Source organism: Roseburia sp. OM04-10BH (assembly GCF_003462605.1).
Lineage (GTDB): Bacteria > Bacillota > Clostridia > Lachnospirales > Lachnospiraceae > Roseburia_C > Roseburia_C amylophila.
Genome location: NZ_QTZI01000002.1, coordinates 1 through 115,343 on the forward strand (window position 1 = coordinate 1; position 115,343 = coordinate 115,343).

The 115,343-nt window shown below is 41.9% G+C and carries 109 protein-coding genes, 2 tRNA genes and 1 pseudogene (1 of these 112 running past the window's edge); 7 read left to right on the top strand and 105 right to left on the bottom strand.

Annotated features, from left to right (window positions below; translation table 11 throughout):
* Positions 1–334: 334 nt before the first annotated feature.
* From DXB43_RS02460 to DXB43_RS02575, 24 genes are all read right to left on the bottom strand, one after another.
* The gene (locus DXB43_RS02460) at positions 335–580 is read right to left on the bottom strand and encodes a LacI family DNA-binding transcriptional regulator (protein WP_243006625.1); all 246 of its coding nucleotides are present in this window, start codon (positions 578–580) and stop codon (positions 335–337) included.
* 94 nt (positions 581–674) lie between these two features.
* Positions 675–2,372 carry a sulfate adenylyltransferase subunit 1 gene (locus tag DXB43_RS02465; protein WP_117840880.1) on the bottom strand — a complete coding sequence of 566 codons (1,698 nt, stop codon included), beginning with the start codon at positions 2,370–2,372 and terminating at the stop codon, positions 675–677.
* 1 nt (position 2,373) lies between these two features.
* Positions 2,374–3,273 carry a sulfate adenylyltransferase subunit CysD gene (gene cysD / locus DXB43_RS02470; protein ID WP_117946578.1) on the bottom strand — a complete coding sequence of 300 codons (900 nt, stop codon included), beginning with the start codon at positions 3,271–3,273 and terminating at the stop codon, positions 2,374–2,376.
* A gap of 33 nt (positions 3,274–3,306) precedes the next feature.
* Positions 3,307–3,621: a 4Fe-4S dicluster domain-containing protein gene (locus DXB43_RS02475; protein WP_117946580.1), complete on the bottom strand. Its 315-nt coding sequence runs from the start codon at positions 3,619–3,621 to the stop codon at positions 3,307–3,309.
* Entirely contained in the window at positions 3,605–5,317 is a 1,713-nt protein-coding gene (locus DXB43_RS02480; protein WP_117946582.1) for an adenylyl-sulfate reductase subunit alpha, read from the bottom strand. The genes DXB43_RS02475 and DXB43_RS02480 overlap by 17 nt, the downstream gene beginning before the upstream one ends.
* Positions 5,318–5,323: 6 nt before the next feature.
* Entirely contained in the window at positions 5,324–6,385 is a 1,062-nt protein-coding gene (locus DXB43_RS02485; protein WP_117946584.1) for an ABC transporter ATP-binding protein, read from the bottom strand.
* 1 nt (position 6,386) lies between these two features.
* Complete coding sequence (locus DXB43_RS02490) at positions 6,387–7,250, bottom strand: sulfate ABC transporter permease (RefSeq protein WP_117946586.1); 864 nt, start codon at positions 7,248–7,250, stop codon at positions 6,387–6,389.
* A 12-nt stretch (positions 7,251–7,262) separates the two neighbouring features.
* The gene (gene cysT / locus DXB43_RS02495) at positions 7,263–8,111 is read right to left on the bottom strand and encodes a sulfate ABC transporter permease subunit CysT (protein ID WP_117946588.1); all 849 of its coding nucleotides are present in this window, start codon (positions 8,109–8,111) and stop codon (positions 7,263–7,265) included.
* 14 nt (positions 8,112–8,125) lie between these two features.
* A complete protein-coding gene (locus DXB43_RS02500) occupies positions 8,126–9,091 on the bottom strand; it encodes a sulfate ABC transporter substrate-binding protein (protein WP_243006637.1) in 966 nt (321 codons plus the stop codon).
* A 113-nt stretch (positions 9,092–9,204) separates the two neighbouring features.
* Entirely contained in the window at positions 9,205–10,137 is a 933-nt protein-coding gene (cysK, locus tag DXB43_RS02505) for a cysteine synthase A (protein ID WP_117946590.1), read from the bottom strand.
* Positions 10,138–10,265: 128 nt separating this feature from the next.
* The gene (cobA, locus tag DXB43_RS02510; protein ID WP_117946592.1) at positions 10,266–11,735 is read right to left on the bottom strand and encodes a uroporphyrinogen-III C-methyltransferase; all 1,470 of its coding nucleotides are present in this window, start codon (positions 11,733–11,735) and stop codon (positions 10,266–10,268) included.
* 48 nt (positions 11,736–11,783) lie between these two features.
* Entirely contained in the window at positions 11,784–12,803 is a 1,020-nt protein-coding gene (locus tag DXB43_RS02515) for an ABC transporter substrate-binding protein (protein WP_117946594.1), read from the bottom strand.
* A gap of 118 nt (positions 12,804–12,921) precedes the next feature.
* The gene (locus DXB43_RS02520) at positions 12,922–13,569 is read right to left on the bottom strand and encodes a thiamine diphosphokinase (protein ID WP_117946849.1); all 648 of its coding nucleotides are present in this window, start codon (positions 13,567–13,569) and stop codon (positions 12,922–12,924) included.
* 1 nt (position 13,570) lies between these two features.
* Positions 13,571–14,230, bottom strand: coding sequence for a ribulose-phosphate 3-epimerase (gene rpe, locus DXB43_RS02525; protein WP_022243170.1), 660 nt, complete (start codon positions 14,228–14,230; stop codon positions 13,571–13,573).
* Positions 14,231–14,330: 100 nt separating this feature from the next.
* Complete coding sequence (rsgA, locus tag DXB43_RS02530; RefSeq protein WP_117946596.1) at positions 14,331–15,209, bottom strand: ribosome small subunit-dependent GTPase A; 879 nt, start codon at positions 15,207–15,209, stop codon at positions 14,331–14,333.
* A gap of 8 nt (positions 15,210–15,217) precedes the next feature.
* Positions 15,218–17,281, bottom strand: coding sequence for a Stk1 family PASTA domain-containing Ser/Thr kinase (pknB, locus tag DXB43_RS02535; protein WP_117946598.1), 2,064 nt, complete (start codon positions 17,279–17,281; stop codon positions 15,218–15,220).
* Positions 17,275–18,018, bottom strand: a complete 744-nt coding sequence (locus tag DXB43_RS02540; RefSeq protein WP_117946600.1) for a Stp1/IreP family PP2C-type Ser/Thr phosphatase — start codon at positions 18,016–18,018, stop codon at positions 17,275–17,277. The genes pknB and DXB43_RS02540 overlap by 7 nt, the downstream gene beginning before the upstream one ends.
* A 10-nt stretch (positions 18,019–18,028) precedes the next feature.
* Positions 18,029–19,066, bottom strand: coding sequence for a 23S rRNA (adenine(2503)-C(2))-methyltransferase RlmN (gene rlmN / locus DXB43_RS02545; RefSeq protein ID WP_022243174.1), 1,038 nt, complete (start codon positions 19,064–19,066; stop codon positions 18,029–18,031).
* Positions 19,063–20,373 carry a 16S rRNA (cytosine(967)-C(5))-methyltransferase RsmB gene (gene rsmB / locus DXB43_RS02550; protein ID WP_117946602.1) on the bottom strand — a complete coding sequence of 437 codons (1,311 nt, stop codon included), beginning with the start codon at positions 20,371–20,373 and terminating at the stop codon, positions 19,063–19,065. The genes rlmN and rsmB overlap by 4 nt, the downstream gene beginning before the upstream one ends.
* Entirely contained in the window at positions 20,366–21,070 is a 705-nt protein-coding gene (locus DXB43_RS02555; protein WP_117946604.1) for a zinc metallopeptidase, read from the bottom strand. Before DXB43_RS02555 ends, rsmB begins: the two co-directional genes overlap by 8 nt.
* 15 nt (positions 21,071–21,085) lie before the next feature.
* Positions 21,086–22,027, bottom strand: coding sequence for a methionyl-tRNA formyltransferase (fmt, locus tag DXB43_RS02560; RefSeq protein ID WP_117946606.1), 942 nt, complete (start codon positions 22,025–22,027; stop codon positions 21,086–21,088).
* Between the two features lie 2 nt (positions 22,028–22,029).
* On the bottom strand, positions 22,030–22,500 hold the full coding sequence (gene def, locus DXB43_RS02565) for a peptide deformylase (protein ID WP_117698487.1): 471 nt from the start codon (positions 22,498–22,500) through the stop codon (positions 22,030–22,032).
* Between the two features lie 27 nt (positions 22,501–22,527).
* Positions 22,528–24,753, bottom strand: coding sequence for a replication restart helicase PriA (gene priA / locus DXB43_RS02570; protein WP_117946608.1), 2,226 nt, complete (start codon positions 24,751–24,753; stop codon positions 22,528–22,530).
* 9 nt (positions 24,754–24,762) lie between these two features.
* Positions 24,763–26,217, bottom strand: a complete 1,455-nt coding sequence (locus tag DXB43_RS02575; protein ID WP_117946610.1) for a UDP-N-acetylmuramoyl-L-alanyl-D-glutamate--2,6-diaminopimelate ligase — start codon at positions 26,215–26,217, stop codon at positions 24,763–24,765.
* 473 nt (positions 26,218–26,690) lie between these two features.
* On the opposite strand from DXB43_RS02575, the gene DXB43_RS02580 reads away from it, so the two are divergent.
* Positions 26,691–27,089: a putative ABC transporter permease gene (locus DXB43_RS02580; RefSeq protein WP_117840866.1), complete on the top strand. Its 399-nt coding sequence runs from the start codon at positions 26,691–26,693 to the stop codon at positions 27,087–27,089.
* A gap of 86 nt (positions 27,090–27,175) precedes the next feature.
* Here the strand turns inward: DXB43_RS02580 and DXB43_RS02585 are convergent, their stop codons facing one another.
* The gene (locus DXB43_RS02585; protein WP_022243182.1) at positions 27,176–27,592 is read right to left on the bottom strand and encodes a PH domain-containing protein; all 417 of its coding nucleotides are present in this window, start codon (positions 27,590–27,592) and stop codon (positions 27,176–27,178) included.
* 179 nt (positions 27,593–27,771) lie between these two features.
* Here DXB43_RS02585 and pyrB point away from each other — a divergent pair, with 179 nt between their 5' ends.
* Together pyrB and DXB43_RS02595 are read left to right on the top strand one after the other, a co-directional pair.
* On the top strand, positions 27,772–28,686 hold the full coding sequence (gene pyrB, locus DXB43_RS02590; RefSeq protein WP_022243183.1) for an aspartate carbamoyltransferase: 915 nt from the start codon (positions 27,772–27,774) through the stop codon (positions 28,684–28,686).
* Positions 28,687–28,691: 5 nt separating this feature from the next.
* Entirely contained in the window at positions 28,692–29,132 is a 441-nt protein-coding gene (locus tag DXB43_RS02595; protein ID WP_117946612.1) for an aspartate carbamoyltransferase regulatory subunit, read from the top strand.
* A 105-nt stretch (positions 29,133–29,237) separates the two neighbouring features.
* On the opposite strand, the gene DXB43_RS02600 is transcribed toward DXB43_RS02595, so the two are convergent.
* From DXB43_RS02600 to DXB43_RS02625, 6 genes are all read right to left on the bottom strand, one after another.
* The gene (locus tag DXB43_RS02600; RefSeq protein WP_117698483.1) at positions 29,238–30,170 is read right to left on the bottom strand and encodes a hypothetical protein; all 933 of its coding nucleotides are present in this window, start codon (positions 30,168–30,170) and stop codon (positions 29,238–29,240) included.
* Between the two features lie 319 nt (positions 30,171–30,489).
* On the bottom strand, positions 30,490–30,717 hold the full coding sequence (locus DXB43_RS02605) for a KH domain-containing protein (RefSeq protein WP_022243186.1): 228 nt from the start codon (positions 30,715–30,717) through the stop codon (positions 30,490–30,492).
* A gap of 12 nt (positions 30,718–30,729) precedes the next feature.
* Entirely contained in the window at positions 30,730–30,975 is a 246-nt protein-coding gene (gene rpsP, locus DXB43_RS02610; protein WP_022243187.1) for a 30S ribosomal protein S16, read from the bottom strand.
* A 49-nt stretch (positions 30,976–31,024) separates the two neighbouring features.
* The gene (gene ffh / locus DXB43_RS02615; RefSeq protein ID WP_117946614.1) at positions 31,025–32,386 is read right to left on the bottom strand and encodes a signal recognition particle protein; all 1,362 of its coding nucleotides are present in this window, start codon (positions 32,384–32,386) and stop codon (positions 31,025–31,027) included.
* Position 32,387: 1 nt separating this feature from the next.
* On the bottom strand, positions 32,388–32,732 hold the full coding sequence (ylxM, locus tag DXB43_RS02620) for a YlxM family DNA-binding protein (protein ID WP_117946616.1): 345 nt from the start codon (positions 32,730–32,732) through the stop codon (positions 32,388–32,390).
* Positions 32,733–32,971: 239 nt separating this feature from the next.
* Positions 32,972–33,055, bottom strand: a tRNA-Leu gene (locus DXB43_RS02625).
* Positions 33,056–33,238: 183 nt separating this feature from the next.
* Here DXB43_RS02625 and DXB43_RS02630 point away from each other — a divergent pair.
* Positions 33,239–33,323 (top strand) — tRNA-Leu (locus DXB43_RS02630).
* Positions 33,324–33,485: 162 nt separating this feature from the next.
* Here DXB43_RS02630 and DXB43_RS02635 read toward each other — a convergent pair.
* The 7 genes and pseudogenes from DXB43_RS02635 to DXB43_RS02660 form a co-directional block, all read right to left on the bottom strand.
* A complete protein-coding gene (locus DXB43_RS02635; protein WP_022243191.1) occupies positions 33,486–34,262 on the bottom strand; it encodes an NYN domain-containing protein in 777 nt (258 codons plus the stop codon).
* A 22-nt stretch (positions 34,263–34,284) separates the two neighbouring features.
* Positions 34,285–35,706: pseudogene (pyk, locus tag DXB43_RS02640) on the bottom strand (pyruvate kinase); the annotation flags it as partial.
* Between the two features lie 45 nt (positions 35,707–35,751).
* Complete coding sequence (locus DXB43_RS15085) at positions 35,752–35,889, bottom strand: hypothetical protein (protein ID WP_158552089.1); 138 nt, start codon at positions 35,887–35,889, stop codon at positions 35,752–35,754.
* A 97-nt stretch (positions 35,890–35,986) separates the two neighbouring features.
* The gene (locus tag DXB43_RS02645; RefSeq protein ID WP_117698479.1) at positions 35,987–36,391 is read right to left on the bottom strand and encodes a hypothetical protein; all 405 of its coding nucleotides are present in this window, start codon (positions 36,389–36,391) and stop codon (positions 35,987–35,989) included.
* 197 nt (positions 36,392–36,588) lie between these two features.
* On the bottom strand, positions 36,589–37,200 hold the full coding sequence (locus tag DXB43_RS02650) for an HAD family hydrolase (RefSeq protein ID WP_117946618.1): 612 nt from the start codon (positions 37,198–37,200) through the stop codon (positions 36,589–36,591).
* 18 nt (positions 37,201–37,218) lie between these two features.
* The gene (locus DXB43_RS02655; RefSeq protein WP_022243196.1) at positions 37,219–38,493 is read right to left on the bottom strand and encodes an adenylosuccinate synthase; all 1,275 of its coding nucleotides are present in this window, start codon (positions 38,491–38,493) and stop codon (positions 37,219–37,221) included.
* Positions 38,494–38,721: 228 nt separating this feature from the next.
* Complete coding sequence (locus DXB43_RS02660) at positions 38,722–39,609, bottom strand: LysR family transcriptional regulator (RefSeq protein WP_022243197.1); 888 nt, start codon at positions 39,607–39,609, stop codon at positions 38,722–38,724.
* Between the two features lie 148 nt (positions 39,610–39,757).
* Here DXB43_RS02660 and DXB43_RS02665 point away from each other — a divergent pair, with 148 nt between their 5' ends.
* The gene (locus DXB43_RS02665) at positions 39,758–41,107 is read left to right on the top strand and encodes an MATE family efflux transporter (RefSeq protein WP_117946620.1); all 1,350 of its coding nucleotides are present in this window, start codon (positions 39,758–39,760) and stop codon (positions 41,105–41,107) included.
* A gap of 105 nt (positions 41,108–41,212) precedes the next feature.
* On the opposite strand, the gene DXB43_RS02670 is transcribed toward DXB43_RS02665, so the two are convergent.
* The 20 genes from DXB43_RS02670 to truA all read right to left on the bottom strand — a co-directional run bounded on the left by DXB43_RS02670 (position 41,213) and on the right by truA (position 69,325).
* Positions 41,213–42,004: a zinc ribbon domain-containing protein gene (locus DXB43_RS02670; protein ID WP_117946622.1), complete on the bottom strand. Its 792-nt coding sequence runs from the start codon at positions 42,002–42,004 to the stop codon at positions 41,213–41,215.
* Between the two features lie 11 nt (positions 42,005–42,015).
* Positions 42,016–43,662 (bottom strand): zinc ribbon domain-containing protein, encoded by a 1,647-nt coding sequence (locus DXB43_RS02675; RefSeq protein ID WP_158567184.1) that lies wholly within the window; start codon positions 43,660–43,662, stop codon positions 42,016–42,018.
* Between the two features lie 131 nt (positions 43,663–43,793).
* On the bottom strand, positions 43,794–44,657 hold the full coding sequence (locus DXB43_RS02680) for a DegV family protein (protein WP_117946626.1): 864 nt from the start codon (positions 44,655–44,657) through the stop codon (positions 43,794–43,796).
* 190 nt (positions 44,658–44,847) lie between these two features.
* The gene (gene groL, locus DXB43_RS02685) at positions 44,848–46,470 is read right to left on the bottom strand and encodes a chaperonin GroEL (protein ID WP_117946628.1); all 1,623 of its coding nucleotides are present in this window, start codon (positions 46,468–46,470) and stop codon (positions 44,848–44,850) included.
* 69 nt (positions 46,471–46,539) lie between these two features.
* Positions 46,540–46,824, bottom strand: coding sequence for a co-chaperone GroES (gene groES, locus DXB43_RS02690; protein WP_022242508.1), 285 nt, complete (start codon positions 46,822–46,824; stop codon positions 46,540–46,542).
* A gap of 232 nt (positions 46,825–47,056) precedes the next feature.
* Positions 47,057–47,845, bottom strand: a complete 789-nt coding sequence (locus tag DXB43_RS02695; protein WP_117946632.1) for a Cof-type HAD-IIB family hydrolase — start codon at positions 47,843–47,845, stop codon at positions 47,057–47,059.
* 167 nt (positions 47,846–48,012) lie between these two features.
* On the bottom strand, positions 48,013–49,506 hold the full coding sequence (locus tag DXB43_RS02700; protein WP_117946634.1) for a glutamate synthase subunit beta: 1,494 nt from the start codon (positions 49,504–49,506) through the stop codon (positions 48,013–48,015).
* A gap of 14 nt (positions 49,507–49,520) precedes the next feature.
* Positions 49,521–54,074, bottom strand: coding sequence for a glutamate synthase large subunit (gltB, locus tag DXB43_RS02705; RefSeq protein ID WP_117946636.1), 4,554 nt, complete (start codon positions 54,072–54,074; stop codon positions 49,521–49,523).
* A 354-nt stretch (positions 54,075–54,428) separates the two neighbouring features.
* Entirely contained in the window at positions 54,429–55,172 is a 744-nt protein-coding gene (locus DXB43_RS02710) for a CPBP family intramembrane glutamic endopeptidase (protein ID WP_158567185.1), read from the bottom strand.
* The gene (gene folK, locus DXB43_RS15685; RefSeq protein ID WP_330417852.1) at positions 55,159–56,622 is read right to left on the bottom strand and encodes a 2-amino-4-hydroxy-6-hydroxymethyldihydropteridine diphosphokinase; all 1,464 of its coding nucleotides are present in this window, start codon (positions 56,620–56,622) and stop codon (positions 55,159–55,161) included. The genes DXB43_RS02710 and folK overlap by 14 nt, the downstream gene beginning before the upstream one ends.
* Positions 56,615–57,433, bottom strand: coding sequence for a dihydropteroate synthase (gene folP, locus DXB43_RS02720; RefSeq protein WP_117946642.1), 819 nt, complete (start codon positions 57,431–57,433; stop codon positions 56,615–56,617). The genes folK and folP overlap by 8 nt, the downstream gene beginning before the upstream one ends.
* A 66-nt stretch (positions 57,434–57,499) precedes the next feature.
* Positions 57,500–58,006 carry an HD domain-containing protein gene (locus tag DXB43_RS02725; RefSeq protein ID WP_117698166.1) on the bottom strand — a complete coding sequence of 169 codons (507 nt, stop codon included), beginning with the start codon at positions 58,004–58,006 and terminating at the stop codon, positions 57,500–57,502.
* Positions 58,007–58,019: 13 nt separating this feature from the next.
* The gene (folE, locus tag DXB43_RS02730; RefSeq protein ID WP_022242494.1) at positions 58,020–58,574 is read right to left on the bottom strand and encodes a GTP cyclohydrolase I FolE; all 555 of its coding nucleotides are present in this window, start codon (positions 58,572–58,574) and stop codon (positions 58,020–58,022) included.
* The gene (locus tag DXB43_RS02735) at positions 58,564–59,886 is read right to left on the bottom strand and encodes a bifunctional folylpolyglutamate synthase/dihydrofolate synthase (RefSeq protein ID WP_117946644.1); all 1,323 of its coding nucleotides are present in this window, start codon (positions 59,884–59,886) and stop codon (positions 58,564–58,566) included. Before DXB43_RS02735 ends, folE begins: the two co-directional genes overlap by 11 nt.
* A 1-nt stretch (position 59,887) precedes the next feature.
* Positions 59,888–62,125: a DNA gyrase/topoisomerase IV subunit A gene (locus tag DXB43_RS02740; protein ID WP_117946646.1), complete on the bottom strand. Its 2,238-nt coding sequence runs from the start codon at positions 62,123–62,125 to the stop codon at positions 59,888–59,890.
* 95 nt (positions 62,126–62,220) lie between these two features.
* Positions 62,221–64,143 carry a DNA gyrase/topoisomerase IV subunit B gene (locus DXB43_RS02745; protein WP_117840847.1) on the bottom strand — a complete coding sequence of 641 codons (1,923 nt, stop codon included), beginning with the start codon at positions 64,141–64,143 and terminating at the stop codon, positions 62,221–62,223.
* 479 nt (positions 64,144–64,622) lie between these two features.
* Positions 64,623–65,732: a DUF1002 domain-containing protein gene (locus DXB43_RS02750; protein ID WP_243006626.1), complete on the bottom strand. Its 1,110-nt coding sequence runs from the start codon at positions 65,730–65,732 to the stop codon at positions 64,623–64,625.
* Positions 65,733–65,746: 14 nt separating this feature from the next.
* The gene (locus tag DXB43_RS02755) at positions 65,747–66,685 is read right to left on the bottom strand and encodes an alpha/beta fold hydrolase (RefSeq protein ID WP_117946650.1); all 939 of its coding nucleotides are present in this window, start codon (positions 66,683–66,685) and stop codon (positions 65,747–65,749) included.
* Positions 66,686–66,807: 122 nt separating this feature from the next.
* Positions 66,808–68,568, bottom strand: a complete 1,761-nt coding sequence (gene recJ / locus DXB43_RS02760) for a single-stranded-DNA-specific exonuclease RecJ (RefSeq protein ID WP_117946652.1) — start codon at positions 68,566–68,568, stop codon at positions 66,808–66,810.
* 19 nt (positions 68,569–68,587) lie between these two features.
* Positions 68,588–69,325, bottom strand: a complete 738-nt coding sequence (truA, locus tag DXB43_RS02765) for a tRNA pseudouridine(38-40) synthase TruA (protein ID WP_199535078.1) — start codon at positions 69,323–69,325, stop codon at positions 68,588–68,590.
* Between the two features lie 92 nt (positions 69,326–69,417).
* On the opposite strand from truA, the gene DXB43_RS02770 reads away from it, so the two are divergent.
* Both DXB43_RS02770 and DXB43_RS02775 read left to right on the top strand, forming a co-directional pair.
* Positions 69,418–70,680 carry a peptidoglycan-binding protein gene (locus tag DXB43_RS02770; RefSeq protein ID WP_117946656.1) on the top strand — a complete coding sequence of 421 codons (1,263 nt, stop codon included), beginning with the start codon at positions 69,418–69,420 and terminating at the stop codon, positions 70,678–70,680.
* 111 nt (positions 70,681–70,791) lie between these two features.
* Positions 70,792–71,298: a flavin reductase gene (locus tag DXB43_RS02775; RefSeq protein WP_117946658.1), complete on the top strand. Its 507-nt coding sequence runs from the start codon at positions 70,792–70,794 to the stop codon at positions 71,296–71,298.
* 84 nt (positions 71,299–71,382) lie between these two features.
* Here DXB43_RS02775 and DXB43_RS02780 read toward each other — a convergent pair whose 3' ends face one another.
* The 47 genes from DXB43_RS02780 to DXB43_RS03010 form a co-directional block, all read right to left on the bottom strand.
* Positions 71,383–72,039, bottom strand: a complete 657-nt coding sequence (locus DXB43_RS02780) for a FadR/GntR family transcriptional regulator (protein ID WP_117946660.1) — start codon at positions 72,037–72,039, stop codon at positions 71,383–71,385.
* Between the two features lie 46 nt (positions 72,040–72,085).
* The gene (locus tag DXB43_RS02785; protein WP_022242483.1) at positions 72,086–72,778 is read right to left on the bottom strand and encodes an LrgB family protein; all 693 of its coding nucleotides are present in this window, start codon (positions 72,776–72,778) and stop codon (positions 72,086–72,088) included.
* Positions 72,771–73,136 carry a CidA/LrgA family protein gene (locus DXB43_RS02790; RefSeq protein ID WP_022242482.1) on the bottom strand — a complete coding sequence of 122 codons (366 nt, stop codon included), beginning with the start codon at positions 73,134–73,136 and terminating at the stop codon, positions 72,771–72,773. Before DXB43_RS02790 ends, DXB43_RS02785 begins: the two co-directional genes overlap by 8 nt.
* Positions 73,137–73,219: 83 nt before the next feature.
* A complete protein-coding gene (locus tag DXB43_RS02795) occupies positions 73,220–74,050 on the bottom strand; it encodes a delta-lactam-biosynthetic de-N-acetylase (RefSeq protein WP_117946662.1) in 831 nt (276 codons plus the stop codon).
* Between the two features lie 79 nt (positions 74,051–74,129).
* The gene (locus DXB43_RS02800; RefSeq protein WP_022242480.1) at positions 74,130–75,437 is read right to left on the bottom strand and encodes an O-acetylhomoserine aminocarboxypropyltransferase/cysteine synthase family protein; all 1,308 of its coding nucleotides are present in this window, start codon (positions 75,435–75,437) and stop codon (positions 74,130–74,132) included.
* A gap of 74 nt (positions 75,438–75,511) precedes the next feature.
* Positions 75,512–76,444, bottom strand: a complete 933-nt coding sequence (gene cysK, locus DXB43_RS02805) for a cysteine synthase A (RefSeq protein WP_117946664.1) — start codon at positions 76,442–76,444, stop codon at positions 75,512–75,514.
* Between the two features lie 154 nt (positions 76,445–76,598).
* Positions 76,599–77,033 carry an RrF2 family transcriptional regulator gene (locus tag DXB43_RS02810; RefSeq protein ID WP_117840835.1) on the bottom strand — a complete coding sequence of 145 codons (435 nt, stop codon included), beginning with the start codon at positions 77,031–77,033 and terminating at the stop codon, positions 76,599–76,601.
* A 78-nt stretch (positions 77,034–77,111) separates the two neighbouring features.
* Positions 77,112–77,549, bottom strand: coding sequence for a Fe-S cluster assembly scaffold protein NifU (gene nifU / locus DXB43_RS02815; protein WP_022242477.1), 438 nt, complete (start codon positions 77,547–77,549; stop codon positions 77,112–77,114).
* Between the two features lie 24 nt (positions 77,550–77,573).
* Entirely contained in the window at positions 77,574–78,752 is a 1,179-nt protein-coding gene (nifS, locus tag DXB43_RS02820) for a cysteine desulfurase NifS (protein WP_117946666.1), read from the bottom strand.
* Between the two features lie 254 nt (positions 78,753–79,006).
* A complete protein-coding gene (locus DXB43_RS02825) occupies positions 79,007–83,581 on the bottom strand; it encodes an alpha-amylase family glycosyl hydrolase (protein ID WP_243006627.1) in 4,575 nt (1,524 codons plus the stop codon).
* A 307-nt stretch (positions 83,582–83,888) separates the two neighbouring features.
* Positions 83,889–84,959, bottom strand: coding sequence for a PucR family transcriptional regulator (locus tag DXB43_RS02830; protein WP_117946668.1), 1,071 nt, complete (start codon positions 84,957–84,959; stop codon positions 83,889–83,891).
* A 238-nt stretch (positions 84,960–85,197) separates the two neighbouring features.
* Positions 85,198–86,310 carry an ABC transporter ATP-binding protein gene (locus DXB43_RS02835; protein WP_117946670.1) on the bottom strand — a complete coding sequence of 371 codons (1,113 nt, stop codon included), beginning with the start codon at positions 86,308–86,310 and terminating at the stop codon, positions 85,198–85,200.
* A 229-nt stretch (positions 86,311–86,539) separates the two neighbouring features.
* A complete protein-coding gene (locus DXB43_RS02840) occupies positions 86,540–87,181 on the bottom strand; it encodes a phosphoribosyltransferase (protein ID WP_022242471.1) in 642 nt (213 codons plus the stop codon).
* Between the two features lie 24 nt (positions 87,182–87,205).
* Positions 87,206–87,640, bottom strand: coding sequence for a dUTP diphosphatase (locus DXB43_RS02845; protein WP_117698185.1), 435 nt, complete (start codon positions 87,638–87,640; stop codon positions 87,206–87,208).
* A gap of 22 nt (positions 87,641–87,662) precedes the next feature.
* Positions 87,663–88,673: an NAD(P)H-dependent glycerol-3-phosphate dehydrogenase gene (locus DXB43_RS02850; RefSeq protein ID WP_117946672.1), complete on the bottom strand. Its 1,011-nt coding sequence runs from the start codon at positions 88,671–88,673 to the stop codon at positions 87,663–87,665.
* A 15-nt stretch (positions 88,674–88,688) separates the two neighbouring features.
* Positions 88,689–89,345: a glycerol-3-phosphate 1-O-acyltransferase PlsY gene (gene plsY / locus DXB43_RS02855; protein ID WP_022242468.1), complete on the bottom strand. Its 657-nt coding sequence runs from the start codon at positions 89,343–89,345 to the stop codon at positions 88,689–88,691.
* 4 nt (positions 89,346–89,349) lie between these two features.
* A complete protein-coding gene (gene der, locus DXB43_RS02860) occupies positions 89,350–90,672 on the bottom strand; it encodes a ribosome biogenesis GTPase Der (protein WP_117698186.1) in 1,323 nt (440 codons plus the stop codon).
* On the bottom strand, positions 90,665–91,993 hold the full coding sequence (locus tag DXB43_RS02865; RefSeq protein ID WP_022242466.1) for a DUF512 domain-containing protein: 1,329 nt from the start codon (positions 91,991–91,993) through the stop codon (positions 90,665–90,667). The genes der and DXB43_RS02865 overlap by 8 nt, the downstream gene beginning before the upstream one ends.
* An 89-nt stretch (positions 91,994–92,082) precedes the next feature.
* Positions 92,083–93,996, bottom strand: coding sequence for an ABC transporter permease (locus DXB43_RS02870; protein WP_117946674.1), 1,914 nt, complete (start codon positions 93,994–93,996; stop codon positions 92,083–92,085).
* The gene (locus DXB43_RS02875; RefSeq protein WP_117946676.1) at positions 93,971–94,870 is read right to left on the bottom strand and encodes an ABC transporter ATP-binding protein; all 900 of its coding nucleotides are present in this window, start codon (positions 94,868–94,870) and stop codon (positions 93,971–93,973) included. Before DXB43_RS02875 ends, DXB43_RS02870 begins: the two co-directional genes overlap by 26 nt.
* Positions 94,854–95,240 (bottom strand): GntR family transcriptional regulator, encoded by a 387-nt coding sequence (locus tag DXB43_RS02880; protein ID WP_117840827.1) that lies wholly within the window; start codon positions 95,238–95,240, stop codon positions 94,854–94,856. Before DXB43_RS02880 ends, DXB43_RS02875 begins: the two co-directional genes overlap by 17 nt.
* 251 nt (positions 95,241–95,491) lie before the next feature.
* A complete protein-coding gene (locus DXB43_RS15625; protein ID WP_117840826.1) occupies positions 95,492–96,073 on the bottom strand; it encodes a methyl-accepting chemotaxis protein in 582 nt (193 codons plus the stop codon).
* Positions 96,074–96,158: 85 nt separating this feature from the next.
* On the bottom strand, positions 96,159–97,019 hold the full coding sequence (pgeF, locus tag DXB43_RS02890; protein ID WP_117698191.1) for a peptidoglycan editing factor PgeF: 861 nt from the start codon (positions 97,017–97,019) through the stop codon (positions 96,159–96,161).
* A 114-nt stretch (positions 97,020–97,133) separates the two neighbouring features.
* Positions 97,134–97,493 carry a YraN family protein gene (locus DXB43_RS02895; protein ID WP_022242460.1) on the bottom strand — a complete coding sequence of 120 codons (360 nt, stop codon included), beginning with the start codon at positions 97,491–97,493 and terminating at the stop codon, positions 97,134–97,136.
* 68 nt (positions 97,494–97,561) lie between these two features.
* The gene (locus tag DXB43_RS02900; RefSeq protein WP_117946678.1) at positions 97,562–97,888 is read right to left on the bottom strand and encodes an EscU/YscU/HrcU family type III secretion system export apparatus switch protein; all 327 of its coding nucleotides are present in this window, start codon (positions 97,886–97,888) and stop codon (positions 97,562–97,564) included.
* 3 nt (positions 97,889–97,891) lie between these two features.
* Positions 97,892–99,604 (bottom strand): flagellar hook-length control protein FliK, encoded by a 1,713-nt coding sequence (gene fliK / locus DXB43_RS02905; RefSeq protein WP_158567186.1) that lies wholly within the window; start codon positions 99,602–99,604, stop codon positions 97,892–97,894.
* A gap of 38 nt (positions 99,605–99,642) precedes the next feature.
* Positions 99,643–100,413: a ribonuclease HII gene (locus DXB43_RS02910; protein ID WP_117946682.1), complete on the bottom strand. Its 771-nt coding sequence runs from the start codon at positions 100,411–100,413 to the stop codon at positions 99,643–99,645.
* A 35-nt stretch (positions 100,414–100,448) separates the two neighbouring features.
* Positions 100,449–101,012, bottom strand: coding sequence for a signal peptidase I (lepB, locus tag DXB43_RS02915; protein WP_022242456.1), 564 nt, complete (start codon positions 101,010–101,012; stop codon positions 100,449–100,451).
* Positions 101,013–101,060: 48 nt separating this feature from the next.
* Positions 101,061–101,912 carry a ribosome biogenesis GTPase YlqF gene (gene ylqF / locus DXB43_RS02920; RefSeq protein WP_117840819.1) on the bottom strand — a complete coding sequence of 284 codons (852 nt, stop codon included), beginning with the start codon at positions 101,910–101,912 and terminating at the stop codon, positions 101,061–101,063.
* Positions 101,913–101,942: 30 nt separating this feature from the next.
* On the bottom strand, positions 101,943–102,530 hold the full coding sequence (lepB, locus tag DXB43_RS02925) for a signal peptidase I (protein WP_197420859.1): 588 nt from the start codon (positions 102,528–102,530) through the stop codon (positions 101,943–101,945).
* Positions 102,531–102,755: 225 nt separating this feature from the next.
* On the bottom strand, positions 102,756–103,109 hold the full coding sequence (rplS, locus tag DXB43_RS02930; RefSeq protein ID WP_022242453.1) for a 50S ribosomal protein L19: 354 nt from the start codon (positions 103,107–103,109) through the stop codon (positions 102,756–102,758).
* A gap of 115 nt (positions 103,110–103,224) precedes the next feature.
* The gene (locus DXB43_RS02935; protein WP_022242452.1) at positions 103,225–104,280 is read right to left on the bottom strand and encodes a type IV pilus twitching motility protein PilT; all 1,056 of its coding nucleotides are present in this window, start codon (positions 104,278–104,280) and stop codon (positions 103,225–103,227) included.
* A gap of 19 nt (positions 104,281–104,299) precedes the next feature.
* Positions 104,300–104,791, bottom strand: a complete 492-nt coding sequence (locus DXB43_RS02940) for a hypothetical protein (RefSeq protein ID WP_117946684.1) — start codon at positions 104,789–104,791, stop codon at positions 104,300–104,302.
* Positions 104,784–105,239: a hypothetical protein gene (locus DXB43_RS02945; protein ID WP_117698197.1), complete on the bottom strand. Its 456-nt coding sequence runs from the start codon at positions 105,237–105,239 to the stop codon at positions 104,784–104,786. Before DXB43_RS02945 ends, DXB43_RS02940 begins: the two co-directional genes overlap by 8 nt.
* Positions 105,240–105,249: 10 nt before the next feature.
* On the bottom strand, positions 105,250–105,738 hold the full coding sequence (locus DXB43_RS02950; RefSeq protein WP_158552059.1) for a DUF4860 domain-containing protein: 489 nt from the start codon (positions 105,736–105,738) through the stop codon (positions 105,250–105,252).
* 17 nt (positions 105,739–105,755) lie between these two features.
* Positions 105,756–106,103, bottom strand: a complete 348-nt coding sequence (locus DXB43_RS02955) for a hypothetical protein (protein WP_117840813.1) — start codon at positions 106,101–106,103, stop codon at positions 105,756–105,758.
* A 13-nt stretch (positions 106,104–106,116) separates the two neighbouring features.
* Positions 106,117–107,169: a type II secretion system F family protein gene (locus DXB43_RS02960; RefSeq protein WP_117946686.1), complete on the bottom strand. Its 1,053-nt coding sequence runs from the start codon at positions 107,167–107,169 to the stop codon at positions 106,117–106,119.
* A 15-nt stretch (positions 107,170–107,184) separates the two neighbouring features.
* Positions 107,185–108,156, bottom strand: a complete 972-nt coding sequence (locus DXB43_RS02965) for a transglutaminase-like domain-containing protein (protein WP_117946688.1) — start codon at positions 108,154–108,156, stop codon at positions 107,185–107,187.
* Between the two features lie 10 nt (positions 108,157–108,166).
* Entirely contained in the window at positions 108,167–108,643 is a 477-nt protein-coding gene (locus DXB43_RS02970) for a signal peptidase I (protein WP_242986144.1), read from the bottom strand.
* A 1-nt stretch (position 108,644) separates the two neighbouring features.
* On the bottom strand, positions 108,645–109,724 hold the full coding sequence (locus DXB43_RS02975) for a MucBP domain-containing protein (protein ID WP_117946690.1): 1,080 nt from the start codon (positions 109,722–109,724) through the stop codon (positions 108,645–108,647).
* A 3-nt stretch (positions 109,725–109,727) separates the two neighbouring features.
* The gene (locus DXB43_RS02980; RefSeq protein ID WP_117946692.1) at positions 109,728–110,486 is read right to left on the bottom strand and encodes a hypothetical protein; all 759 of its coding nucleotides are present in this window, start codon (positions 110,484–110,486) and stop codon (positions 109,728–109,730) included.
* Positions 110,487–110,502: 16 nt separating this feature from the next.
* On the bottom strand, positions 110,503–111,279 hold the full coding sequence (locus tag DXB43_RS02985; RefSeq protein WP_117946694.1) for a hypothetical protein: 777 nt from the start codon (positions 111,277–111,279) through the stop codon (positions 110,503–110,505).
* Entirely contained in the window at positions 111,276–111,800 is a 525-nt protein-coding gene (locus tag DXB43_RS02990) for a hypothetical protein (protein WP_117946696.1), read from the bottom strand. Before DXB43_RS02990 ends, DXB43_RS02985 begins: the two co-directional genes overlap by 4 nt.
* 18 nt (positions 111,801–111,818) lie before the next feature.
* On the bottom strand, positions 111,819–112,793 hold the full coding sequence (locus DXB43_RS02995; protein WP_117698205.1) for a DUF5979 domain-containing protein: 975 nt from the start codon (positions 112,791–112,793) through the stop codon (positions 111,819–111,821).
* Positions 112,790–113,686 carry a class C sortase gene (locus DXB43_RS03000; RefSeq protein ID WP_117946697.1) on the bottom strand — a complete coding sequence of 299 codons (897 nt, stop codon included), beginning with the start codon at positions 113,684–113,686 and terminating at the stop codon, positions 112,790–112,792. Before DXB43_RS03000 ends, DXB43_RS02995 begins: the two co-directional genes overlap by 4 nt.
* 3 nt (positions 113,687–113,689) lie before the next feature.
* On the bottom strand, positions 113,690–114,538 hold the full coding sequence (locus DXB43_RS03005; protein ID WP_117946700.1) for a class C sortase: 849 nt from the start codon (positions 114,536–114,538) through the stop codon (positions 113,690–113,692).
* A gap of 121 nt (positions 114,539–114,659) precedes the next feature.
* On the bottom strand, positions 114,660–115,343 hold the final stretch of the coding sequence (locus DXB43_RS03010) for an isopeptide-forming domain-containing fimbrial protein (protein ID WP_117946850.1). 783 nt of this gene lie beyond the right edge of the window; only the last 684 of its 1,467 coding nucleotides appear in the window; the start codon falls outside the window, past its right edge; the stop codon is at positions 114,660–114,662.

Sequence of the window (115,343 nt, forward strand, 5' to 3'; positions counted from 1 at the left end):
ACCCTGCTCAATTGGGGGTAGTTTATAGAATCATTAAAACACAATAATTAGTCAAATTCCAGTTTGTCAATTACAGATGACATTGAAAGAGTCAGCCCATTCAAGATGCTGGCTCTTTCAAAAATTCCATTCTAATAAATTGCACGACAACTTATCAAAAAATAAGCTCCACATTATGGAAAATGAATATAAAATGTATAAAAGTAGAAAAAGCGAATAATTATAAGGAATTATGCATCAGACACACTTTTGTAAAAAGGGAGTTACTTTATAGTAGGAAGACAGCTTCTTTAACACCTGGGGCTCACATTTTCCAGGTATAATTAAGCCGTCACTATTCCTGATTATTTCCCGTCTGTGTCATTAAAATATCAAGGTAATACATCGTGTCTTTTGTAGTACTCTTACCCATTTTCAGATTCCTGGCTGCCTCGTTTGGCATATAGTTCATCTCTCTTGCTATCTGCCAGATTTTCTCCCGCAGCCCTTCCGATGAACATTTGTAATCCGGATTATTCAAAACACGGGATACAGTGGCTGTTGAAACGCCTGCTATCGCCGCAATTTTCTTAATCGACATATTAATCCCTCCTGTATCCCGCATTTTTTATGAGGAACCGCAAAAAGCGTATTCCCAGCTATTTTTATGACTTATTTTTTTTACAACTAATTTCCTATAACCAGATTTCATCCTTGAAAATAATCTTACGATATGTTTCAAAATGCAGCCACTTATTGAAGAAGTCACTGGATGGTTTTTCACCTGCTGCAGCCAGATCGTCTAAGAATGCCTGTGCATCCTGTGCAGATGTAATGGCAACGGCAAAGCCTCTTCCGTTGATAACCGGAACATTGCTGTACTGGTATTCTGCCAGCGGTGCAATCTTTTCTACCTTGCGTCCACGAACCTGTACAAAGATTCTTTCTCTTAAGATGACAATATCGAAGTCATCCGGATACTGATAGCTCTCTCCGCTTACCGGAATTTCATCTCCAATGGTATAGGTCTTCTGAACCGGACGTACCTTGGCAATCGTCATACTCTCAAGGTTATAATAGAACTCTTCGAAAATGTCTCCATTTCCCTTAAGGCTTCCATATACGAAAGCTGCTTTTAAATCCTTGCTCTCATCTACGGCAGCATCTTCTACTACACCGCAGGCAGAAGTCATATTGGAAATACGGTCAATCAGAATCAGCTCTCCTAAAGTCTTATGCTTTTTGAATTCATCGATGACAACCGGCTCCTGCAAATCAAGGTCACAGACTGCAATCTCATTTTTCTTAAGCTGTCCTGCCGGAATAAATTCACCGGTATTTACATCAATCTTATACTGAATGTTCTTTAAGATACCAGGAATCTGCTTGGTTCCAAGTTTTACCAGATAATCGGTTCCCGGTGTCAGCTCCTCATCATCCATCCAGAGAATGGTTGCTGTAAAGGATTTGCTGATTGGCAGGTTATTGCCGGATGCAATGACACAGCCTCTGGATACGTCTACTTCTTTATCAAGCTGCAGTGTAACCGGCTGTCCCATAAAGGCACTCTGGCTGTCTTTATCTCCTACTAAAATGCTCTTGATATGCGCACGCTCATTGCTTGGCAGGGTAACGATTTCGTCTCCGACTTTTACTTCACCGGATTCAATCTGTCCCTGGAATCCACGGAAAGTATGGTCCGGACGGCACACTCTCTGTACCGGCATATAGAAGCCCTCTTCCTGCTTCTTCTCTGTTACATCTACTTTTTCAAGGTATGGAAGCAATGCCTCTCCCTTGTACCAGCTAATTTTATCGGATTTGGTTGTTACATTATCACCTTCTGTTGCAGAAACCGGAATAATGTAAATGCTCTCTAACTTCAGTTCGTCTGCTAATTCTTTAATCTGTGCTTCGATTTCTTTGAAACGCTCTTCGCTGTAGTCTACCAGATCCATTTTGTTTACTGCAAATACAAAGAACTTGATTCCCATTAATGCACAGATTCTGGCATGTCTTCTGGTCTGTACCAGTACCCCTTGTTTTGCATCAATTAAGATAACTGCAAGGTCTGCAAAGGATGCACCAACCGCCATGTTTCTGGTGTACTCTTCATGACCCGGTGTATCTGCTACGATAAAGCTTCTGTTGTCTGTTGTAAAATAACGGTATGCTACGTCAATGGTAATACCCTGCTCACGCTCTGCCATCAGTCCGTCCAACAGAAGAGAATAGTCAATTGCTCCACCGCGGCTTCCTACTTTGGAATCTAATTCCAGTGCTTTTTCCTGGTCTGTATACAAAAGCTTTGCATCATAAAGAATGTGTCCAATCAAAGTGGACTTTCCGTCATCCACACTACCGCATGTAATAAATTTTAATAATCCACTCATCTTAGAAATACCCCTCTCTCTTTCTTCTTTCCATACTGCCTGCTGCTTCGTTATCAATGACACGGGTGGTTCTCTCGGAAGATACTGCACTTAAAGTCTCATCGATAATTTCATCCAATGTAGTTGCTGTTGACTCTGTTCCTCCGGTCAAAGGATAGCATCCTAAGGTACGGAAACGTACACTCTTGTACTGGATTTCTTCTCCCGGAAGCAGACGCATACGGTCATCATCCACCATGATAATATTTCCATCACGATATACTACCGGACGTACTGCTGCAAAATATAATGGTACAATGTCAATTTTCTCACGTTTGATATACTGCCAGATATCAGTCTCTGTCCAGTTGGAAATCGGGAATACCCGAATGCTTTCGCCTTTATTGATTTTAGCGTTGTAAAGCTTCCACATTTCCGGTCTCTGGTTCTTCGGGTCCCAGGCATGATTTTCATTACGGAAGGAGAAAATTCTTTCCTTTGCACGGGATTTTTCCTCGTCTCGTCTGCCGCCACCAAATGCTGCAGTAAATCCATATTTATTTAGTGCCTGTTTCAGTGCCTGTGTTTTCATGATGTCGGTATATGCAGAGCCATGGTCGAATGGGTTAATGCCCTTCTTTACACCATCTTCATTGATATACTCTAACATTTCAATGCCAAGCTTCTTTGCTGTCTCATCACGGAAGTGAATCATTTCCTTGAATTTCCATGTGGTATTTACATGCAGGAATGGAAATGGCGGCTTCTCCGGATAAAATGCTTTCATGGCAAGATGCAGCATTACGGAGCTGTCTTTTCCAATGGAATAAAGCATAACCGGCTTCTCGCACTCTGCGGCCACCTCTCTTATGATGTAAATTGCTTCTGCTTCCAGTTCATCCAAATGTGATAATTCACCCATACTTACCTCTTTCTGCCACCCCGTGGCGATTTATTAATATTGATTCGATTGCTTTCTGTCGATAACGATGGTCTCTACGGTGCCATCCCTTTTCTCTATCTTCCAGTCCAGATACTGTTCCCGGCTTGCAACACTCATCTTACTTCCCATGCCGCCCATATCGGCTCCCAGGTAAAGTGCTATGGCATCTGCCTTACATTCTTTAATACAGGAGCAGCAGCCCCAGCAGTCCTTCGGATAGAGCATACATGCCTTTCCGTCAGAACCCATTCCAATCAGAGTTCCCGGACAGACCTGACTGCATCTGCCGCATCCCACACATTTGCTTTGATTAATAGCTATGCTCATAGGTCTCACCTCGCTTTACTAATTCCCGGAAGAGCACATGGATTTTACCATTTTCTTTTCTGGTATTGACATATTTTAACCACTCATCACTCTTATCCGGATAATCTAAGTTTTCTGCAAAACTGTGCCATCGGGTTTCCTTTCTGGCTCTCAGATGATAAATCAGTGTCTCACAGACCGTCAGCCGGTTCTTAAGCTCATAGACAAACATCAGCTCATGCATATTGGAAGCTCCAAGCCCCTTCGAAAGTTCCTTTAACTTTTCGATTTTCTCTTCTGCCAGATTCAGCTGGTTTTCATTAAACTGATAATGATTACTGATTCCGCCTGCATAGGTATCCATTACCTTCTGCATGGCTTCTTCTAATTGTTCCGTATCATATAAACCGGACTGATTTGTTAAAATCTTATCATACTCCTTCATCTTTTCTTCAAATCTGTTGTCACAGAATGCTTTTTCTTCTTCCGTCATTTCATAGCTTGCAGCCTTTTCTTTTGCAAGGTCTTCTACCATTGCCTTTGCTGCAATCTCGCCCTCGACCATGGCTCCTGTTACATATTTCTGTGGACAGCCTCCTGCCACATCTCCGGCTGCATACAGTCCGTGAATCGTAGATTCTCTTCTGGTGTCAACCCAGTAACCACTGGCGGTATGTCCACCTACCACATACGGCTCGGTTCCTTCGATTTCCACATTCTGCTCACTTGGGTTCTTTCCCTGTTCGATCCATTTTAAGGTCTGGCTTGGTGCCATGTTAAGATAAGCTTTCTTTAAGGAATCGTCCTGCTCGGCACTGATTCCTTCTGTCCGAAGATAACATGGACCGTGTCCTAATAAATTCTCTTTTACGGTTCCATACACACGCTGTGAAGTGGTAAGTCCGTATTTTGTCTCATACACTTCACCAAGGGCATTTACCTGCTTTGCCCCCACACCCTGTGCAATGGTTCCGGTCGGTGCGATGGTATCTTTGCAACGCAGTGCAATAAAACGCATTTCAAAGGTGGTCATCTCTGCTCCCGACTCAATTCCCATGGCATAACCGGCTCCGGTATTAAATGGTGGATACCACATCTTATGTCTGGAGAATCCCGGATTGTTCGGCCGGTAAAGACCGGATGCTCCACCGGTTGCACAAAGCACTTTCTTCGCCCGGATTTCTACTGCTGTCTCATTTTCAATGGAAAATCCCACTGCACCATAAATCCTGTTCTCCTTTACCAGATAATCGGTAATTGCCACCCGGTTTAAAATCGTAACATTTGGCAGTACCTCTACTGCAGAAGCAAGTAACGGCTTGATATTCTCACCGTTGATTTTGATATTCCGGTTTCCTCTTGCCACATATTTACCATTCTCATCTTTTAAAATGACAAGACCAAGCTTCTCCATTTTCTCTGTTACACGGTTTAAGCCCTCCGACATGGTAAGAAGTAAATCCTCTCTTACGATGCCGTCTGCATCCTTTTTGGCATAATCCACATAATCTTCCGGCTTTCTGCCCTCTACGATATATGCATTAATGGCATTTACTCCGGCTGCAAGACAGCCGCTTCTTTTGATGTTGGCTTTCTCTGCAATGATAACTTTCGCATCGGACTGTTCTGCAATGGTCAGTGCTGCATAACAGCCTGCGGTTCCACCGCCAATAATTAAAATGTCTGTATCCAATATTTTTCTGTTTTTAATTTCCATAGCAACTTAGATGTAGAATACATCATCCTCCTGCATTTCTTTATTTTCACAGAGATACGTCCGCTCTTTATCCAGCACATATAACCGGTAAATCAAAAGGCTTACCTTCTCTCCGATTTCAAGACTTTCTTTTTCCAATGGCCATTCACAGATTATCTCTATGCCGCCTACGTCTACCGTAACATCCAGACGGTTTCCACGGAATACGATATCCTTTACAATGCCATCCTGGGATGCACTCATATAGCGGTCAATTTTGCCAAATTTATGTATCTTTACAAATTCCGGTCGGATGACTGCTTTCGCTGCGCCCTCGATTTTATCAAATCCATGCAGCTCTTCGTAATGTTCCACCAGGGAAGAACGTCCAATAAACTGTGCTACAAACGGAGTATCCGGTGTATTATAAATCTCTGCCGGTGTTCCAATCTGTTCGATGGTTCCGTGATTGGTAATGATAATCTCATCTGCCACCTCAACGGCTTCATCCTGGTCATGGGTTACAAAAATGCTGGTGATTCCAAGCTTTGTAACCACACTGCGAAGCCAGAGTCTTAATTCCGAACGAACCTTGGCGTCAATTGCTGCAAACGGTTCATCCAGAAGCAGTACCTGTGGTCTTGGTGCCAATGCCCTTGCAAAAGCAACTCTCTGCCGCTGTCCGCCGGACAACTGGTTCGGATACCGCTTCTCCATACCGGAAAGTCCGGTAATCTCCAAAAGCTCCATTACCCGCTTCTTAATCTCTTTCTTTGGCACCTTCTGAAGCTCCAGTCCAAATGCCACATTGTCATATACCGTCATATAGCGGAACAATGCATAGTTCTGAAAAACAAATCCAATGCCTCGTTTGGAAGCCGGTATATCATTGACCCGCTTTCCATCGATGTAAATATCTCCGGAATTTGGCATTTCCAGTCCTGCAATCATACGAAGCAGTGTTGTCTTTCCACTGCCGGATGGTCCAAGCAGTGCCACCAGTTTTCCTTTTTCAATGCCAAAGCTGACGTGATCAGAAGCTTTAAAACTGCCATATTGTTTGCATATATCTTTCATTTCAACATACATATCAGCGGCTCTCCCTTCTTGTTTTTGCCCGATATTCCAGAATATTTCGAAGGAATAATATAATAACTGCCAGAATAACCAAAAGCGAGGATACTGCAAATGCTGCAGTAACGGACTGCTCTGTACCCGACATATATAATGCATCGATTTCCAGTGGAAGTGTAAATGTCTCTCCTCTTGTCTTTGACAGAGCATTGACCGCACCGAACTCTCCCAAGGCTCTCGATGTACAAAGGATGACTCCATAGAGCAATGCCCATTTCATCTGTGGAAATGTAATCTTAAAAAAGATTTTCAGTCCGCCGGCTCCCATCAGGGCTGCTGCTTCTTCTTCGTCCTTGCCCTGAGCATTTAAAACCGGAATCACTTCCCTTGATACATAAGGAAATGTTACAAATACCGTTGCTAAAATAACGCCCGGAATTGCAAAAGCGATTCTGATATTCGTTCCAAAAAACTGGTTAATTGCCCGGATAAATGGATAGGTCCAGCCCAGTCTTCCAAATGTCATCAAAAATGCCAGTCCCACGATAACCGGTGAAATGGAAAACGGAATATCAATCAAGGTTGCCAGCACCTGTTTTCCTCGGAAGGAAAACTTGGTTAAAAGCCATGAAACACATAATCCAAAGAATGTGTTAATCACCACCGCTGCCACTGTTGCAATCAGAGTTACCTTTAAAGCACTCTTTACATAATCTATCCGGATGGACTGCATGTAAAAGGCAAATCCTTCTTTTAAGGAACTTGCAATGATGCAGAGCAGCGGAAGAACCAGCATCAGGAACAGGAACAGTACACTGACTGTAATCAGAATATGACGCGTACTTTTTTTTCTTTTTTCCAGTTTTTCAAGCTCGTTCATACTTTTCTCCTTCTATAACTGATTCGTGCGTTGTGCCTGCTTCATCTGAATGATATTTACCGCAAATAAAATAAGGAATGATATGATTAACATAACCAGTGCAATTGCTGTTGCAGAGGCATAATCAATATAATTTAATTTCTGCATAATGACATAGGAAATTACCTGTGTATGCTCCTTGGCACTGTTGCCGGATATGTAGATAACGCTTCCATATTCTCCTACCCCTCTGGCAAATGCCAGTCCAAATCCGGTTAAAATTGCCGGTTTCATCTCAGATAAGATTACTTTGAAAAATGTTTTCGAAGGCGTTGCTCCAAGGATATAAGCTGCCTCTTCATACTGTCCATCCAATTTTTCCAATATTGGCTGAACGGAACGCACGACAAATGGAATTCCCACAAATACCAGTGCAATGACCAGTCCCACATGGGTATATGCTGCTTTTATTCCAAGGACTGCTAACGGCTTTCCGATGACTCCGGTGTCAGAATACATCTTTGATAAAGTAATACCTGCAACTGCAGTAGGCAGTGCAAATGGAAGTTCAATAAATCCATCTAAAATCCGTTTTCCCGGAAAATCATACCGGGTCAGCGTCCAGGCTAATATCACACCAAACACCACATTGATACATGCTGCTAAGAAAGAACATCCGATGCTGGTGGCAAATGCATATAATACATTTGACTTGGTCAGAAGTCCGAAAAATTCTGACAGAGATAACTTTAAGGAATATACCATTACGGATGCCAGTGGAATCAGTACAATCAGTGAAAGCATTGTAACTGTAATTCCAAGCGTTAAATGAAATCCCGGTATGACTCTGATTTTTTTATTTTTACGGAATCGTCTTTTCATACTTGCCTCTTCTTCTAGTAGTTATATATCTCATCGAACCAGGCATCATCATCAAAATAATCTTTGTATGCCTGATCCCAGCCACCAAAATCATCAATGCTCCAAAGTGTCATCGTCAGGTCAAAGGTATCTTCATATTCCTTTAAAATTTCCTGATTGGATGGACGGTAACCATTCTCTGCGGCGAGCCGCTGTGCATCATCTTCATATAAATAAGATAAATATGCTTCTGCCACATCTCTTGTTCCATTGAAATCTACATTATCATCTACCACTGCCACACTGGGCTGTGCTAAGATACTGACCGTCGGAGAAATCAGTTCATATTCTCCCGGATAATTCTTAAGTACTGTCATGGCTTCATTTTCCCATGCAATCAGTACATCGCCTTTTCCATTTTCCACAAAGGTGGTTGTGGAACCTCTTGCTCCGGAATCCATCACGGAAACGTTGGCATAAAGTTCTTTTAAAAATTTCTTTTGTTCTGCTTCACTGTAACCCTTTTCCTTTGCATAGCTTAATGCTGCCAGAAAGTTCCAGCATGCACCACCGCTGCTCTTCGGGTCCGGTGTGATTACTTCAACACCCGGTTGAATCAAATCATCCCAGTCTTTGATATTTCTCTCATTTCCCTTTCGTACCAGAAAGACAATGGTTGAAGTATATGGTGCGGATTCATCCGGGAACTGATCCACCCAGCCCTCATTAATCAATCCGGTATCCTCTATCAACGAAATGTCATGTGCCAGTGCCAGTGTCACCACATCCGCATTACAACCTTCCACTACGGAACGTGCCTGCATGCCGGAGCCTCCATGAGACTGGATGACTTCCACTTTTTTTCCGGTTTCTGCTTCATAATGCTGTATGAACATTTTATTATATGCTTCATAAAACTCTCTGGTCGGATCATAGGAAACATTGGTTATGGTAATGACATCACTCTTTTGTCTGCCACATCCACTGAGCAGCAACATCATGACTGCAAGTAAAAGTGCAGTGATGTGGTAACGATATGTAATTTTCTTTCCCTGCTGTTTTCTGCTCTTTTGCATGTCACCCAACATTTCCTTTCTATCTCTTTTCATTGATTTTATAATTCGAATAAAGAGGTGGATAAATACCGCTCTCCGCTGTCCGGCATTAAGATAACAATATTTTTATCTTTATTCTCCGGTCTGCCTGCCAGTTCTTCTGCTGCATGTAAGACTGCACCGGACGAGATTCCAATCAGGAGTCCATCCGTCTTTGCCACTTCTCTTGTGGTATCAAATGCCACATCATTATCTACCGGAATAATCTCATCAACCAGTGACAAATCCATAACCTTCGGAATAAATCCTGCGCCAATTCCCTGTATCTTATGTGGTCCCGGTTCTTTTCCGGAAAGAACGGCGGAAGTTGCAGGTTCTACTGCCACAATCTTAATATCTGCTTTCTTTGCCTTTAAGCCTCTTGCTGTTCCGGTCAGTGTTCCACCGGTTCCTACGGAAGCTACAAAGATGTCTATCTTCCCGTCCGTATCCCGCCAGATTTCCTCTGCGGTAGTAAGCTCATGGATTTTTGGATTGACCGGATTTTCAAACTGCTGTGGAATAAATGCATTTCCATATTCTTCTTTTAACTGGGCTGCCTTCTCAATTGCGCCCCGCATGCCAAGCCGTCCCTGGGTCAGTACCACTTCTGCTCCCAGTGCTGTTACAATCTTTCTTCGCTCAACACTCATGGTATCCGGCATGGTTAAAATCAGATGCAGCTTCTTTGCCGCACATACAAATGCCAGCCCGATTCCGGTATTGCCACTGGTCGGTTCTATAATAACGGTCTTGTCATTAATCAGCCCGTCTTTTATTCCCTGCTCTATCATTGCTTCTGCCACACGGTCTTTTACGCTGCCCAATGGATTAAAATACTCAAGCTTTGCTAAAAGGTGTGCCGGAAGATGCTTTGCTTCTTCGTAATTTTTCAGTTCCAGTATTGGTGTATTACCAACTAATTCTGTCAGAGATTGTGCTATTTTCGCCATTTCCTTTTTTCTCCTTTCCTGTAACTATCTACCATAATACCCTATAATTCATATATGGTCAATAGGAAAAGTAAGAAATTTTTTTCAGGACCTCGATTTTCCCGAAAAGTCCTGAAAATTTTTCTTTTTTACTCCGGTAAACAGACGGTATCTCCTACCACAATCACTGCCGGCATTGGAATCTGTTTCTCCTGCACTTCTTTTTCGATGGTAAGAAGTGTTCCATATGCTGCCCGGCTGCTTCCATCAGAAGTTCCATGAATTACTGCTACCGGTGTCTCTGCCGCTGCACCGCCGTTTTGTAATTCTCTTACAATCTCCGCAAGTCTTGTGTATCCCATCAGAAAGACACAGGTTCCATCCATGGCAGCCATTTTGTGAATCTCATCTTTTAATGATTCCTCATCTCCGGCAAAATGCCCGGTCATTACATGAAAGCTCCGGCTGACCTTCCGCTCCGTCACCGGAATTCCGGCAAGCTCCGGCACTGCAATGCAGGAGGAAATGCCGGGAATTACTTCTGTTTCAATGCCAGCCTCCGTCAGTGCGTCTACTTCTTCATTTCCTCTGCCAAAGACAAATGGGTCACCGCCTTTTAACCTTACAACATGCGCACCTTCTTTTGCCTTCTCTATCAGCAGCATATTAATCTCTTCCTGCTTCATGCTGTGTCTGCCACTGCGTTTTCCTACACAGATTTTTTCACAGTTTTCAATGGTAAAATCAAGAAGCCTTGTATCAATTAACGCATCATAAATCAGCACCTGTGCTTTTCTGATTTCCTGCATGCCGCGCAGTGTTATGTATTCATAGGACAGACAACCGGCTCCCACCAGAACCACCTTTCCTGGGGATACTTTCCTGACCGGACAAGCTTCTTTTCCGGATTGTGCCTCCTTACCCGAAAGTGCTTCTTTATCTGCAAATGCTTCTTTTAGGGTTTTGCTTTGATAATTTTCCAGTAAAATTTCACATTCAGTTTCTGTCAGGGGACGTCCTTTTTCCATACACACATCCGCTAAATCCATCAGAAAAGCAGCTCTCTTTTTGTCATCTTCGATTGCCATTTTTGCAAAAGGACGAATCTTTTCAAGATAATCCAGGATTTCTTCCATCCGCTCCGGGATGTCTGCGCTTAACCGGGCACGGAACGTGGTTGCTACTCTTGGACTTGCTCCTTCGGTAGAAATGCCGATACTGAGTTTTCCTTCCCGAATCAGCGACGGGAACAGGAATCCACATTTTTCCTTATCATCTACAACATTTACCAGAATATTCCTCTCTTCACAAAGCTTTGCTATCCTTGCATTCAATGCTTCATCCGAGGTTGCCGCAATAACAAAATCCATTTTTTCCAGATCTGTAGTTTCAAAATCCCGCTCGGATAAAATAAGTTCCGACGTATCTTCGTTCTTTTTTCTTTTCTCTTTTATTTCTTCGGAAAGTTTCCAGATTTCATCATCAATCTTTGGTGCAACAACCAGAAGTTCCGGTTCATAAGGCAGCAGCTTTCTTACCTTGCGTTCTGCTACAATACCGCCACCGACAATCAGTCCTCTTTTTCCTTTTAGTTCCACAAAAAATGGAAAATATCCCATCCCGCTTCTCCTTTATTGCCTATACTCTGTCACTTAAGTTTCTGCGTCTTAGTTTTCCTGATATAAAATGTCTGCCAGTTCTTTATACGCTTCTCCCCAGCGGGCATTTGGTTTCAGGTTGTAAAGCCGTTTATCCAGTACATAATAGTGATTCTCTTTCACTGCAGTAAGACTGCTCCATACCGGACTGTTAATTAATGTTTCCTGCACATTTTCCAGTGCCGCATCTGTATCGGTTCCCTGTGTAGTCACGAAAATATAATCCGGATCTGCGGTTACGATTGCTTCAAGGCTCAGATTATCCAATAATCCGCTGTCGCTGTCTGCAATATTCACACATCCCAAATCCTTTAACAGCTCACCACCTACGCTGCCTTCACTTCCTTTGGCTTTTACACCACTTGCTGCTGCACGTAAAAATAATACGCTTGGATGGGAATCATCTACCCTTGCCTTGATTTCTTCAATCTGTTTCTGAACCTCAAGTCCGTTTTTCTCATATAAATCTTTTCTTCCGGTAATATCTGTACAAATGTCTAACATCTGAAGATATGCGTCAAAATCAGATACATCAAAATATGCTACTGTAACGCCTGCTTCTGTCAGCATATTTTCCATCTCCACATTAGAAGTAGTATTGGTGCTTGCAATTACAAGATCCGGCTGTGCGGCAAGCAATGCTTCTGTATTTGGCTCCTGAATACTTCCAAGATTTACCACATCATCTCCTAAGTCAAGGTCTAATGACTCCCAGGAGTCATTGGCTGTTGCCACCAGTTCACCACCGGATAATAACCAGACATCTGCAAAGCTTCCAATCATGGCTGCCACACGATCATGGGAAGTTACGGTTACATCTCTTCCCAGTGCATCCGTAAAAGTAATCGGATTCTCTTCACTGGCTCCCTCTGTCACATTTTCTGTGCTCTCTATTACCTCAGTCGCAGACTGCTGTTCTGTGCTTAAAGTATCTTTTGCATCCTTATTTCCACATCCTGTCAGTGCTGTAAACATTAATGTTACGCAAAGACCGAGTGTTGTTAATTTTGTTCTTACGCTTCTGTTCATTTTTTCTTTTCATCCTTTTCCTATTCATTTACTATGAATTGTATTGTACTATATTTTTTTGATTTGTCAAGCAAAAAAGAGACCTCCTTCCGTCTTACAGAATTCAGTCTCTCAAAAATCAGTCTCTCGATTCAATCATAATCAATATTCCGTTTTCTAAATCTATCACAGCTTCGTCCGCTACAATTTCATTACTGACACCTAATGTATTATCACTGGTAAATGCTGCATCCTGCAGAGGATATTTCATTCCGGTCAATGTTACTCCGGTTACTTCTGTTGTAAGAGGAAGTAAAGATACATACTTTCCGAACTGCTGACTCTTCGAAAGAATCGTGCGTTCTTTCAACAGACGAATCCGGTTATGGGAATCTATGAGAAAACACGGAATATCTTTTGCCAGCGGCTGCATCAGAAGCTGTATATTACCTAACACATGGTCAAGCCTTGTGCCGGTGCCACCTAATATATGGATTTCGCTGCTATTCCGTTCCATGGCCTTGCCGATAGCAATTTCAGAATCGGTATAATCCTTCTCCGGCTGATACTGGTGCCACTCAATGCCACTTTGCCGTCGAAATGCTTCCAGTATGGTTTTATCTGCCGAATCATAATCTCCTAATATGACATCCGGTTTTATCTGATTACGGTAACAGAATTCCATGCCCCGGTCTGCCGCTAAGATACAATCCGGTTTTATCTGCTCCATATAGTTTAATGCAAATGCATCCTCTATGGTTCCGCCATTGATAATCAATGTTTTCATCTTATTTACCACCATTAATGAGATTTAAGAAACATCTGGTATTCTCTTCCGCATCTCCGCCAAAAACTGCGCTTCCGGCAACAATGATATTCGCTCCTGCATCCATCAATGTTTCAACATTGGAAAGATTTACACCACCATCCACTTCAATATCCAGCTTCAGCTTCCGCTCCTGCACCATTTTCTTTAACTGACGCACTTTATCGATAGTATAAGGAATCAGCTTCTGTCCGCCAAAGCCCGGATTTACTGTCATAATTAATACCATATCCACTTTTTCTAAAATATGTTCAATGGCAGTTAATGGTGTAGCAGGATTTAATGCTACTCCTGCAATGATGCCACGTTCCTTAATAGCTTCAATGGTCCGGTCTAAATGCTTACAGCTTTCTGCATGCACCGTAATCAAATCGGCTCCACAGTCTACCAGCTCATCAATATAACGGATTGGCTCATCAATCATCAGATGAACATCAAATATTTTATCGGTGCATTTTCGAATGGAGCGGATTACCGGCATTCCAAAAGAAATGCTTGGCACAAAGCTTCCATCCATTACATCGATATGAATGTACTGCGCCCCGGCTTCATCTACCGTCTTAATCTCTTCTCCTAATTTACTAAAATCTGCTGATAAAATAGATGGGGATAAACAATTCATCGTCTGATTCCTTTCTGTATCTGATATTTCTTTCGTATCTTATTTGGCTGTACTTTATTTTCGATATCCTATTTTCTATCTCTTTCGATACTCTAATTATTTAATACTTCTTTCTGTCCTTTAATTCTCCATAAAGCTGGCAGTAATTTTCATAACGCACCGGATGAATCTTTCCTTCTGATAAAGCTTCTTTGACTCCGCAGTCCGGCTCACTGATATGGGAACAGCCCTGAAATCTGCAATACGGTTCAAAGGCTGCAAACTCCGGATAACAATCCTGCAATTCTTCCTTCTCCATTTCCGGAAGATAAAGAGAACTAAATCCCGGTGTATCCATAATATAACCGTCGCCCTTAAGCTGAATCAGTTCCGCATGTCTTGTGGTATGCCGGCCGCGCTCTATCTTCTTACTGATTTCACCGGTTTCCATACAGGCTTCCGGTGCTAAAAGATTAATAAGTGAAGATTTTCCCACTCCGGAAGGTCCTGCTACCGTTGTAGTCTTTCCTTCTAATATTTCCTGAAGTTCTTTCAGTCCCAGTTCCTTCTTCGCACTGACAAAAAGTATCTTGCAGCCGCTTGCTTCATAAATAGCTGCAATCTCCTGTTTTTGTTCTTCGGTAATCAAATCACACTTATTAAAACAAAGGATTACCGGAACATCCTGCCGTCCCATCATTACCAGAAAACGGTCTAAAAGATTAAAATTCGGATTGGGACTTGCCGCCGCGAAAATCAAAAGAGCCTGGTCTACATTGGCAACTGCCGGACGAATCAGTGCATTTTTTCTTGGAAGAATTGCTGCGACATTTCCGGTCTTCTTCTCTTCTGAAATAATATCAATCTCTACATCATCTCCCACCAGCGGTTTCATCTTCTGCTGGCGGAATATTCCTTTTGCCTTACATTCATAAATTCCGGATTCCACTACATGAACGTAGTAGAATCCGGAAATTCCTTTGACTATTTTTCCCTGCATGTGCATCCTTATTTTTCAGTAAAGTTTACAGAGGTCGATACCACATTGGTTCCTGTTGTACCATCTTCGTTGGTATATGTCCAGTCAACCTCAAGGGTACCGCTGCTCATATTTTTAATATTATCCACGTTCACAGAACCAGGTGTTGTTCCCTCGAAGGTTGTAGTCCAGAGGGTACTTCCATCAGAACCTTTCAAAGTAACGGTTCCGCCGGTATAATTCTTGCCATCCTGCGGTACTGCTAATGTATCACTCTTATAAGAATAGTATGTGGTCTTCTTGCCTAAGCTGATGGTCAGGGTAACGGTTGTTCCACGGTCAACAAACTTGCCATTTACCGGATCCTGGCTGATAACCTGACCTTCTGCCACATCATCGCTGTAATCGGTCTTGGTTGTAACATTTAAGCCTACACCGGTTAATTCATTTTTCGCATCAGTTTCTGAGTGTCCTCTGACATCCGGTACCTGTACGCTTTCAATACCACGGCTCAAAATCAGGGTAATGGTATCACCCTTCTTCGCATTGGTTCCGATATCCGGTGTAGTCTTGATAACATAATCCTGCTGTACGGTATCGCTGTAATCATAATCCGTGCTTACCTTAAAGCCCATATCCTCTAATTTTTTCTGTGCTTCCGAAGACTTATAACCGGCTACGTCAGGAATCGGAACATCTCCTGCTCCGCTGCTGATACGGACAGTAACGGTATCGCCAGCCTTTACAGATTCACCCTTCTTCACACTCTGCTCGGCAATCTGTCCTTCCTCATAATCATCAGAGGAAATCTCCTCGCCTTCTTCTAACTTGATATCAAGCTTCTTATCTTTGATTTCATTCTGTGCTTCTTCAAAAGTAAGACCACGCAAATCAATCATTTCGATTTTATCTTCGGTGTCTGTTTCGGTTTCTGTTGCAATCTCTGTCTCGGTATCATTTTTCTTGCTGCCGCCAAATCGGAAAATTCCAAGGATATTACCAACCAGGCAAATGACGATTCCTACGATGATAACTGCAGCGACAATTCCCATAATAGTAACTGCTTTTTCCATCTTCGGATTGAGAATTCCATTCTCCTTCTCCTCATCCTCTGTTAATTCATCCTCATCCGGTTCTTCTTCCTCTCCTGCTTCTTCCTCTTCATCATAGGAAACTTTTCCGGAGCCTTCCCGAATCTGCTCTAATTCATCCTGTCCGATGACTCTTGTCTTATCATTGCTGCCAAGTGGAACCATGGTAACAAAATCTTCATTCGGACTAATCAGACATTTCTTTAAATCAATCAACAGTTCGCCCATATTCTCATAACGGCGGTCCGGGTTCTTCTGTGTACATTTTAAAATAATCTTCTCTAAGCTGATTGGAAGGTCCGGTGTATACGCAGTTGGTGGAACCATTTCTTCCTGTAAATGCTGGATTGCTACCGCAACCGTAGTATCTCCATCAAAAGGAACTCTTCCGGTTACCATTTCATACATGACAATTCCAAGAGAATAAATATCACTCTTGCCATCTACGAAACCGTTTCTTGCCTGCTCCGGAGAAGAATAATGTACGGAACCCATAACATCAGAATTAATGGTGTTGGAAGTTGCTGCACGGGCAATTCCAAAATCGGTTACCTTTACTTTTCCTTCTGTGGAAATAATAATATTCTGTGGCTTGATATCACGGTGCACAATATTTTTATTGTGTGCAGCCTCAATACCTCTGCCTACCTGAATGGCAATGCTGACTGCTTCTTTGTAAGTCAGTTTGCCTTTCTTCTCAATATATGTCTTTAATGTGATTCCATCCACATACTCCATGACAATATAATGCATGCCATTTTCGCTTCCGACATCATAGATATTTACGATGTTTGGATGCTCTAATCCTGCTGCTGACTGTGCCTCTGTACGGAACTTTGTCACAAAATTAACATCTTCACTGAATTCCTGCTTTAAAACTTTAATTGCCACAAAACGTCCTAAGACATGATCCTTTGCCTTATAAACATCAGACATTCCGCCTGCGCCTATTTTCCCAATAATTTCATAACGTTCTGCGATAAACATTCCCTCTGTTAACATATCTTCACCTCATCCGAAAATGGTTTTATTACAATTACTGTAATGTTGTCTTTACCGCCATTTTCATTGGCAGTCTTTACCAGTCTTTCTGCTTGTTCTGCAATATCACGCTGACTGAGCATAATATTTCTGATATCTGCATCCTCTACCATGTTGGTTAATCCATCGGTACACATAAGTATTTCATCTTCCGGATCCAGATTAATCTCAAAGAAATCCACATCCACTTCCGGGACTGCTCCGATTGCCCTTGTAATAATGTTTTTATCACGGTGATTCCGGGCTGTTTCTTTGTCCATCTCACCCATCCGCACCATTTCTTCTACCAGCGAATGGTCTTTCGTAATCTGCCTGATTTCCTGATTTATTACATATAGTCTGCTGTCTCCCACATTGGCAACCGTAAGCACGTTGTCATGAATGGTACAAATTACCAGAGTAGTTCCCATTCCCTTCATTTCCTCATGGTTATTCGCTTCCTCTAACAGCATGGTATTTGCCTGCTTTACTGCAGACTCAATAATTGCAGCCGGCTCTGACAATGTCGACTCACGAATCAGCTTCTCCAATGTCTCTACCGTATATCTGGAAGCATAATCTCCTGCTTTATGTCCTCCCATTCCATCTGCAACAATGAAAAGATTTGGCAGATTACCAATCGGCTGCTCAGAGGAAAAGACATAGTCCTGATTGGAGCTGCGCTTTTGTCCGATATCTGTAATTGAAAAAGTCTTCATGATAGTCCACCTACCTTTCTAAAAATTTCTTTCTTAACTGTCCACAGGCACCATCAATATCTCTGCCCATTTCCCTTCTAATAGTAACATTAATTCCGTTTTTTTCAAGTTTATTTTTAAATTTGAGGATTTCCTCATGATCTGACTGCACATAATCCCGCTCTTTAATGGGATTTACCGGAATCAGATTAATGTGGCAGTTCATGCCGGAAACCAGCTTAACCAGCCGCTCTGCATCCTCATCCGTATCATTGACGCCGCCCACCAGACTGTACTCAAAAGTGATTCTTCGTCCTGTCTTGTCAAAATAATATCTGCAGGCATCTAAGACCTCGGAAAGCTCATAACTGTTGGCAACCGGCATCAGCTCTTTCCTCTTTTCCTGTGAGGATGCATGCAGGGAAAGTGCCAGTGTAATCTGAAGCTTCAAATCAGCGAGCTGCTTCATCCGTGGCACCAGTCCACAGGTAGATACCGTAAGATTTCTCTGGCTGATATGAAGTCCATGCTCGTCTGTCAGCAGTTCAATGAATTTTACAATATTATCATAATTATCCATAGGTTCTCCGCTTCCCATGACTACCACATTGGAAATACGTTCTCCGATGCTCTCCTGAATCCGGTATATCTGCTCTAAGATTTCCGATGGTGTCAGATTACGCACCAGTCCGTCCAGTGTTGATGCACAGAACCGGCAGCCCATACGGCAGCCCACCTGGGAAGAAACACATACGGAATTGCCATGCTTATATTTCATCAGCACACTTTCTATCATATTCCCATCTGCCAATGCAAATAAGTACTTTCTCGTTCCGTCAATCTTCGAAATCTGTACCAGTTCTTCTTCTAATACTATAAGGTCTGCTTTCTCTTTTAATGTCTCCCTTAAATTCTTCGAAAGATTTGTCATTTCATCAAAGGAGGTGACATGATGGATGTGCATCCATTCATATATCTGCTTTGCCCGGAATTTCTTCTCTCCCAGAGACAAAAGAAATTCTTCTAATTCTTTTAAATTCAAGGATTTTACATCAACTTTTTCTATCATACATTCTGTTTCCTTAATCTGGCAATGAAAAATCCGTCACTGCCTAATTCATCCGGCAGAATCTGTTCCATGCTTTCTACTTCAAATTCTTTATGATTTGCCATAAACCACGCAACATTTTCTTCATTCTCTCCCGCATCAATGGTGCAGGTACTGTAAATCATTCTGCCACCCGGCTTCACATATTGATGAACCGTGGATAAAATCTCCCGCTGTAATGCGATCAGTGACTTGATATCTTCCGGCTGCATCCGGTATTTGATATCCGGTTTCTTCCGGAGCACACCCAGTCCGGAACATGGTAAATCGGCAATAACTACATCTGCTTTGCCGATACTGCCTTTATCTGATACACGGGCATCCCACTGCTCGGCTGTCATATTGGTCACCTGATGACGTCTGATATTCTCTTCTATCAAAGAGACCTTATACTCACTGACATCCCTGGTGATGACCCTTCCACTGCCGGAAAGCAGCTGTGCAATATGTATACTCTTTCCACCGGGTGCTCCGCACACATCAATGACAGTATCATTTGCTTTTACCTCTGCCGCCTCAGCCACCTTCATGGAGCTTAAATCCTGCACATAAAAAAGTCCTTCCGCAAATTCCCGAATGCTGCCAAGATAATCCACACCTCTTACATGCAATGCATAAGGAAGTTTTTCATCTATGTTCACTTCCATGCCACGATTTTTCAAGCGCTCCACCAATGCTTCCGGTGTAATCTTTGTAATATTACACCTTATGGTCAGTGGTTCTTCTTTCAAAAATGCTTCTGCTATCTTTTCAATCCGTTCTAAGGAATAATTTTTCTCCCAGAGTGTAATCATCCATTCCGGGATGGAACAGGTTACGGATAAATACTGTTTATAAGATTTTTCCTTATCCGGGTATATAATCTTATCAAGATTTCTTCCGATATTCCGAAGCACTCCATTGACAAATCCGGAAAGCTTTCCAAAGCCTTTTTTCTTTGCAAGCTTTACTGCTTCGTTGCAGGAAGCCGATACCGGAACACTGTCCATATATTTCATTTCATAGACGGCACTCCGGATAATACAACGGATTACCGGCTTCATTTTATTCACCTTCACACTGGAAAACTGATTGATAATATAATCAAGCTCCAGCATGCGCTCCAATGTGCCCTCGCTGACTCTGGTAATAAAGCTGCGCTCCTGTTTCTCAAGATACTGATATTTGGTCAGTACATCAGAAATCGCCACATGGCTGTATATGCCATCCTTTGTTACCGCCAGCAAAATTGCAAGCACCAGTTCCCGGCTGTTCACCGAATCAGTCATCCCGTCGTCCTCCAAATAATAAAATCAGACGCAGTAACTGAAGAATCGCTGAAGCTGCTCCAGCTACATAGGTTAACGCTGCAGCTCCTAAAACTTTTCTCGTATAGCCCAGTTCCTGTTCTCCTAAGATTCCTGTCTCTCCAAGGATTCTTACTGCTCTTCTCGATGCATTAAATTCTACCGGAAGTGTTACAATCTGAAATAATACTGCCAGTGAAAAGCAGATGATTCCTGCTGTAATCAATGCCTGACCACTGTGGCTGCTGATAAATAATCCAATCAGGATCAGCGGCCATGCCAGTGTAGAACCGATATTGGCTACCGGAACAATGGCACCACGAATGGTAAGCGGTGCATAATTCTTCTGATGCTGGATAGCATGTCCACACTCATGGGCTGCTACACCAACCGCCGCAACAGATGCCGAACTATAGACACTGTCTGAAAGACTTAAGGTCTTATTTCTCGGGTCATAATGGTCGGTAAGGTTTCCGGAAATATGGCGGATTTCCACATCATAAATGCCTGCTGCATTTAAGATTCTCTGTGCCGCCTGTGCACCTGTCATTCCGGACATACTGCGGTATTTTGAATATTTTTTAAACGTATTGTTTACATGGGCAGATGCCAGAAGGCAGATTACTGCACCAATAATTACCAAGAAATAAGTCGGGTCCCACCAATAATAATATGGCATATGAATTCCTCCTTTTTATTGCTGTTTTGTTCCAAGCACCGTTCCGTTTCCGATTGTAAATCCACGTAAGAAATCAGCAACCGGCATACGTTTTTTCCCTTCTAACTGCACTTCTTCCAGCGAAAGACGGTCAACGCCTGTCTGTATGACAAGGCTCTGTTTATCTGCCTTTACCACTGTTCCCGGTGCAGCATCCGTATTGCCCGGATGTACCGTTGCCTTCCAGATTTTCAATGTCTTGCCGGAAAGGTAAGTATAGGCACTCGGCCATGGATTCAGTCCACGAATCAGCCTCTCAATCTGCACTGCAGATAAAGACCAGTTAATCTTTCCCAATGACTTCTGAATCATTTTGGTATGCGTTGCAATCTCATTATCCTGTGGTGTATACACTGCTGTACCATCTTCAATGGATTTCATGGTTTCTACACATAATCGTGCCCCGGCATCCTGCAATTTATCAAAAAGGCTGCCACCGGTCTCCTGTGCATCCAGTTCCACAGCCACAGATGCTATCATATCTCCGGTATCAAGGCCTTCATCCATACGCATAATCGTTACGCCGGAAGCCTTCTCTCCATTGATTACTGCCCACTGGATTGGTGCAGCCCCACGGTATTTTGGAAGCAGGGATGCATGGACATTGATACAGCCATATTTTGGCATCTCTAAAATTTCTTTTGGAAGTATCTGTCCAAAGGCTGCTACCACAATGATGTCCGGCTGATATTTTGCCAGATATTCTATGCATTCTGAACGGCGTACCCGCTCCGGCTGATATACTTCGATTTCATGGGCAATTGCAGCTTCCTTTACCGGCGGATACTGCATGCTCTTTCCTCTTCCCTTGGGTTTATCCGGCTGTGTTACTGCAAGCACTACTTCATGACCTGCTGCCACAATTGCCTCTAATGTACCCACCGCGAAATCCGGTGTTCCCATAAATATTACTTTCATTTCTAGCCCTCCTCATAGACTACATCATGAAGCTCGCCCTCTACTTTTTCCATATACATATGTCCATCCAGATGGTCTAATTCATGACAGATTGCTCTTGCTAAAAGCTCTGTTCCCTCAATCTCATATTCATCACCATCTTCATTAAATGCACGGGCTTTTACATAATTTGGTCTTGTAACTGTTCCTGCCTTGCCCGGAAGACTTAAGCAGCCTTCATCTCCGGTCTGGGTTCCGGAAGTCTCGATAATCTCAGGATTAATCATAAGAATCGGGCCATCTCCGATATCAATAACTACCATTCTCTTTAAGATTCCAACCTGCGGTGCAGCAAGTCCCACACCATTGGCTTCATACATGGTTTCTAACATATCATCTGCCAGTTCTAAAATCTTTGGTGTTATCTCTTTAATTTCTTTACAGGTCTTTGTCAATACCGGATCTCCTACTGTCCGGATCTGTCTTAATGCCATTTTTACTTCCTCCTTAAATTTCTTTCTCTAAAAGCCATTTACCGGGTCAAAATCAAATTGCACCGATACGTTTCTTACTCCCTGTTTTTCTTCCATAAGCTGTTCTACTTTATCTTTTATCTGAATCAACACACCATAATCCGGGTGTTTGAAATAAAGTACTTTTTTATAAATGTCATTTACCTTGGCTACTGCTGCATCTGCTGGTCCAATCATCTGAAGCTTTTTATCAGCCTGCACTTTTTCCATGGTATCTGCAAGCTCTTTTGCACATGCATAGGCTTCTGCTTCTTCTTTTGATGCACAAAGCACAACCAGCATATGCCATACCGGCGGATAACGCATTGCCTGCCGGTAGAAAATTTCCTCTTCATAGAACTGGTTATAATCCTGATTCTTTGCACAGATGACACTGTAGTGCTCCGGATTATAAGTCTGGATAATGACCTCTCCCGGTTTCTCACCTCGTCCTGCCCTTCCGGCTGCCTGGGTCAGAAGCTGAAAGGTTCTCTCAGCGGCATGATAATCGGATACATAAAGAGATAAGTCTGCCGCCAGCACTCCTACTAATGTTACATTTGAAAAATCATGTCCTTTTACAATCATCTGGGTTCCAATCAGGATATCTGCTTCCTGATTGGCAAATGCGGAGAGGATTTTCTCATAGCTGTCTTTGCTTCTTGTGGTATCAAAATCCATCCGAAGAATCCTTGCCTCAGGAAATTCTTTTTTTACCAGTTCCTCAATTTTCTGGGTTCCGGCTTTAAAACCACTGATATATTTTGAACCACAGCTCGGACATATCTTAACATGATTTTGCTCATAACCACAATAGTGACATATCAGTTTTCCATTATTATGTGCATGCAATGACACATCACAGTGAGGACATTTCATTACATGACCACAGGCACGGCAGGATACAAAGCCTGCCATTCCCCTGCGGTTAATAAATAGCATAACCTGTTCTTTCCGCAATAACCGCTGCTCTATTTTTTCATGAAGGCTTCTGCTTAAAATCGAAAAGTTTCTTGCCTTTAATTCTTCTCTTAAGTCCACAATTTCACATTCCGGCAGTGGCTTTTCCTTCACCCGCTTATCCATGGAAAGGAGTAAATAGTCACCCTTTTTCGCATGATAAAAGCTTTCTATGGAAGGGGTCGCCGAGCCTAAAATCACGGTAGCACCGGACATTCTCGCCCGCTCTATTGCGGTTTCCCTTGCATGATACCTTGGTATCGTCTCACTTTTATAAGTGCCCTCATGCTCTTCATCTATTATAATATACCCAAGATTTGAAAAAGGTGTGAACAAAGCAGAACGAGGGCCAATCATAACATCAATTTCACCTTTTTTTGCCCGCTCAAACTGGTCGGAACGCTCTCCCGGTGACAGTTTCGAATTCATAATGGAAACCCGGTCGCCAAACCTATGGTAAAACCGCATCACCGTCTGATAGGTCAGTGCAATCTCCGGAATTAATACGATGGACTGCTTTCCCCTGCCGGCAGCTTCTGCAATCAACTCCATGTAGACTTCTGTCTTACCGCTTCCGGTCACTCCGTGAATGAGGCACGGCTTCTTTTCTGTTCTGGCATTTTCTATCACTGCATCCACCACTTTTTGCTGCATTGCATTTAAGGTCAGGGTATAGGCTCCCATCTCCTGTGTACGGACAGGATTACGGTAAGTCCGCACTTCTTCTACCGTTATAACTCCCTGCTGCACCATTGCTTTGATGACATCTGCCGTAATATGAAGCTTTTTGGTTATTACATCATAACTTAAGACAGTTTCTTCTAACAGTGCTTCTAACAGTCTTGCCCGGGCAGTTCTATGCTTTCTTTTCAGTTCTTCCAAAAGGCTTGCTGCCTCATTAAAAGGAAGCATAAGGCGTACCAAACGGCTCTTTTTTTCTTTGGCTTTCTCTTTAATCGGAATCACTGTCTTTAATGCCTGATTCATGGTTCCACCATAATTTTTACGCATCCACGCTGCCAGGGCAATGAACTGTGATTCAATCTGCATGGCATTGCTATCAACGGCTTTAATGTCCTTTAATTTTGCCGTGTCAAATTCTGCTTTATCTGTCAGTTCTAACACATAGCCCTTTATCGTCCGGTTTCCAAAGGGAACAATGACCTGCATTCCTTCCGTTATCTCATCCTTCATTTCCGGTGGAATCCGATACTGAAAGGTTTTATCTAATTTTTCATGAGAAATATCAATTATGATATTGGCATATTTTGCCATAGATTCACCTCATATACTGTTCTCTATCATTTCCCGTTCGTTCATCGGATAAAAATGTCCTTCTATCTCCTGATACTCTTCATGACCTTTTCCTGCCACTACAATCAAATCGCCCTCCTGTGCCTGGGAAATAGCATAAGAAATGGCTTCTCTTCTATCCGGGATAATTTTATACTTTCCTTTCGTTCTCTTCATTCCCTGTTCGATGTCAGAAAGGATTGCCTCCGGCTTTTCATATCTTGGATTATCCGATGTCAATATCGTGACATCCGAAAGTCTTCCGGCTGTCTCCCCCATCTGAAACCTCCGCAGCGGAGAACGGTTTCCACCGCAGCCAAACAATAATACCAGACGCTTGGGCTGATACTGCCGCAATGTCTTTATCAGGGATTCCAGACTTGCCGCATTATGGGCATAATCAATGACTACATCAAATTTATCTGAAATTCTTACTTCTTCAATTCTTCCTTTTACTGAAACATTTCTTAAGGTTTTCCTTATCGTCTCCGGGGAAATTCCAAGGAGATGTGCTGCTTCCATGGCAGCAAGGGAATTATATACATTGGCAGTTCCGGGCATTTTTAATACGATTTCATCCTTTATCCACCCGGTTGTCTGATATGTGACATTTAATCCACGACTGCTTCTTTCATATATGATATGCTCCGCTTTTACATCGCAGGGTTGTTCGATTCCATAAGTATAAACCGGAGCCGAAAGATCCGCTGTCATAAAACCATGATATTTATCATCTGCATTGATACAAATCATCCGGCTACGCTCAAAAAGCCGTTTTTTACAGCAGGCATACTCCCGGAAACTCCGATGCTCCCCCGGTCCGATATGGTCCATGGACAGATTAGTATAAATTCCAATGGCAAAGGTGATTCCTTCCACCCGGTAATGCTTCAGTCCCTGGGAGGATACTTCCATCACACAACAACTGCATCCGGCATCCGCCATTTCCCGCAGTTCCTTCTGTAATACCAGGGCATCCGGTGTCGTATTGCTGCCTGGCTTTTTTAATCCATCGCTTCTTCGTACGCCAAGAGTTCCGATCAGTCCGCATTTTACCCCGGCTTCCTTTAACATCTGATACAGCATACAGGCAGTCGTGGTCTTTCCTTTTGTTCCGGTAATTCCTATCATCTGCATGGCTTCTGCCGGTGCACCATAATAATTTCTGGCTATCCATGCCATGGCTTCACTGGTATTGCGTACCCGGATGACTGTCACATCACCTTCCACCCAGACATGCTTTGATACTACACAAACCGCTGCACCTTTACGAATTGCCTGAGCAAGATAATCATGCCCGTCTTCTCTGCTTCCCGCAAGGCAGATAAACATGCTTCCTCTGACCACCTGTCTGGAATCATGACAGATATGTGTCACCTTACAATCCATCGTTCCCCGTGTACAAATATATGTAACCTGCTTTAGTAAATCCTTAAGATATGCCATAGACGTATCCTTAAAAATACACTTTTATCATTATATGCTACCAGGTGGGTTTTTACAAGTTTTCCACTTTTTATTTATAAAAGATTTCATAATTTCTTACAGATATTTTATGAAATTACGAAACAGGGTGATGCTGCAAATGTATTATTGTGTAACCGAAATAACCGGATGTTCACGAAATCCGAATGTAACATAATGACCTGCAAGAAGCACTAAGAATTCTGATATTGTTATGATTTGTTCCGGCAACCAGCGCAAATTCACATCCATGTTCATATGCGCTTCGCTGCCACATCCATGTGTCAGCGTTGCCTGTTTTTATACAGAATTCCAAGTGCTTCTAACAGGTCTTATCATACATTCGTCCTTTCGTGAACACCCAGTTATTTTACACACAAAAATTACCAGCCGCATTCCATCCCTGTTTCATAATTTCATAGTATTTTTCTAAATTCAAAGGAGATACTTTTCTTATGATGAAGAATAATTTTATGATATGCGGACTCACGGGCTGGTGCATGGAAATTATCTTCACCTCCCTTGATTCTGTCCGCAATAACAATTTTAAACTGACGGGGCATACTTCTATCTGGATGTTCCCGATTTATGGCATGGCGGCGGTTATTCCGCCTGTTTATAAGCACATTCATAAGCTGCCTGCCATCTTCCGGGGTTCCATTTACTCTGCCGGTATCTTTGTCTGTGAGTATCTGACCGGAACCTTCTTAAAGAAAAAGGGCATCTGTCCATGGGATTACAGCAATGCCAAAACCAATATCAACGGTGTCATCCGCTTAGACTATGCGCCTCTCTGGATGATGGCAGGTCTCCTATTTGAACGTGTTACCACTGTTCCCCGGAGAAAATCTTAAATCCCCTTTTCTGCATAAAACAGCATCGCACGGAACTTCTTTATTAAGTCCGTGCGATGCCTGAATCCTGCAATGTCCTGTTACGCTTATGAGTCTAAATCATCAATATCTGCGCCAGCTCCAATATCTAACGTATTTAAAGTACGGCGTTTCATTCTTGCAATTTCGGATGCTTTTAAGATGTAATTTTTTACTTCCCTGGAATGTTTGATATGTGTCAGCCGAAGCTCCGGTGTGGTAACATCTCCGGTATAACAGATTACAGTTCCAAGTCCGAACATCCGCTCCAGCAAAGTTGCCGTTAATTTTACATCCTGTACCTTATACATATAGCAGTCATTTTCTTCAATTTTGAATAAGCCTGCATCTACAGTAATTACACTTGGTTTGATGTTATATTTGGTAAAGGTCCATGGCAGACCGAAAAAGAGTATTCTCTTGCGTTCTGTGTACTGGGCATCCTCATCAAAGTCCATCTGCATGTCATTTCTTTCCTCAATCATTTTTGCTCTCCTTCTCTTTGCATCACCTTATGATACCCTACTTTATCATATACTGAAAAATTTTTCAAATTTCAGAATATTGCGTCTTTATATTTTACCTTGAATTTTATATTTTATTATTATATGATAGTAAAAATGCCTAGATGACATTACTAAAAACATCATACAGGAGGAATCTTATGCGACACTTAATGAGTCCCCTCGATTTATCCGTAGAGGAGCTGGATCAACTGCTGGATTTAGCAGGTGATATTGAAAAAAATCCACAAAAATATGCACATGCCTGTGATGGCATGAAACTTGCAACCTGTTTCTATGAACCAAGTACCCGTACCCGTCTTAGTTTTGAAGCTGCCATGTTAAACCTTGGTGGTTCTGTTCTTGGTTTTGCCAGTGCAGACAGTTCATCCGCAGCAAAAGGTGAAAGTGTTTCCGATACTATCCGAATCATTTCCTGTTACGCAGATATATGTGCCATGCGTCATCCAAAGGAAGGTGCGCCTCTCGTAGCTTCCCAGAAATCTTCTATTCCAGTAATCAACGCCGGTGATGGCGGTCATCAACATCCAACCCAGACATTAACTGATTTATTAACCATTCGTTCTTTAAAAGGGAAATTAGACAATATGACAATCGGTTTATGCGGTGATTTAAAATTCGGCCGGACCGTGCACTCTCTGATTAATGCACTGATTCGTTATCCCGGAATCCGCTTCGTTCTTATTTCTCCGGAAGAACTTAAAATTCCGGACTATATCCGCGAAGACGTTCTGGTAAAAAATAATATTCCGTTTGAAGAAGTAACAAGACTGGATGATGCAATGCCAAAACTTGATATTCTTTATATGACCAGAGTGCAGAAGGAACGTTTCTTCAATGAAGAAGATTATGTCCGTCTGAAAAACTATTACATATTAGACAAGGAAAAAATGAAACTTGCCAAGGACGATATGTATGTTCTTCATCCACTTCCTCGTGTCAATGAAATATCCGTAGAAGTAGATGATGACCCAAGAGCTGCTTATTTCCGTCAGGCACAGTACGGTGTCTATGTGCGAATGGCTCTGATTCTTACACTATTAAAATGGAGGTAATCAATATGTTAAATATCAGTGGAATTCATGAAGGTTTCGTTCTCGACCATATCAAAGCCGGTATGAGCCTTTCTATCTATCACAATTTAAAGCTGGACAAGTTAGACTGTACCGTTGCCATTATCAAGAATGCCAAAAGCAATAAAATGGGAAAAAAAGACATCATCAAAGTCGAATGCCCGATTGATGCCTTAGACTTAGATATCTTAGGTTTTATCGACCACAATATTACCGTAAATATTATCAAAGGCGATAAAATCGTTGAGAAAAAGGAACTGCATCTTCCAAATCAGGTAAAAAATGTAATCCGTTGCAAGAACCCACGCTGCATTACTTCCATCGAACAGGAATTAGACCAGATTTTCCTGCTCACAGATGAAAAAGAAGAAACCTATCGCTGCAAATACTGCGAAGAAATGTATACCGACTACGGTTTTCGTGCATAAGTAAAATTGTTAAAAAGTGCACAGGAACGAATTCCTGTGCACTTTTTATGAAACTATATAACTGCTTTTCTTTTCCCCTAGAAAAAAACTTACAGTTTTATCTTTTTATCTTGTCAATTGTCCACAGATTTTCTCTACATCATAGTCTGGTGCCATATCTCTTGCCAGTTCATATATATTTTGAATTTTTTCCGGAGTTTCTTCTAGCATATCCGCAATTTCTTCTACAGATTTTCCTTTTTTCATTTTCTTTATTACAAGTGAAACTAAACTCTGCTCTATTCCATGCTCGACTCCTGCCTCAAATTCTGCTTTCCTTAATTTCTTTTCCTCTTCCTCTTTGTCATATTCAAATATACTCATAGCAATTACCTCCGCCTGATTTTTCCTAAGGAAATCTGCCAGAATATTTTCATGGATGCATTCTGCAACTGCTTTTTGTACAGCAGCATCTACTGGCATCTGTTCCGTAAAAACACGCACTTTTGCGACATAAATGGAATATTCCCTCAATATCTGGCACTGGGACATTAACTCCGTGTTGTGCCCCACATTCACATTAAATGTGGTAACAACAAGCTCCAAAGATGGATTGTCTGTTGCATGATAAAACGCATCTGACAGCCGTCTGGTACAACAATCCTCTATCGGCATGCTTCCGTTATAAAATACAATAAAATGGGGATTGGGAATTTTCTGTAATGCAGAAGAATATAGGGATTTCTTATCTACAAGCCTCTGGTATTCTGCTGCAATATAAAATAAATCCCGAAGCGGAATGTTCGGATTTATTGTGGATTGATGTTCATATAGATAAAGATTCATATCCAGAATAAAAGCCAGGTCATTCTTCATTCCCATATAAATAGCATTTTCTAAAGTTACAATTTCCAGTGCATCTGCATCCGTATAATTACTGCTATTAACCGCATTATAAAGCGACAGCAAAGCTTCCTTTTCCGAAAATAGCATGCGAAAAATAGTGTCCTTGAATTTACGGTTTGCTACCGGTGTGTTTTCATTTGTTTCTCTTGTCATAGGCAAGTCCTCCTTGTATGTGGCAGGAGAACCATTGCTACAAAATCCACTGCTGTACCTCTCCTGCTTTTTTGATTAATTAGTGAATAAAAGCATAGATAGATACAGAAATGTCATGTTCAAAATGAAACAAGATTTGAATAATAGAATTTGCTATTTCGATTGTATTAATGTATGCTTTTTTGTATTTTAACATATGTCGCATAATGGGACAAGATGGAAAAGTGCACAGGAACGAATTCCTGTGCATAATTATTAGCATATAGATAAAAGGAAGCAGCAGATTACTCTGCTGCTTCCTTTTATGTCATCGATATTATTACATAATATCAACGATTACTTTTTTGTTTTCTTTTGAGGCTGCTGCTTTCACAACAGAACGGATTGCCTTTGCAATACGTCCCTGCTTTCCGATTACCTTACCCATGTCGGACTGAGCTACGCGCAGTTCCAATACGATGGCTTTCTCGTTCTCTGTCTCTGTGACATTGACCTCATCCGGGTAATCTACAAGTGATTTTGCAATTACTTCTACTAATTCCTTCATAGGTACACCTCACTATTTTACGATACCGGTTGCTTTGAAGATACGGTTTACGGTTTCTGTTGGCTGTGCGCCGTTTGCTAACCATTTCTTAGCCAGTTCTTCATTTACATGGTACTCACTAGGATCCTTAGTTGGGTCATAAGTTCCAATCTCTTCGATGCATTTTCCATCTCTTGGGGAACGGGAATCTGCAACTACGATTCTATAGAAAGGAGCCTTTTTCTGTCCTAATCTTCTTAATCTAATCTTTACTGCCATTACTGTTTCACCTCCTTGAATTATGCTATCCTAAGCAAATGCTTATATGTTAAAAAGGAAACTTGAATTTTCCCATTTTACCACCGCGTCCACGTCCACCCATAAGTCCGGGCATCTGTTTCATCATTTTCTTCGCCTGTTCAAACTGCTTTACCAGACGGTTTACTTCACTGATATCTACGCCTGCACCTTTTGCAATCCGGTGCTTACGGCTCGGATTCAAAAGTGAAGGATTACTTCTTTCCTTCTTTGTCATGGAATAAATGATGGCTGTTGTACGTGCCATATTTTTCTCAGCTTCACCTTCATCAATATCCGGCATCTTTCCGCCGCCCAGTCCCGGCAGCATCCCAAGAATATTGCCAAGACCGCCCATTTTCTTCATCTGTTCCATGGAAAGCAGATAATCATCAAAGGTAAAGTCCGCTTTCTTCAGACGCTGCTGCATGTCTTTGGCTTTCTCTTCATCTATATCAATCTCACTCTGTGCTTTTTCAATCAGTGTAAGCACATCGCCCATGCCAAGAATTCTGCTTGCCATACGATCCGGATAGAACTGTTCCAAATCGGAAAGTTTCTCACCCATACCAACATAAAGGATTGGCTTTCCGGTTACCGCACGGATAGATAATGCTGCTCCACCCCGGGTATCACCGTCTAACTTTGTCAGCACGACTCCGTCAATTCCAATCTTCTCATCGAACGTTCCTGCCACATTTACGGCATCCTGTCCAGTCATGGCATCTACAACCAAAATGGTCTGTGCCACATCGACATTTTCTTTTATCTCAATCAACTCATCCATCATATCTTCATCTACATGAAGACGTCCGGCGGTATCTAAGATTACAACCTGATTGCCATTCTTTGCTGCATGCTCAACTGCCGCTTTCGCAATATTTACCGGCTTATTCTTATCGCCCATGGAGAATACTTCAACTTCCTGCTTCTCTCCATTGATTTTCAACTGCTCAATAGCAGCCGGACGATACACATCGCAGGCTACTAACAACGGCTTCTTGCCCTTCTGCTTTAACTTACCTGCAATCTTGGCGGTTGTGGTGGTTTTACCAGCTCCCTGAAGACCTACCATCATAATAACGGTAATCTGCTGTCCCGGACGAAGTGCTATCTCCGTTGTCTCGGAACCCATGAGCCTGACCATCTCTTCATTTACAATTTTAATTACCATCTGTCCAGGATTCAATCCGTTCATTACATCGGAACCAATTGCACGCTCCTGCACCGCTTTGGTAAACTGTTTTACTACTTTAAAGTTAACATCTGCTTCAAGCAGAGCCATCTTTACTTCTTTCAGTGCTGCCTTCACATCATCTTCCGTAAGCCTTCCCTTACTGCGAAGATTCTTAAATACATTTTGAAGTTTCTGTGAAAGACTGTCAAATGCCATATTACAGCTCCTCCAATATTTCTCCCGAAATTCTCTCTATTTCATCAATTACTGTATCCTTGCGTCCTGCCCGGAAGCTTTCCGCTAATTTGTTAATCTCTTCTACCTTCTGCTTCGTCTCTAGGAACTTCTTTACCAGATGAAGCTTCTCTTCATAGCCTTCCAGCATCTTATTGCACCGCTTAATCAGGTCATGTACACCCTGGCGGCTGATGCCCTCGCAGGAAGCTATCTCGCCTAAAGATAAATCATTGAACACGAAATCTTCGTAGATTCTTCTCTGATGTTCATTGAGCAGCTCTCCATAAAAATCATATAAATAAGCCTGTTCTACTTTTTCTTCCATGTTCTCACTCCTTGCGACCTTAGCTATCATACTATAAAGGAAGCAGGGTGTCAAGTATTTTTTCTTGACACCCTGCTTTTTCTTCTATTACACTCGCTTTTCATTTTTCCGAATATTTGTTATACGCTCCTTTTTACGATTCATCAAGAAATTTCAGAGTTGCAAAGTCTGCCACCGGCAGCTTCTTACGAATACTTTGTAACAGCAAAAAAGCCCTGATATCATCAAGGCTTTTTTCATGCAGGAGATGGGACTTGAACCCACACGATATTGCTACCACAGGCACCTGAAGCCTGCGCGTCTGCCAATTCCGCCACTCCTGCGAACAAATGATATTTTACCGTTTCAACGGTAATAAGTCAACCCCTATTTTTAATTTTTTCCCTTTTTTTGAAAAAATATATAAAATTGACAAAAATCGAAAAAAGTTAAAAATAAGCATTGACAATTGCCCCGGAATTTGTTACTATTTACAAGTCGTCATGAGACGTAAGTTCATACGGTATGCGGAAGTGTCGGAACTGGCAGACGAGCAAGACTAAGGATCTTGTAAGCATTGCGCTTGTGTGGGTTCAAGTCCCATCTTCCGCATTATTTAATGGAACGGGAAGCTTGATAAATCAAGGCTTCCTGTTTTTTTGCTTATAACCAGATTTTAGTTACAGCATGTATCTACGCTTTAAAAATATTATGCAAAAAGCTTCTTTCGCCAGCCAAATGCAGCTCTGGAAAAAGAAGCTTTTACTTTCTTTTCTACTCTTTTATTTTTGCATACACAACCTTCAACAGCTTATTGTGTGGATTCTCAATCGGGTTTAATTCAATGCTCCTAAACTTCTTTAAGAAAGTAGAAAGTTTACTGCACTGGTAATTTCGTGGGTCAAAGCCCGGAATACGTTTGCTCAGATTGATTCCAAGCTCAGAAATATTAATCCAGCCATTTTCCTCTGCATTGCTCCGGATAATGGAGATTACCTCCTTTTCAATATCCGAAAGCTTCGGAAGGTTGTCATTGTCCCCGGCATCCTTTTCCGAAGATGCATTCGTATTTCTTCTTGTGGTGGCTGTGCGCTGTTTTTCCTCTGCTTCTTCCTTATTGTAAAGTAAATCAAGATACTTGAAATTCTCGCAGGCATTTACAAAGGACTTCGGTGTCTTCTCCTCTCCCATTCCGATTACCATCATACCGGCTTCCTTTAAGCGCATGGCAAGTTTGGTAAAATCACTGTCTGACGACACCAGGCAGAAACCGCTGACTTTGCCGGAATAAAGAATATCCATGGCATCTATAATCAATGCCGAATCTGAAGCACTTTTCCCCGCAGTATAATTGCACTGCAATTCCGGTGTCAGAGCATACTCCTGCATATTTTTCATCCATGCAGATACGCTCGGATTCGAATAATCTCCATAAACCCGCTTATAAGTAGCCACCCCGTAATTGCTGACCTCATCCATAATTAGTTTCACATATTTATTGGATACATTTTCTGCATCAATCAGTACTGCTAATTTCGGTTGTTCATTCATACCATCTGCGCTCCTATTTCTTTAAGTGTCCCGTAACTACTACACGAATCAGATTGGTGGTACCGGAAATACCCAATGGAATTCCAGCTGTAATAACCGCCAGATCTCCATGCTGTACATATCCATGCTGTTCTGCGGATTCCATTGCATTATTAAACAATGCTTCTGTATCCGTCTCTTCCTGTATCATAAGTGGTGTTACGCCCCAGGAAAGATTCATCTGATAATAACTCTTTTCCGATGGGGTACAGCCGATAATTGCACATTTCGGACGATATCTTGAAATCATGCGGGCAGTCTTGCCGGATTTGGTTACCGTAACAATTGCTGCCGCATTGATGTCAATGGCAGTCATACAGGTTGCATGGGAAATGGCATCGGTTACATCCGGATTATCAATCTTCTCCAGCTGGCGGAAACGTTTCTCATAATCAATATCATTTTCTGTATATTCCGCAATCTCTGTCATGGTTTTTAATGCCTCCACCGGATATTTCCCGGCAGCAGTCTCACCAGACAGCATAATTGCACTGGTTCCATCATAAATAGCATTGGCAACATCTGTTGCTTCTGCTCTGGTCGGGCGTGGATTCTTCATCATGGAATCCAGCATCTGGGTTGCCGTAATAACAACCTTTTCTGCATGGTAAACCTTTTTTATAATTTTCTTCTGAATTGCCGGAACTTCACGAATCGGAATCTCCACTCCCATGTCTCCTCTGGCAACCATAATGCCATCTGACACTGCCAGAATCTCATCAATATTATCTACACCCTGACGGTTTTCGATTTTAGAGATAATCTTAATGTCATTGCAGCCCTGCTCTGCCATAATTTTCCGTAACTGCAGCACATCATCTGCACAGCGTACAAAAGATGCTGCAATAAAATCTACACCCTGCTCAATTCCAAATAGAATATCGGAGCGGTCTTTCGGGCTGATATAAGGCATGGACAGGTTTACATTCGGTACATTAATTCCTTTGCGGTCTGAAATCACACCACCATTTTCTACTTTACAGGTAATCTCAGTTTCTGTCACATTGGTTACCAGCATTTCAATCAGTCCATCATCAATCAGAATTCTGGTTCCGGCTTTGACATCATGTACCAGATTTTTGTAAGTAATAGAGACCCGCTCTTTATTTCCCATAATATCATTGGTAGTAAGCTTAAAGGTATCTCCCGGAAGCAGCTCTGCTCTGCCGCCCTCCAGCTGTCCAATCCGAATTTCCGGTCCACTGGTATCAAGGAGAATTCCAACCGGTCTGCCCAGTTCCTTACGCATCTTTTTTACACGATCCATGGTTACTTTATGTTCTGCCTGTGAGCCGTGGGAAAAGTTAATTCTCGCCACGTCCATTCCATTTTCCATCAACTGTTTTAATACTTCATCATCCTTTGTTGCCGGTCCTAATGTACATATAATTTTTGTCTTTCTCATATTCTGTCCTTTCCTGCTACAAGCCCTCTATCTTCTTTTATTCCTTTATACTTCTTTCGTCTTTTCCTGTTCCTCTTTAGAAGAAGTCTCATCTTCTCTGCCATGATGCTCATACCACCAGCATGCAGCAACTGCTGCCGCTACCATAACGCCCATAAGCGCTACTACAATATCCTGTGCCATATTTTATTATCCTCCTATCACAGTTATGACCTGATATTGTACGCAAAGAAACCTATGCTCCTCTGCGCACAGGTAAATTGCTTCTAACTTGTGATAGTCAGCCCTTCGCTCCATCCTGATGATGGATATAGCCTATAATGACACGCCTGCTGTCCAAAACATCCTTTGATTTCCGTAATTCAAAGTTCCAGCCGTCTTTTGCCTGATTTTCAGGCAATACTGCTTCCAGTGATAATGCGGCTCCTTCCAAATCGCTGTTTTTCTCCGACAGTCTGCGGTATCCCGCTGCAATCCTGCCGGTCTCCCGAGTTCCCAAAAGTTCTTCGGTACAGCTCTCTGATGGTCTGGATAAATGTGCTACCTGTGTGAAATTCTGGTTCGCAGTATCTTCACATGCAAAGGAAGAATCTATGTTGATATTTTCAACATACATTCCTGAAACCGTCATAATAACAGCCACTATGAGACTTATCAGCTTTTTCTTTAAACCTGTTATCCTCATTGTATTCTCCCTGCTTACTGCGTAACTGCGAAAACACGCTTTACAGGAAAGCAATTTCCTGTAAAGTAAAAAACTGGCAGGAGTAACTCCTGCCAGTTGCGTTGCTACCCGTCTGCTTACGCTCATTATAAGCATTTCGCTATTGAAATGCAAGAAACGAATAGACAATTATTCTTTTTTTACATAATCTTTACTTATTAACTACCGGATACGACACCAAGTTCCAAAAGCCTTCTTTTTGCCTGCTGCTGATTCTGAAACTGTATGCCTGTAATGCCAAGCTTTTCTGCTGCCTCTATGTTTTCCGGACGGTCGTCTATGAATACACATTCCTGTGGCACTAAATGGTATCTGTCCAGCAATAGCTTATAAATTTCCACTTCCGGCTTGATGCACTTCACCTGATAGGAAAAGATTGCTCCGGTAGTCTCCTTTTCAAAAGAAAGTTCTTCTGTTGCTTTTTCATAAGTGCTCTTTGGAAAATTAGATAATATATAGGTATGATATCCATTTTTCTCAAGGCTTCGTATCCACCGCACCGTATATGGATAAGTACGAATCGTCTCTCCTGCATGGTCATAAAAGAGTCTTATTTCTCTTTCATAATCCGGTGCTTCCTTGATGCATGCAGCAATAATCTCTTCATCCGGCTTTGCTCCCCGGTCGAATTCATTCCAGGTTACGGAACGGACGGTAGCATCCGCTACATGTTCAAAGATTTCACCTTCAAAACCGAGCTTATGAAATACTTCTTCCCAGCAAAAGTCTACCAGTACATTTCCTACGTCAAAGATTACATTTTTTATCATCACAATCTGCCTTTATTCTTAACGATAAATGATATCATTTCTTCCCGGTCCGTTAGAAACCATGGTAATCGGATATCCAATCTGTTCTTCAATGAATTCTACATATTTACGGCAGTTTTCCGGAAGGTCTTCGTATTTCTTAATTCCACGGATATCTGTCTTCCAGCCCGGAAGTTTCTTTAATACAGGTTTTGCTTTTTCAAGCTTTGTTGTTACAGGGAAGTCTGTGGTTACTTCTCCGTCGATTTCATATCCTACGCAAACCGGAATCTCATCTAAATATCCTAAAACATCTAACACGGTAAATGCTACATCGGTAGTTCCCTGCATGCGGCAGCCATATTTACTTGCCACACAGTCAAACCATCCCATACGTCTTGGACGTCCTGTGGTTGCACCGAATTCTCCGCCGTCTCCACCGCGTTTTCTTAATTCATCTGCTTCTTCGCCAAAGATTTCGCTGACGAATGCGCCTGCACCAACAGCAGAAGAATATGCTTTACATACAGTAACAATTTTCTTAATCTCATATGGTGGGATTCCTGCTCCGATTGCACCATATGCAGCCAATGTAGAAGAAGATGTTACCATTGGATAAATTCCGTGATCCGGGTCTTTTAAGGTTCCAAGCTGTCCCTCTAAGAGAATGTTCTTTCCTTCTTTGATTGCCTTATCAAGATATAAAGAAACATCACAGACATACGGAGCTACCATATCACGGTACTCATGTAATGTATTTAACAGCTCTGCCTTGTCCAGTAATGGTTTGTGGTACATATGCTCTAACATAATATTTTTCATTTCACAGATACGGTCTACCTTTTCAGTTAAAGTATCTTCATCGAAAAGTTCACTTACCTGGAAACCGATTTTTGCATATTTATCTGAATAAAATGGTGCAATACCTGACTTGGTAGAACCGAATGATTTCTTGCCAAGACGCTCCTCTTCGTACTGATCAAAAAGCACATGATACGGCATAACAATCTGTGCACGGTCAGAAACCAAAAGCTTAGGTGCCGGTACATTACGGTCTGTAATAGACTTCATCTCATTGAAAAGCTTCGGGATATCAAGTGCAACACCATTTCCGATAATACTTGTGGTATGTCCGTAGAACACTCCTGATGGAAGGGTATGTAATGCAAATTTTCCGTAATCATTTACGATAGTATGTCCTGCATTTGCACCACCCTGGAAACGGATAATAATATCTGCTTCCTTTGCAAGCATATCAGTAATCTTGCCTTTTCCTTCATCTCCCCAGTTTGCACCAACTACTGCTGTAACCATTTTTATTTCCTCCTTATAATAAGAAATATGTTCTTCTCGCTGCTCGCGTAACTATGAGAAACACGCTTTACGAGCTACTCGCGGAGCGTTTTTTACTTTACAGGAAAGCAATTTCCTGTAAAGCAAAAAAGAACCGGTGTAAAAACCAGTTCTCTGCTTCTTACTTTCTGATTATACCGAATCAGATATTATAAGTAAAGTCAATATTCCTTATACTCGATATAAGTTTTACTTATGTTGTAATAATTTCAACAATTTTTCTGCTGCCGCAGTCAACGGAACCCTGTCATCCGAAACAATACAGAACTGTCTGGCAGGAATCTTCTTATTAAATGTAATCTGAAACAGTTCCCCCTTATCAATTTCTTCCTGGGCAAAGTCCCTGACCACATTTGCTATGCCAAGGCTCCTTTTTGCAAACTGTATCAGCATATCGCTGGTGGCAAGTTCTATCTCCGGATGAATCACAACGCCTTCTCCCAGCAGAAATTCCTCTACATATTTTCTGGTAGAGGTATTTCCCTCCAGGCACATAACCGGCAGATGTTCCAATTCTTTATAGCTTAATTTACCGCCCTTTAAATATTCAAATTTTCGTCCTGCCACAAAGACATCTTCTATCTCACGCACCGGAATCACATGCATATTCTTCGTTGTCTCCATGGGCGTGCTGACTACACCAAAATCAATTCTGCCGCTCTGCAGATATTTCAGTGTCTCCGGTGTCGGTGCATTGGTAACTGTAATTCTGATTTTCGGATACTGCTCATGAAACTGTTCCAGATAAGAAAGCAGATAAAACTGCAGTGTCATATCGCTGGCTCCGATACATACTTCTCCGCTGGTCAGCTCCTGCATTTCAAGGAATTTGCGTTCGCCTTCCCGGATGGTCTCATAGCCCCGCTGCACATAGCCGTAAAGTGTCTGCCCCTCTGCAGTCAGACGCACCCCTCTGGATGTCCGCATGAAAAGGGTGGTTCCCAGTTCCCGCTCCAAATTACGGATTGCCTGGGACACTGCCGGCTGTGAAACATTCAGTTCTTCTGCTGCCAATGTAATACTGTGAAGTTTTCCTACATAATAAAAAAATTTGTAATATTCTAAATTCGTATTCATGAGCGAATTATACCATAATTAAATTGATTTTTACATTGTCATTTTTATTTTACCAATGTATACTAATCCCGTTTCCAAAGAATATAGTACTTTTTTCTCATATAGTGCAGAACATTTCTGCAAAAAATTATGAAAGGAGCTTATAATTATGACAAAAGATATGACAACCGGAAATCCACTGAAATTAATTCTTTTCTTCTCACTTCCTGTATTGTTCGGAAATCTGTTCCAGCAGTTCTACAGTATGGTAGATACCATCATTGTAGGACAGTTTTTGGGAGAAGATGCCCTGGCTGCTGTAGGTGCAACCGGTTCTATTATGTTTCTGGTACTTGGTTTTGCATCCGGACTTGCCCAGGGATTCGGTGTTATGGTATCACAGGCTTTCGGTGCAAAGGATGAAAGCCGTTTAAAGCATATTGTTGCTTTATCCTTCCTCTTAACCATAATCATTTCCGTGGTTCTTACCGCATTGACTGTTACTACTTCCCGGGAGCTTTTAATCTTTATGAACACACCGGATAATATTCTTGATATGGCAGACTCTTATATCCGGGTTATCTTCTGGGGTATCATTACCAGTATGATGTACAATGTTGTTTCCGGAATTTTAAGAGGTGTTGGTGACAGCAAGACTCCATTATACTTCCTGCTGTTTTCCTCCGCTCTTAATATTGTGCTGGATTTATTCTGTATTGTAACTTTAAAATTAAATGTTGCAGGTGCTGCATATGCCACCGTAATCTCACAGGGTATTTCCGCTGTTCTCTGTCTTATTTATATGTACCGTAAATTCACGATTCTCCGCACCAGAAAAAGTGATTACTACATCGACCGCGTGACAACCGCCCAGATGATGGGACTTGGTATCCCGATGGCTTTGAACTACTCTCTGATAGCTGTTGGTTCCATGATTCTTCAGTCTGCAGTAAATGTATTTGGTTCCAGTGCTGTTGCAGCCTTTACTGCTGCATCCAAGGTAGAACAAATTTCTACCCAGCCAATGCCAGCTCTTGGAACCACAATGTCTACTTACTGTGGTCAGAACTTAGGTGCCGGAAAATACGAACGCATCTTCGATGGCATGAAGAAGGCCTTTGGAATCGCCCTTGGAACTGTTGCAATTGCTGCATTCATCTGTACTGTATTTGGCCGTTCCATTGTTTCCCTTTTCTTAAGCGAACCGACGGAAGCCATTTACAGTTATGCCACACAGTACTTAAATACCATCAGCTGCTTTTTCTTCTTTCTTGCTCTTATTTACCTTTATCGTACTTCTTTGCAGGGACTTGGAAAAGGTATCATGCCTATGGTCAGCGGTATCTTTGAAATGATTTGCCGTGTCGGTGTCGTATGGCTCCTTTTAAATCCATATGGATACTGGTCAGTCCGTCTGGCAAGCCCGGTAGCATGGATTGGTGCCGGTGTACCACTTATGATTTCCTATCTTGTTTGGAAGAACCGGAAAAAGAAACAGCTCCGCAGTCAGGCTGTATAAAATCCTGAGTCTGCAATGCTGCAGCACGCAGAAAAGAAGCCCCATCCTCTGAATAATCAGACGATGGGGCTTCTACTTTACTTATTACTTATTTCATATTCCAGTTTATGCAACCGGATTTCCGCACTTGGTACAAAACTTATTTCCAGCTACAAGCGGAGCACCACATTTACTGCATACCGGCTGTACTGGCTGCTGTGGCTGTACTGGCTGGCTCTGGAACTGCCCCTGCTGTGGCGGCATTGGCTGTCCCTGGAACTGTCCCTGCTGCTGTGGTGGCATTGGCTGTCCCTGGAACTGTCCCTGCTGCTGTGGCGGCATTGGCTGTCCCTGGAACTGTCCCTGCTGTGGTGGTACATTTCCATACATGTTCTGCTGTGGCATTCCCTGATATCCGTTCATCATTTTCTGTCTGATTAATGGTTTCTCAGCCTGAAGTACGTTGATAATAATCAACAGATCCAACACTACAATTGCCAGAATAAATAAGATATTAAATATAAATCCGGCTGTAACTTTTGCTGTACAGTAATTATCTGTTGCTTCCTTATTTACTCCGACGCAAAGTGCAATCCAGAAAATAAAGTCAACAACTGCACAGCTTCCGGATGCGATTGCAGCAATTTTGTCTTTTAATACGCTCTTTAAGCACCAGAGAGCCAGCATAGCGATTGGAAGCAGCAGCATTATAATGCAGATTACTTTTGGATCTGTTACACTTTCGCCTTCTATCTTAATACCTGTCATAGCTTTAAAAGCACTAATTTTAATATTTCCATATCCAGCACAGGATACCATAAATGATGGCACAAAGAAAAATACCATTAATAAAATAGATAACAAACGAATGATATTTTTCACATGAATGTGCTTTGTAAAATCATTTCCAGAATTCATTTTCTTCTCCTTTAGTTTCCAAACTGAGTTAAATTGTCAGTTACTTCGTAAGTATAATCAACTTTCTGTGTTACAACCAGATCATTAAACATCTGTGCCCCATCTGTATAACCCTCAACATTATACCATCCATCATCATACTCTAATTCAGTATATCCTTCGATATCACCGTATGTATTGAAACTCTGGCTTCCATCAGATAATGCCATAATATTTGTATATTTTACCGGGAAGTATACAACAGTTGGCTCAAATGCACTTTCTGCACTGGTTACAGTTGTTGAAAATACCAGATAAAGGACGTTCGTATCACCCCATGTATCACTGTTTTTTGCAACCAGATAATAAGAACCTTCATAACTGAATCCAGAATTTCCAATATAGGAATTGTTATTTGCAAAATATGCATCTAACGCATCTGTTGCTTCATTTTTCATGGAATCCAGATTGTCTGCTGAAATATCTGCAGCAGATGTTACATAAGAATCTACTCCGGATACAATATATTCTTTTGATGTCTGTGTGAATTTGTAACCATTTGCCAATGCATTCTCTTCTGATTCATCAACTGTTAAAGTTACAGTATCTCCGACATCAAGACTGTCATAATCTTCAAAGTTGAACCACAGATAACGTAAGTAATCATCATCTGAATTATTGGTCCAGTCTGGATATACATAAGGTGGTGTTCCTGAGAAGGTTACCTCGATATCTTCAAACGGATCAACTTCTTTTACTTCTTCCAGTCCTTCTACTGTAAATTCCTGTTCTTTGGAAAGAATTTTAACTCCTGCTTTTTTCTCATAATCTTCATTCCATGAAGCAGTAACGGTTACCACATCACCATTTGACAGGTCTGAATCCGGTTTCACATCAAAAGTAATACTGTCAATCAAATCCCAGTTACTACTTCCCATCAAATCTGTGAGGTCACTCCAGTCAAGGTCATCAAGAGATTTTACATTTTTAAGTTTCTTTCCCTGTGCCTTGATAACAGCTTCACTGAATCCGGTCTCGTCAAAATCAACATATGCTGTTCCTGCTGTTTCATAGCCGTTATACTCTACAGAAATATAATCGTTGATATTTACTTTCTTTTTCTGATTCTTCACTACCACAAGTGCAACAATTGCAACTACTACAACTGCAATGACTGCAATAAGCAATGCCCATAACTGTTTCGTCATCTTAAATGGTTTCTTAGGCGGGCGTGCCTGCTGTGGCTGTCCCTGGAACTGTCCCTGCTGCGGCTGTCCCTGGAACTGTCCCTGCTGTGGTCTTCCCTGGAACTGTCCCTGCTGTGGTCTTCCCTGAAACTGTCCCTGCTGCGGCTGTCCCTGGAACTGTCCCTGCTGTGGTCTTCCCTGAAACTGTCCCTGCTGCGGCTGACTCTGGAACTGTCCCTGCTGCGGCTGACTCTGGAACTGTCCCTGCTGCGGCTGACTCTGGAACTGTCCCTGCTGTGGCTGCTCCTGTGCCGGTGTTTTCTGTTCTGCCGGCTGTTCCTGTACCGGTGTTTCCTGCTCTGCCGGCTGTTCCTGTACCGGTGTTTCCTGCTCTGCCGGCTGTTCCATCTCCCCTTTTAATTTCTGGCCACAATTCGGGCAAAAATCTGCATCATCACCCACTTGTGTGCCACAATTTCCACAAAATGCCATTTTCATTTTCCTCCTTGGTTTTACCATGATATGTTACTTGCTTTTATGCATTAACAAGTTAAACTATTTCAATTCTACACAATATTTTGTGGTTGGTCAATCAATTTTACCGAGAATTTACACTTTAAATCTTATAATTTTCTTGCACAGGCAAGTGCTAATGCTCCCGGTCCGATATGGCAGGATACATTTAAAGAAAGCGGATCCATCATAATGTCTGTAATCCCAAATTCTGCTTCCACTTCTTTGCGGAATTCCATCGCTGCACTTATATCTCCAGTGTATGCAATACAAAGCTGCATCTCATCCTGACACTCCTTAAAGCGGGATGCATAGTCATCTTTTACTGCTTTTATCATAATGCTTTTTGCCTGCTTTACCGTTCTGGCTTTTGCAAAAGCATCCAGCTTTTCACCCTGAATCTGTAATACCGGTTTTAATTTCAACAATGTTCCCAGTGCTGCTGCTGCCGGTGTAATTCTTCCACCTTTTTTCAGATAGTAAAGGGTATCTACCATGATATAAATGCTGGACTGGAATTTTGCATCCTCTAAAATATCTTTAATCTCTTTTCCGCTCTTGCCACTCTCTGACAGCCTGATTGCATCAAATACGGACTGTTTCTGTGTTACAGAAATTCTCTGATTGTTTACTACAAAAACCTTGCCCTCATACTCTTCATCTGAAGATAATGCTGTTGCTGTCTCACAGGAACTGCTCAATCCACTGGATAAAGGAATGTATACTATTTCATCATATTCTTTTAAAAGCTCATCCCAACGGTCTGTAAGGTCTCCTACTGCCGGCATGGATGTTGAAATCTCAGCTCCATCTGTTAGATGCTCATAAAATGTATCCTGTGTCAGATTGATATCCTCAAACAGTGTTTCACCATTTATAAAAAAAGGCATTGGTAATACGCTAATCCCTAACTGCTGCGCTTCTGCCTGACGAATTCCACTGGAACTGTCTGTAAGAATAACTACCTTTCCCATTTTTCTTCCTCCTTGCTATTCAGACTTCATGTTACACAATGAAATAATTGTAACATATTTTGCAAATCAAAACAACTGCCCCCCAAAAACTAACATCAGGAAAAAAACTGCATAGCAAAACTCCTGACTGCATTATCCGCAGCCAGGAGCTCTCTATCCTTACTTTTCAGTAATATATTTTATTTTCTTATTACATCATTCCCATACCTGGGTTTCCTGCCGGCATTGCAGGAGCATCTTCTTTGATATTTGCTACAACAGATTCCGTTGTAAGTAATGTAGATGCTACAGATGTTGCATTCTGCAAAGCACTTCTTGTAACCTTAACCGGGTCAAGGATACCAGCTTCTACCATATCTACATATTCTTCTGTTGCTGCATTAAATCCGATACCAGGAGCGGACTCTTTTACTTTATTAATAATAACTGCACCTTCAAGACCTGCATTTGCGGAAATGTAATACAATGGAGACTCCAATGCTTTTAAGATAACCTTTGCACCGGTCTTCTCATCACCTTCCAATGTCTCAGCAAGCTTTGCAACCTCTTTGGATGCATGGATGTATGCAGAACCGCCACCTGCGATGATTCCTTCTTCGACTGCTGCTCTTGTTGCATTCAAAGCATCTTCCATACGAAGTTTTGCTTCTTTCATTTCTGTCTCTGTTGCAGCACCAACACGGATAACTGCTACGCCGCCTGCCAGTTTTGCAAGTCTTTCCTGTAATTTTTCTTTATCAAATTCAGATGTTGTCTCTTCAAGCTGTGCACGAATCTGGCCGATTCTTGCCTGGATTTCTTCTTTATTTCCTTCACCATCAACGATAACGGTGTTCTCTTTCTTAACCTTAACAGATTTTGCACGGCCAAGCTGTGCCATAGTAGCATCTTTTAATTCCAGACCAACTTCTTCTGAAATTACCTGACCACCGGTAAGGATAGCGATATCTTTTAACATTTCTTTTCTTCTGTCGCCATATCCTGGAGCTTTTACTGCTACAACGTTAAATGTTCCACGCAGTTTATTTACAATCAATGTAGTTAAAGCTTCACCCTCGATATCTTCAGCAATGATAAGAAGTCTGGAACCGGACTGAACAATCTGTTCTAACAGTGGAAGGATTTCCTGAATGTTGCTGATTTTCTTATCGGTAATTAAGATGTACGGCTCATCTAAAACTGCTTCCATCTTATCCATATCTGTGCACATATATGCGGAAATGTATCCACGGTCAAACTGCATACCTTCTACCAGGTCAAGCTCTGTCTGCATGGTCTTGCTCTCTTCAATGGTAATAACACCATCATTGGAAACTTTTTCCATTGCATCTGCTACCATGTTGCCAACGCTTTCATCACCTGCGGAAATAGATGCAACTTTTGCAATCTGGTCTTTTCCGGTTACTTTAGAAGACATTGCTGCGATTGTTTCAACTGCTTTTTCAGTTGCTTTCTTCATACCACGTCTTAAAACGATCGGGTTTGCACCAGCCTCTAAGTTCTTCATTCCTTCCTGAATCATTGCCTGTGCAAGAACGGTTGCTGTTGTAGTACCATCACCAGCAACGTCATTGGTCTTGGTTGCTACTTCTTTTACAAGCTGTGCGCCCATATTTTCGAATGCATCTTCCAATTCGATTTCTTTTGCAATGGTAACACCATCATTTGTGATTAATGGAGCGCCATATGATTTATCCAGTACAACGTTTCTTCCTTTTGGTCCGATTGTTACTCTGACTGTATTTGCCAGTTTATCAACTCCAGCCTCTAATGCTGTTCTGGCTTCTGTTCCATATTTGATTTCCTTTGCCATAATCTTTCTTACCTCTTTCTTCTATTTTCCTATTTTATTATTTGTTTTATTTACCAATTATCAATTCGATTATTCTACTACTGCAAGAATATCATTCTGCTTTACGATGATATATTCTTCGCCATCCAGTTTTACTTCTGTTCCGGCATATTTAGAATAAATAACCTTCTGTCCTTCTTTTACCTGCATGGTAACTTCTTTGCCATCTACCACTCCGCCAGGACCAACTGCGATTACTTCTGCTTCCTGTGGTTTCTCCTGTGCAGCACTTGCTAAGATAATTCCGGATTTGGTTTTTTCCTCTGCTTTTAACTGTTTTAATACAACTCTGTCTGATAATGGTACTAATTTCATGATTCATTGCCTCCTTGATTCGGTCTCTTTGTTTTCTTTCTTTTTTATTAGCACTCATTCAAGCCGAGTGCTAACTGATAGTCATATAATAGTTTCTGCGTCTCTTTTTCGCAAGCCTGACCATTTTTTATTTTTCTCTTGTTTCCTTATATTTACTCTTAATATCTCGTTTTTTCTCTCGTTTTCTCACTTTCTGTAATTTGTAACGATTTAATACTTTTTTTAGATTTGTTTATGAAATCAGTCCAAAATGCTCCAATCCCTTATAAATGCCGTCTTCGTGCAATGGTGCTGTGATATAATCCGCTGCTTCTTTTGCTGCTTTGGTACCATTTCCCATGGCAATTCCATGCTGCACATGCTTTAACATTTCCACATCATTGATACTGTCTCCAAATGCATAGGTATCTTCTTTCTCAATACCAAGAAGCTCACAGGTTTTTTCGATGCCGGACGCTTTGGAAAATCCTTTTGGAACAAACTCTGCGCATGCCGCATCATGCACCAGCGGTGTGAAATTCTCTTCCAGATGGGAAAGTACCTTAAGATAAGCATCATCCGGTGTGGAGCAGGAAAACTTACTGATTTCCATAATTGCTTCATTTCCCATTACCGGCAGCAAATCCTCTCCCAATGTCTCTTTTAGTCTCAAGCCATAAGGGTCTTCTTCAAATTCTTCCAGATCCATATACAAATTCTGGCTTCCCTCATATACCGTAGGAATTCCATACTCTTTTAATATATGTATGGTATCCTCTATCAATTCCTGTTCTAATTTTTTATAAAAAAGTGTTTTTCCATCCATCTCTATCCAGGTACCGCAGCCTGCCACAATTCCGTCGAATCCCAGTGCCAGCAATCTTTCATCCTGAATAAATGCTCTGGTTCTTCCGCTGCAGAGAAATGCCAGATGTCCATTTTCCCGCAGCATCCGGATTGCTTCCTTTGTGCTCTCCGGTATCACAAAATGCTCGTCCCACAATGTTCCATCAATATCAAAAAATACTGCTTTCCTGCTCATTCTCTTTATGTCCTTTCGCTGTTTTCTTCTCGCTCTTTTTGTCACAAGGGTTATTTTATGCCCCAAAAGCAGAATGTGTCAACCACGAAAAAGCCGCCTGCCACAGCTCACCTTCCGGCGTCACCATAGTCAGACGACTTTCTTCTATCATTATATTGTAATTTTCATTACTGTATGGAAAGATAAGAATATCCCATCAGACTTTCGTCTACTTCACGGGCTGCTTCTCTTCCTTCACGGATTGCCCATACAACCAAGGACTGTCCACGATGCATATCTCCTGCTGTAAAGACATTTTCCACGTTGGTCTTGTAATGACCGGCTTCTGTTGCCACATTGGTTCTGGCATTTAAGTCTACGCCGAACGCTTTGGCAATGTAATCTTCTGTTCCAAGGAAGCCTGCTGCAATCAGAACCAGATCACAATCTAACTTGCTTTCAGAGCCTGGTACTTCCACCATCTGCATCCGTCCGGTCTTTTCATCCTTTTTGCCCTCTAATTTTACGGTTTTTAATCCGCAGAGCTTACCATTCTTGTCTTTTAAGAACTCTTTTACGGTTGTCTGGTAAATACGAGGGTCGGAACCGAACATGGCAATTGCTTCTTCCTGACCGTAGTCTGTCTTGCAGACTCTTGGCCACTCCGGCCATGGGTTGTTCTCTGCACGCTCATCCGGTGCTTTTGGCATCATTTCAAGCTGGATGACACTGGCTGCGCCGTGACGGATAGAAGTTCCGACACAGTCATTTCCGGTATCTCCACCACCGATGATAACTACTTTCTTTCCCTTGGCAGAAATATATTTGTTATCTTTAAGCTCGGAATCTAAAAGGCTCTTGGTAGTTGCCTTTAAGAAATCTACTGCAAAGTAAATGCCTTCTGCATCTCTGCCCGGAGCTTTGATGTCTCTTGGATTCTTTGCTCCACAGGCTAAGATGACACGGTCATATTCTTTTAAGAGTTTTGCCGGCTTGATGTCTTTTCCAACATTGGTATTGGTAATAAACTCGACACCCTCTTCTTTCATTATATTAATCTTACGGTCAATAACCCATTTTTCCAGCTTCATATTCGGGATTCCATACATCAAAAGTCCACCGACACGGTCATCTCTTTCAAATACGGTAACGGAATGTCCTCTTTTATTCAACTGGTCTGCTGCTGCAAGTCCGGCAGGACCGGAACCGATGATTGCAACCTTCTTTCCGGTACGGACTCTTGGAGGTTTTGCTGCAGCATATCCTTTTTCATAGGCATTTTCAATGATTCCATGCTCATTTGCCTTACAGGTTACCGGGTCTTCCCAGTGTCCACAGGTACAGGCTGCTTCACAAAGTGCCGGACATACTCTTGAGGTAAATTCCGGGAAGTTGTTGGTCTTGGTCAGACGGTTATATGCCTGCTCCCAGTTGTTGGTATACAAAAGGTCATTCCACTCCGGTACCAGATTATGCAGCGGACATCCGCTGGTCATTCCCATGATATTCATACCAGCCTGGCAGAACGGCACGCCGCAGTTCATACAACGTGCTGCCTGTACTCTTTGTTTCTCTTTTGAGAGAGGGGTATGGAACTCGTTAAAGTTCTTGATACGCTCCTTTGGTGCAACCGCTGCTGCATTCTCTCTGTCATATTCCATAAATCCTGTTGGTTTTCCCATTTTGCGTCCCCTCCTTAATTTCTTGTATTCGCATAAAATGCTTCAATCTGTGCCTGTTCGGAAGACAATCCTTTTTCTTCCATCTGAACAATTGCCATTAACATACGGTTATAATCGTATGGAATTACTTTCTTGAACTTCGGCAGATACTCACTGAAGTTATCTAAGATTTCTTTTCCCTTTTCAGAATTGGTCAAAGCTACGTGTTCTTTAATCATATCTTTTAATTCCATAACATCATATTTGTTTCCAACTTCTTCTGAGAATACCATTTCTTTATTCAGTCTGGTATAAAGGTCGTTGTCCTCATCTAATACATAAGCGATACCGCCGCTCATTCCGGCTGCAAAGTTTTTGCCAGTCTTACCAAGGATAACAACACGTCCACCGGTCATGTATTCACAGCCATGGTCACCGACACCTTCTACTACTGCAGATGCTCCGGAATTTCGTACGCAGAAACGTTCTCCTGCCACACCACTGATAAATGCTTTACCACTGGTTGCACCGTAAAGTGCTACGTTACCGATGATGATATTTTCATCTTTCTTATATTTCACACCTGCCGGAGCATATACAACCAGTTTTCCACCGGAAAGTCCTTTTCCGAAGTAATCGTTGGAATCTCCTACCAGCTCTAAGGTAAGTCCCTTTGGAATGAATGCGCCAAAGCTCTGTCCGCCGGCACCGGTACATTTTACGATAAAGGTATCTTCCTCTAAAGTATCGTCATATTTCTTTGTAATCTCGGAACCAAAGATGGTACCAAAGGAACGGTCTGTATTGCTTACTTCTACATCAATGCTTCTCTTCTGTTTCTTATCCAGTGCAGAAGAAAGCTGTTTTAACAGTACAGTTTCGTCCTTGGTCTTCTCCAGTTCGAAATCGTATACATGTTTTGGATCAAATGTAACTTTCTCCTTTGGTCCTGCAAACGGGTTATTCAAAATCTTGGAAAGGTCGATTTCTTTTTCCCGGTCTGTCAAATCCTCTCTTACCCGGAGAAGGTCACTTCTTCCTACCATTTCATCAATGGTACGGCAGCCTAACTTCGCCATGATTTCTCTTAATTCTTCTGCAATAAACCGCATGAAGTTTTCTACATATTCCGGTTTTCCCGCGAAACGTTTCCGAAGCTCCGGATTCTGTGTTGCGATTCCGGCAGGGCAGGTATCCAGATTACATACACGCATCATCACGCATCCCATGGTTACCAGCGGTGCAGTTGCAAATCCGTACTCTTCTGCTCCAAGCAATGCAGCAATTGCTACATCACGGCCGCTCATCAGCTTACCATCTGTCTCGATTCTTACCTTATTACGAAGTCCGTTCATAATCAGAGTCTGGTGTGTCTCTGCAAGTCCAAGTTCCCAAGGAAGTCCTGCATTATGGATAGAACTGCTTGGTGCTGCACCGGTACCACCGTCATATCCGGAAATCAATACTACCTGCGCTCCTGCTTTGGCAACACCGGCTGCGACTGTACCCACACCTGCTTCTGATACCAGTTTTACGGAAATTCTTGCATCACGGTTGGCATTCTTCAAATCATAAATCAACTGCTCCAAATCCTCGATGGAGTAGATATCATGATGAGGTGGCGGCGAAATCAAGGATACACCCGGTGTGGAAAGTCTTGTCTTTGCAATCCAAGGATATACTTTCTTGCCCGGAAGGTGTCCACCTTCACCAGGTTTTGCACCCTGTGCCATCTTAATCTGAATCTCTTCTGCACTGACTAAGTAACGGCTGGTTACACCAAACCGGCCGGACGCTACCTGCTTGATTGCAGAACATCTGTCTAAGCTTGTATGTTTACTTGCGATACGGTCCGGATCTTCTCCACCCTCACCGGTATTGGATTTACCATGTAAATGGTTCATGGCAATTGCCAGTGTTTCATGGGCTTCCTTGGAAATAGAACCATAGGACATCGCACCTGTTTTAAATCTTGTTACAATAGAATCTACGCTTTCTACTTCTTCAATCGGAACACCTTTTTTCGGGAAATTGAAATCCATCAGTCCACGAATATTGGCATCACGTTCTTCACTGTTCACAAGGTCTGTGTACTGTTTGAACAGGTTGTAATCTCCACGTTTGGTTGATTCCTGTAAAAGGTGGATGGTTGCCGGATTATAAAGGTGAACATCTGCGCCACTTCTCATCTTGTGACGTCCCTTGCTGTCTAAAGTAAGGTCTGTCTCTAATCCCAATGGATCATAGGCTGCAGAATGCAGAGTATCTACATCTTTTGCAATGTCTTCCAGTGTAATTCCACCGATACGGCTTACGGTATTTGTGAAATATTTATCAATTACTGCGGAGTCAATACCAATTGCCTCAAAAATCTTAGAACCCTGATAAGACTGAATGGTTGAAATACCCATTTTGGAAGCAATTTTTACGATACCACTGATAATTGCCTGATTGTAATCATGGATTGCTGCATAGTAATCCTTGTCTAACATATGCTCGTCTACTAACTGCTTTACGGTATCCTGTGCCAGATATGGGTTGATTGCACAGGCACCATAACCAAGCAATGTTGCAAAATGATGTACTTCTCTTGGTTCACCGGATTCCAGAATCATGGCAACTGCAGTTCTCTTCTTGGTCTTTACCAGATGCTGCTGCAAACCGGATACTGCCAGAAGGGATGGGATTGCCACATGGTTCTCATCAATGCCACGGTCGGAAAGAATCAGGATATTTGCACCGTCACGGTATGCACGGTCTGCTTCTACAAACAGATGATCCAATGCTTTTTCCAGGCTTGTATTCTTATAATATGTAGTAGGAAGAACCACAACCTTGAATCCTTCTACTTTCATATTTTTAATTTTCATCAAATCTGTGTTGGTAAGAATCGGGTTATCTACCTTTAATACCTGACAGTTAATCGCCTTTTCTTCCAGCAGGTTACCATCTTCTCCGATATATACGGTAGTGGATGTAACCACTTTCTCACGAATGGAATCAATTGGCGGGTTTGTTACCTGTGCAAATAACTGTTTGAAATAATTAAACAGTGGCTGATGGTCTCCTGCCAGTGCTGCCAGCGGAGTATCAATACCCATTGCAGAAGTTCCTTCTCCTCCGTTTAATGCCATCGGAAGGATTGCTTCACGCAGTGATTCGTAAGTATAACCGAATGCTTTCTGCATTCTCTGACGCTCTTCTTTGGTATATTCCGGAACACGCTGATTTGGAATCTTTAAATCCTCCAGTTTAATCAGGTTACGGTCAAGCCATTCACCATAAGGCTGTTTGCTTGCGTAATACTCTTTTAATTCATCATCATTGATGACTCTTCCCTGGATGGTATCTACTAAGAGCATTTTACCCGGGCGAAGTCTTTCTTTTACAACAATCTTGGTCGGATCAATATCAAGTACTCCGACCTCGGAAGAAAGAATCAGCTGGTCATCATCGGTAATATAATATCTGGAAGGTCTTAATCCATTACGGTCAAGAACAGCTCCCATGACATCTCCATCTGAGAAAAGAATGGAGGCTGGTCCATCCCACGGCTCCATCATGGTTGCATAGTACTGATAGAAGTCTTTCTTCTTCTGGGACATGGTATTGTTATTTGCCCATGGCTCCGGAATCATAATCATAACTGCCAGTGGTAAATCCATTCCACTCATTACTAAGAACTCTAAGGTATTATCTAACATTGCTGAGTCAGAACCTTCGGAATTAATAACCGGAAGAACTTTCTGCAGTTCCCCTTTCAGTTCTTCGGACTCCATGGTCTCTTCACGGGCAAGCATCTTATCTGCATTACCTTTGATGGTATTAATCTCTCCGTTATGTACGATGAAACGGTTCGGATGTGCTCTCTCCCAACTTGGATTGGTGTTGGTTGAGAATCTGGAGTGTACGGTTGCAATTGCAGATTCATAATCTTTATCCTGAAGGTCTGCAAAGAACTGACGCAGCTGGTCTACTAAAAACATTCCCTTATATACGATGGTTCGGCTGGAAAGGGATACTACATAAGTGTCATCATTGGACTGCTCGAATACCCGTCTTGCCACATACAGCCGGCGGTCAAAATCAAGTCCCCTGGCTACTTCAGCTGGACGTTTTACAAATCCCTGCATGATATATGGCATACAGTCTACTGCTTTCTGTCCCAGTTTATCCGGGTCAGTCGGAACTTTTCTCCATCCTAAGAATTTCATTCCTTCCTTTTCCACGATAACCTCAAACATTTTCTTTGCCTGATTCCGTTTCAGCTCATCCTGTGGGAAGAAAAACATTCCGACACCGTAATCTCTTTCTCCACCAAGTTCAATATCTGATTCCTTTGCTACTTTAGAGAAAAATTTGTGTGATACCTGAAGCAGAATACCAACACCGTCACCGGTTTTTCCTTCTGCATCTTTACCAGCTCTGTGCTTTAAGTTCTCTACGATTTTTAAAGCATTCTCTACTGTAGCATGGGATTTGATACCTTTGATGTTTACCACAGCTCCGATACCGCAGTTATCATGTTCAAAATTCGGATTATACATACCCTGTGCTACTGCTGTACTTTCATTCCACTGTTCTGTCATAATCGTTCCCTTTCTGCTTTCTCTTTATTTTCTGTCTTACTTTGTTACCTGCACTCTGCTGCTTTAAAGTGCTTCGTTTTCTGAAATAAGTTTACACCCGCCGCAATATACTTTGCAATAGTTTTTTTCTTGCTATTGTCTGATTATTAGATAATTCATTTTATATTCTTTTATTGTATTTATATTTATTATTTTTTTGCATATAAAAAAGGCTTATCAAAACAATTCAACGTGTTTTTTGTTGAAAATATTTTTTCATAAGCCTTTTGAATTTGCCTGATATTTTAAATTGTGTCTGAATTGTTTCTCTGTTATTCTGGAATTTCTTAGGAAGGTTTTGAGTGTATCTGCTCTTTACTTCTCTTTTCCACCACGGAAAGCCAGCACAAGCAACACCACTATCAGCACGCTCTCCACCACGGTGCATATGACGCTTCCCGTCATGGATGCATCCATGAAATGAAACAGCTTTGTCTCGCTTCGAAGTACCGATACCAGATTCGTTACCATATGGGCTGCCATGGCTGCGCCAAGCCCTTCCTGTTCCATGATGACTGCCAGCAAGAGTCCTACCGCTGTGGCATAAAGGAACTGCACCAGATTAAAATGCATGGCTCCAAATATTACTGCCGATAATACAATTGCCGTCTTCACTCCCAAAAACGCTTTCAAACGCTGGTAAACGATGCCACGGTAAAGAAGTTCCTCTAAGAACGGAATTATGATACAGGTTCCAAGGATTTCTAATGCCAGAGTACTGCCGTAAAAAGCAGCACTTACTTCCTGATAGCTCTGCGATGTTTCTTTTAAGCCGGTATATCCGATAAGATTATTTAACACTACGCCAAATAAGCCTGCAGCTGCTGCAAATAAAATGGTTCGTGGCAGATTTGCCATTTTCCCGCCATCCTCTTTCCGATAGAAAGCATAGATAAAGGGAAATGCTATCACCGTTGCAATAATCTGATAAATCATATAATTCTCATTGGTCATTGTATGCATGAGATTTAACACAAACATCACAACATTTGTTACTACAAAATAAATACCGATGGGATAAATCACTTCCCAGATGCGAAGTAGCTTATAATCTTTCAATATATTCTGCCGCCTCCTCGATACTGTCACAGATTGCCTTTGCACCAGCCTCCTGCAACTCTTCTTTCGTTCCGAATCCATAAGTGATACCGATGCAGTCTATATGTGCTTCTTTGGCTCCTGACACATCAAATCTGGTATCTCCAATCAATACTGCTTCGGTGGTATCATAAATATGCATCCGCTTTATCGTTTCCTGCAGCACCTCATATTTGCTGTCTATTCTGCCATCCATTGTGGCTCCCACCACTTCATCAAAATAGGAGAGGATGTGGAAATGCTCCAAAATACGCCGGCAGGATTCTTCCGGCTTGCTGGATGCCAGTCCGATACGATAGCCTTTTCGCTTGAGAGATTTCAAAGCATCCTCAACGCCATCAAAAAGGCTGCATTCAAAGATACCGGTTGGATGATAACGTTCCCGGTACTTGGCTACTGCCGCTACTGCGGTCTCTTCATCCATGCCATAATGTTCCATAAAAGTATTTTTAAGTGGCGGTCCGATAAAGAATTCAAGCTTATCTGCATCCGGTTCATCAATACCATATGCCTTTAGGGCATACTGGGCACACTTTGTTATTCCTTCCTTGGAGTTGGTAATGGTTCCATCTAAATCAAATAAAACAATGTCTTTTCTGCCCTTCAGTTCCTGTTTCATCTGAAGCACCGTCTTTTTTAACACCGGATGCCAGAGATATGGTGCGATTTCACACAGTGGTTCTAACACAAACAGGCGGTTTGCCATATCAATATGCGGAATCGTAAGTTCCGGGGTAGATATCACTTCATCATCATAAAATAAAATATCAAGGTCTATCGTTCTTGAGCCCCAGCGCATCTTACGCTCCCGGTTGCCATGAGCTTCTATGGCATGAAGCTTCTCCAATAATTCTTCCGGTGTATACAGGGTATGAAGTTCCAGACATCCATTAAAAAATGCGCCCTCCGCCACGCCGCCGTATGGTTCTGTCTCGAGGATATCAGATACCTTTCCTACTTTGCAGTCTTCTAAGTTCCGCAGTTCTTCAACGGCATCTTCAATATATTTTCTCCGGTCGCCCATATTGGAACCAAAGGCAAGATATACCTTATGCCAGCCCCGTTCTATTTCCACTGCCACATCTGATAAAGGCAGTCCCACCGGTGCCCATGGTTTATGTATGGAAAATTTTAATTTCTGAATCAATGGAAAATGCAATAGCACTGCCCGTGCTGTCTGCTCTGCTGCAGCTTCAATCAGCTTATAGGTATGTGTCGTCAGAAATTCTGTTACAAAATGGCTGACTTCTCCATAATTTACCGATTCTGTCAAATCATCCGAATATCCTGCTTTTCTGGTTGGTAAATAAAGTTCCATATTGATTAGAAACTTCTGTCCAAGCTTTGTCTCCTCCGGGAACACTCCATGATTTGCAAATAGCTCAAGATTTTCTATGATAATCTTATCCATGTAATCCTCCATCCCTGATTGCTTCTGCCATCTTAATTGCCTCGGCATTGGCACGCACATTGTGTACGCGGACAAATCCGCAATGTGCCCATACGGCATAAGCACTGGTTACTGCTGTGGCTGTATCACGTTCCTTTGCCGGAACATCCAGCGTCAGACCGATTACCGACTTCCGGGATGTGCCAAGCAGCACCGGATAGCCCAGTTCATTCAGTTCTCCCACGCATCGGATAGCTTCTAAATTATTCTCATAAGTCTTGCCAAATCCTACACCCGGGTCTGTCATAATACCATCTTCACGAATCCCCGCTTCCTTTGCAAGACGTAATGTTTCCCGTAAATCATTTTTCATATCTTCCATAAAGTTCTTATAAACTGCTTCGTTGCGGTTGTGCATCAGACAGCATGCGGCATCATATTTTGCAATCACGCCAGCCATTTTATCATCTGCTTTCAGTCCCCAGATGTCATTTAAAAGATGTGCTCCTGCCGCAAGGTTAGCCTCTGCCACCTTACTTTTATAGGTATCTACGGAAACCGGCACATCAAAACGGCTTACAATTGCTTCTACCACCGGAACAGTACGCTCAATTTCTTCTTCATCAGAAATCTTTGTATAACCCGGTCTTGTGGATTCTCCACCCACATCGATGATATCTGCCCCCTGTTCCATCATTTCTTCTACATGCTTTAATGCAAGGTCTAACTGGTTATAACTTCCCCCATCCGAAAAAGAATCCGGTGTTACATTTAAGATTCCCATTACATAAGTATGATTTGCTGTGTCAAATGTCCGATTGCCTATTCTCATTTTTCTTCTCCTTTTATGCTGTCTGTAGAACCTGCTACCAACAGCTTCTTGCGGATGCCTGGCAGCTTAAAACCAGGTCTCCGGTTTATTTTTCTCTTCTTCACTCCACTTGCAGCTGTCTGCTGCTTCACAGGCAAAGCACATACGGGATGCCTTATCCGCCCATTTCATAAGCTGTGTAAATGCTGTCTGCCATAATTTCTCCCCGTGCAGCTCACTGCAGGTCTCCCTGCGGTGAGCCAGAATTGCCTGGCAGATGATAGCTCCTTTTTCCTTCGGATAGCCTATAGTCGCAAAAATCTCTCCTGCAAATTCGGCAGATGCCGCTGCATGAGAGATTCCCTGTTCATATTCTTTCATACGACCGATATCATGAAGCAGGGCATAAAGATATATCATCTCTTCATCCAAACCAAGCTGCTCCTTTAAATTGCGAATCTGTGCCAGCCGTGCCACATCCATAAAATGTTCCATATTATGTCTGCAATAGATTCTGTCCGCTTCCAGACGGGCAATTTTCTTTACGTTTTCCCGGTATTGCTCCTGATGCAAAAGTCTTACTACATATTCCATTTCATCACCATATCTAACGCACCATCTGGAAAAATTTATTTACCAGACGCTCATCCTCATTAAAGATACCACGGGTCACATAAGTAACCGTCCTGCTGCCCGGCTTCTTAATACCACGCATCGTCATACACATATGCTCTGCTTCCATCATGACCATGACACCCTTCGGCTTTAACTGCTCCATCAGTGCATCTGCCACCTGTGCCGTAAGCTGCTCCTGAATCTGAAGCCGTCTTGCATAGATTTCCACGGTTCTTGCCAGCTTGCTGATGCCGACTACTTCTCCATTTGGAATATAAGCAACGTGGGCTTTCCCATAAAATGGAAGCATATGATGCTCACAGGTAGAATAAAAAGTAATATCCTTTTCTACTACCATCTCATTATTGCTGGCATGAAATCTTTTCTTTAAAGGCTCTGCGGCATCCATGTCCATTCCGCCAAAGATTTCTTCATACATCCGTGCAATACGATCCGGAGTCTCAAGTAATCCCTCCCGGTTCACATCTTCGCCAATGCCTTCTAATATCAGTCGTACACCTGCTTCCACTTTCTCTTTATCTATCATTCTTCTGTCCTTCCCGATACTGTATGACAGCCTGCTTTGCCTCTGCAAGATATGACAGGGAGCCAAATATCAGCACCACATCTTCTCCCGAGCTCTCAGCAATTGCATGTCTTACCGCATCTTCAATCAAAGGTTCTGTTATTACTGTTTGATAGCCTGCTGCCTTCGCTTCCTCTGCCAGCTTCTCTGCCGGAAGTGCCCTGTCATTATGCGGCGTTACCGCATATACAGTTTCCGAATAAGGACGCATTATCTTTAAAATCTTCTCATGTGCCTTATCAGCAAGCACCCCTATTATATAGGTTATCTTACGATTTGTAAAACAGTTTTCCAGCGTTTTTGCAAGTTGCAGTGCTGCGCCCTCATTATGGGCACCATCCAGAATGCATAATGGTTCCTCTAAAACACGTTCAAAGCGCCCATTCCAGCAGACCTTCTGAAAGCCATTTTGTATCACAGATAAGGTAAGCTGCGGAAATGTTTTCTCTTTCAATACTTCTATTACTTTAAGCGCACAGGCTGCATTGGCTGCCTGATAGGCACCGGTCAACGGGAGTCTTATCTTCCACTGTGAATTATCTTCTCTTACATAATCAAACTGCATTCCATTCATATCATACAAAAGATTTCTTATGGCATCCTTCTTCGGCTGGTACAGCTGTGCTTTAAGCCGCTCTGCCTCCTTGACAAGAACCTCTTTCACAGCATCTTCCTGCCAGGCAGATACCACCGGGCAGTTCTCTTTTATGATTCCAGCCTTTGCAGATGCAATCTCTGATAACGTATTTCCCAGGAACTGCATATGATCCATGCTGATAGAAGTAATGACACTGCAAATGGGATGGGTAATCAGATTGGTTGCATCCTCTCTTCCCCCCATGCCGGTTTCCAATAACACCACATCACAGGCTTCTTCTTTAAAATATAAAAACGCTGCTGCAGTCTCCACCTCAAAGGAGGTCGGATGCGGAAGTCCTTTTTCTGTCAGTGTAAGACAGGCTGTCTTTACTTTTTCCATCAAGGCAGCGTATGCTTCTTCGGAAACTGCTTTTCCGTTTATCTGCCAGATTTCCCGATAGGAAAAGACTGCCGGGGAACTATATCTGCCTACCTTTAAGCCGGCTTCTTCCAATACTGCCTGAAGCATTGCTCCAACGGAACCTTTTCCGTTAGTTCCTGCAATGTGAATAATAGATAAGTCTTCCTGCACATTGCCCAATTCTTTCATCAGTGCCCGGATACTGTCCAGTCCTAATATACTGCCATATTTTTTTGTTTCTTCTACAAATGCAAGTGCCTGCTGATATGTCAATTTATTTCTTTACTCCTTTGGTTGCACGGTTTCCAATATGAAGCCGGTTCAATGCAATTTCTTTATCTTTTACCATGACCACTGGCGGTTCTTCCTCACCCAGTGCATAGATGTTGGTCAGTTCATCCCCTGCTGCAAGCTTCATTCCGCAGACTCCGATTGCTCCCTTCTTCTTCTCAGGAATCGTATCTGCTGCAATCCTAAGGAACATGTCCTTTGCCGACTGCATAACAATAGTCATATTTTCTTCTACCGGTGCTACGAATATAACTGCATCATCATCTGCAAGCTTCGTGGCAGCTGTGGTACGTTTTGCTACGTCAAATTCTTTTCCATCCACCTGTTTTAACATGGCTGTCTTCGTTCCAAATAAAAGCTTCTGCGTACACAGTGCTGCCAGATCCGTGATATAAATCAACTGCTCTTTAGAGCTGTCATAATTACTTACATTATCAATCGGCTGTCCCTTGTCACGGAATTTTCCAAACGGCAAATCGACTACCTTCAGCAGATGCATCTGTCCGGTATTGGTAAAGATGCAGATTTTTCCGGTATTCATACAATGAAGTACATAACGGTTCTCGCTGTCTGCTGCTTCTTTGTTACGCTCATAAGCCGCCACATCAATGGTCTTCGCATAGCCAAAACGATCCATCAAGAAGACTACTTCCATCTCTTCCATCTTCTTTTCTTCATAAACGGCAGCTTCCACATTGTCGATATAGGTACGGCGTTCTCTGGAATAGTTTTTCTTAAGACCATCTAATTCCTTCATAATTACCTTCGCCATTGTACTGCGGTTGGTAAGAATATCTTCGTATTCTGCGATATTCTTTAATGTGGTATTATGCTCATCCATCAATGCTTCCACTTCCAGACCAATCAGCTTATAGAGGCGCATCTCTAAAATTGCTGTTGCCTGACGTTCTGTAAAGTTTAACTTTGAAGCTTTCTTTTCGGATTCTTTTGTCTTGAATTTAATATTTTCTGTTACACCGTTCATCAGGCAGTTTTTCGCATCCTTGATATTACGGCTTCCTCTTAAGATTTCAATAATTAAATCAATGACATCGCAGGCACGGATTAAGCCTTCCTGAATCTCTTTCTTATCCAGTTCTTTTGCCAGTAATGTCTTATATTTTCTGGTAGCAAGCTCATACTGGAACTTTACATGGTGGCGGATAATCGGAACCAGTCCCAGAGTCTCCGGTCTTCCGTCTGCTACTGCCAGCATATTGACACCAAAAGTATCTTCTAATTTTGTCTTCTTATAAAGGAGATTGCAAAGATTCTGTGCATCTGCTCCTTTTCGAAGTTCAATAACAATGCGGATTCCCTCCTTGGATGACTGATTGGAAATATCCACAATATCATTTGTCTTCTTGGTCTCAACCAGACTGTAGACATCATTTAAGAATTTTCCAATATTGGCTCCAATCATGGTGTATGGAATTTCCGTAATAATCAGGCGCTCTTTTCCGCCTTTTACTGCTTCAATCTCTACTTTTCCACGAACCTTAATCTTACCGATTCCAGTCTCATAAATGGAAAGCAGTTCGTCCTGGTTGGTCACAATTCCACCGGTCGGGAAATCCGGTCCCTTGATATATTTCATCATTTCTTCCGTTGTAATATCCGGATTCTTCATATATGCTTTGACACCATCAATAACTTCGCCAAAATTATGTGGTGGAATGCTGGTTGCCATACCAACGGCAATACCCTCTGCTCCGTTTACCAAAAGGTTCGGCACCTTTACCGGAAGTACTTCCGGTTCTTTTTCTGTCTCGTCAAAGTTTGGCACAAAATCTACTACATCTTTATCTAAATCTGCCAGATACGCTTCCTGGGTAATCTTCTGCAGACGCGCCTCGGTATATCGCATCGCAGCCGCTCCGTCTCCTTCAATGGAACCAAAGTTACCATGACCATCTACCAGTGGCAGTCCCTTCTTAAATTCCTGTGCCATTACCACCAGTGCATCATAAATGGAGCTGTCACCATGCGGATGATATTTACCCATGGTATCTCCCACGATACGGGCACATTTACGATAAGGTTTATCATAACGGATGCCAAGTTCGTGCATATCATAAAGTGTTCTTCGCTGTACCGGCTTCAGACCATCTCTGACATCCGGCAGTGCTCTTGCGATAATAACACTCATGGCATAATCGATATAAGATTTCTGCATTACTTCCGAATACTCGGTGCGGATAATCTGCTCTTTCGTTTCCATAATCTATCCAATTCCTTCCTGATTTTCTGCTTCTATCATTTCCCATACATCCATAAAAATATGCTGTCAGCAATTCCTTACGGATTCATAGAAATTTATATGTCAAGTTCTGCGTCCTTTGCATTATCATAGATGAATTTACGACGCGGCGGTACATCTGTTCCCATCAGCATCTCTGTTACATCCGATGCCATTCTGGCATCTTCGATTTCTACCTGTTTTAACATTCTTGTTTCCGGATTTAAGGTTGTCTCCCAAAGCTGCTGTGCGTCCATCTCTCCAAGACCTTTGTAACGCTGCAGTGTAAAGGAGCCTTTGTGCGTCTTACGATAGCGGGCAAGGGCGGCATCATCATAAAGATATTCCTCTTCTCCCTTAGTTGGCATCGCCTTATACAAAGGCGGCATCGCAATATAGACATGTCCTTCGTAAATCAGTTCCGGCATAAACCGGTAAAACAAAGTCAGAAGCAGCGTTGAAATATGTGCTCCATCCACATCCGCATCTGCCATGATAATTATCTTATCATAACGAAGCTTGCTGATATCAAAGTCATTTCCATATCCTTCGGAAAATCCGCAGCCAAATGCATAAATCATGGTTTTTATCTCTGCATTAGCCAATACTTTATCAATACTTGCTTTCTCTACATTTAATATCTTTCCACGAATCGGAAGAATCGCCTGGAACATTCGGTTTCTTGCAGTCTTAGCAGAACCACCCGCAGAATCTCCCTCAACGATAAAGATTTCACATTTGGAGGCATCACGGCTTTCGCAGTTGGCCAGTTTTCCATTGGAATCAAAGGAGAATTTCTGCTTGGTTAAAAGATTGGTTTTCGCTTTCTCTTCTGTCTTACGGATTTTTGCTGCTTTTTCTGCACATCCGATAATTGCCTTTAAAGTATCCAGGTTACGGTCAAAGTACATCTGAATTTCATCATTGGTTACTTTTCCGGTGGCTCTTGCCGCATCCTGGTTATCAAGCTTGGTTTTCGTCTGCCCCTCAAATCTTGGGTCCGGATGTTTCACAGAAATAACAGCAGTCATTCCATTTCTTACGTCTGTTCCGGTAAAATTTGCATCCTTTTCCTTTAAGATGCCAAGCTCTCTTGCATAGGAATTAATCACCTGGGTAAAGGTTGTCTTAAAACCGGTCAGATGGGTTCCGCCCTCTGCATTGTAAATATTATTACAAAAGCCCAGCACATTCTCATGGAATTCTGTTGTATACTGGAATGCCACTTCAACAGAAATGCCCTCAGATTCTCCTTTATAATAAATGACATCATGGAGACATTCATTATTCTGATTCATCTCTTTTACAAATCCAATGATTCCATCCGGCTCATGATATTCAATATGTTCTACTTCTTCCCCGCGTCTATCTTCATAAATAATAGTTAAAGCAGGATTTAAATATGCAGTCTCATGGAGACGGCTCTTTACTTCATCCTCTTTAAATCTTGTCTTTTCAAAGATTTCCGGGTCCGGCAGGAAATTAATCTTTGTTCCGGTCTTTTTCGTCTTTCCAATTGTCGGCAGCAGTCCGTTTACCAGCTCTACCGTTGGCACGCCACGCTCATAGCGGTCATGATGCACATAACCATCTCTGCTTATTTCTACATCCATATAAGTAGAAAGTGCATTCACAACAGAGGAACCTACTCCATGAAGACCACCGCTGGTCTTATATGCTGCATTATCAAATTTTCCGCCGGCATGCAGAGTAGAAAATACCACACGGGCTGCCGATACGCCCTTCTTATGCATTCCCACCGGAATTCCCCGTCCGTTATCTTCTACGGTACAGGAGCCATCTGCCTCTAATGTAACACGGATGGTATCACATACACCAGCAAGATGCTCATCTACCGAGTTATCCACAATTTCATATATTAAATGGTTCAATCCTTTTCTTGAGACACTTCCAATATACATTCCCGGTCTCTTCCGGACAGCTTCCAGTCCTTCCAGTACGGAAATACTGCTCGCATCATATGTTTCCTGTTTCGCCATTGTTCCATTCCTTTCTTTCTAAAAACTGCTTCAAAAGAAGCCCTGCGGCTAGTATAACACATGGAGATTTTTTTGGCAAACATGTGTTTTCTATTTTGTTTGATCAGGAAGGAAATGGGCTTCTCATATATTTTATTTGGCAAATTGGTCAAAAGCATATCTATTTGTTCCACTGTATGCAAATAAGATGTTCTAAATGTACCTGATTAAATATAGAAATATCACGCAACCGTCCTAAACGAGCCATCCGGGCTCTTTAGGACTCATTCTGACATCCATGTCAGAATGTTGCTGTATCATGGCAGGTACATTAAGAACTTCTAATTTGCTTCCAAAGTCACAAATAGATATGTTTTTGTACAATTTTGCCATATCCAAAATTTGATTTCTCCATTTGGCACCTGATCTTTCAAAAAAAACAACTACCGGGTGAACCGGTAGTTGTCTGAAATCTCTTTTATAAAATTGTCCTGTCTTATTTAATTGAACAGATTCTTAAAGAAATCTGCAATAGAGGAAAACAGGTTGGAGAAAAAGCTTCCTATCTTATCAAAGATGCCGTCTGCACCAAGGTTTTCAATCTTGTCATAAATGGATTTCGCCTGATTTACAAGGCTGTCTACATCAAGATCCAGATTGCCAATCTTCTTTAACAGGTCTAATAACTGCTCTTTCTGCTCTTCTGTCAGTGCAACATCAAATTTATCTGCTGCTTCATCAATGGCATCACGGATACTTGCATCATCCGTAAGATTGTTTTCTGCCATCTGCTGTTTTAAGTATGCAACCAGTCCTTCTACGGATTCTGCATCTGCACCAGTGCTGCTCTCTAACTGTCCGGTTAAAACCAGCTCATTTAATGCAGTATCTACATTTTCCTGTGGAAGCTCTTTACCAGTCATTTCCTGATATGCTTTAAATACACCAACCAACGCAGCGGTTCCGGAAATATTTTTCGGTCCTGCTACAATGATATCTGCATCTTCAATCCCTGCTGTTACCAGTGCATTTTTATACATACCAACGGTACAATAAGAAATATTCTTTGTGGAAATGTTGATTCCATTTCCTTTATCTTTCTTTACGATTACTACAGAAGACCAGGATTTACTTCCAATCTGTGAAGATGGAATATATGCATCCAGATACTGGTGTTCTTCGGAATTGTTTACTGTAACTACATCATAATTATCAAGCTGTGCAGGATCAATGCCCATCAGACTTAATACTGTATTCTTCTGCTCCTCAGACAGATCAGCACCCAGTGCCAGATATGGTTTATCGCTTTCTTTGATCACGACATTGTCATCTGCCTTATCTTCTGCCGCTGCCGGATTATCTGCAGCTGCTCCACTTTCCGGAGTGCCGGCTGCTGCTCCACTTTCCGGAGTGCCGGCTGCTGCTCCATTATCTGTATTGGCTGCTGCATCGGAACCGTTGTTCTCTCCGCCTGCTGCAGTACCATTTTCCGATGATGTCTCTGTAGACAGTGTTCCTGTCACTTCTGCTGCGGATGCCTGAAATGGTACTCCAAGAAACAGCATACATGCCAATCCCATTCCCATTATTTTTTTGATATGTTTTTTCATTTTTTCCTCCTTTTTCAGGCAAGATGAACATTCATCCATGCCAGAATATCATGATATACAACATCACGGTCTGTCTCATTTAAGATTTCGTGACGGTCGTTGTCATATAATTTCCAGGTAATATCCTCTTTGCCGGCTGCGTCAAATTTATTATATACCTTCTTTACGCCGCTGCCGCAGCCGCCCACCGGATCCATTGCTCCCGACACAAAGAATAACGGAAGACTCTTTGGAACTGCTTCAATATTTTCCTGCTGGTTGTCAAATAGAACTGCCTCAAACAGTCCCATATAAGCATTTACCGTAAATACAAACGTGCATTTCGGGTCTGCATAATAGGTTTTTACTATTTCTTCATCCTTGGTCAGCCAGCTATTGGAAGCATCTTTTCCTGTCAGGTCAAACTGATGATAGTATTTATCATAAGATAATTTCTGTAATAATTTACTTCTGTGATGCCAGCCGAAAAATGCTGCCTGCAGCTTTGCAATAAACATGGCAAGCTTTGTGGTATTGTCCGGAATACAGCCGGTTCCCATAATTATAGCACCGGTAAGCCCCTCTCCATGTATCGCAAGATATTTCCGAAGCATATACGAACCCATGCTGTGTCCCAACATAAAATAAGGCACACCCGGATGCTCTTTCTGCGTCATCTCCCGGAGTGTATGCATATCAGCAACCACCGTATCGCTGGGATGCTCTGCAAAAAATCCCCATTCATCCTTAGATACAACGGATTCGCCGTGTCCGATATGATCATGACCTACCACCAGAAAACCATTGTCATTTAAAAATTCTGCAAAAGCCCGGTAGCGCTCAATATATTCCACCATACCATGTGTTATCTGTAAAACTGCACGATACTTTCCATCTTCCGGAGTCCATCGTACTGCATGAACTGTGGTTCGCCCATCTGCGGAAGGGAAAGAAAACACTTCCTCTTTCGTCATATAATATACCCCCTGTATGTTATAAATCCCTTATATTTTACAATGATTCTGCACTTTTTACAACCGAAGCGTCCTGCAAAAACCATAATACTCTATTAAATTTTTCTTAAATCCCTAAAGTTTTACCTAAAACGCCGTATTATTGCCTGTACACTTTCTCTTCCACTGTAAGTGTCCACTGCCGGCTCATAAACGGCTGCAAACTGTATGCTGTTTTCTTTTCCATGCATAGCTGCATCCACTTCTTCACTGCCAAACTTTTCACTGAGAAATGTAAGAAATTTTTCCACTTCTCCAAAATAGACTCCTGCCACCGGATTCCCCTTTGAATCCAACAAATGAAGCTTTAACACATTCCGGTTTACGCCCACTATACCGGCTCTCGTAATCTTAATATTACGGTCTGCAAATACCGGTTTGGTATTGGACTTTCCGCAAGGCTCCAGCACACTTAACTGCCGGATGGTATCTACCGTAAAATAGGACATCGGAAGCACCGCATCCAGCCTTACCACCTCTGCCATATCTTCTTCAGAAAGTTCTGCCTTCTGATTAAGCTGTTCCCGCAATTTATCAATATCTTCTTCCCGCATGGAAAGTCCTGCTGCCATAGGATGTCCGCCATATTTTGTAAACAGCTCCGCCACTTCCGTCATTTTATCAAACATGGAATAGGCTTCGATGGAACGACCGGAGCCTTTGACTCCTTCTTCTCCTCTGGTCAGTACAAATACCGGTCTCTGATAGGCTTCCCGGATTCTTCCGGCAATGATTCCCGCAAGACTCTCATGGCATTCCGGAAGGTAAACCACTAATACTTTATCTTTTTCCCTGCCTTCCTTTCCAATCTGTTCCAATGCCTTCTGTGTCTCCTGCTGTGTCATATATTTCCGGCTTTCGTTAAGCTCCACCAATTCGTCTGCCAGTGCGGAAGCCTTTACTTCATCCCGCTCAAGCAGCAGCTCCAGGGAACGTTTTGCCGTATCCAGTCTGCCGCTGGCATTGATACATGGTCCCAATACAAAGCCGATATGATATGCACTCAACGGCTTGTCAGAAAGCTTGTTTTTTGCAATCAACGCTTTCATTCCGGGATTCTTCGTATGCTCTAACGCTTTTAACCCAAGCTTTACCAAAATACGGTTCTCTCCGGTTAAGTCCATGACATCCCCCACCGTTGCAAAGCCTGCATTTTCAATAAAAATATCCGCTTCTTCCACCGGAATATCCATTCTCTCATAAAGCACCTGCACCAGCTTCCACGCCACTACTGCTCCGCAGATTCCTTTGCAGGGATACGGACAATCCGCCTGCTTGGGATTTACAATGGCATCCGCATTGCTCCGTAGAAATTCCTTTCCCTGTTCTGTATTACGATAAGGAATCTCATGGTGGTCTGTTACCACAACGGTCATTCCTTTTTCCTTTGCAAAATTAATCTCGTTGATTGCAGCAATTCCATTGTCACAGGTAATCAAAAGTTCTTTTCCATCGGACAATGCCTGCTCGATTAAATGCTCATTGATTCCATAACCATCTTTCATCCGGTCCGGGATTGCAGCATCCACATTGCCGCCGCACCGGCGGATTCCCTCTAACAAAATATAGGTTGCATTGACACCATCAATATCATAATCACCAATGATACGCATGGCCTTTTTCCCTGCAATGCCCTCTGCAATAATTTCTGCAGCTTTATCCGCATCCTTTAATAAATGTGGATTATGTAATGCCTCTTTTCCACCATACAAATATTCTGTAATTTCTTTTTCATCTGTTATATCCCGGTTTCTTATAATCCGGGCAATCAGCGGGTCAATTCCATATTTCTTTGCCATTTCCATGAAATTGCCGCCTTTTCTGATTTCAATCCATTTCTCCATGAAGCTTTCTCTGCCTTATCTATTCGTATTCTACATTCACAAGCACCAGTCCCTTTGCTGCTGCCATTGTTCCTGCCAGACTGCGGTTTCTGCCCTCTAATATTTCTTTCATCTCACAAACTTCCTGCTTTCCCGTTCCAACTTCTAACAGTGTTCCAGTAAGGATACGCACCATATTCTGTAAAAATCCATTTCCGGTAAAATATATGTCAAGTTCATCCGTTTTCTCTTCCAAGCGAATCTCATAAATCGTCCGCACTGCCGATTTTTTGAAATGACGGTTGCCACAAAACGAAGTAAAATCATGCGTTCCAAGCAACACTTCAGCTGCTGCCTTCATTTTGTTAATATCCAGGTTTTCTGCCACCGGTGTTACATATTTTCTCCGAAATACATCCGGCTTCTCTCCTAAGAAAATGCGATAACAATAAGTCTTTTTTATAGCGTTTAATCTGCTGTGAAACCGGAGCGGTACTTCGGATACCTCCAATACCACAATATCCTCCGGCAGATACTGGTTGCAATACCTCTTTATCTCTTCCGGTTCATATGCACTCTGAAGTTTAAAATTTGCCACCTGTCCCATGGCATGCACGCCCGCATCCGTTCTTCCGGAGCCATGTATCTCTATTTCTTCCCCTGTCATTTTCTCCAATACCGACTGCAGCTTTCCCTGAATGGTCTGCTCTGTATTTCCCTGCACCTGCCATCCGCTGTATCTGCTGCCATCGTATTGCAATATCATTTTATAATTTATCATGTTTTCTCTCCATTCATTCTGCAACAGTATAACACGTTTTCCCGCTTTCCGGCATATACTTTATGGAATAAATATCATGAGGTTTCCATATGTCAAACCTTTCTTATATGCAAAAAACCACGGACATGGGGCAACTGCGGATTCATGTCACCACAGAGCATGGCTTTTTCCCTATTAAAGATGCCTCCATCCGTCTTTCCTATACGGGAAATCCTACTGAAATCATTGAAGAACTATCAACTGACATTTCCGGTCAGACTGCAGCAGTTGAACTGCCGGCTCCCCCCTTAGAATATAGCATGGAACCTTCTGAATTCCAGCCTTACTCGGAATATACCATTCAGGTAAATGCGTCCGGCTACCGTCCCATCAACATTTCCGGAATCTCCGTTCTGCCGGATAAAACTTCCATCCAAAATGTCCGGATGGAAACTGCCACCGTGGAAAATCCTCCGGAACGAAATATTGTTATTACTGCCAACACTCTCTATGGGAATTTTCCGCCGAAAATCCCAGAGGATGAAATCAAGCCGATGAATGAAAGCGGCGAAATTGTCTTAAGCCGTGTTGTCATCCCGGAATATGTCATTGTCCATGACGGACCGCCAAGCGATTCTTCCGCCAACGACTACTATGTCCGCTACAGGGATTACATCAAAAATGTTGCCTCCAGCGAAATCTATGCTACCTGGCCGGATGCAGCTCTCCGTGCAAATATTTTAGCCATTATGTCCTTTACCCTGAACCGGGTGTATACGGAGTGGTACCGGAACAAAGGCTATGATTTTACCATTACTTCTTCCACCGCCTTTGACCACAAATTTGTCTACGGCAGAAACATCTTTTCCAACATTTCCAATATCGTCGATGAGATGTTTAATAGCTACCTTTCCCGCCCGAACGTCCGCCAGCCGATTCTGACCCAGTACTGTGACGGGCAGCGGGTAAGCTGCCCGAACTGGATGACACAGTGGGGTTCGAAATACTTAGCAGACCAGGGGTATTCCACCATTGAGATTCTGCGCTACTATTACGGCAGCAGTATGTATATCAACACGGCGGATGAAATCAGTGGTGTACCTGCTTCCTGGCCGGGCAGCAACCTTGAGATTGGTTCTACCGGGGATAAGGTGCGGATGCTGCAGGAGCAGCTGAACCGGATTGCACGTAACTATCCTGCGCTTCCGACTATTACCGTGGATGGCATTTATGGTCCTGCCACCAAAGCTGCCGTAGAAAAATTCCAGTCCATCTTTGGGCTTCCAGTTACCGGAATTGTGGATTTCCGTACCTGGTACCGTATTTCCGAAATTTATGTGGCAGTTTCCAGAATTGCAGAATTGTATCAATAAATTTCATAACTTAAACCTTTTCTGGAATTCTTTTTACCGCAAACCCATAGTAATTATAAAAATACAATGCTATACTAAATGCATATTACGAATTTACTGGAGGGAAAAATAATGCATACATTTCAACCATATCCAATTGACCTTATGGAAATGAATCCATTTACTAAAATCGGCAAAGAATGGATGTTAATCACAGCAGGTGATGAGAAGAAAGCAAATACAATGACTGCAAGCTGGGGCGGTGTTGGTGTCCTCTGGGGCAAAAATGTTGTCTACATCTTTGTAAGAGATACACGCTATACCAAAGAATTTATTGATAATGGAGAGACATTTTCACTGACCTTTTTAGATGAGTCCAATAAAGGAGCTTTAAAATATCTTGGAGCTGTTTCCGGACGTGATGAAAATAAAATTGAAAATGCAAGAATGCATCTTGATTACTGCAAGGACACACCTTATATTGACGAAGGAAATCTGGTATTTATCTGTCGTAAATTATCTGCTACAAAGATGACTCCGGACCAGTTTATTGATTCTTCTATCGAAAGCAGCTGGTATGCCGATGGCAACCTTCACACCATGTATGTAGGTGAAATCTTAGAAGTACTTGCCCGCTAAGCTACTTGCGTAAATAGCCCGGCGGCGGTTCTTTTCAGACTCATCTAAAAAGGAACCACTGCCGGGCATTTTTTTACCATCATTTTACTTATGAATAATATCATAATGTGCCTGTACGGCAGCATCGATTTTTCTCTGATCTCCCGTTTCGATTGCTTCTGCAATTTCTACATGAAGCTTCCACATTTTTTCAAATTTCTCGGCATCTGCATTTTCCCAGCCTTTTCGGATACTTTCCTTATAAATTTCTGAAAATACCTGCATAATCGTAATCATGAAACGGTTGCCGGAACCTAATATTAATTTCTGATGGAACTCCCGGTCAATCTCATAACTTCTCTGCTGGTCAGCATTCTGCATAGATTCTGCCAGTGCTTTTAACTCCGCAATATCCTGTTTACTCATATTTTTAGCTGCCAGAAGACCTATCCCATGTTCTAAAAGGCAGCGTGCCTCTGCAAGCTCATCCTTATCTATCTGCTGCAATAGCAGCATCATATTAATTACTTCTGAAAGGCTTTTTTCCATGTTGCAGCAGATATAATTGCCGGAGCCCTGCTGGCTTTCAATCAAACCAATATTCTCCATACTCTTTAATGCTTCCCGGATAGATGGACGTGACATACCAAGTGTTTCTGCCATTTCACGTTCTGTTGGCAACTTACTGCCTACCCGAAACTCCCCGCTCCGTATTCCATCTTTTACGAATGCCATTACCCTCTTATACTCTCTGTCCTTCATCTGAATCTCCTTTCATCCCTTGCAAAATTATTGCATCATAGATACATCAATAAAAATTAGCAAATACAGTTGCTGCTGCTACCGTCAGAAGTCCTGCTACTGCAATGGCAAGACTGCTCATTGCTCCTTCTACTTCTCCCATTTCCATGGCACGGGCGGTTCCGATTGCATGGGCGGAAGTACCGAGTGCCAGTCCCTTTGCCACCGGCTCTTCTATATGAAATACACGGCATACCACTTCTGCAATCATATTTCCCAAGACTCCGGTAATGATAATTACTGCCACCGTAATCGTTACGATTCCTCCAAGTTCTTCAGATACTCCCATTCCAATTGCTGTGGTAATGGATTTTGGCAGAAGGGTTACATATTCCTCATGATTCAGATGGAATATCACCGCAAAAAGAAGCACACTTCCCATACTTGCAATGACACCGGATATAATTCCTGCTACAATGGCACTTTTATGTTTCTTTAACAATTCCAGCTGCTCATACAACGGAACAGCAAGACATACCGTTGCCGGGGTTAAAAGATAGCTTAAATACTTTGCTCCTTCATAATAACTGTCATAGTCAATCCTGCCTACACTTAATACAACCATAACAAAAATAATAGAAATCAAAAGTGGATTAAACAGCGCCAGCTTTAATTTACGCTTTAATAGTGCTCCGATTTCATATCCAATGAGACTGATTACTACACCAAAGAAAAGGGTATCTCCTGCAAAATTATTCATTTTCTTCTTTCTCCCTTCCCTTTCGTATCACATTCTGTGTCACTCTTCCGGTCACGACCATAACAATAATCGTCGTAAGTACTGTAATGACAATCACCGGCACAATAGTCGGACGCAGAACGCTCCAGGAGTCCAGAAGTCCTACTGCTGCCGGAATAAACATCACCGGCATAATTTCAATTAAGAATACCGCAGTGTCCTTCACCTGTTCTATCTTAACGATACCCGTTACCAGAGCAAGCAGCATTAACACCAGTCCGTAAATGCTTGCAGGAACCGGTAATGGCAGCACCATATGCAGAATTTCTCCAGCAAAAGAAATTGCCAGAATTAAAAAAAACTGTCTAAAATACTTCATTTCTAAATCCTCCGATTGGTATTACCAATCAAAGAGTATAATACAAAAGAAGTAAAAAGACAAGTTTTATTTAAGAATTTTTTCTAAGAATTAGAACCAGCGATTAACTCATCCAGAGTACCAAAATGGTAGCCCATCTCTTCCCACTTTGTAAGTAGTTCATCTAATATTTCACCATTGGTCTTTGAAGTATTGTGCAGCAGCACAACAGCTCCCGGATGAATACGTCCGGTGAGTTTTTCAAAGGCCTCTTCTTTTGTTGGCTGATTATCCGGATCCCAGTCCACATAGGCAAGACTCCAGAAAAAAGTATAATAACCTAATTCTTTTGCCATTTTCAGATTTGATTCACTGTATTTCCCCTGAGGCGGCCGGTAAAATTTAACCATCTCCTTGTCTGTAATCTCTTCATAAAGTAACTTGACATCTTCAACTTCCTTTTGAAATGACGATACATCTGCAATTTCTGACATATCCGGATGATGATAAGTATGGTTTCCTACGGTATGACCTTCTTCCACCATTTTCCTTACCAGATCCGGACTGGTCTCTAAGAAATGCCCTACTACAAAGAAGGTTGCCTTTACATCATGCTTTTTCAATGCTTCCAGTATCTTCTCCGTATTTCCATTCTCATAGCCGCAGTCAAAGGTCAGGTAAATCACCTTATCATCACCATTACCAATAAAATATGTATTATATTTCCGCAATTCTTCCGGTGTAGCATTTCCGGTTGGCTGTGTCCCCGATTCACCAAATCCAAGTCCCCAGTTCTCTGTTGTAGATGCCACTGCATTTACTCCCAGTAAGCCGCCATTCTGCCAGCTTTTTACCAGCACTGCACTCCCACGGCCTGCGCAAAATACCAATGCCAGCATTACCGCCACTGCCAGTATCCTTTTCCATTTTTTCATAAAAAAGCCTCATATACTCTTTCTAAAGTATATGAGACTTCTTTTATCTCATGCTTTTCATTTTAGTTCTTTCAGTCATTTACTCTACTGCCTTGAATGCTTCCTCTAAGTCTTCAATAATATCGTCGATATTTTCTGTTCCGATAGAAAGGCGGATGGTATTCGGTTTGATTCCCTGCTCTTCTAATTCTTCTGCACTAAGCTGGGAATGCGTGGTTGATGCTGGATGAATCACCAGAGATTTTACATCTGCAACATTTGCCAGTAAGGAGAAGATTTCCAGATTGTCGATGAAATCTTTTGCCTTTCTGTCATCACCTTTGATTTCAAAGGTAAAGATAGAACCGCCACCGTTCGGGAAATATTTCTTATATAATTCCTGCTGCTTTGGATCTGTACTTACTGCAGGATGATTTACACGCTCCACCTGTGGATGGTTATTTAAGAACTCTACTACCTTCAATGCATTCTGTACATGACGTTCTACTCTTAAGGATAATGTCTCTAATCCCTGTAAGAAGATAAATGCATGGAACGGAGATAAAGTTGCTCCGGTATCACGAAGTAAGATTGCACGAATCTTGGTTACAAACGCTGCCGGTCCTACTGCCTTGGTAAAGCTGATGCCATGATAACTTGGATTTGGCTCAGTTAAAGATGCAAATTTTCCACTTGCCTCCCAGTCAAATTTTCCGCTGTCTACGATAACTCCACCAATTGTTGTTCCGTGTCCACCAATGAATTTTGTTGCAGAATGTACCACGATGTCTGCGCCATACTCAATCGGACGAACCAGATAAGGTGTTGCAAAAGTGTTATCTACGACTAATGGAATCTTGTGTGCATGTGCTACTTTTGCGATGGCTTCAATATCAGCTACGTCTGAGTTAGGATTTCCTAATGTCTCAATATATAAAGCTTTTGTATTGTCTTTGATTGCTGCTTCAAATGCTTCCGGCTCCGGCTCAACGAAGGTTGTTGTAATGCCGTACTGTGGAAGTGTATGCTCCAACAGGTTATAAGAACCACCATAGATATTCTTTGCAGCTACAATATGGTCACCATTCTGTGCAAGATTTTCAATCGTATAAGTAATTGCTGCTGCTCCGGATGCTACTGCCAACGCTGCAACTCCACCCTCTAATGCTGCAATTCTCTTCTCAAATACATCTTCTGTCGGATTCGTAAGTCTTCCATAAATATTTCCTGCATCTGCAAGACCAAATCTTGCTTCCGCATGGTCGCTGTTGCGGAATACATAGGATGATGTCTGATAAATAGGTACTGCTCTTGCATCTGTCACCGGATCCGGATTTTCCTGTCCTACATGTAACTGTAAAGTTTCAAATTTTAAATTACGTTCTGCTCTGCTTTTCTTTGTGCTCATCTTCTTTTTCTCCGTTCTGTTATTTATTTCTGTCACTCTGATGTTACATCAGATTTTTTCTATTCTACTGCAAATTACTCTGTAAATAAAGCTGTTGAATAATATCTGTCTCCATTATCCGGTAATAAAGCTACAATTGTTTTTCCTTTATTTTCAGGTCTCTTTGCCAGTTCAATTGCTGCATAAGCTGCTGCTCCGGAAGAAATTCCTACTAATACGCCCTCTTTGTGTGCAATTTCTTTTGCCACACGGAAAGCCTCTTCGTTCTCTACCGGAAATACCTCATCATATACTTTGGTGTTTAATACATCCGGTACGAATCCTGCACCAATACCCTGAATCTTATGTGCTCCACTCTTACCTTCGGATAATACCGGTGAAGATGCCGGCTCTACTGCTACAACTTTAACATCTGCTTTCTGCTCTTTTAAGTATTCACCGGTTCCTGTTACGGTTCCACCTGTACCAACTCCTGCTACGAAGATGTCTACTGCTCCGTCCGTATCTTTCCAGATTTCCGGTCCTGTTGTCTCTTTGTGTACTTTTGGATTCGCAGGGTTTACAAACTGTCCAGGGATAAAGCTGTTTGGAATCTCTTTTGCAAGTTCATCCGCTTTTGCAATTGCACCTTTCATTCCTTTGCTTGCTTCTGTCAGAACAATTTCTGCACCGTAAGCCTTTAAGATGTTTCTACGTTCAACACTCATGGATTCCGGCATAGTAAGAATGATACGGTATCCCTTGGCTGCCGCAAGTGCTGCAAGACCAATTCCTGTATTTCCGGATGTCGGCTCGATAATAACAGAACCTTCTTTTAACTGTCCTTTTGCTTCTGCATCTTCAATCATTGCTTTTGCGATACGGTCCTTTACGCTTCCTGCCGGATTGAAATATTCCAGTTTGAAAAGTAATTTTGCTTCTAAGTTATACGCCTTTTCTAAATTAACTGCCTCGATTAATGGTGTATTTCCAATCAGTCCTAATGTTCCTTTATAAATGTTTGCCATGATAATAATCTCCTTTTCCCTAAATTCATATATTTCCTATCTGTTTGATATGGATTAAGTATAATATAAAACGATGTGTACCAATTGTCAAGACTTTTTTCAAATAAATTATTTAAAATATTTTGTTTCATTGGTACACATCGACCTCGTCCATTTAAATGACATAATCGCTGCTGATATCCTGCTGCCATTCCATCAAATCCTCTAACGTATACTTGTCTACTACACTCTTAATCGCATCGTTTAATTCTTTCCAGATACGAAGTGTTACACATTCTGACTGACGCTCACAGGTGTTCACCTCATCCTCAAGACACGATACCGGTGCAAGACTTCCTTCTACCTGACGTAATATCATCCCTATCGTATATTCCTTCGGTGTCTTTGATAAACGATATCCTCCCTGGGGGCCTCTGATGCTCTTAACAAACCCTGCCCGTACCAGTGTAGAAATAATCTGTTCCAAGTATTTCATGGAAATATCCTGACGTTCCGCAACATCTTTAAGACGTACCGGTTCAACTTCATCATTCATTGCTATATCAAGAAGAAGTCGGACAGCATAACGTCCCTTTGTTGAAATCTTCATACTGTACCTCCATTTCTATTTGTCTATGGGTACAGTATATTCCTTTTTTCCTACTATGTCAATAGGAATATGTTGTTTTTAATATTCTTCCTCTTCTTCACCCTCAGAGATGTCGTTCTTCGGCTTCTTTAAGCCTTCAATGACAATGCCATTCTTCTCAGCATAATCCCAAAGTGCAGCATGAATACCTTCTTCTGCCAGAAGGGAACAATGCACTTTAACCGGTGGAAGTCCGTCTAATGCTTCCATTACTGCTTTATTGGTTACAAGTAATGCTTCCTGTACGGTCTTTCCCTTTACCAGTTCTGTTGCCATACTGCTGGTTGCAACTGCAGCACCACAGCCAAAGGTCTTAAACTTGCAGTCCTGAATCACACCATTATCATCAATATCAAGATAGATTCGCATAATATCACCGCATTTTGCATTTCCTACCGTTCCTACTCCGCTGGCATTTTCAATCTCTCCTACATTTCTCGGATTCTGAAAATGATCCATAACTTTTTCACTATACATAATCGTTACTCCTTTTCTTCTCTATTACTGCTGGTTCTTTACAAAATCTTCGTATAACGGTGACATGCTGCGTAAATGTGCAACAATCTCTTTGATTGCGTCTACCGTGGTGTCAATCTGCTCTTTGGTGGTATCTGCGCCTAAAGTCAGGCGGAGTGAGCCATGTGCAATCTCATGTGGCAGACCAATTGCCAGCAATACATGAGACGGGTCTAAGGAACCGGAAGTACATGCTGAACCGGAGGATGCACAAATCCCCTTCATATCTAACATAATCAGCATGGATTCTCCCTCCACAAAACGGAAACATGCATTGACATTATTGGCAAGACGATGCTCTCTGTCTCCATTGATTTTCACATATGGGATTTCCTTTTCAAAACGGGAAATCATATAATCTCTCAATTCTCTTTCTCTTGCAGTACGCTCTTCCATGGAAGCAAATGCCAGTTCTGCAGCTTTACCGAAGCCTACGATTCCCGGTACATTTTCCGTTCCGGCTCTTCTCTTTCTCTCCTGTGCACCACCATGTACAAAGGAGCGGATTTTTACACCTTTTCTGATATAGAGGAAACCGATTCCCTTTGGTCCGTTTAATTTATGTCCACTGCTGCTTAACATATCAATATTCATTTCATCTACCTGGATTGGCTCCTGACCAAATGCCTGTACTGCATCAGTATGGAATAAGACTCCATGTGCCTTGGCAATTGCACCAATCTCTGCAATCGGCTCAATGGTGCCAATCTCATTATTAGCAAACATAATAGAAATCAGAATGGTATCCGGACGGATTGCAGCTTCTACATCTGCCGGATTGATACGTCCATTCTCATCCACATCAAGATAAGTTACCTCAAAGCCCTGTCTTTCCAACCATTCACAGGTATGAAGAATTGCATGATGCTCAATCTTACTGGTGATGATATGTTTTCCTTTTTCTTTATAAGCTTCTGCTGTTGCTTTCAGTGCCCAGTTATCAGATTCACTTCCACCTGCCGTAAAATATATTTCTTCCGGTTTCGCACCGATTCCTGCTGCAATAATATCTCTGGCCCTTGTTACTGCCTTGCGGCTTTCCTCACCTAATGCATAAATGGTAGATGCATTTCCATAATACTGGGTAAAATAAGGAAGCATTGCCTCCACTACCCGCTCGTCCGTTCTTGTTGTTGCCGCATTGTCCAGATAGATTAATTCCATCGGTTTTCCTCCTTTATCAATTTGCTTTATCAGCTATTTTCGTCCTATTTCCAAGTAATTCAGTCGGAACTAAGAATAACACCTTAAGAATAGTATGTCAATCTTCTGCCTGGATTTATTCCTTTTGTACTTTTATTTATCCAAGAGGGTTAAAAGGGGAAAGGGCAGCTTTCGCTGCCCTTTCCATCTATCCTCTTATTTCAGACGATATACATTATAAAAACTAAACTCTCCTGTTTGCAGTTTTGCTCTGCTTAGACTCTTTTACGTCTTCTGTAAAGTACAACTACCGCTGCTCCTGCAACGAATAACAATACTACCATGCATGCAATCGGAGTATTATCTCCTGTCTTAACCTGCTTCTCTGCTGTTACAACAGGTGTTGCATTCGGAGTTGTAGATGCTGCTGGTTTCATATCTGTATTGCTAAGTACAATAACATACTCAGATGCATGTGAGAATTTGAAATCAACGGTTCCGTCTGCATTTACCTTTACAGCCTGAACATATTCTAATGCTCCGGTCTTTTCATTATAATAGTAAAGGTTTGCATATTTTCCACTGTTCTCTGCACCAACGTTGACACGAAGTGTAGCATCAAATCCAAATGCTCCGTCATGTGCCAGTGAAAGTTCAATGGTCTTGTTGTCTCCAGCTAATGCTTTAATCTTATCAGCCGGAATGCTGCTCTTACCTACGGTTACACCGAGGTCTATTGCATCTTTTAATTTACTTACAATGTTCTTTCCGTTTACAATCCAGCTTACGTTGTCGTTCAGCTTGAAGGTAATGGTAATATCTTTTCCAATCATACCATTGAATACTTCTGCCGGAACTTTTGTGGTATCTGGCATTGTAACATTAATCTTTGCTGTATCTCCCACAGCATCAATGGTATCAATTACTTCCTGGAAATCTTTACCCGGAACAGTAATGTCAAGATTAATCTTTTTATCTGCTCTCAGCACTACAGTACCGCCATCCTTTGCTGCCGGAATGGTAACTGTTACTGTCTTATCAGAAGAAACAGTATATGTTTTACCATCATAAAGATTTACAACTGTATTTCCTGCATTTGCATTAACCGGAACTTTTACTTCTTTTGCGGTATCCTTGATATTCATACCAACATATAAGGTTGTTCCTCCATAGGATCTTGAAACTACATCATAGCCTTCCTCATCAGAACTTGCCACAACCTTTCTGCTTCCTCTTGCAAATACATCTGTGTATGCATTACGGATGCTCAGCAGATTCTTATAATGCTGATATGTGACATTGTCCTCTGTTGCCAGTGAGAAATCCATGTCATATCTATTAGTCTGGTATGGATAATTATTTAATCCACTTAAACCAACTTCTTCACCATAATAGATCACCGGAATACCCTTTGCAGTAAGCTGTAAGGTAGCTGCAACTAACGCTGCTGATGTTGCCTCATCCTCGGTATATCCTTTTCCGTTCATTAAGGACGCCTTAAATCCATCTTCATCATGACTGCTTAAGAACTGACCTGTCATGTATGCGTTATTAAGTGCTGTATTTCTGGAAGAAAGGAAGCTTTCTACAGAAGAAATATTACCACTGACAAAGCTTGTTGCCTGATCATTAAAATCGAAATCAAGGTCTGCATCCATCTGGCCACTACCTAAGGTATTACCATTTGCTGCATATCCAGCACCATAATATTCTCCAATCATCTTGAAAGACGGATTTACTTCTGTTGTAGAATTTTTAAGTGCTGCCCATGTTGTGCTGTCAACATGCTTTACTGTATCTACACGGAAATAGTCAACACCATAATCCTTCATCCATGATGTCTGCCATTCTACTAATTTTGCTCTGACATCTGCCTTCTCTGTTGCAAAATCCGGCAAGCCAGACTGCCATGATTTAATATCGCCTTCACTGACACTCTTATCCCTTAGCATATCAGCAAATGTTGATTCTGTACCATATCCGGCATGGTTTACAACAATATCAACCATAATACGCATGCCACGATTATGTGCTTCGCTAATCATAGTTTCAAATTCTTCTGTTGTACCAAGTGTAGGATTCAATTTTGTAAAATCACTTGCCCAGTATCCATGGTATGCTGCATTATAAGGAACATCTTCTGAACCTTCATCTGTTACAGCTACACCTTTCACATTCTCTACTATTGGTGTAATCCAGATTGTATTTACACCTAAATCCTGTAAGTAATCTAACTTAGCTGTTACACCTGCAAAATCTCCACCATGATACAGTCCCGGATTGTCTCCATATGTATCTGCACCACTTGCTGTATTATTAGATTCATTACCATCAAAGAAACGGTCTGTCACCATAAAGTAGACAACAGATTCATCCCAGTCGAAATCATTTTTGTTTTCCTTCACACGGTCTGTAATTTCAACATCCACTGTAGTACTGAATTTATTACCGTACTGGTCTGTTACAGTAATTGGTAATGTCTTAATTCCTAATGTTGTATCTGTTGTAGCAGAAATGGTAACTGCCTGCAATTCCGGTTCAATCGGCATTGCATTGCTTCCGCCAAGGGAAGAAACATCGATACTAGCACTAGCTACTTCTAATGTTTTCGTATCTGAACTATCCTGTTCAACCTTAAACTTAACAACATCATTTTCGTTGTAGTTAAAGGATTTATTCATAACTTCTGCTGTAACTGTTGCATTTAATTTATAGTATTCAAAATATGAGTAATCTGCATTATTGTACTTTTCGCTGTTTGAATTGAATGCATCTACAGCATAAGTTCCATTTGCTTTGTAACGATAATGTGTTTTGCCATCTGTTAAACCACTCTTTACATACTCAAAACGCTTTGTTGTATCATTGTATGTCATTGGATACTCTGTTCCGTTTACGTCAACAGCTACAGTCATATCCTTTAAGGTGCCATCTACAAATGCAGCATCATCACGATAGTAATATGATACCTGTTGATTTTCTGCATCTACTTCATAGCCAGTATTATATGGCATAGCAATTTCCGGCTCACTGCCGGCTTTCATGCTGGCGTATATAACCTTCTGGTCAGAAGGGAATGTAACGGAATGGTCTCCACCATCTTTAATCCACGGATCAACTGTTGAATCTAATGCGATACAAAAATCAACCTTTGTACAGGATGGTTTTGCTGGAATTGTTATTGTCCATTTATCTCCACCTACGTATGTAAAATCGGTTAATGCTGAAGCATATCCTGATGACCATGTATAGAACTGTGGTGTAATTCCTTTTTCTTTTAATCCTGGATTCTCATAATCCAATACAAGGTATCTCTTTTCCATTGGTACGATTACAGGCTTCTCATGAACCGGATCTGAACCATCCACATAATATAATACTTCATTCTCATCACCGCTTATTGTAAAAGAACGGTCTGCGGTATCAGAGCCGCCATCCCATCCCTGTGTTATGTCATAACGTGCCTTTAATCCTACTGTTTTTCCCACATTACTGCCGGCAACTGTAATGGTCTTTTTAAACCATGTCACATTATTTGCAGCATCATATTCTGTTTCATCAAAAACATATGATCCATTTAATCCGGCATTCCACATCCACATATCAACTTTTCCCATGTCTGTGTCTGTTGATAAATCTTCATTGTAATAATACATTGTAAATGTATGGTCTGGAACCGGTGCCTCCCAGCTGTCCGGTGCTGTTTTATATACAGTTGTATCACCACCAGCTTTGGTTCCGGTAACCCAGAGCTCAGTACTTGTTGATGTTACAGAGACATCAATATTATCCGTCTGTGCCCCACTGTTATTATTGAAAATGCAGCTGAAATTCTGTTTTACATCCTGTGTATATACTACATCATACCATCCTGAATGGTCAGCATTTTCTGAAATCTGTCCGCCCGGCCATTCTTTTCCAACACCGGCTCCTGTTGCAGAGACATCTGCTCCCCACATATGATTGTAAATAGTGCTTCCCATTCCTGATGCAAGATAATGAATGGTTGTAACATATTTCCAATCAGCAGGTTTTGTCTCTGACAAAGAACCATCGAACCAGTACTCTGCTTCTGCCTTTCCTTTTGTAGAAAGTGTTACTCCGTCTAACTGGTTTCCATGTCCATCATCATTTAAAATGAGATCATAATCTGTGCTGTTATCTAATGTCAGATGCATTGTATACCAGCCTTCATGACCTTCTGCTGCAGTCATGGTTTTTCCCGGCCATTCACCTGCCGGCTTATTGGTCTCATGATATATATATGCAGCAACATCATTGCCTAATGTGCTCTTATAATTAATAGTCAGATCACATTCTGTTGGTACAGACTCTGGAATCAATGTTTCATTCTTTGAAGAATCCTTATACCACTGATATTTTCCCTTATCATCCAATAAACAATAAATGCTTGTATCAGAAGTAAAAGTCTTAATCTGCTCAATTGCAGCTCCTTCTGTCTTTATCTCCGGTGCAGCCTTCTCAGTAGAACCTGCATCAACAAACTGAAAACCTGTCCACTCACTGCTCTGTACATCTACATAATAGAGTCCAGAACTTTCCTCATATGCAAGCTTTGGTTTTTCCTGATCCCCCCATTGTGAAATGGCGGCATTCCCTGCGCCATGGTTATCTACCGTAGCACCGGCAGCCCAGACATTGACAACCGGTGTATTCCATGTACTTGGTTTGTCCAGGTACAACCGGATTGTCGGGCTCGCAGCATATGCAGTGGTTGCACCACCGATTGCCGGAACCATGGTCACAATCATGGCAAGTGCAAGTATCATACTGAAGATTCTGCTTACAATACCATGTTTCCTGTGAAAGCGTTCTTTTAACTTTCTCATCTTTCCCTCTCCTTTTCGTCGTTTCATTTTATATTTTCCTGCGATTACGTTTTCCCTCTGAATACGTTTTCGCAGTTTTTCGATAATTAATTATATTCTAATTTTTTTACTTTCGCTATCCGCAAATAAACTAAAAAAGAAATTCTTTTTTGTGCATTTTAACTAATTTCTGTCTTGAAGCTCATTTTTACAATTCATTTTACACAATTTCCGCATGATAATTTTTTCGAAAAAAGGACAGCACCGATTGGTACTGTCCCATATAATTTACATAATTGAATTTTCATAGTTCTGCAAAACAAGGCCGCTAATTCTGGTAATCCATATGTGCAATGACCATCATGGCAATCTTAAAAGTCATGGCATCCTCGAATTTGCGGATATCAAGTCCAATCATCTTTTCCAGACGTTCTAAACGGTATACCAGCGTATTCCGGTGGATGTACAGCTGCCTTGCTGTTTCTGAAATATTCAGGCTGTTCTCAAAAAATTTCTGGATTGTCACCATCGTTTCATCATCTAAATCAATATTCCGCTCACCAAAAATCTCTTTGATAAACATTTCGCAAAGGCTCATCGGAAGCTGGTAAATCAGTCTGCCGATGCCAAGCTTTCCGTAGGAAATGGTTTCCTCTTCTACATTAAAGATTCTTCCTACTTCCAGTGCCATCTTGGCTTCCTGATAAGATTTGGCAATATCCTGCAGGGTATTTACCGTATTGCCATAACCCACGCGGACACGCACCATCGCTTCTGCATGCAGATTGTCTACAATTGTTTTCGCCAGATTCAGTGTTTCCTCTTCTGTTTTCAAATCTGTTGCATCCTTAATCAGGATAATGTTCTGCTCGTCTAACTCTGTCACAAAATCCCGGTTGCGGTCTGCAAAAAGATTCTTCACCATTTCTACAATAACAGAATCTTTTCTGCCATCCACTTCTATGACATAAACCAGACGCTTTGCCTGCTCAATATGCAGCTTTTTTGCCTTATTATACATATCTACAACCAGCATATTTCCAAGAAGGATATTCTGCATAAAATTGTTCTTATCCGACTGTTCCCGGTTAGAGGCAATCAGATTCCGAATCTGGCATACTGCAAGTCTTCCCACCATATATGCTTCATCATTAGTGGAACGTGCCAGAAGAATATATTCTACTTCCTGTTCTGCAATTACTTTAAAGAAATGATAGCCCGTCAACATCTGGCTTTCTGCCATGGATGCTGCAAAATTCACAACCTCTGCACGCATATCTGTTTCAATCTGAAATGTTGCTGCAACCTGCTTCCCGTTTTCGTCATAAAGGGCAAGTCCGATTTTGGATATATCACTGATTTCTTCTAATGTTGTCTGTAGCTTATGATTTGAAAGCATTCTGCGCACTCCTTACTTATATATAATGTGAGAAAAGACTTTTACTGAGAACAAAGAATGTGCCTTGGCACATTCTCGCGCCTGCGGCGGTCGCTTGCGACATCTACCTTATACGCCGCAGTGCGCATCCTCGCGGAGCGTGTTTTACTTTACAGGAAATTACTTTCCTGTAAAGTAAAACACCCGGATGCATATAGCACCCGGGTTATTGCACTATATTCAGTTCGATTGTACCGAATTAGTTAGTAATTGTCAATTCAGTCTCTTTGTCGAATACATGAACCTTCTCAGGATCGATAGCAAGTTTGATATGGTCGCCTAAACGAGCCGGTGTTCTGGAATCAACCTTAGCTGTCATCTGAACTCCTGCAGCTTCGAAGTATAATAATACTTCAGAACCAAGTAACTCATATCCGGTTACATCTGTCTCAATGATGCTGTCTTTGAAGGTTTCGATTGTAATCTGGGAATCATCGATATCTTCTGGTCTGACACCCATAACAACTGTTTTTCCGTTGTAGTTGCCTTCGATTAATTTCTTAGCTTTTGCTGGTGGTAATACAACAGTTGTATTGTCAAATGTAAGGGAAACTTTCTCTCCTTCAATATTACATTTAGCATCTACGAAGTTCATCTGTGGGGATCCGATGAATCCAGCTACAAATAAGTTATCTGGCTCATTGTATAATTTCTGTGGAGAATCAACCTGCATGATAACACCATCTTTTAATACAACGATTCTGGTTCCTAATGTCATAGCCTCTGTCTGGTCATGTGTTACATAGATGATTGTAGCACCTAATCTATGATGCAGAGCGGAAATTTCGGAACGCATCTGTACTCTTAATTTTGCATCCAGGTTTGATAAAGGCTCGTCCATAAGGAATACCTTAGGATTACGAACGATTGCACGACCCATAGCAACACGCTGTCTCTGTCCACCGGAAAGAGCCTTTGGTTTACGGTCTAATAATTTCTCAAGGTCAAGAATCTTAGCTGCTTCTTCAACTTTTCTCTTGATTTCATCCTTCGGAACTTTTCTTAATTTTAATCCGAATGCCATATTGTCAAATACAGTCATATGTGGATACAGAGCGTAGTTCTGGAATACCATTGCGATATCTCTGTCTTTTGGCTCTACGTCGTTAACGAGTTTTCCGTCGATGTATAATTCTCCGGAAGAAATCTCCTCAAGACCTGCAATCATACGAAGTGTAGTAGATTTACCACATCCAGATGGTCCTACGAAGATGATGAATTCCTTATCTGCTACTTCAAGGTTGAAATCCTTAACAGCTTCAAAGCCGTTTGGATATACTTTACAAATGTTTTTTAATGATAAACTTGCCATTGGTTTAACCTCCTAATGTTTTGTTCGTTTTTAACTGTCCTTATCATACATGATATTGCGCACTTTGGCTATGCGAGGATTCCACAAAGATTTTTCTTTTTTTTGTATGTTCTGACTGATATTCTGTGCATTTTTTTATCTCTTCGTCAGAGTGACGAAAACCCATCTCTTTCTTGTACAATCCGACGAAAGAAATGGGTTTTCACTTTAGAAAATGTTTATCTTTTCTTTATAATTTAGAGTATCCGTAACCATTTACCATGGCCTCTAACTTCATGCCTTTTGCACAATACGGACAGTCATGCTGCTCATACGCCTGATAGCCCGGTACATCTTTCTCGGTAAAGAGACTTTCTACTCTGTGACCGTCTACTTCCTTAACAGTGGAGAAAATTGCTACTACATCTTCAATAATTCCACCGTAATACCGGATGCACTCTAAGCATCTTCTGATTGTCTCACCGGTTGTTGTTGTATCCAGCAAAAGCACGATATGTTTTCCGGTAATCATATTTTTGGTATTATCACGGAAAATCATCTGACCGCTGCTGTTCATCTCCGGAGAAATAACATAAATAGTCTCATGCAGATTGGTTGACATAAAATCTCCCTGTTCAAAACGTTCTGCTAAAAATCCGCCAATCATTTCTGTTCTGTCCATACATACAACGGTATCTACATAGGATGGATTACCGGTCTTCTGGTAAAGCACTTTTGCAGCTTCTTTTGCCTCTTTCACGCGGGCTTTCATACTGGTTACATCAATATAGTAATTGATGTGCGAATGACTGGTGGCAAAATGCCCCGGTATTGCATGTAATGCAAGATTGTTGTTTTCCTTTGAATAAAATTTGACCATACGTTCTTCCATTTGATTTACCCCCTGTTTGATAATTTACTGGATTCCGGTACTTCCGAAACCACCTCTGTCCTGGTTGCCCAGGCTTTCTACTTCTTCAAAATGAATCTGCGGCTGATTCTCTACAATACGGAACTGTGCGATACGGTCATTAACATGAATCACGGTATCACGCATTGCAATTGCAGGCAGTCTCCACATATCATTGTCTCCACAGTAGGAACCGTCTACGATTCCGCAGCTGTTTGCCTGAATAATTCCGAAATTCTTATAAGTAGAACTTCTTGGCATAATGTGTGCTTCATATCCCTTTGGCAGCTCCATTGCCACACCAAGAGGAATCAGTTTAAATTCTCCTGCTTTCATTTCGACTTCTTCGGATGCACGAAGATCAATCCAGTCGGATTTGCCATCGATATATGTAAGCTTTTCGATTTTATCTGTAAAATATTTGATACGAATCTTTTCCATTCTGCTAAAAACTCCTTTTCTCCTACTGCCATTCCAGGTCGTCATGCTCTACCTTTTTATCTCTGAGCATCAGTTCTTTTACTGCATCTTTCGCAGGTTTATTTTCAAATAATACTTCATTGACCTGTTCAATAATCGGCATATCTACATGATATTTCTTCGCTAAAGCAATTGCTGCTTTGGCAGAATAGACACCCTCAACTACCATCTTTACTTCATCCATTGCCTGCTGCATGGTATATCCCTGCCCCATCAGATATCCGGCACGACGGTTTCTGCTGTGCTTGCTGGCACAGGTTACGATTAAATCACCCATTCCGGTCAGTCCGCTTAAGGTCTCATATTTCGCTCCCATGGCAAGGGCAAGTCTTCCCATCTCTGAAATTCCACGGGTAATCAGTGCTGCCTTGGTATTATCTCCATAACCAAGTCCGTCTGCCATACCTGCTGCCAGTGCAATGACATTCTTTAAGGATGCTCCGATTTCCATCCCCAGTACATCCGGGCTGGTATAAACACGTAATACTTCACTCATAAAGGTGTTCTGGACCAGTTCTGCTGTGGCACGCTTCTTTGCTCCTGCTACCAGACTGGTCGGAATTTCTTTTCCTACTTCTTCCGCATGGCTTGGTCCGCATAAAACCGCCACCTCACATTGTGGAATCTCTTCCATAATGATTTCAGATAAAGTCATTAACGTATTCTCTTCAATTCCCTTTGCCACGCTGACAATAAGCTGTCCCTCTGCTACGAACGGGCTCATTGCTTTTGCTGTGCTTCTGGTAAATGGAGAAGGCACTGCTAAGACGAGCATGTCTTTTCCCCCGATTGCTTCTTTTAAATCTGTTGTGAACATAATATCATCCGGTAAAATAACGCCCGGAAGTTTTTCTGCCTGCTCATGCTTTTCCTTTAACATTTCAATTTCCGGTGCAAGTGCAGACCAGATTGTAATCTTATGACCGTTTTTATGTAATACCACCGATAAAGCAGTTCCCCAGCTTCCGGCTCCAATGATACTGATATCCGACATTTGTTTTTTCCTTTCCTATGCTTCCTGTTTCTTTGAATGGAAACTAAATTTGTTCTCGGTTCCCTTAAGAAGTCTTCCGATGTTGGCATGATGTAAAATGATTGCCAGTCCCGCCACAAAACCGAATACAATATACACCTCTGTCAGATACTGCTCCGGTACGGAAAGCAGTCCCATCTGGCCAAATACGATAATCTGTATTTCAAGACTGATTACACCAAGTATGGAACCTAAGGAAACATACCGTGTGATTGCTACCACAAGAATAAAAATTCCAAGACTGATTGGCACTGCCAGCGGACAGAAGCCAATCAGAAGTCCACCGGTACAGGCAATTCCCTTTCCGCCTTTAAATTTCATATAAGCCGGAAAATCATGACCTAAGATGCAGCCCACACCAGCATAAAGCTCTAAGACCTTCACACTGTCCGGATAACGGTTCCGGAAAATGAGCCATACAATGACCATTGCCATAAATACCTTGCACACATCACCAATCAAGGTAAGAATGCCTGCCTTCACGCCGAGGTTACGCATGGTGTTGGTAGTTCCTACATTTCCACTGCCCACCTTACGTAAATCCACATTTTCTTTCTTTCCATATAAGAAGCCGGATAAAAACATACCGCATAAATATCCGATTCCTACTGATATTACACGTCCGAATAACATTTTATTAATCTTCCTTTCTTTCCCTTATAATGAATTTCAGGGAAGTACCCTTAAAGCCAAATGCTTCCCGAATCTTATTTTCCAGATATCTTGTATAGGAAAAATGCATCAGGTTCTTGTCATTTACAAAGATAACAAAAGTTGGCGGTTTTACCGCTGCCTGTGTAATATAATATAATTTTAAGCGTTTTCCCTTATCCGTTGGTGGCTGCTGCATGGCAACTGCCTCTGCCATAATCTCATTTAATACACCGGTTGCCACACGCATGCTGTTATTTTCAAGCACTACATCAATGGTCTCAAAAATCCTGCCGGTACGCTGTCCGGTCTTGGCTGAAATAAATAAAATCTCTGCATATGGCATGAAGCTTAAAATCTGACGGATTTTCTCTGTATGCTTGTAAATGGTCTTATCATCCTTTTCAATGGCATCCCATTTATTCACTGCAATGATAATTCCTTTGCCTCTTTCATGGGCAATTCCAGCAATCTTGGCATCCTGCTCCGTTACGCCTTCTGTAGCATCAATTACAATAATGACCACATCTGCACGTTCCACTGCTGTTACTGCCCGGATGATACTGTAACGCTCTAATTCTTCTTTAATCTTATTCTTTCTCCGGAGTCCTGCCGTATCAATAAATACATATTCTCTGCCATTATATTTTATATCGGTATCAATGGCATCTCTTGTAGTTCCGGCAATATCAGAAACAATCACACGGTTTTCACCGGTCAGCTTGTTAATCAGTGATGACTTACCTACGTTCGGCTTACCTACAATGGCAATGCGCGGTCTGTCATCTTCTGCTTCTTCTAACATTTCCTGGGTAAAATGCTTTGCCACTTCATCTAACAAATCACCGATTCCAAGTCTGGATGCTGCAGATACCGGAACCGGGTCACCAATTCCAAGATTATAAAATTCATAAACATCCGGCATATATTTCTTAAAATCATCTACTTTATTTACTGCAAGAATAACCGGCTTCTTGGAACGGCGCAGCATATCCGCTACTTTCTGGTCTGCATCTACAAGCCCCTGTCTTACATCCGTAATAAAAATAATGACATCTGCGGTATCAATGGCTATCTGTGCCTGCTCCCGCATCTGGGATAAAATAATATCTCCGCTGTCCGGCTCAATACCGCCGGTATCAATTAAGGTAAAGTTATAGTCAAGCCAGGATACTTCGGCATATATACGGTCACGGGTTACCCCCGGTGTATCCTGTACGATAGAAATTCTTTCACCTGCCAACACGTTAAAAAGTGTTGATTTTCCTACGTTTGGTCTGCCTACAATAGCTACTACTGGTTTACTCATTCTGTCTCCTTCCAAGGACTGCATTCAGCAAATCCTGCCCGCTTGATTTTACAATATCTGCCTGTACTTGTAAAGTTCTTTTCAGCTCCGTCAATGTGATGTCATCTAAGAAAACATCCTCTCCCATACGCAATACATTGCATGGCAGCAGTATCTCATCTCCCAAATCTTCGTCCTTAAGCTGTGCGATAATATCCTGTCCGGTCAGAAGTCCTGCAACGGTAATCCGTTCTCCGAAGAAATCGTTTCGGATCACACGGACCCGTATCTTTACATTCGGAAACTTCTCCTTCATTTCTCCTGTCAGTTCCTCCAAAATCGGTCCTGCCAGCTTTCCGGTTACCAGCGTAACTGTCCTTTTCAGATTGGCATCACCTTTTTCTGCTGCAAGTGCCTCCCGGAATTCATCCCGCAGCAGTGTAATCATTCCCACACCATTTTCCAGCTGGATATACCCATCATAGTTTTCTGCAGACGGAAGAGGCTGCTCTGCCAGAAGATACCACTCGTCTCCTCCATGCACAAAGTGTGTACCGAAATGCTCCATGCAATAATCCTGCCAGCGGTGAATCTGCTCTAAGACTTTTCCTGCATCCTCTTTTTCAAAAGCTTCCAAAGGATATAAGCCCTCCCGGTATTTTGTCAGGCCGACCGGTACAATAGAAAGGCTCTGCATATTTGGAATGTATTCTGTCAGATCACGGATGGTCCGCTCTAACTCTTCGCCATCATTGACGCCCTTGCAGAGTACAACCTGTCCATTCATTTCAATTCCGGCATCTGATAAGCGTTTGATTTTCTTTAAGGCTTCTCCAGCGAAACGGTTGTGCAACATGGTACAGCGAAGCTTCGGATTCGTGGTATGCACCGACACATTAATCGGTCCAAGATTGTAGTATATGATACGTTCAATATCCTTATCCTTCATATTGGTCAGCGTTACATAATTCCCCTGTAAGAAGGAAAGTCTGGAATCATCATCTTTAAAATAAAGTGTCTCACGCATGCCCGGCGGCATCTGATCAATAAAACAGAACATACACTTATTGGAACAGGATTTGTAATCGTCCATCAGCCCATTTTCAAATTCGATTCCAAGGTCTTCATCATAATCTTTTTCAATTTCCAGTTCCCACTCTTCGCCATTATTCTTTCTTACTACCACCAAAAGATACTCGTCCTCTGTCAGGAACTGGTAGTCAAATACATCTTCTATTTCTTTGCCATTAATGGAAATCAGCTCATCTCCCGGCTCCAGCTCAAGCTCCATGGCAATGCTGTCCGGTTTTACTCCACTGATGACATGTTTCTTTGTATGCATAAATTATTTTCTCAATCTTTCTATATTATAATACCTCTCTAGTTTACAATAAAAAGGGCAGAATAACAACAGTTATTCCACCCTTCCACTTATTCCTGCTCCATACTCATGCTTCTGTCTTCCATTTCCTGTAATGTCATCAGTTCATCCTCTGACTCAATGATATGTAACTCCAGCAGTTTGTTAATCGTGTATACACAACGATCATTCAAATTCAAATTGAAATAATAATCTTTACTGTTTTCCATTCCCCACATCCGTTGTTCTCTCCTGGTAAGCTGGATTCCCTGACTGTTATAGACATGCAGATACAGTCCATTGATATACGTATGTTTATAGTAGTTATCATTTACTGTATTCAGATAAATATGTCCTGCCCGGATGTCCTTAAGATAAGCATCATATATTTCCTGTGCCCGCTCATCAGGTATATTAATGCTGCCATATTCTAAATTCTGGTCATAGGTATCAAACTCCATTGAAATAATATGATTATTCGGATCATCATAATTCACCATCAGATTCCCCTTGAGATAATTCTCTGGATCCATAGACATAGCATAAATTCTTGAAACAACCGAATCTGCATTTTCATAATAATTTTTAGCAGCCGGTACATCATAGCTTCTTACCATAACGCTTCCGTCCGCAAGCTGATAATCAATCTCCACCCACTGCAATGCCTTATCTAAATCAGACGAGCCCTGATATGCCTGAAATTCCTTCTTTGAATCAATAATCTGCTGATGAATACTCATAATTTCATCAATTCCGCTTTCTGAATTTTCTTCTATATCAAAATAGCAGTTAATATTTGCTGCGACAATTTCCTTCTTATCCGGGATTTTATTTTCCAGTCCGAAAGCATTCCATTTGATGCAAAAAAGAAATACGACTGAAATTCCTAACATGACGCCGCATTCTAATAATCTCTTTTTGGTCACTACACGCAGCTTCTTCGTCAAAATCATTTCCGCAATGAAAAATGCCAGAAAACCTGCAATCAATGTTGTAAATAAAACCATCAGGAAATTGCCCAGTGATGTATGTACCAGCACGCCAAACAGTCCGCTCAGCAGAATTGCAGTAAGAAAAGCCACACAAAAAGCCATTCCCCAGCGGAACACCGGGCGGGTTGCCGGAATTGTAAGCACATCTCCCGTGGTTTCCAGTTTACGTTTCTGATAAAGCATGCAGGATATTACTATCAGCACCACACCCACCAGCACATAGATCCCTACAACCGAAAGGCCAAACATATGGTATTCTATCCTGTCCTCTAAATAGTCATACTCTACTCCCACCTTATTTGAAAGATATATCACCGGTGATAAAATACTATTCATACGGTCAGCATAAGAATTCGCCATACCATAGCCAATTGTACTAATCATACATGTAATCACATAGCGGCATCCTATATATAATACGTTCAGAATAATCGTGAATACCGGCATTGCCAATAACTGACCGGTAAACATGCCAACGAAAATTGCCATACTGTAGAAGAAAAAGCCCTCTCCCGTCAACATCAGTGCCCACGCCAGCAGATACTGCAGACTTGTAATTCCCTGCATAATGCAGCATACTGTTCCAATAATAAACGCCAATAGTACAGGAACCACAATCATGCAGAATCCTGACAGGAAATTACTGATAAAAAGTTCTGTTCTTTTCAATGGCAGTGAATGAAACAGATGTGAGCTTCTGTTATTATAAAGATAATAAAATACTGCCATTGCTACAATAATTCCAATTGCCAGACTAAGGAGTGCAATAAGCGCACCGCTTCCATCTGAAAACAGAATCTGCATAAAATTATTCATTTTTATTTCTTTAATTTCCTGTGCTGAATAACCTTCATAAGAAATCCCGGAATTCACTAACAGCCGCAGAGGAACCATACATAGCAGCAATATCGTATAAATCAGCCAGACAGGCCAGAAATGCGTAATATTTTTCCAAAATACCGTCTTATTAAAGTAAGATGTCTTTGACCGCATAATCCGCACCTCCTAATTCGTAAATAAAAATTTCTTCCAATGTCAGAGGCAGCACATCAATCAGCATCGGCGAAGTCTGTTCTAACCGCAGCTTTGCCTCTTTGGGATTGCCTTTTACAATCATGGTATATACCCTTCCTGTACTGGACATATGTAACACTTCAAAATCAGCCGGAAGCTTCGGCATTCTTTCCTGATATGCCACCTGAATCTTACAGACACTTCCCTGTAGTTCGCTTAAGGAACGTTCCAGCATTACTTTTCCATGATGCATAATGCCCACATGGTCACAGACATCCTCCAGCTCTCTTAAGTTATGGGAAGATACTAACACCGTAGTTCCATGTTCTGCCACATCAGACATGATAATGCTCCAGATCTGCCTTCTCATTACCGGGTCTAGTCCATCTACCGGCTCATCTAAAATCATAAGCTCCGGTCTGCAGCTGATTGCCAGCCAGAAAGCCGCCTGCTTCTGCATTCCCTTTGACATTCTCCGAATGGTCATCTTCGGATCAATGTTGGAAAATGCATCCCGGATCCGGAAAAACAAATCTTCATCAAAAGTCTTATAGATTCCCTTATAAAAGCGTTTCATTTCCATGACATCTGCCTGCTGGAAATAGAAAAGATCATCCGGAATATATGCAAATCTGGCCTTTGCCTGAGGATTCTCATACACCGGCATCCCGGCTATTTCTATGTTGCCGGCATCCGGCTTATAGATTCCGGTAATATGTCTTATTATCGTAGATTTCCCGGCTCCGTTTGGTCCTACCAGTCCATAAATTGCCCCATCCTTTACATGCAGGTTTACACCGTCTAACGCCCGGAAATCTCCAAATGTCTTCACTACATTATTTACCCGTATCATGAATATATTCTCCTCCTTCCAGTTCCGTTATCCGATGTTTTAACTGCTCCGGCTCTACTGCCAGATACAGTAATTCTGATACGATTTCATCAAAATGTCCTTTTAATTCCACAGTTCTTGCATCCTTTACATGCTTCTGGGCAGCCACAAATGTGCCTTTCCCGGAAATGGTATAGACATATCCTTCTTTCTCCAGATCCCGGTATGCCCGCTGGATGGTATTCGGATTAATTGCCAGTGTTGCTGCCAGTTCACGCACAGATGGCAGTTTTTCATCCGCTGTCAATGCATTGGAAATCACAAGATGACGCATTCCATCTTTAATCTGTTCGTAAATAGGCTTTGCATCCCTGTAATTAAGCTGTATCACTTCGCTTCCTCCTTTTGGAATATCGTAGGTGTATTATCCGTATTACTTCAATTGATACGCACACTATAACATCCCAGCAGATGAGACACAAGAAAAATATCTGTATGATTTTATTAATAATTCCTTAATGCTGTTCGCGGAGCGTTTTTTACTTTACAGGAAAGCAATTTCCTGTAAAGCAAAAAAAACGAAACCAGTTTACACTGATTCCGTCTCTTTACACTACTCTATCTTCCTTTCATCAGGAAATATTATTCACATTTCTCTATTGCTGCAATTACTTCATTTAACTTCTGTAATTCATCTTTGATTTCGCGGTTGTTATTACCAAAGTCTGTAGCCAGTGCAGATACATTGGTTGCAACAATTGCGAATCCTTTTCCAGCCTCTCCTGCACGGGCAGCCTCAATAGAAGCGTTTAATGCAAGAATCTTCTGGTTCTTTTCAATCTTGTCCAGCTGTTTGGTAATATCATTAATCTTCTGGATGTATTCTGAAGTCTTCTGTACGTTCTCATGAATATCAGAATTCTTCTTCTCTTCATCCATTCTCTTCTCTTCAGATGCTGCAAGCTGTGTCAGAACGATAGTCAGAGCTGCTATCTTAGATTTAGCTTCGTTTTCATCCTCTGCGTCTTCCTTCTTCGCATAAGAAAGATATCCAGCAATTTCAATTCCGGCTTTGATCACATCTCTGTATTCAGATGCTTCACCTTCCCCGATTGCTACACTTCCATCAGAATCCAGAAGTAATGGTTTTACTCCTGTTACGTTTTCCCATTGTGCAAAAAGTACCTCTATATCTTCTGCATTAAATATCTCATTCAACTGCATATTTCTGTCCTCCTAAATTATTTATCCTAATTATATCACATGTTTGCTTTGTGAACAAAAAAATTTTTCATTTTTTGACATTTTTCTATTTAATGCACAAAAATGCCCCAAGATTTCCTCTTCTTCCATGACTTGCTCTGTGCGAAAATAACAGTTCACTGTTACAGCAGGTACACACATTCGGCAAGATTAGTTTTTCCGGCAGGATTCCCGCATCTAAAAGCACTCTTTCATTGGCTTTCCAGAGATTTAACTGATACTTTCCATTTTCTTTCCGGTACATAATTTCACTGCCATGACCGGAAAACTCCTGCTCAAATTCCAGTGCCACATCTTCACTTACTTCATAACAGTCCTGGCAGATAGATGGGCCTATCGCACACCATACATCCTCCGGTACTGTTCCATATGCTTCTGCCATTGCTTTCAGCGTGGCTCTTCCCATTCTGTTAACCGTGCCCCTCCAGCCGGAATGGCTCAGTCCGATTGCCTTATGCTTTGTATCCACAAAGTAAAGCGGCACACAGTCTGCATAAAAGGTTGCAAGCATCAGCCCCGGCACATCGGTAATCAATCCATCCACATCATGATACGGCCGTTCCTTTGTCAGTCCGCTTCCTGCATCCTCTGCTGTTACTTTTCTTACATTGGTGGTATGGGTCTGGTCAGAGCAGACAATCTGCCCTGCCGGAACTTCCATTGCCTCAGCTACCCTGCGGAAATTTTCCTTTACTGCCTCTATGTCATCTCCACGGTTAAAGCTTAAATCCAGCGAAGAAAATTCATTCTTACTTACTCCACCCATTCTTGTGGTAAAGCAGTGTTTTACCATATCAAGTGCCTGCAACTGTGGATACTGCAGTAACACTAATTCTTTTTTCCCCGCATGGGAAAATACGGACGGTATCATGGTTCGTCCATCCTCTTTTATCTGAAATTCTGTCATTTTTCTTTTCCTGTTCTTATTTTTCCAGTTCCAACTCCATGCTGTAACGGATTCCATGCTGTAACTGGTTCAATTCTCCAGCATTCTTTTTCCTGTATCAAGTCTCATCTGTCACTAATAAGGCTCTATATAGGGGAAAGCATCCTTCAGCCACTGTATGTCCTCTCCTAATATTGCAATCACATCAAACCTGCAGGGCAGTCCCATCATATGTTTACACATCAGGTAATAATCTGCCACTCTTGATATTTTCCTTTGTTTGCGGTAATCTACCGCTTCCTGTGGAAGTCCCTTTCCGGTATCACTGCGGTATTTTACTTCTGCAAAAACAAGATATTTTCCATCTCTTGCAATCATATCAATTTCTCCGAACCTGCAGCGGTAATTCATCTCACAGATGCTGCAGCCGGATGCCTTTAAATACTCTGCCGCCTTTTTTTCATACTCACTGCCCATGCTGCGTTTATTTTCCATCTCTGCTCCCCTTTCTGTTATTCCTACTATTTGGATTTCCACTATCCCGTTTGCCGTTACAGCTATTTTTATTCCAATTTACTGCGCAGCTTATCCATATCATCGACAAAGACAAGTATCTCTGCCACTACTTCATATAATTCCGGCGGAATCATATCTCCAATTTCAAGCCTGGATAAGGTATTTGCCAGCTGATTATCCTGATACAGCGGAACGTCTTCCTCTTTGGCTTTCTCAATAATTTTATCCGCAAGATACCCCTTGCCGGTTGCCAGTATCTTTGGTGCCCTCTCTCCCGGCTCATATGCGATAGCAACTGCTGTTTTTTCTTTTGTTTTCTCTTCTCCGGCATTTTTCCCATCAAAGTCTGCCGGATGCCAGATTCCATTTTTCATAAATTACGCCCTCATATCAAAGGAATACCGATGCAGGATTCCGGCTGACGGATGCTCCTGCTGCATAAAATCTTCAACCAGATTTTTCTTTCCGGACTGGTTCTCCACCTGTACCGCACAGGAATATCCTTTCTCCTGCAGCCGCTGCATCAGCTCAGCCATATGTTCTTCGATTAAATCATAGGATTTCTCATCCTCCAGATAAAAATTCGTATGCACCTTTCTATCCTTCATCCGCACAGACACATCCGTTGCACCAAGGTTATCCATATCAAGATGTAAAAAAGCACTCAGTTCGCCATCCGGTCTGTCCACACCACTCTTATTAGTATAGACAAATAAATCTCCGTGGGCATTCTGATTTGACATCCGAAGGGGAATCTGCACATAATGATAGGCATTATTAATCTGATTCATAAATTCAATATTCCCCTGCAGATTACTTACTGCTTTCGCAAGGGAAGTATTGCTCTGACCGGATTCCTGCACCAGCTCCTGCATCTTCTGCATCTGATTTTCCATTTTCTCATAAAGATGCTTAACAGCATCCCCTTTGATTTCTTCCGGTTTTAGTGTCCACTGCTGTTTTACCTCATATTCCAGCACTTTCTGATACTCTTTACCGGAAAACAGTTTCTTTGCAGAACCTCCGGTTAAACCCATTATCTCATCCAGTGCCTGATGCAGTTCTTTTAGAAATGCACCTGTAGAAAGATTTCCGTTTAAAGTCCCCTCTGCGGTAAATAATTTACTGCCTGCAAGCTGTGGAAATTCTTTCAGAAGATTTGAGAAATCCTTCATCTGCCCCTCTGTAAACAATGCACCGACACTGCCCCTGGCATAATACTGCACGCCATCTAATGTTTCTTCTATGGTTCCTGCTATCGTTTCAGCTTCTGCTAATTCCGTTCCTGTGATTTCTGTGGCAGCAAATTCTGATGCTCCATCCAGTATGGCTCCTTCCTGAAGTTCCACCGGACTCCAGCTGCCTTTCTGTACTCCCTCTTTTACAATTACAGACATATCCAAAGAACCATCCTGCTTCAACACCTGATAGATTCGGCTTCCCAGTTCCAATGCCTCTGTCTCGGAAAGGTTTTCGTTCTGATATAATTTTCCGATGCTTTCCAAGACATCATCAAACTGTGAAGTGATTGCCGCCTGATCAGATTTATAATTTTCAAACTGCCGGATAAATTCTTCTGACATCGGAATGTCAAGCTTATGCATCAATACCAGTGACTTAATATCCGCATCCGGATATGCAGAAATACTGCGTGCCATATCCATCAGGCTTTCCCTGCCAATGGACATCTGCTCTTCCATCATGGAATTGACCATATCTATCATTCTTGGTTCTGCCGGAATGCCTGCTGCATCCAGTGCCTTTAACAACGTCGGATTATTGAGATTTCCATTGGTGTAAGGTCGAATTTCAACGGTAGTTCCATCATTGGATTTCACCTGGAAAAACATCGCCTGACCAACGGCTAACTGTACGCCTGCTGCTATTCTCGCCTGAACAGTCTGACCATTTGCCAGTCCAAGCGTAACCGTTCCGTTTTTGATATCATTTACGGTTCCTTCAAATACATTTCCTACCGTCATTTCCCGTACGGCTGATACCAGCTGCTGAACCCCTTGCTGCGGGGCTGTTGCTGTAGCTCCGGTAGCCGAACTTCTGTTGTATTGTGCTAACATGTCTGAAATCTGCATATCAATCACTCCACTCTGCATCGCCAATTTCTTTGGAATTATTCACTGTAAAAATTCTTAATAAAGGTTCTCCGGTGAATTGGTGTTGGTCCATATTCTTTGATTGCTGCAATATGGGCTGCGGAGCCATAACCCTTGTTATCCGCAAATCCATATTCCGGCATAATTTTCGCATATTCTTCCATCATGCGATCCCTTGTTACCTTTGCAATGATACTGGCTGCTCCAATGGAAATGCTCTTTGCATCTCCTTTGATAATCGGAACCTGACGGATATCTACTCCCGGTATTGTCACCGCATCATTTAATAATATATCGGGTTTTACTTTCAAATTCGTTATAGCCTGCCGCATAGCTTCATAAGTAGCCTGCAAAATATTAATTTCATCAATCCGCCCCGGACCTGCCATTCCAATTCCTGTTGCCACTGCCTTCTCCATAATTTCATCATAGAGTTTTTCACGCATGGATGCACTGAGTTTCTTGGAATCATTGATATATAAAATGTCACAATCCTTTGGCAGAATCACAGCTCCTGCCACAACCGGCCCCGCCAGCGGACCTCTTCCCACTTCATCTATACCGCAGATATAACCGGCATCCGCATATTCTTTTTCATACTTTTTCAGATTTTCAATCCGGGCATACTCTGCCTCAAGCTTCTGTATCCGCTTTCCTGCTTTTTCCACAAGGCTCTTTACGCCGCTTCGTTCATCTTTTTCATATCTTGCTATAAAATCAGGCAGCATACTGTCTTCTGCTGCCTGTAACTCTTCTTTGATTGCTCCGATTTTCTTCTCTTCTGCCATAATCACTTTACCCTCTAACTGCTCTTCCGATTTTATTACTGGTGCCGGATAAATCCAATTTTATCAAATGGATAGATTCTAAGCCATGCTTTTCCTATGATATCCGCCCGCTTGATATTTCCAACATCCGGGAACCTGCTGTCCTTGCTGTAATTGCGGTTATCTCCCATCACAAAATATTCATCCTCACCTAATGTAATCGGGTCTGATGCAAGTCCCGGGTCTTTAATAACCTCTCTTCCATAAGATTCCACCAGTTCTTCTCCGTTAATCAATATCTCTCCCTTATCGGTAATCTGTACCGTTTCTCCCGGCATTCCGATAATCCGTTTGATAAAATAAGTGTCTTCCTTATACTGATACGGAAATACAATAATATCAAAACGTTCCGGTTCATGAAACCGATAGGATATCTTATCTACAATCAGATTATCTCCATTGGTAAGGGTATTTTCCATGGACGAACCATCCACTCTGGTCCGCTGTCCAACATAACGTATCATCAAAAATGTCAGTACCACAATCACAATGAGATATAGTATGAAACTGACACTTTCCCTTACCGCCTTCCCTCTTTTGCCGCGTTCTTCTTCCTTCATATCTCGGTCTTGCTCCAACTCTTTTTGATTCCTATTCTTATTTTTATCTTATGCTTCCACTTCCGGTTTTTCAAGTGAAATTTTACCGAGCTTTCCAGTACGGAATTCATCCAGCACCAGTGCAGCGGCTTTGGCATAATCTACTTCATTTCCTTTTTTGATACAGCCACGGTTTAAGGCAATTTTCTCCAACATCTCTGCCGGTGTTCCCTCTTCTTCCATTCCATATCTTTCCTTTAATACACCCGGATACTCTTCCCGCAGAATCTGAATCAGTTCCAGTGAAAGTTCATCAATATTTAAAATATCATCTTTGATAGAACCTATCAGTGCCAGTCTTAACCCAACGCTCTGGTCTTCAAACTTTGGCCATAAAATACCCGGTGTATCCAAAAGTTCTACATTCTTATTCAGACGAATCCACTGCTTGCCCTTGGTTACACCCGGCTTATTTCCGGTCTTGGCGCAGGCTTTTCCTGCAAAAGTATTGATAAAGGTGGATTTTCCCACATTCGGGATTCCCACTACCATAGCCCGCACCGGACGGTTCTTGATTCCTCTTCGTAAATCACGCTCCGTCTTTTCCTTGCAGGCTTCTGCTATAATTGCAGACACCTGCTTCATGCTTCCTTTATTTCTGGCATCCATGCGTACTACATAATAGCCCTTTTTCTTAAAAAACTCTGTCCAGCCTTCATTTTTTCTTTCATCTGCAAGGTCAGATTTGTTCAACAAAATCAGACGGGCTTTTCCTTTTCCCAGGGTATCTATATCCGGATTTCTGCTGCTCACCGGAATTCTTGCATCCACCAGCTCTATTACTAAATCTACCAGTTTTATATCTTCCTGCATCTGACGTTTTGCTTTCGTCATATGTCCCGGATACCATTGAAACTGCATCTTATTTTCCTCTCTTCCCTTACTGTTCTTCTATTTGATAAAACCGATTTTCCGGAGCGGAGAAATCCGGAACCATGCTTTTCCTATAATATATTCCCGTTTTACATTTCCAATATTGGCATAACGGCTGTCCTCACTACTGTTGCGGTTATCTCCCAATACAAAATACTCATCTTCCCCTACCGTAATCTCTTCGGATGCCAGTCCTGCATCTTCAATGGCAGCTGTATCTACTTTTTCATCAAACAGCTCTCCATTTACATAGACTGCTCCATTCTTTATCTGTATCTTATCTCCCGGCACCCCAATGACACGCTTTACATAATAATGCGACTTTTCATTTCCATTTGGAAGAAATACAATAACATCATTTGCTTTTGGTTTCTTCAGTTTATAAACAAAACGATTAACCAGAATCTCTTCTCCGTTCTCTATCGTAGGGTTCATGGACTGTCCTACCACAGTGGTCCGAAGTCCGATAAAATATACAAATACAAATGAAATCACCAGGACAATTGCAATCTCAATTACCCAGGTGCCGATTTCCTTCAGCAGTGGTACATTTATTTTCTTTCTGCGTCTGCCAAAATTCAGACCACGAACGCTTCCTCTACGCATAATCTTATGTTCTCCTTCTTACCTGAATATCATTCGATATATCTGCAGAAACTGCCACCGGCAGCTTCTTACGAATACGTGGTAACTACAAGAAACACGCTTTGCGAGTTTCTCGAGTTATCGCGGTGCTCGCCAAATCTGCATGCAAGCATGCGATTTCTCTCGCTACTCGCGTAAATACAACAAGAGGGACGATACACATTGGCACGTCCCTCTGACAGATTCTTATTTTACTAACTCTTTTACTTTTGCTTTCTTACCGATACGACCTCTTAAGTAATTCAGCTTAGCTCTTCTTACTTTACCAGCTCTTACTACTTCAACCTTCTCTACGTTAGGAGAATGTAATGGCCAGGTCTTCTCTACGCCAACACCATTAGAGAATTTACGAACGGTAAATGTCTCACGGTTGCTTCCGCCCTGTTTCTTTAATACAACACCTTCGAAAACCTGAATTCTTTCACGGTTTCCTTCTTTAATTTTCGCATAAACCTTAACGGTATCTCCTACACGAAACTCTGGTGCATCTGCCTTTAACTGCTCTGCTTCAATGTTCTTAATAATTTCACTTGCGTTCATTTTGTGACCTCCTGTATATTTTGATGTTCTTAATGCATTCATTTGCAACAGAGGACCATCGCCTATTCACAACTGTTGTATTGTATCATGTTCTCTATGCCTCGTCAAGCTATTTTTATAAGCGTTTCTGTAACATTTCCGGATTGGATGCATAAACCAGTGCTGTCTCTTTTGTAATCTTTCCTTCCTGATACAATTTCAAAAGACTGCTGTCCATAGATATCATATCTTCCCGGTTCGAGGAATATACAACGCCGTCAATCTGTGGCACTTTATTCTCACGAATCATATTGCGGATTGCCGGTGTCACAGTCATAATTTCAAATGCCGGGATTACATTGCCATTCACATCCGGCACAAGCTGCTGGGAAACAATCGCCTGCAGCACCATGGAAAGCTGTACTGCAATCTGCCGCTGCTGATTTGCCGGGAACACATCAATGATACGGTCAATGGTATTAGCCGCTCCTATGGTATGTAAGGTGGATATAATAAGATGTCCTGTCTCTGCCGCTGTCATGGCAACACCAATCGTCTCGTAATCACGCATTTCTCCAAGAAGAATCACATCCGGACTCTGCCGCAGGGATGCACGTAATGCCGTTACATAATTTTCAGTATCTACATTTATCTCACGCTGGCTGATAATTCCATGCTGATGGCTGTGCAGATATTCAATCGGATCCTCTAACGTAATAATATGCTTGGCACACCGGCGGTTCAGTGCATCTACCATGCAGGCTAACGTGGTAGACTTACCACTTCCTGCCGGTCCTGTTACTAATACCATTCCCTTTGGCTGCAGACCAAGGTCAATGATATTCTGTGGAATTCCAATGTCCTCCGGCTTCGGCAAATCAAAGGTAATCACACGAACCACTGCTGATAAAGCACCTCTTTGTTTATAAGCACTGACACGGAATCTTGACAGTCCCTGCACCGCAAAAGAGAAATCATCATCCCCATGCTTTAACAACCGGTCAATATCACGATGGTCCGCAAGTTCATATATCTGCTCTAAATAATTTTCTGTCTCAGGAGGCATCAACCGCTCCCCCTCTTCTTTTATAATTACATTATTCGAACGATATGATATCGGAAGTCCGGCTATAATAAATATATCTGATGCGTGTTCCTCTACTGCTTTTCGTAATACTTCTTTTACATCCATAATTTTCCCACCAATCTCTTTATTTCTGCTGCTCCATCAACGGAAGTCTGGTTTCCTCCTGTCTTACATCAGTAGCAGTTTCTTTCCATTCTAATATGCTCCATTCCAGCATTTTTCCTGTCTCTCTATCCGTCTCTTCCGTAATTGAAAGCTTTACACGTAACTCCTGGGTGTCCGTCTCCGGCACACAAAAGCTTATGGTATCAGCTGCATCCTTCACCTCCGGCAATCCGGAAATTTCCTGCAGTGCCATTTCTTTATTTTCGGATTCTTCCAGAATAGCATCTATCTCTGCTAAGACATCATTTGCCTTGTTACATGCTTCATAATAGGCACTCATCTTATCTGCCGCCCGTTTACTGTATTTATAATCCCGCAGGGACGAAGATAATGACAACACTGCGAATAATAAAAAAGTCAGAATCAATACTACCACTAACAAAAAAGAGTATCCAAAAGGACTGGCTATACGCGGTCTGCGTTTTTCTTCGTATAATGCACTCTTACTCATCTTCTGCCGCCTCTCTCTGACTGATTACTCTCTTTAGTTCCACTTCATAAATAATCTTATCTTTCTCCCCGTCCTTCTGCTTTACTGCAAAATGACCGACCATCCGCTGCTTCGCTTCACCCAGTGTAATCCACAGGGTATATTCCGCATCTTTCGTCTTACAGTTCTCCCAGTCAGCAGCAAAGGATACCAAAAATGTATTATCCTCTTTCTCATAATAAGAATACTCTTCCTTCAGATAATCTTCCATATCTGTTCCGGAGCGGAATACTTCTGCTGCCGCTGCAGCCTTATGTACTGCCATATTCATATTTCCTGCATCTTCACTGATGCAATGGGATTTTACAAATAGCTGCAATCCCACCGCTGCAGCAATACAGAAAAATAAAATCGATATCATAAGTTCCAGTAAAAATACCCCGGAACGTCTTGCCTGCCCTTCTATCATATGCCTTCCTCTATTCCTGCCTTCTGCCGACAACAGCCACCACAGTATCCATTTTTCTCCCATCTTCCGACGTACAGGAAAAATGCAATAATCCATTTTCCAAAGCTTCCATCTTAAAATCTTCAACCGGAATGACTGCCTTTCCATCCGCTGTACTTACAGCAGTTCCGGACCGGACAAAAAGCTCTTTCAACATGCCATCCTCTTCAAAAATATAGGTGCAATATTCTTCTCCATCATAATCCTGACGGATGATAAGACTGTCTGTTCCATCTACCGAACCAATAGTAACTGTCCCATTATCATTCTGATGAATCTTCTCCGTAAGATAAGACAATACTGTTCTGCTTTCATAATTTTCATCTGCCATAGTCGTCGTATCCTGATAAATATCTGCTGCCAGGATAAGCACCAGAAGTCCGCAGATTGCCAGCAGCCCAAACAATGCCCATGGAAATAATATATCAATTGTATGTTTTCTGGCGGTACTCTCTGCCATATTCATCCCTCTTCACTCTAATTCTTGCGCTCAATTACTGTCACATCCGGCATAATGTTTGCTCCAAGCAGCTGGTAGTCCACAAAAAACTGCTCCTTATCATAGGAAAAACCATACTGTTCTTCCAGATACGAAAGACTGTCCGGGTAATGTCCTTCCAGCACATAACACTGCACGATTTCCCTCTGCAGAGCCTCTTCTAAAGAACGTTTTTCCTCCTCTTTACTATCCGCCATCAATCGGTTCAATCCATGGCAGGTCAATAAAATAATACAACAGGAAATGGCCACCGTAAATAATATCTTTGCCCAGACAGAATGCCTTTTTTCATGAAAAAAAAGCCTCTTTCGACGAAATCCTTCCATATGCATCTCCTTCTTACAGTCCTGCCATAATTCCCATCAACGGAAGAATCACGGATAACAGTATCATTCCGACAATAACAGACAAAATAATTACAAGTGTCGGTTCTAATATCGCAATATAAGAAGACATTCTCTGATCAATTTCTCTTTCATACTGTCTTGCTATCGTCTCTAATGTTTCATCGGTCTCTCCGGTTTTTCCGGAAATCACCAGCATCCTCTCATACAAGCCCTCAAATATTCCGGCACCGCCTACTGCTGCTGCAAAATCCTCGCCCTCTTCCATTTTCTGGCTGCATTTCTTAATCTTCTTTGAAAAATTCTTATCTGCAATCAATTCGTCTGCAAATTCCAGTCCCTTTTGCGGATTTTGTCCACTCTTTAAAGTCAGATACAGGCTGTCTGCGAAACGGCATGCTGCGATTTTATCGTATAAACCATGAAACAAGTGCATTTTTCTGCTAAAACCGGCAAACGCTCTTCGTCCTCTGCTGCTCTTTACAAAATAAACAAATACTCCAACGATTACCGTCGCTATTGCAATGAATACAATTGCATAATTCGAAATTGTTTTTCCCAATGCCAGCATACCACCGGAAAATCCGGTCATCTGTCTGCCTAACTGGTGAAATACCTGTTCAAATACCGGCATTACTTTTGTCAAAAGTATCACAATTACAGCTATCATCATAGCAACCATAATCAAAGGATATGTAAGTGCACTTTTAATACTCTTCTCTATCTCATCCTCACGCTCGTAATGGTGAGTCAGCCCATTCATAACATCATCCAATGTACCTGTTTCTTCTCCTATCTTAACCATCTGAAGAAGATAATCCGGAAATACACCGGTCTTTTCCAGTGCCGGATATAACAGTCCTGTATTTATCATTTCATCATACATTACCTGAAGTATTGCCTTTTCCTGCACATCCTTTGCATCTTCCAGTAATAATGACACCCCCTCAACTGCCGGAAAGCCTGCATGCAGAACCATTGTCATCTGGCTGCAAAAAGATGCACATTCAAGATTTGACAGCTTTTGCTGTTTTTTACTTTTTCCCATACTTTTCTTCCTCTCTTAATATGTGTACTTTATAATATAACGGCTTCCATCGCCAATATAATCTTTTACGGTATCATCATCATTATTGGCTGCCAGGGTCGGATCCATAAGAGACCAGTCCTTTCCATCAAAAGATATTATATTATCTACCCAGCCTATCTCATCCACATAACAGCTGATCCACGCATGATAAGCCTCACCCGCATATCCTACCTGAAGTTTGGTTGGAATTCTCTGCGAACGAAGCATCGCTGCCATCAATGCTGCATAATCAAAACAGATTCCTTTTCCGGACGAAAGTGTTTCATCTACATCCGGCACATATCCATATGCAACATTCTCTGCTTTTTCTTCATCATATGTAATATTTTCAATTACATAATGATAAATGTTGGTTACTACATCAAGGTCACTGCCGCAGCCTGCTGCCAGTTCTTCCCCTTTCTTTACCGCCTTGGAATTCTCATCAAAATCCACATAGCAGTTAGGTGCCAGAAATGGGACAAATTCATCCGTAATGGTAACATCAATACTCTTGGTAAATGCTGTTGCATACAAATTTTCTTCTACTGATGCAGCTTCATATAAGGTCAACTGGTAAGTACCGCTTCCCTGTGTCAGTGGATATACAATATACGTTCCATTCTTTGTCACCAGATAGGTATATGCTTCCCCTTCCGGTGTCTCTATCTGGAATTTCACTTTTTCATTGGTTCCGGTATAATTAAGCATCACATAACCATCGGATGCATGCGATGCATCAATGGCAATCTGATCTGTCCCATAAGCCACTTCCCCAGAAGCCTCCGGATGTAATACTTCTGCTGTCGCATCACGATTTCCCTTTGCGGTATCATTGCTGCTTTGTTCCGGAGAATTCTTCTCTCCGCCGCAGCCTCCCAATGCACAGCTCATCAGCAATATCCCTGCGGTCATCCATACTATCAGGTAATATTTCTTACTGTGCCGGCTCTTCTGCCTCTGCATGACAACACACCTATTCCTTTTCCTGTATATTCCTGCTATCTGTACCTATATATAATAAAATTGCCGCCAGTAATACAACTGAGACGATTACAATTTTACCGTAAAAGGTTACCATAGCTGCAAATATCCCTCCTAATACCGGAATGGTCAGGGTTACTTTTCCAATTACCTGTGCATAGGAAACCGGGGAAATATCCTCCGCTTCATTTGCATCTCCTTTGGTAATCAGCTGACCGGACACCACCTGATTCTTCACCACACGATGGGTAATGATAATTCCCGCATCTGTATCGCTCCGATATGCCACAACTTCACCTTCCATAAGTTCTGCCGGTGCTTCTTCCCTGACATAAATAAGACTTCCTACCGGAATCGCCGGTTCCATGCTTCCGGTTACAACTGTATAAATATCAAACCCTGTAAGCCTTGGTAATGTCAATGGTATGCAAATCAGAATCACCAATATCAGAAGAGATACTCCTATCATACTACAGATTCTGGCTATTGTCCTCTTTTTTCTTTTTGTTTTTCCCATTCGTTAATGCCTCTGCTCTGACATTCATTTTCTTTCTTCGTAATGCAAAAGCAGTAAGAGCCACAAGTCCTGCAACTGCCGCTGATGCTACACCAATCAGCAATGGCATATTTCCTGCCGGTCTTTTGGTCTTCTCAACCTTTTGCTGCATATCTGCTAACGGAGTTTCCTCATCATCAAGATTTACCAGTTCCTGCGGAGTCTCTTCATCCGGAATATTTACATTTCCATCTGCCCCTTGATTATTATCCGCATTGGCATCATCTGCTGCATTCGCATTGTTTGCTGCATTTGCATTGTTTGCTGCATTTGCATTGTTTGCTGCATTTGCATTGTTTGCCGCATTTGCATCATTTCCGGCATTTGCACTGTTTGCCGCACTCTGTGTATCCGCCGTGTATACAAACGTAAAAATGTTTTCCGCTTCATTGCTGTTTAAGGTTTTCGTCAGATTATATGCCTGCGGACGATAATTTTCAAAATATTTAAACGCCACCACCGGCTGGTCACCCACTGCACCATAGAAGGTCTCACTGTCTGAAAGTGCATTTCCATTGGCATCCTGATAATTCACAGTATATGCTACCATATTTCCCGCAATTGCATATGCTGCTACATACTCCTGATCAGATTCTACCACAAAGGCAGATTTTCCAACAGTACTATTATCCCTTCCGCTCTCCCGGATTCCACCAATATAATATTTTCCATCTTCCTTTAGCTGAATACAGGACTGTGCCCGAATCATAACCCGGTCACCATATTTCAGTCCACTGATTTTTATTTTTTCTCCCTGGCTTTCCTTTTCAATCTGATAAGAAGAACCTGTTATATGATTGTCTACTGTAATTCCATTCGTATCTGAAAAATATCCCTGATTTCCAGAGCATAACGTTACTGTATAGGTATATTCTGTTTCATTTCCACCAACTTTTGCCCATGCCTGTACCGGAAATGCCAGTGTAAGTAATGTTGTAAATAAAATACTTCCGCGAAGAATACGTTCCATTCTTTCTTTTATTTTATTCTTCATCCCTTACTCCTCCTTTTCCAACTGATTTTCAGCTGCCTCATCCTCTTTTCGTGTCCTCTTCACTCTCACAGCAAAAAGGACGACTAAAACAAGTCCTGCCGCCAGAGCAAGTGCCGAAAAAAGAAGCACCTGATTATTATCACCCGTTTTAATAACGACATGATTCGACAATGGTGTTGAACCACTGGATAATAATTCTACCGCAAAATTCATCTGCAATTTTGCCAGGGTATCCTGATAGGTATTTCCCTGTGTCTCACCTTCCAGCTTTACGGTTAGTGCAATCTCTGCTTTTTCACCTTTCGTAAGCTCATCCAGATAGAAATAATCTTTCATTGCATTGGTTGCCTGGTGAAGACCTTCACCACTTTCTCCTACCGTATCTCCACCTACATTTTCACTGCTGTATAAAATACGGTTACTTCCATCCGGAGCCGTAAAAGAAAGTATGTACGAATATGCTCCTCCGGAAGCCACACTCTGTGAATCCTCAAGGCTCTGTAATACCTGATTTGTCATATACCACTGCGTATCCCCATCATAGGTATTCTTTAACTCCAGTCTGATATTTACCGTATCTCCCGGCTGAAGCTGATATATCGCATCATCAATATCTGCATTTTTAAATGTGCTGTTTAATTTTTCTCCATCAAACGTTACGTTCCAGTCATCACCGCCGGAAAACTCTTCTGCCTGTACCTGAACAGGGGCTGCTGCAACCAGAGCCAGAGCTGCCATGATACCAATCCATTTTCTCTTCATCTCAGTCTCCTCCTTACTACAGTAATGTCAGATTTCCATTGGAATCAACAGAAACATCAACTCCCCAGGCACTCTTAATCGCATCCTGCGCATTGTGTGTCTGTACGGCATCCACTTCTGCCTCTACATGAAAGGAAACCCCATTATAATTAAATGTTGTAGTAGTGGTCTTAAGTCCATTTTCCTCCGTTGTATGCTCCGTTACCTTTGACGTAATGGAATTATCAATCTTTAAAGTATCAGAAAATGCCGGTGTACTCTCACCCACCTTCAATACCGATGGCCAGTAAAGAACAGTTCTCTCCTCCGTAGATGCATTTTCATCCACAATCCAGCCATTCTGGGTCAGGTTTAATTCAATCAAACTCGGAGCAAGTGTTGTTTCCTTGCTTCCATCCTCATTCTTCCAGCTCTTATAAATTCTCACACGGACATATTCATCAATATTGCCACTGTTTTTTACGGAAAGTGCTTCCTTATAATTTCTTCCGACTACCAGCTTTCCATCGGTCTCATCAAGCATATCTGTAAGAAGTGCTCCCTGATTTTGTTTCCAGGCATCATCACTTCCTGCATAATCACGGCTGCTGATATTCTTAGAACCCTTGGCAGATTCTTCCACCAGAGTCACTCCGATATCATACATTTCCATCTGTGCAGTATAATTCTCACTATAGTAAGTAAGTGCTGCTCTCGCACTTCCAACCGCACTTCCTGCCAGAAGAAGTACTGCTGCACCCAATAATAAAAAGGTTCCTTTTCTTCCCTTCATTACTTTTTTCAATCGGCTCATTCTTCACCAGCCTCCCTTGCATCTGCAGTTCCTATATCTGTCCTGGTATCTGCAATCCGGTTCCAGTCTGCATATGGTGTTCCATCCTCTTCATAGAGAACTGATGTACACTCCTGAACGACCACTACATTAAAACTCTCTTTATATTCCTCCGGTATTGCTATTTTGGCTAAAAGTTCTTCTGTATTGCCACTTACCGGAACAATATCACTATAATACCAATAGCCATCTTCGCCCTGATTCCATGACGAGCCGGACATAGTTAATGTAATCTGACTTCCTGCGAATACCTTTACTCTGACAAAGCAATCACTTTCTCCTGTATTTGTAAGTACGATATGCTTCTCCATATTTTCAACTTTTTCTTCTATTGTAGTTTCATTACCAAGTGTAATCGGATATCCTCCTTCCGCTTCCACATAAGTTGTAAAATACGCCATTGCCGGTGGCACTGCTGCCCCTGCAAGGAATACCAATGCTGCTGCAGTCAGCCAGAACACTTTTGTTTTTTTCTTCATCATCTTATATTCCAGCCTCCTTTATTCTTCCTTTACACTATTATCCGGTAATTGTGTCCACTGCCATCCCTCATCTTCATCATAATCGAAATGATTGGTCACTCCGTAACCCGGATTCAATCCATGGTCATATGTATTATCAAACTCCACTGTTACGATTTCATCCGCACTGATTTCTGCTGTCTGCTGTGGCTCACTTACCAGTCTATAACCAGCCCCACTATATACCTCTGTCACAGTAACTTTTGCACCTGCCGGAATATGATCTGCAATTGCCGCTTTCGTTCCTGCCGATGAATGTGTGGTCGATACTACATTACTGTATACCGTATTACCATTTTCATCTACTGCTTCTATCGAAAATACAAAGGTTACCTCTTTCATTGTCTCATTATAGTTATCAAGATTTTTCTGTATAAGAAGACTTCCATACCGTGGAGAACGTTCCGGTTTTAGATTTGCTGTAACCTCATAAATCCATTTGTTTTCTGCGCCTGCAGAATGAAATGCCTGATTATCCGGCAACGCAATCAGACCTGGATTAAAATTATACTCATAAAAACCGGTTGATGCAGATTCAACCACAACAAGATATATCCCAGAATTCAGTTCTTTCTCTCCTGTTCCATCCGTAATCGTGCATTCTGTATCCGGGGTTTTATCCGAAGCGAGCTCCGCTGCCTTCGCTGTCATCTCTTCCCATGTAACATCTCCATTTACCGCATCTTTTAAAGAGAGGGATTTAAATTCTGATGTTTCGCTGTACTCTCCTGCTGCATCCACAGTCGCTACCTGATATATTTTAGCATGCAGTTCCATCCCATTCAGTTCTTCCGTATATTCTTCGCCCTTCGGCACAGATAAAGTCAAAGTACAAGGTTCTGCCGGATCTATTACATTGGTGGCATATGCAGATGCCACATGTAATCCTGCCGCTGCCAAAAACAACGTCAGTAATCCCGCAATATACCCTTTCTTTATTTTTAACTTTTTCATTTTCCACCCTCCTTAGAACCTCTTGAAGCTTTTCTATCTCGAATAATCTTTATCAAAACTGTAATCAGAATTGCTGCTGCAACTGCCAGTATTGCATATAACATATAATAATCTTTCACCGTCTGAAGCATAGATTCATTGGCTATTGCCTTCTCATCATCCTCTCCATTATACGGGACACTGTGACCACGCACCAGCAGTCTATGGCTGTTTACACCATATGGGGTGCAGGTGAAAAGTGTTACATAATCTTCCCCTTCGACCTTCTTCATTGCATCTGTCAAAGTATCCGTATCATCCTTTTCTACCATCGGCAGAATCTGATTCACTTCATATGCAAGCACCTTATCCAATACATGCACATAGAATTTATCACCTTTTACAAGCTGGTCAATATCGGTAAAAAGTTTCGCACTTGGCAGTCCGCGGTGTGCTGCCAGTACACTATGTTTTCCCTCACCACCAACCGGAAGACTGGTTCCGGACATATGACCTGCGCCAATCTGTAATACTGCCTCCGAAGTTCCATGATAAATCGGAAGTCTCTGTTCTATTTTCGGGATGGAAATATATCCCATTATCCCATTATCTCCCGGATTTAATACGGACCAGTATTTACTTCCTCTCATATTCTGTTCTTCCTGCGAAAACGCATCCCCATCGAAGGTATTATTACCTATCTGGGAATTATATTCCTCTGCCATCTCCCAAAGCTTCTGATAGTCTACTTCATCCATATCTGCAACAGTTTCTTCATAACTGGCAATCGCCCTGCTCTGATGGTATTTATTCCATTGATCTGCCACAGTCGGATATGCAAAGATTCCCAGTCCGACCAGGAAAACCAGTCCAAGCAGAATTCCAGGTAATTTCTGCTTCCATTTCTGTTTCATTCCCTACTCCTTTTTCCTCTTCCAACTAAACCGCTGCCAAATCAAAAGTCCCAGTAAAATCCAGAACAGTAATATAATCGCAACTACAATTGCAACTGCAGAAGTATTAACAAGATATCCATCTGCCGTCACAAAGTTACCGCTTTCCTCCTGTGAAATCCGCTCACCCCTTACCAGCAGCCGATGAGAATTGATTCCATATGGAGTGCAGGTCATTAATGTACAATAATCTTTTCCCTCTTCAATTGTAAGATTATTAATTTCCTGTGGTTCTACAATTCTAATCTGATTCACCTGATAAGTCAGTTTACGATCCAATACGGTAACGGTAAAGGTATCTCCTGCTTCCATTTTATCCAGATTTGTAAAAAGTCTTGCAGACGGAAGTCCTCTGTGTGCAGAAAGAACACTATGTGTGCCTTCTCCTCCAACCGGCAAACTACTGCCCTCTAAATGGCCTGCTGCAACCTGTAATACTCCTTCCGAAGTTCCATGATAAATCGGGAGTTCCACACCTAACTTTTCAATTGTAACATAACCCATGATGCCGGTGCCGGAAATATCAAGAATGCTGTTATAATCGCCAGCCTCTGCATAATTCAGAAATGGCCGGTTCACATCCTTTAATTTTTCATTGTAGGTATCAGCTTTTTTTAACATTGTGTCTTTTTCTTCTTCTGTCAGTGATTTTACGGCATTACTATAAGACGCAACGGCTCTTGACTGGACTTTTGAATTCCAGTAAGAACTAATTGGCGGATACAGCATCACGGAGAGACCTATGATAAAAACAAACACTAACATTACATTCAGTTTATCTTTCTTAAATAATTTCTTTAATGTCCTCTTCATAGATTTCTCCCTAATGCTGTCAAAGTCCCAGCGAGCGGGAATTTTCTTCCAGTCTCGTTCGTGTATAAACCGGCGGTTCACCGGAAATTCCCGGTGAATTACCGCCGTTCATCTTAAAATTCTAGTTTTTTGCAGTACGTTTTCTTGCGATTAACAATACAGCTGCTACAATCATGATAATTGCACCTACGGTATAGAAAATCTTAGTACCGATACCGCCGGTTGCAGGAAGTTCAGTTCCACTTAAGTTCTGTACATCCGTGGATACAGCACCTGTTCTTAAAGTTGCTGTAAAGATTGCTTCTGTTCCTTCTGAAACAACCTTTCCAGAAGCATCCTTTACTACTAATGTCTTTAATTCCGGATTATCTGATGTTGTATCATAGGTTGCTTCTACTGAAAATACAAGATCATCTGCTTTATTGTATCCTGCCGGAACAGTTGTCTCAACCAATTTATACTGGCCTGCATCTACACCTTTGAAATAGAAGGTTGTTACTCCTGTAATCTCATTTCCAACTGCAACATAATCACCTGTAGTGCTGTCTAATTTGTAAAGGGTAAATCCTGCACCCTCAAGAGGAGCATTGTTACCGTCTACCTTATTTGCAATTAAATTATATGTAAATACAATAACTTTATCTTCCGGAGTTACACCTGTGCCATCCCCATAAGGATTGTTGCTGTATTCCAGTTTGGATACGTTGGTGTTTCCACCTTCACCGATTACTGCATTTTCATTCAGTTTTGCGGTGTAATTTACAACTACTTTACTTCCAGCTTTTACTGCTTTGATATTCTTTAA

Coding starts and splice junctions, on each gene's coding strand:
- DXB43_RS02460 (WP_243006625.1), bottom strand. CDS start 580: ATGTCGATTAAGAAAATTGCGGCGATAGCAGGCGTTTCAACAGCCACT.
- DXB43_RS02465 (WP_117840880.1), bottom strand. CDS start 2,372: ATGAGTGGATTATTAAAATTTATTACATGCGGTAGTGTGGATGACGGA.
- cysD (WP_117946578.1), bottom strand. CDS start 3,273: ATGGGTGAATTATCACATTTGGATGAACTGGAAGCAGAAGCAATTTAC.
- DXB43_RS02475 (WP_117946580.1), bottom strand. CDS start 3,621: ATGAGCATAGCTATTAATCAAAGCAAATGTGTGGGATGCGGCAGATGC.
- DXB43_RS02480 (WP_117946582.1), bottom strand. CDS start 5,317: ATGGAAATTAAAAACAGAAAAATATTGGATACAGACATTTTAATTATT.
- DXB43_RS02485 (WP_117946584.1), bottom strand. CDS start 6,385: ATGTATGTTGAAATGAAAGATATATGCAAACAATATGGCAGTTTTAAA.
- DXB43_RS02490 (WP_117946586.1), bottom strand. CDS start 7,250: ATGAACGAGCTTGAAAAACTGGAAAAAAGAAAAAAAAGTACGCGTCAT.
- cysT (WP_117946588.1), bottom strand. CDS start 8,111: ATGAAAAGACGATTCCGTAAAAATAAAAAAATCAGAGTCATACCGGGA.
- DXB43_RS02500 (WP_243006637.1), bottom strand. CDS start 9,091: ATGATGTTGCTGCTCAGTGGATGTGGCAGACAAAAGAGTGATGTCATT.
- cysK (WP_117946590.1), bottom strand. CDS start 10,137: ATGGCGAAAATAGCACAATCTCTGACAGAATTAGTTGGTAATACACCA.
- cobA (WP_117946592.1), bottom strand. CDS start 11,735: ATGGGATATTTTCCATTTTTTGTGGAACTAAAAGGAAAAAGAGGACTG.
- DXB43_RS02515 (WP_117946594.1), bottom strand. CDS start 12,803: ATGAACAGAAGCGTAAGAACAAAATTAACAACACTCGGTCTTTGCGTA.
- DXB43_RS02520 (WP_117946849.1), bottom strand. CDS start 13,569: ATGAAAACATTGATTATCAATGGCGGAACCATAGAGGATGCATTTGCA.
- rpe (WP_022243170.1), bottom strand. CDS start 14,230: ATGAATTGTTTATCCCCATCTATTTTATCAGCAGATTTTAGTAAATTA.
- rsgA (WP_117946596.1), bottom strand. CDS start 15,209: ATGCAGGGAAAAATAGTCAAAGGAATTTCCGGATTCTACTACGTTCAT.
- pknB (WP_117946598.1), bottom strand. CDS start 17,281: ATGTTAACAGAGGGAATGTTTATCGCAGAACGTTATGAAATTATTGGG.
- DXB43_RS02540 (WP_117946600.1), bottom strand. CDS start 18,018: ATGAAGACTTTTTCAATTACAGATATCGGACAAAAGCGCAGCTCCAAT.
- rlmN (WP_022243174.1), bottom strand. CDS start 19,066: ATGATAGAAAAAGTTGATGTAAAATCCTTGAATTTAAAAGAATTAGAA.
- rsmB (WP_117946602.1), bottom strand. CDS start 20,373: ATGACTGATTCGGTGAACAGCCGGGAACTGGTGCTTGCAATTTTGCTG.
- DXB43_RS02555 (WP_117946604.1), bottom strand. CDS start 21,070: ATGCCATATTATTATTGGTGGGACCCGACTTATTTCTTGGTAATTATT.
- fmt (WP_117946606.1), bottom strand. CDS start 22,027: ATGAAAGTAATATTTATGGGAACACCGGATTTCGCGGTGGGTACATTA.
- def (WP_117698487.1), bottom strand. CDS start 22,500: ATGGCATTAAGACAGATCCGGACAGTAGGAGATCCGGTATTGACAAAG.
- priA (WP_117946608.1), bottom strand. CDS start 24,753: ATGGCAAAATATGCCAATATCATAATTGATATTTCTCATGAAAAATTA.
- DXB43_RS02575 (WP_117946610.1), bottom strand. CDS start 26,217: ATGGCATATCTTAAGGATTTACTAAAGCAGGTTACATATATTTGTACA.
- DXB43_RS02580 (WP_117840866.1), top strand. CDS start 26,691: ATGATGAAGAATAATTTTATGATATGCGGACTCACGGGCTGGTGCATG.
- DXB43_RS02585 (WP_022243182.1), bottom strand. CDS start 27,592: ATGATTGAGGAAAGAAATGACATGCAGATGGACTTTGATGAGGATGCC.
- pyrB (WP_022243183.1), top strand. CDS start 27,772: ATGCGACACTTAATGAGTCCCCTCGATTTATCCGTAGAGGAGCTGGAT.
- DXB43_RS02595 (WP_117946612.1), top strand. CDS start 28,692: ATGTTAAATATCAGTGGAATTCATGAAGGTTTCGTTCTCGACCATATC.
- DXB43_RS02600 (WP_117698483.1), bottom strand. CDS start 30,170: ATGACAAGAGAAACAAATGAAAACACACCGGTAGCAAACCGTAAATTC.
- DXB43_RS02605 (WP_022243186.1), bottom strand. CDS start 30,717: ATGAAGGAATTAGTAGAAGTAATTGCAAAATCACTTGTAGATTACCCG.
- rpsP (WP_022243187.1), bottom strand. CDS start 30,975: ATGGCAGTAAAGATTAGATTAAGAAGATTAGGACAGAAAAAGGCTCCT.
- ffh (WP_117946614.1), bottom strand. CDS start 32,386: ATGGCATTTGACAGTCTTTCACAGAAACTTCAAAATGTATTTAAGAAT.
- ylxM (WP_117946616.1), bottom strand. CDS start 32,732: ATGGAAGAAAAAGTAGAACAGGCTTATTTATATGATTTTTATGGAGAG.
- DXB43_RS02635 (WP_022243191.1), bottom strand. CDS start 34,262: ATGAATGAACAACCGAAATTAGCAGTACTGATTGATGCAGAAAATGTA.
- DXB43_RS15085 (WP_158552089.1), bottom strand. CDS start 35,889: ATGGCACAGGATATTGTAGTAGCGCTTATGGGCGTTATGGTAGCGGCA.
- DXB43_RS02645 (WP_117698479.1), bottom strand. CDS start 36,391: ATGAGGATAACAGGTTTAAAGAAAAAGCTGATAAGTCTCATAGTGGCT.
- DXB43_RS02650 (WP_117946618.1), bottom strand. CDS start 37,200: ATGATAAAAAATGTAATCTTTGACGTAGGAAATGTACTGGTAGACTTT.
- DXB43_RS02655 (WP_022243196.1), bottom strand. CDS start 38,493: ATGGTTACAGCAGTAGTTGGTGCAAACTGGGGAGATGAAGGAAAAGGC.
- DXB43_RS02660 (WP_022243197.1), bottom strand. CDS start 39,609: ATGAATACGAATTTAGAATATTACAAATTTTTTTATTATGTAGGAAAA.
- DXB43_RS02665 (WP_117946620.1), top strand. CDS start 39,758: ATGACAAAAGATATGACAACCGGAAATCCACTGAAATTAATTCTTTTC.
- DXB43_RS02670 (WP_117946622.1), bottom strand. CDS start 42,004: ATGAATTCTGGAAATGATTTTACAAAGCACATTCATGTGAAAAATATC.
- DXB43_RS02675 (WP_158567184.1), bottom strand. CDS start 43,662: ATGGCATTTTGTGGAAATTGTGGCACACAAGTGGGTGATGATGCAGAT.
- DXB43_RS02680 (WP_117946626.1), bottom strand. CDS start 44,657: ATGGGAAAGGTAGTTATTCTTACAGACAGTTCCAGTGGAATTCGTCAG.
- groL (WP_117946628.1), bottom strand. CDS start 46,470: ATGGCAAAGGAAATCAAATATGGAACAGAAGCCAGAACAGCATTAGAG.
- groES (WP_022242508.1), bottom strand. CDS start 46,824: ATGAAATTAGTACCATTATCAGACAGAGTTGTATTAAAACAGTTAAAA.
- DXB43_RS02695 (WP_117946632.1), bottom strand. CDS start 47,845: ATGAGCAGGAAAGCAGTATTTTTTGATATTGATGGAACATTGTGGGAC.
- DXB43_RS02700 (WP_117946634.1), bottom strand. CDS start 49,506: ATGGGAAAACCAACAGGATTTATGGAATATGACAGAGAGAATGCAGCA.
- gltB (WP_117946636.1), bottom strand. CDS start 54,074: ATGACAGAACAGTGGAATGAAAGTACAGCAGTAGCACAGGGTATGTAT.
- folK (WP_330417852.1), bottom strand. CDS start 56,622: ATGGATAAGATTATCATAGAAAATCTTGAGCTATTTGCAAATCATGGA.
- folP (WP_117946642.1), bottom strand. CDS start 57,433: ATGAGAATAGGCAATCGGACATTTGACACAGCAAATCATACTTATGTA.
- DXB43_RS02725 (WP_117698166.1), bottom strand. CDS start 58,006: ATGGAATATGTAGTAAGACTTTTGCATCAGGAGCAATACCGGGAAAAC.
- folE (WP_022242494.1), bottom strand. CDS start 58,574: ATGATAGATAAAGAGAAAGTGGAAGCAGGTGTACGACTGATATTAGAA.
- DXB43_RS02740 (WP_117946646.1), bottom strand. CDS start 62,125: ATGGAAACGAAAGAGCAGATTATCCGCACCGAGTATTCGGAAGTAATG.
- DXB43_RS02745 (WP_117840847.1), bottom strand. CDS start 64,143: ATGGCGAAACAGGAAACATATGATGCGAGCAGTATTTCCGTACTGGAA.
- DXB43_RS02750 (WP_243006626.1), bottom strand. CDS start 65,732: ATGAAAAAACATATCAAAAAAATAATGGGAATGGGATTGGCATGTATG.
- DXB43_RS02755 (WP_117946650.1), bottom strand. CDS start 66,685: ATGACGAAAGAGGAAGTGTTTTCTTTCCCTTCCGCAGATGGGCGAACC.
- recJ (WP_117946652.1), bottom strand. CDS start 68,568: ATGGAGAAATGGATTGAAATCAGAAAAGGCGGCAATTTCATGGAAATG.
- DXB43_RS02770 (WP_117946656.1), top strand. CDS start 69,418: ATGTCAAACCTTTCTTATATGCAAAAAACCACGGACATGGGGCAACTG.
- DXB43_RS02775 (WP_117946658.1), top strand. CDS start 70,792: ATGCATACATTTCAACCATATCCAATTGACCTTATGGAAATGAATCCA.
- DXB43_RS02780 (WP_117946660.1), bottom strand. CDS start 72,039: ATGAAGGACAGAGAGTATAAGAGGGTAATGGCATTCGTAAAAGATGGA.
- DXB43_RS02785 (WP_022242483.1), bottom strand. CDS start 72,778: ATGAATAATTTTGCAGGAGATACCCTTTTCTTTGGTGTAGTAATCAGT.
- DXB43_RS02790 (WP_022242482.1), bottom strand. CDS start 73,136: ATGAAGTATTTTAGACAGTTTTTTTTAATTCTGGCAATTTCTTTTGCT.
- DXB43_RS02795 (WP_117946662.1), bottom strand. CDS start 74,050: ATGAAAAAATGGAAAAGGATACTGGCAGTGGCGGTAATGCTGGCATTG.
- DXB43_RS02800 (WP_022242480.1), bottom strand. CDS start 75,437: ATGAGCACAAAGAAAAGCAGAGCAGAACGTAATTTAAAATTTGAAACT.
- cysK (WP_117946664.1), bottom strand. CDS start 76,444: ATGGCAAACATTTATAAAGGAACATTAGGACTGATTGGAAATACACCA.
- DXB43_RS02810 (WP_117840835.1), bottom strand. CDS start 77,033: ATGAAGATTTCAACAAAGGGACGTTATGCTGTCCGACTTCTTCTTGAT.
- nifU (WP_022242477.1), bottom strand. CDS start 77,549: ATGTATAGTGAAAAAGTTATGGATCATTTTCAGAATCCGAGAAATGTA.
- nifS (WP_117946666.1), bottom strand. CDS start 78,752: ATGGAATTAATCTATCTGGACAATGCGGCAACAACAAGAACGGACGAG.
- DXB43_RS02825 (WP_243006627.1), bottom strand. CDS start 83,581: ATGAGAAAGTTAAAAGAACGCTTTCACAGGAAACATGGTATTGTAAGC.
- DXB43_RS02830 (WP_117946668.1), bottom strand. CDS start 84,959: ATGCTTTCAAATCATAAGCTACAGACAACATTAGAAGAAATCAGTGAT.
- DXB43_RS02835 (WP_117946670.1), bottom strand. CDS start 86,310: ATGGCAAGTTTATCATTAAAAAACATTTGTAAAGTATATCCAAACGGC.
- DXB43_RS02840 (WP_022242471.1), bottom strand. CDS start 87,181: ATGGAAGAACGTATGGTCAAATTTTATTCAAAGGAAAACAACAATCTT.
- DXB43_RS02845 (WP_117698185.1), bottom strand. CDS start 87,640: ATGGAAAAGATTCGTATCAAATATTTTACAGATAAAATCGAAAAGCTT.
- DXB43_RS02850 (WP_117946672.1), bottom strand. CDS start 88,673: ATGTCGGATATCAGTATCATTGGAGCCGGAAGCTGGGGAACTGCTTTA.
- plsY (WP_022242468.1), bottom strand. CDS start 89,345: ATGTTATTCGGACGTGTAATATCAGTAGGAATCGGATATTTATGCGGT.
- der (WP_117698186.1), bottom strand. CDS start 90,672: ATGAGTAAACCAGTAGTAGCTATTGTAGGCAGACCAAACGTAGGAAAA.
- DXB43_RS02865 (WP_022242466.1), bottom strand. CDS start 91,993: ATGCATACAAAGAAACATGTCATCAGTGGAGTAAAACCGGACAGCATT.
- DXB43_RS02870 (WP_117946674.1), bottom strand. CDS start 93,996: ATGCGGTCAAAGACATCTTACTTTAATAAGACGGTATTTTGGAAAAAT.
- DXB43_RS02875 (WP_117946676.1), bottom strand. CDS start 94,870: ATGATACGGGTAAATAATGTAGTGAAGACATTTGGAGATTTCCGGGCG.
- DXB43_RS15625 (WP_117840826.1), bottom strand. CDS start 96,073: ATGCAGTTGAATGAGATATTTAATGCAGAAGATATAGAGGTACTTTTT.
- pgeF (WP_117698191.1), bottom strand. CDS start 97,019: ATGACAGAATTTCAGATAAAAGAGGATGGACGAACCATGATACCGTCC.
- DXB43_RS02895 (WP_022242460.1), bottom strand. CDS start 97,493: ATGGAAAATAAACGCAGCATGGGCAGTGAGTATGAAAAAAAGGCGGCA.
- DXB43_RS02900 (WP_117946678.1), bottom strand. CDS start 97,888: ATGAAAAATGGAATCTGGCATCCGGCAGACTTTGATGGGAAAAATGCC.
- fliK (WP_158567186.1), bottom strand. CDS start 99,604: ATGCAGATTTCAGACATGTTAGCACAATACAACAGAAGTTCGGCTACC.
- DXB43_RS02910 (WP_117946682.1), bottom strand. CDS start 100,413: ATGGCAGAAGAGAAGAAAATCGGAGCAATCAAAGAAGAGTTACAGGCA.
- lepB (WP_022242456.1), bottom strand. CDS start 101,012: ATGAAGGAAGAAGAACGCGGCAAAAGAGGGAAGGCGGTAAGGGAAAGT.
- ylqF (WP_117840819.1), bottom strand. CDS start 101,912: ATGCAGTTTCAATGGTATCCGGGACATATGACGAAAGCAAAACGTCAG.
- lepB (WP_197420859.1), bottom strand. CDS start 102,530: ATGCGTAGAGGAAGCGTTCGTGGTCTGAATTTTGGCAGACGCAGAAAG.
- rplS (WP_022242453.1), bottom strand. CDS start 103,109: ATGAACGCAAGTGAAATTATTAAGAACATTGAAGCAGAGCAGTTAAAG.
- DXB43_RS02935 (WP_022242452.1), bottom strand. CDS start 104,280: ATGGATGTAAAAGAAGTATTACGAAAAGCAGTAGAGGAACACGCATCA.
- DXB43_RS02940 (WP_117946684.1), bottom strand. CDS start 104,791: ATGAGTAAGAGTGCATTATACGAAGAAAAACGCAGACCGCGTATAGCC.
- DXB43_RS02945 (WP_117698197.1), bottom strand. CDS start 105,239: ATGATAGAAGGGCAGGCAAGACGTTCCGGGGTATTTTTACTGGAACTT.
- DXB43_RS02950 (WP_158552059.1), bottom strand. CDS start 105,738: ATGGCAGAGAGTACCGCCAGAAAACATACAATTGATATATTATTTCCA.
- DXB43_RS02955 (WP_117840813.1), bottom strand. CDS start 106,103: ATGGAAGGATTTCGTCGAAAGAGGCTTTTTTTTCATGAAAAAAGGCAT.
- DXB43_RS02960 (WP_117946686.1), bottom strand. CDS start 107,169: ATGGGAAAAAGTAAAAAACAGCAAAAGCTGTCAAATCTTGAATGTGCA.
- DXB43_RS02965 (WP_117946688.1), bottom strand. CDS start 108,156: ATGCAGAGGCAGAAGAGCCGGCACAGTAAGAAATATTACCTGATAGTA.
- DXB43_RS02970 (WP_242986144.1), bottom strand. CDS start 108,643: ATGATAGGAGTATCTCTTCTGATATTGGTGATTCTGATTTGCATACCA.
- DXB43_RS02975 (WP_117946690.1), bottom strand. CDS start 109,724: ATGAAGAATAAAATAAAAGAAAGAATGGAACGTATTCTTCGCGGAAGT.
- DXB43_RS02980 (WP_117946692.1), bottom strand. CDS start 110,486: ATGAAGAGAAAATGGATTGGTATCATGGCAGCTCTGGCTCTGGTTGCA.
- DXB43_RS02985 (WP_117946694.1), bottom strand. CDS start 111,279: ATGAGCCGATTGAAAAAAGTAATGAAGGGAAGAAAAGGAACCTTTTTA.
- DXB43_RS02990 (WP_117946696.1), bottom strand. CDS start 111,800: ATGATGAAGAAAAAAACAAAAGTGTTCTGGCTGACTGCAGCAGCATTG.
- DXB43_RS02995 (WP_117698205.1), bottom strand. CDS start 112,793: ATGAAAAAGTTAAAAATAAAGAAAGGGTATATTGCGGGATTACTGACG.
- DXB43_RS03000 (WP_117946697.1), bottom strand. CDS start 113,686: ATGAAACAGAAATGGAAGCAGAAATTACCTGGAATTCTGCTTGGACTG.
- DXB43_RS03005 (WP_117946700.1), bottom strand. CDS start 114,538: ATGAAGAGGACATTAAAGAAATTATTTAAGAAAGATAAACTGAATGTA.